Annotated in this window: 100 protein-coding genes and 1 pseudogene (2 of these 101 running past the window's edge); 37 read left to right on the top strand and 64 right to left on the bottom strand. The window is 41.2% G+C overall.

The genetic code is table 11. From position 1 onward, the window contains the following. On the bottom strand, positions 1-852 hold the 5' portion of the coding sequence (locus KQP93_RS19250; protein ID WP_217877424.1) for a GAF domain-containing sensor histidine kinase. Its footprint begins 522 nt before the window's first position; only the first 852 of its 1,374 coding nucleotides appear in the window; it begins with the start codon at positions 850-852; the stop codon falls past the left edge of the window. Between the two features lie 271 nt (positions 853-1,123). Here KQP93_RS19250 and KQP93_RS19255 point away from each other — a divergent pair, with 271 nt between their 5' ends. Further along, positions 1,124-2,014, top strand: a complete 891-nt coding sequence (locus KQP93_RS19255) for a tetratricopeptide repeat protein (protein ID WP_217877425.1) — start codon at positions 1,124-1,126, stop codon at positions 2,012-2,014. A 378-nt stretch (positions 2,015-2,392) separates the two neighbouring features. On the opposite strand, the gene KQP93_RS19260 is transcribed toward KQP93_RS19255, so the two are convergent. The 4 genes from KQP93_RS19260 to KQP93_RS19275 all read right to left on the bottom strand — a co-directional run bounded on the left by KQP93_RS19260 (position 2,393) and on the right by KQP93_RS19275 (position 6,169). After that, a complete protein-coding gene (locus KQP93_RS19260; RefSeq protein ID WP_217877426.1) occupies positions 2,393-3,166 on the bottom strand; it encodes a nuclear transport factor 2 family protein in 774 nt (257 codons plus the stop codon). 71 nt (positions 3,167-3,237) lie between these two features. Further along, entirely contained in the window at positions 3,238-3,978 is a 741-nt protein-coding gene (locus KQP93_RS19265) for a ferredoxin--NADP reductase (RefSeq protein ID WP_217877427.1), read from the bottom strand. A gap of 260 nt (positions 3,979-4,238) precedes the next feature. Next, a complete protein-coding gene (gene deoD / locus KQP93_RS19270) occupies positions 4,239-4,940 on the bottom strand; it encodes a purine-nucleoside phosphorylase (protein WP_036972525.1) in 702 nt (233 codons plus the stop codon). Then, positions 4,940-6,169 (bottom strand): phosphopentomutase, encoded by a 1,230-nt coding sequence (locus tag KQP93_RS19275; protein WP_217877428.1) that lies wholly within the window; start codon positions 6,167-6,169, stop codon positions 4,940-4,942. Before KQP93_RS19275 ends, deoD begins: the two co-directional genes overlap by 1 nt. A gap of 191 nt (positions 6,170-6,360) precedes the next feature. Here KQP93_RS19275 and udk point away from each other — a divergent pair, with 191 nt between their 5' ends. From udk to KQP93_RS19290, 3 genes are all read left to right on the top strand, one after another. Continuing rightward, entirely contained in the window at positions 6,361-6,990 is a 630-nt protein-coding gene (gene udk, locus KQP93_RS19280; RefSeq protein WP_135926701.1) for a uridine kinase, read from the top strand. An 18-nt stretch (positions 6,991-7,008) separates the two neighbouring features. Further along, positions 7,009-8,232, top strand: coding sequence for a NupC/NupG family nucleoside CNT transporter (locus KQP93_RS19285; RefSeq protein WP_130052976.1), 1,224 nt, complete (start codon positions 7,009-7,011; stop codon positions 8,230-8,232). A 157-nt stretch (positions 8,233-8,389) separates the two neighbouring features. Continuing rightward, positions 8,390-9,118, top strand: coding sequence for a substrate-binding periplasmic protein (locus KQP93_RS19290; protein ID WP_217877429.1), 729 nt, complete (start codon positions 8,390-8,392; stop codon positions 9,116-9,118). On the opposite strand, the gene KQP93_RS19295 is transcribed toward KQP93_RS19290, so the two are convergent. From KQP93_RS19295 to KQP93_RS19360, 15 genes and pseudogenes are all read right to left on the bottom strand, one after another. Next, on the bottom strand, positions 9,115-9,837 hold the full coding sequence (locus tag KQP93_RS19295; RefSeq protein ID WP_217877470.1) for a substrate-binding periplasmic protein: 723 nt from the start codon (positions 9,835-9,837) through the stop codon (positions 9,115-9,117). The genes KQP93_RS19290 and KQP93_RS19295 overlap by 4 nt on opposite strands. Before the next feature lie 145 nt (positions 9,838-9,982). After that, on the bottom strand, positions 9,983-10,192 hold the full coding sequence (locus KQP93_RS19300) for a cold-shock protein (RefSeq protein ID WP_004587186.1): 210 nt from the start codon (positions 10,190-10,192) through the stop codon (positions 9,983-9,985). Between the two features lie 200 nt (positions 10,193-10,392). Further along, positions 10,393-11,097, bottom strand: a complete 705-nt coding sequence (locus KQP93_RS19305; RefSeq protein WP_217877430.1) for a hypothetical protein — start codon at positions 11,095-11,097, stop codon at positions 10,393-10,395. Continuing rightward, positions 11,085-11,831, bottom strand: a complete 747-nt coding sequence (locus KQP93_RS19310; protein WP_217877431.1) for an iron transporter — start codon at positions 11,829-11,831, stop codon at positions 11,085-11,087. The genes KQP93_RS19305 and KQP93_RS19310 overlap by 13 nt, the downstream gene beginning before the upstream one ends. Further along, a complete protein-coding gene (locus KQP93_RS19315) occupies positions 11,818-12,138 on the bottom strand; it encodes a cupredoxin domain-containing protein (RefSeq protein ID WP_217877471.1) in 321 nt (106 codons plus the stop codon). The genes KQP93_RS19310 and KQP93_RS19315 overlap by 14 nt, the downstream gene beginning before the upstream one ends. A gap of 19 nt (positions 12,139-12,157) precedes the next feature. Next, on the bottom strand, positions 12,158-13,468 hold the full coding sequence (locus KQP93_RS19320; protein ID WP_217877432.1) for an ATP-binding protein: 1,311 nt from the start codon (positions 13,466-13,468) through the stop codon (positions 12,158-12,160). Further along, on the bottom strand, positions 13,468-14,127 hold the full coding sequence (locus KQP93_RS19325; protein WP_217877433.1) for a response regulator transcription factor: 660 nt from the start codon (positions 14,125-14,127) through the stop codon (positions 13,468-13,470). The genes KQP93_RS19320 and KQP93_RS19325 overlap by 1 nt, the downstream gene beginning before the upstream one ends. Before the next feature lie 3 nt (positions 14,128-14,130). Beyond that, entirely contained in the window at positions 14,131-14,778 is a 648-nt protein-coding gene (locus KQP93_RS19330) for a tetratricopeptide repeat protein (RefSeq protein ID WP_217877434.1), read from the bottom strand. 20 nt (positions 14,779-14,798) lie between these two features. Then, a complete protein-coding gene (locus KQP93_RS19335; RefSeq protein ID WP_217877435.1) occupies positions 14,799-15,575 on the bottom strand; it encodes an SDR family oxidoreductase in 777 nt (258 codons plus the stop codon). After that, on the bottom strand, positions 15,572-16,261 hold the full coding sequence (locus KQP93_RS21700; RefSeq protein WP_440590167.1) for a TenA family transcriptional regulator: 690 nt from the start codon (positions 16,259-16,261) through the stop codon (positions 15,572-15,574). The genes KQP93_RS19335 and KQP93_RS21700 overlap by 4 nt, the downstream gene beginning before the upstream one ends. 12 nt (positions 16,262-16,273) lie before the next feature. Then, positions 16,274-17,731, bottom strand: a pseudogene (locus tag KQP93_RS19340) (AMP-binding protein); the annotation flags it as partial. Continuing rightward, a complete protein-coding gene (locus tag KQP93_RS19345) occupies positions 17,728-18,369 on the bottom strand; it encodes a thermostable hemolysin (protein WP_217877437.1) in 642 nt (213 codons plus the stop codon). The pseudogene KQP93_RS19340 and the gene KQP93_RS19345, both read right to left, overlap by 4 nt. A gap of 186 nt (positions 18,370-18,555) precedes the next feature. Beyond that, the gene (locus KQP93_RS19350) at positions 18,556-20,715 is read right to left on the bottom strand and encodes a S46 family peptidase (RefSeq protein ID WP_217877438.1); all 2,160 of its coding nucleotides are present in this window, start codon (positions 20,713-20,715) and stop codon (positions 18,556-18,558) included. Positions 20,716-20,861: 146 nt separating this feature from the next. After that, the gene (gene folE2 / locus KQP93_RS19355) at positions 20,862-21,746 is read right to left on the bottom strand and encodes a GTP cyclohydrolase FolE2 (RefSeq protein ID WP_217877439.1); all 885 of its coding nucleotides are present in this window, start codon (positions 21,744-21,746) and stop codon (positions 20,862-20,864) included. An 11-nt stretch (positions 21,747-21,757) separates the two neighbouring features. Further along, complete coding sequence (locus tag KQP93_RS19360; protein WP_217877440.1) at positions 21,758-23,089, bottom strand: dihydroorotase; 1,332 nt, start codon at positions 23,087-23,089, stop codon at positions 21,758-21,760. 431 nt (positions 23,090-23,520) lie between these two features. Here KQP93_RS19360 and KQP93_RS19365 point away from each other — a divergent pair, with 431 nt between their 5' ends. The 3 genes from KQP93_RS19365 to KQP93_RS19375 all read left to right on the top strand — a co-directional run bounded on the left by KQP93_RS19365 (position 23,521) and on the right by KQP93_RS19375 (position 27,520). Further along, positions 23,521-25,686, top strand: coding sequence for a M3 family metallopeptidase (locus tag KQP93_RS19365; RefSeq protein WP_217877441.1), 2,166 nt, complete (start codon positions 23,521-23,523; stop codon positions 25,684-25,686). Between the two features lie 333 nt (positions 25,687-26,019). Next, positions 26,020-26,319 carry a helix-turn-helix transcriptional regulator gene (locus tag KQP93_RS19370; RefSeq protein ID WP_217877442.1) on the top strand — a complete coding sequence of 100 codons (300 nt, stop codon included), beginning with the start codon at positions 26,020-26,022 and terminating at the stop codon, positions 26,317-26,319. Next, complete coding sequence (locus tag KQP93_RS19375) at positions 26,309-27,520, top strand: type II toxin-antitoxin system HipA family toxin (RefSeq protein WP_217877472.1); 1,212 nt, start codon at positions 26,309-26,311, stop codon at positions 27,518-27,520. Before KQP93_RS19370 ends, KQP93_RS19375 begins: the two co-directional genes overlap by 11 nt. A gap of 389 nt (positions 27,521-27,909) precedes the next feature. Here KQP93_RS19375 and KQP93_RS19380 read toward each other — a convergent pair whose 3' ends face one another. Beyond that, positions 27,910-31,923, bottom strand: a complete 4,014-nt coding sequence (locus KQP93_RS19380; protein WP_217877443.1) for a rhombosortase-dependent M36 family metallopeptidase — start codon at positions 31,921-31,923, stop codon at positions 27,910-27,912. Positions 31,924-32,050: 127 nt separating this feature from the next. Between KQP93_RS19380 and KQP93_RS19385 the strand changes: the two genes are divergently transcribed. Beyond that, on the top strand, positions 32,051-32,545 hold the full coding sequence (locus KQP93_RS19385) for a hypothetical protein (protein WP_217877444.1): 495 nt from the start codon (positions 32,051-32,053) through the stop codon (positions 32,543-32,545). 212 nt (positions 32,546-32,757) lie between these two features. Here KQP93_RS19385 and KQP93_RS19390 read toward each other — a convergent pair whose 3' ends face one another. The 3 genes from KQP93_RS19390 to KQP93_RS21650 are packed head-to-tail and all read right to left on the bottom strand — an operon-like array spanning position 32,758 to position 35,125. Continuing rightward, positions 32,758-33,459, bottom strand: coding sequence for a M15 family metallopeptidase (locus tag KQP93_RS19390; RefSeq protein WP_217877445.1), 702 nt, complete (start codon positions 33,457-33,459; stop codon positions 32,758-32,760). A 52-nt stretch (positions 33,460-33,511) separates the two neighbouring features. Beyond that, the gene (locus KQP93_RS21645) at positions 33,512-34,270 is read right to left on the bottom strand and encodes a GGDEF domain-containing protein (protein WP_369598767.1); all 759 of its coding nucleotides are present in this window, start codon (positions 34,268-34,270) and stop codon (positions 33,512-33,514) included. A gap of 36 nt (positions 34,271-34,306) precedes the next feature. Further along, positions 34,307-35,125 carry a cache domain-containing protein gene (locus KQP93_RS21650; RefSeq protein WP_369598768.1) on the bottom strand — a complete coding sequence of 273 codons (819 nt, stop codon included), beginning with the start codon at positions 35,123-35,125 and terminating at the stop codon, positions 34,307-34,309. A gap of 372 nt (positions 35,126-35,497) precedes the next feature. Here KQP93_RS21650 and KQP93_RS19400 point away from each other — a divergent pair, with 372 nt between their 5' ends. Next, positions 35,498-36,685, top strand: a complete 1,188-nt coding sequence (locus KQP93_RS19400) for an acyltransferase family protein (RefSeq protein WP_217877446.1) — start codon at positions 35,498-35,500, stop codon at positions 36,683-36,685. 59 nt (positions 36,686-36,744) lie between these two features. Here KQP93_RS19400 and KQP93_RS19405 read toward each other — a convergent pair whose 3' ends face one another. Then, complete coding sequence (locus tag KQP93_RS19405) at positions 36,745-39,609, bottom strand: FAD-binding and (Fe-S)-binding domain-containing protein (RefSeq protein WP_217877447.1); 2,865 nt, start codon at positions 39,607-39,609, stop codon at positions 36,745-36,747. A 350-nt stretch (positions 39,610-39,959) separates the two neighbouring features. Between KQP93_RS19405 and KQP93_RS19410 the strand changes: the two genes are divergently transcribed. Genes KQP93_RS19410 through KQP93_RS19430 form a run of 5 tightly spaced genes read left to right on the top strand, consistent with a single transcriptional unit; the run spans position 39,960 to position 45,060 of the window. After that, positions 39,960-41,768, top strand: a complete 1,809-nt coding sequence (locus KQP93_RS19410; RefSeq protein ID WP_217877448.1) for a glycoside hydrolase family 3 protein — start codon at positions 39,960-39,962, stop codon at positions 41,766-41,768. 48 nt (positions 41,769-41,816) lie between these two features. Then, positions 41,817-42,614, top strand: coding sequence for a putative hydro-lyase (locus KQP93_RS19415; RefSeq protein WP_217877449.1), 798 nt, complete (start codon positions 41,817-41,819; stop codon positions 42,612-42,614). Positions 42,615-42,620: 6 nt separating this feature from the next. Continuing rightward, entirely contained in the window at positions 42,621-43,352 is a 732-nt protein-coding gene (locus KQP93_RS19420; RefSeq protein WP_217877473.1) for a 5-oxoprolinase subunit PxpA, read from the top strand. After that, complete coding sequence (locus KQP93_RS19425; RefSeq protein WP_217877450.1) at positions 43,337-44,200, top strand: glutamate cyclase domain-containing protein; 864 nt, start codon at positions 43,337-43,339, stop codon at positions 44,198-44,200. The genes KQP93_RS19420 and KQP93_RS19425 overlap by 16 nt, the downstream gene beginning before the upstream one ends. 2 nt (positions 44,201-44,202) lie before the next feature. Further along, on the top strand, positions 44,203-45,060 hold the full coding sequence (locus tag KQP93_RS19430; protein WP_217877451.1) for an aminotransferase class IV: 858 nt from the start codon (positions 44,203-44,205) through the stop codon (positions 45,058-45,060). A 55-nt stretch (positions 45,061-45,115) separates the two neighbouring features. Here the strand turns inward: KQP93_RS19430 and KQP93_RS19435 are convergent, their stop codons facing one another. The 3 genes from KQP93_RS19435 to KQP93_RS19445 form a co-directional block, all read right to left on the bottom strand. Next, positions 45,116-46,099, bottom strand: coding sequence for a WD40 repeat domain-containing protein (locus tag KQP93_RS19435; protein ID WP_217877452.1), 984 nt, complete (start codon positions 46,097-46,099; stop codon positions 45,116-45,118). Positions 46,100-46,448: 349 nt separating this feature from the next. Then, complete coding sequence (locus KQP93_RS19440; protein WP_217876819.1) at positions 46,449-46,763, bottom strand: hypothetical protein; 315 nt, start codon at positions 46,761-46,763, stop codon at positions 46,449-46,451. Between the two features lie 295 nt (positions 46,764-47,058). Then, on the bottom strand, positions 47,059-47,436 hold the full coding sequence (locus tag KQP93_RS19445; RefSeq protein ID WP_055021764.1) for a VOC family protein: 378 nt from the start codon (positions 47,434-47,436) through the stop codon (positions 47,059-47,061). Positions 47,437-47,587: 151 nt separating this feature from the next. Between KQP93_RS19445 and KQP93_RS19450 the strand changes: the two genes are divergently transcribed. Next, the gene (locus KQP93_RS19450; RefSeq protein ID WP_217876820.1) at positions 47,588-49,615 is read left to right on the top strand and encodes a S9 family peptidase; all 2,028 of its coding nucleotides are present in this window, start codon (positions 47,588-47,590) and stop codon (positions 49,613-49,615) included. 1,015 nt (positions 49,616-50,630) lie between these two features. On the opposite strand, the gene KQP93_RS19455 is transcribed toward KQP93_RS19450, so the two are convergent. Then, complete coding sequence (locus tag KQP93_RS19455) at positions 50,631-52,232, bottom strand: isocitrate lyase (RefSeq protein ID WP_217876821.1); 1,602 nt, start codon at positions 52,230-52,232, stop codon at positions 50,631-50,633. Between the two features lie 229 nt (positions 52,233-52,461). On the opposite strand from KQP93_RS19455, the gene KQP93_RS19460 reads away from it, so the two are divergent. Next, on the top strand, positions 52,462-54,636 hold the full coding sequence (locus tag KQP93_RS19460) for a malate synthase G (protein WP_440590146.1): 2,175 nt from the start codon (positions 52,462-52,464) through the stop codon (positions 54,634-54,636). Positions 54,637-54,823: 187 nt separating this feature from the next. Here the strand turns inward: KQP93_RS19460 and KQP93_RS19465 are convergent, their stop codons facing one another. The 4 genes from KQP93_RS19465 to KQP93_RS19480 all read right to left on the bottom strand — a co-directional run bounded on the left by KQP93_RS19465 (position 54,824) and on the right by KQP93_RS19480 (position 59,365). After that, complete coding sequence (locus tag KQP93_RS19465; protein ID WP_217876822.1) at positions 54,824-55,549, bottom strand: YebC/PmpR family DNA-binding transcriptional regulator; 726 nt, start codon at positions 55,547-55,549, stop codon at positions 54,824-54,826. Between the two features lie 132 nt (positions 55,550-55,681). Then, complete coding sequence (locus KQP93_RS19470; protein WP_055021253.1) at positions 55,682-56,299, bottom strand: HAD family hydrolase; 618 nt, start codon at positions 56,297-56,299, stop codon at positions 55,682-55,684. Positions 56,300-56,423: 124 nt separating this feature from the next. Beyond that, a complete protein-coding gene (locus KQP93_RS19475; RefSeq protein ID WP_055021252.1) occupies positions 56,424-56,927 on the bottom strand; it encodes a DUF6702 family protein in 504 nt (167 codons plus the stop codon). Next, positions 56,927-59,365 carry a M1 family metallopeptidase gene (locus tag KQP93_RS19480; RefSeq protein ID WP_217876823.1) on the bottom strand — a complete coding sequence of 813 codons (2,439 nt, stop codon included), beginning with the start codon at positions 59,363-59,365 and terminating at the stop codon, positions 56,927-56,929. Before KQP93_RS19480 ends, KQP93_RS19475 begins: the two co-directional genes overlap by 1 nt. Before the next feature lie 271 nt (positions 59,366-59,636). Between KQP93_RS19480 and KQP93_RS19485 the strand changes: the two genes are divergently transcribed. The 5 genes from KQP93_RS19485 to KQP93_RS19505 all read left to right on the top strand — a co-directional run bounded on the left by KQP93_RS19485 (position 59,637) and on the right by KQP93_RS19505 (position 65,868). Next, positions 59,637-59,873 carry a hypothetical protein gene (locus KQP93_RS19485; protein WP_054563150.1) on the top strand — a complete coding sequence of 79 codons (237 nt, stop codon included), beginning with the start codon at positions 59,637-59,639 and terminating at the stop codon, positions 59,871-59,873. Between the two features lie 134 nt (positions 59,874-60,007). After that, positions 60,008-60,244: a hypothetical protein gene (locus KQP93_RS19490; protein WP_054553375.1), complete on the top strand. Its 237-nt coding sequence runs from the start codon at positions 60,008-60,010 to the stop codon at positions 60,242-60,244. 69 nt (positions 60,245-60,313) lie between these two features. Continuing rightward, positions 60,314-61,546, top strand: coding sequence for an exonuclease SbcCD subunit D C-terminal domain-containing protein (locus tag KQP93_RS19495; RefSeq protein ID WP_217876824.1), 1,233 nt, complete (start codon positions 60,314-60,316; stop codon positions 61,544-61,546). Beyond that, complete coding sequence (locus KQP93_RS19500) at positions 61,543-65,196, top strand: SbcC/MukB-like Walker B domain-containing protein (RefSeq protein ID WP_217876825.1); 3,654 nt, start codon at positions 61,543-61,545, stop codon at positions 65,194-65,196. Before KQP93_RS19495 ends, KQP93_RS19500 begins: the two co-directional genes overlap by 4 nt. Positions 65,197-65,205: 9 nt before the next feature. After that, positions 65,206-65,868 (top strand): class I SAM-dependent methyltransferase, encoded by a 663-nt coding sequence (locus KQP93_RS19505; RefSeq protein WP_217876826.1) that lies wholly within the window; start codon positions 65,206-65,208, stop codon positions 65,866-65,868. 218 nt (positions 65,869-66,086) lie between these two features. On the opposite strand, the gene KQP93_RS19510 is transcribed toward KQP93_RS19505, so the two are convergent. The 7 genes from KQP93_RS19510 to KQP93_RS19540 all read right to left on the bottom strand — a co-directional run bounded on the left by KQP93_RS19510 (position 66,087) and on the right by KQP93_RS19540 (position 72,150). Continuing rightward, positions 66,087-66,299, bottom strand: coding sequence for a hypothetical protein (locus KQP93_RS19510; protein ID WP_138556508.1), 213 nt, complete (start codon positions 66,297-66,299; stop codon positions 66,087-66,089). Between the two features lie 741 nt (positions 66,300-67,040). After that, positions 67,041-67,646 (bottom strand): DUF998 domain-containing protein, encoded by a 606-nt coding sequence (locus KQP93_RS19515; protein ID WP_217877475.1) that lies wholly within the window; start codon positions 67,644-67,646, stop codon positions 67,041-67,043. A 398-nt stretch (positions 67,647-68,044) separates the two neighbouring features. Then, entirely contained in the window at positions 68,045-69,742 is a 1,698-nt protein-coding gene (gene ggt / locus KQP93_RS19520) for a gamma-glutamyltransferase (protein WP_217876827.1), read from the bottom strand. A 142-nt stretch (positions 69,743-69,884) separates the two neighbouring features. Next, entirely contained in the window at positions 69,885-70,697 is an 813-nt protein-coding gene (locus KQP93_RS19525; RefSeq protein ID WP_217876828.1) for a substrate-binding periplasmic protein, read from the bottom strand. Between the two features lie 25 nt (positions 70,698-70,722). After that, on the bottom strand, positions 70,723-71,091 hold the full coding sequence (locus KQP93_RS19530) for a response regulator (protein ID WP_217876829.1): 369 nt from the start codon (positions 71,089-71,091) through the stop codon (positions 70,723-70,725). A gap of 70 nt (positions 71,092-71,161) precedes the next feature. Continuing rightward, positions 71,162-71,704 (bottom strand): DUF6942 family protein, encoded by a 543-nt coding sequence (locus tag KQP93_RS19535; RefSeq protein ID WP_217876830.1) that lies wholly within the window; start codon positions 71,702-71,704, stop codon positions 71,162-71,164. Then, positions 71,701-72,150 carry a YaiI/YqxD family protein gene (locus KQP93_RS19540; RefSeq protein WP_217876831.1) on the bottom strand — a complete coding sequence of 150 codons (450 nt, stop codon included), beginning with the start codon at positions 72,148-72,150 and terminating at the stop codon, positions 71,701-71,703. The genes KQP93_RS19535 and KQP93_RS19540 overlap by 4 nt, the downstream gene beginning before the upstream one ends. A gap of 104 nt (positions 72,151-72,254) precedes the next feature. Here KQP93_RS19540 and KQP93_RS19545 point away from each other — a divergent pair, with 104 nt between their 5' ends. After that, positions 72,255-72,788 (top strand): lipocalin family protein, encoded by a 534-nt coding sequence (locus tag KQP93_RS19545; protein ID WP_217876832.1) that lies wholly within the window; start codon positions 72,255-72,257, stop codon positions 72,786-72,788. 203 nt (positions 72,789-72,991) lie between these two features. Here KQP93_RS19545 and KQP93_RS19550 read toward each other — a convergent pair whose 3' ends face one another. From KQP93_RS19550 to KQP93_RS19560, 3 genes are read right to left on the bottom strand one after another with little or no spacing between them, the layout of a single operon-like run. After that, entirely contained in the window at positions 72,992-73,327 is a 336-nt protein-coding gene (locus KQP93_RS19550; RefSeq protein WP_217876833.1) for a DUF3325 domain-containing protein, read from the bottom strand. Continuing rightward, the gene (locus KQP93_RS19555) at positions 73,324-74,925 is read right to left on the bottom strand and encodes a PepSY-associated TM helix domain-containing protein (RefSeq protein ID WP_217876834.1); all 1,602 of its coding nucleotides are present in this window, start codon (positions 74,923-74,925) and stop codon (positions 73,324-73,326) included. Before KQP93_RS19555 ends, KQP93_RS19550 begins: the two co-directional genes overlap by 4 nt. Further along, complete coding sequence (locus tag KQP93_RS19560; protein WP_206004023.1) at positions 74,922-75,266, bottom strand: hypothetical protein; 345 nt, start codon at positions 75,264-75,266, stop codon at positions 74,922-74,924. The genes KQP93_RS19555 and KQP93_RS19560 overlap by 4 nt, the downstream gene beginning before the upstream one ends. Positions 75,267-75,467: 201 nt before the next feature. Here KQP93_RS19560 and KQP93_RS19565 point away from each other — a divergent pair, with 201 nt between their 5' ends. The 4 genes from KQP93_RS19565 to KQP93_RS19580 are packed head-to-tail and all read left to right on the top strand — an operon-like array spanning position 75,468 to position 77,871. Beyond that, on the top strand, positions 75,468-76,160 hold the full coding sequence (locus KQP93_RS19565) for an aspartate/glutamate racemase family protein (RefSeq protein ID WP_217876835.1): 693 nt from the start codon (positions 75,468-75,470) through the stop codon (positions 76,158-76,160). Positions 76,161-76,169: 9 nt separating this feature from the next. Beyond that, positions 76,170-76,532 carry a VOC family protein gene (locus KQP93_RS19570; RefSeq protein WP_217876836.1) on the top strand — a complete coding sequence of 121 codons (363 nt, stop codon included), beginning with the start codon at positions 76,170-76,172 and terminating at the stop codon, positions 76,530-76,532. Between the two features lie 19 nt (positions 76,533-76,551). Then, entirely contained in the window at positions 76,552-77,133 is a 582-nt protein-coding gene (locus KQP93_RS19575; protein ID WP_217876837.1) for a uracil-DNA glycosylase family protein, read from the top strand. Positions 77,134-77,136: 3 nt separating this feature from the next. Continuing rightward, positions 77,137-77,871, top strand: a complete 735-nt coding sequence (locus KQP93_RS19580) for a phytanoyl-CoA dioxygenase family protein (protein ID WP_217876838.1) — start codon at positions 77,137-77,139, stop codon at positions 77,869-77,871. A gap of 47 nt (positions 77,872-77,918) precedes the next feature. Here the strand turns inward: KQP93_RS19580 and KQP93_RS19585 are convergent, their stop codons facing one another. Beyond that, positions 77,919-78,479, bottom strand: a complete 561-nt coding sequence (locus KQP93_RS19585) for a short-chain dehydrogenase (protein WP_254907757.1) — start codon at positions 78,477-78,479, stop codon at positions 77,919-77,921. Between the two features lie 109 nt (positions 78,480-78,588). On the opposite strand from KQP93_RS19585, the gene arfB reads away from it, so the two are divergent. Next, the gene (gene arfB, locus KQP93_RS19590) at positions 78,589-79,002 is read left to right on the top strand and encodes an alternative ribosome rescue aminoacyl-tRNA hydrolase ArfB (RefSeq protein ID WP_217876839.1); all 414 of its coding nucleotides are present in this window, start codon (positions 78,589-78,591) and stop codon (positions 79,000-79,002) included. Positions 79,003-79,137: 135 nt separating this feature from the next. Next, the gene (locus KQP93_RS19595) at positions 79,138-79,458 is read left to right on the top strand and encodes a hypothetical protein (protein WP_054563126.1); all 321 of its coding nucleotides are present in this window, start codon (positions 79,138-79,140) and stop codon (positions 79,456-79,458) included. A gap of 16 nt (positions 79,459-79,474) precedes the next feature. Here KQP93_RS19595 and KQP93_RS19600 read toward each other — a convergent pair whose 3' ends face one another. The 6 genes from KQP93_RS19600 to KQP93_RS19625 form a co-directional block, all read right to left on the bottom strand. Further along, a complete protein-coding gene (locus KQP93_RS19600) occupies positions 79,475-80,509 on the bottom strand; it encodes a DUF2955 domain-containing protein (RefSeq protein ID WP_054563125.1) in 1,035 nt (344 codons plus the stop codon). A 13-nt stretch (positions 80,510-80,522) separates the two neighbouring features. Beyond that, the gene (locus KQP93_RS19605; RefSeq protein WP_217876840.1) at positions 80,523-81,584 is read right to left on the bottom strand and encodes an HlyD family secretion protein; all 1,062 of its coding nucleotides are present in this window, start codon (positions 81,582-81,584) and stop codon (positions 80,523-80,525) included. Between the two features lie 4 nt (positions 81,585-81,588). After that, complete coding sequence (locus KQP93_RS19610; protein ID WP_217876841.1) at positions 81,589-82,065, bottom strand: MarR family winged helix-turn-helix transcriptional regulator; 477 nt, start codon at positions 82,063-82,065, stop codon at positions 81,589-81,591. A 135-nt stretch (positions 82,066-82,200) separates the two neighbouring features. Next, positions 82,201-82,677, bottom strand: coding sequence for a TlpA disulfide reductase family protein (locus KQP93_RS19615; protein ID WP_217876842.1), 477 nt, complete (start codon positions 82,675-82,677; stop codon positions 82,201-82,203). Then, complete coding sequence (locus KQP93_RS19620; RefSeq protein ID WP_217876843.1) at positions 82,674-83,564, bottom strand: spermidine synthase; 891 nt, start codon at positions 83,562-83,564, stop codon at positions 82,674-82,676. Before KQP93_RS19620 ends, KQP93_RS19615 begins: the two co-directional genes overlap by 4 nt. Beyond that, positions 83,549-84,175, bottom strand: a complete 627-nt coding sequence (locus KQP93_RS19625) for a fused MFS/spermidine synthase (protein ID WP_217876844.1) — start codon at positions 84,173-84,175, stop codon at positions 83,549-83,551. Before KQP93_RS19625 ends, KQP93_RS19620 begins: the two co-directional genes overlap by 16 nt. Positions 84,176-84,367: 192 nt before the next feature. Here KQP93_RS19625 and KQP93_RS19630 point away from each other — a divergent pair, with 192 nt between their 5' ends. Then, positions 84,368-84,826, top strand: a complete 459-nt coding sequence (locus KQP93_RS19630) for a GyrI-like domain-containing protein (protein ID WP_217876845.1) — start codon at positions 84,368-84,370, stop codon at positions 84,824-84,826. Positions 84,827-84,895: 69 nt separating this feature from the next. Here KQP93_RS19630 and KQP93_RS19635 read toward each other — a convergent pair whose 3' ends face one another. After that, on the bottom strand, positions 84,896-85,558 hold the full coding sequence (locus tag KQP93_RS19635; RefSeq protein WP_217876846.1) for an FMN-dependent NADH-azoreductase: 663 nt from the start codon (positions 85,556-85,558) through the stop codon (positions 84,896-84,898). Positions 85,559-85,677: 119 nt separating this feature from the next. On the opposite strand from KQP93_RS19635, the gene KQP93_RS19640 reads away from it, so the two are divergent. Next, positions 85,678-86,526: a LysR family transcriptional regulator gene (locus KQP93_RS19640; RefSeq protein WP_217876847.1), complete on the top strand. Its 849-nt coding sequence runs from the start codon at positions 85,678-85,680 to the stop codon at positions 86,524-86,526. Positions 86,527-86,596: 70 nt separating this feature from the next. After that, positions 86,597-87,607, top strand: a complete 1,011-nt coding sequence (locus tag KQP93_RS19645) for an alpha/beta hydrolase family protein (RefSeq protein WP_217876848.1) — start codon at positions 86,597-86,599, stop codon at positions 87,605-87,607. A gap of 45 nt (positions 87,608-87,652) precedes the next feature. Here the strand turns inward: KQP93_RS19645 and KQP93_RS19650 are convergent, their stop codons facing one another. From KQP93_RS19650 to tmpT, 4 genes are all read right to left on the bottom strand, one after another. Beyond that, positions 87,653-88,534: an alpha/beta hydrolase gene (locus tag KQP93_RS19650; RefSeq protein ID WP_217876849.1), complete on the bottom strand. Its 882-nt coding sequence runs from the start codon at positions 88,532-88,534 to the stop codon at positions 87,653-87,655. Between the two features lie 305 nt (positions 88,535-88,839). Beyond that, positions 88,840-91,170, bottom strand: coding sequence for a S9 family peptidase (locus tag KQP93_RS19655; RefSeq protein WP_217876850.1), 2,331 nt, complete (start codon positions 91,168-91,170; stop codon positions 88,840-88,842). 256 nt (positions 91,171-91,426) lie between these two features. Beyond that, complete coding sequence (locus tag KQP93_RS19660; protein ID WP_217876851.1) at positions 91,427-92,227, bottom strand: DODA-type extradiol aromatic ring-opening family dioxygenase; 801 nt, start codon at positions 92,225-92,227, stop codon at positions 91,427-91,429. 275 nt (positions 92,228-92,502) lie between these two features. After that, positions 92,503-93,135 carry a thiopurine S-methyltransferase gene (gene tmpT / locus KQP93_RS19665; protein ID WP_217876852.1) on the bottom strand — a complete coding sequence of 211 codons (633 nt, stop codon included), beginning with the start codon at positions 93,133-93,135 and terminating at the stop codon, positions 92,503-92,505. A gap of 97 nt (positions 93,136-93,232) precedes the next feature. Between tmpT and KQP93_RS19670 the strand changes: the two genes are divergently transcribed. Then, a complete protein-coding gene (locus KQP93_RS19670) occupies positions 93,233-94,114 on the top strand; it encodes a LysR family transcriptional regulator (protein WP_217876853.1) in 882 nt (293 codons plus the stop codon). On the opposite strand, the gene KQP93_RS19675 is transcribed toward KQP93_RS19670, so the two are convergent. Continuing rightward, a complete protein-coding gene (locus KQP93_RS19675; RefSeq protein ID WP_217876854.1) occupies positions 94,109-94,684 on the bottom strand; it encodes a DJ-1/PfpI family protein in 576 nt (191 codons plus the stop codon). The two genes, KQP93_RS19670 and KQP93_RS19675, sit on opposite strands and share 6 nt — an antisense overlap. 126 nt (positions 94,685-94,810) lie before the next feature. Here KQP93_RS19675 and KQP93_RS19680 point away from each other — a divergent pair, with 126 nt between their 5' ends. Beyond that, positions 94,811-95,515 carry a hypothetical protein gene (locus tag KQP93_RS19680; RefSeq protein WP_217876855.1) on the top strand — a complete coding sequence of 235 codons (705 nt, stop codon included), beginning with the start codon at positions 94,811-94,813 and terminating at the stop codon, positions 95,513-95,515. A 37-nt stretch (positions 95,516-95,552) separates the two neighbouring features. Here KQP93_RS19680 and rmuC read toward each other — a convergent pair whose 3' ends face one another. The 4 genes from rmuC to KQP93_RS19700 form a co-directional block, all read right to left on the bottom strand. Continuing rightward, the gene (gene rmuC, locus KQP93_RS19685) at positions 95,553-97,019 is read right to left on the bottom strand and encodes a DNA recombination protein RmuC (protein ID WP_217876856.1); all 1,467 of its coding nucleotides are present in this window, start codon (positions 97,017-97,019) and stop codon (positions 95,553-95,555) included. Positions 97,020-97,248: 229 nt separating this feature from the next. Then, on the bottom strand, positions 97,249-100,392 hold the full coding sequence (locus KQP93_RS19690; protein WP_217876857.1) for a DEAD/DEAH box helicase: 3,144 nt from the start codon (positions 100,390-100,392) through the stop codon (positions 97,249-97,251). Between the two features lie 416 nt (positions 100,393-100,808). Beyond that, positions 100,809-101,771, bottom strand: a complete 963-nt coding sequence (locus KQP93_RS19695) for a transcriptional regulator (protein ID WP_217876858.1) — start codon at positions 101,769-101,771, stop codon at positions 100,809-100,811. A 14-nt stretch (positions 101,772-101,785) separates the two neighbouring features. Continuing rightward, a complete protein-coding gene (locus tag KQP93_RS19700) occupies positions 101,786-103,024 on the bottom strand; it encodes an AAA family ATPase (RefSeq protein ID WP_175081417.1) in 1,239 nt (412 codons plus the stop codon). A gap of 769 nt (positions 103,025-103,793) precedes the next feature. On the opposite strand from KQP93_RS19700, the gene KQP93_RS19705 reads away from it, so the two are divergent. Further along, positions 103,794-105,008, top strand: coding sequence for a hypothetical protein (locus KQP93_RS19705; protein WP_054563104.1), 1,215 nt, complete (start codon positions 103,794-103,796; stop codon positions 105,006-105,008). A gap of 58 nt (positions 105,009-105,066) precedes the next feature. Here the strand turns inward: KQP93_RS19705 and KQP93_RS19710 are convergent, their stop codons facing one another. Beyond that, complete coding sequence (locus KQP93_RS19710; RefSeq protein WP_217876859.1) at positions 105,067-105,942, bottom strand: DNA replication terminus site-binding protein; 876 nt, start codon at positions 105,940-105,942, stop codon at positions 105,067-105,069. Between the two features lie 434 nt (positions 105,943-106,376). Here KQP93_RS19710 and KQP93_RS19715 point away from each other — a divergent pair, with 434 nt between their 5' ends. Further along, a complete protein-coding gene (locus tag KQP93_RS19715; protein WP_217876860.1) occupies positions 106,377-107,726 on the top strand; it encodes a class II 3-deoxy-7-phosphoheptulonate synthase in 1,350 nt (449 codons plus the stop codon). Between the two features lie 63 nt (positions 107,727-107,789). On the opposite strand, the gene ppsR is transcribed toward KQP93_RS19715, so the two are convergent. After that, complete coding sequence (ppsR, locus tag KQP93_RS19720) at positions 107,790-108,599, bottom strand: posphoenolpyruvate synthetase regulatory kinase/phosphorylase PpsR (RefSeq protein ID WP_217876861.1); 810 nt, start codon at positions 108,597-108,599, stop codon at positions 107,790-107,792. A 152-nt stretch (positions 108,600-108,751) separates the two neighbouring features. On the opposite strand from ppsR, the gene ppsA reads away from it, so the two are divergent. After that, positions 108,752-111,127, top strand: a complete 2,376-nt coding sequence (ppsA, locus tag KQP93_RS19725) for a phosphoenolpyruvate synthase (RefSeq protein ID WP_217876862.1) — start codon at positions 108,752-108,754, stop codon at positions 111,125-111,127. A 344-nt stretch (positions 111,128-111,471) separates the two neighbouring features. Here the strand turns inward: ppsA and KQP93_RS19730 are convergent, their stop codons facing one another. Next, the gene (locus KQP93_RS19730; protein ID WP_054553331.1) at positions 111,472-111,681 is read right to left on the bottom strand and encodes a PGPGW domain-containing protein; all 210 of its coding nucleotides are present in this window, start codon (positions 111,679-111,681) and stop codon (positions 111,472-111,474) included. A 147-nt stretch (positions 111,682-111,828) separates the two neighbouring features. Here KQP93_RS19730 and ydiJ point away from each other — a divergent pair, with 147 nt between their 5' ends. Further along, positions 111,829-114,873, top strand: coding sequence for a D-2-hydroxyglutarate dehydrogenase YdiJ (ydiJ, locus tag KQP93_RS19735; RefSeq protein WP_217876863.1), 3,045 nt, complete (start codon positions 111,829-111,831; stop codon positions 114,871-114,873). Between the two features lie 41 nt (positions 114,874-114,914). On the opposite strand, the gene KQP93_RS19740 is transcribed toward ydiJ, so the two are convergent. After that, on the bottom strand, positions 114,915-115,343 hold the final stretch of the coding sequence (locus KQP93_RS19740; protein WP_217876864.1) for a cation:proton antiporter. It continues 759 nt past the right edge of the window; 429 of the gene's 1,188 nt are visible here — the last part of the coding sequence; its start codon lies off the right edge, out of view — the gene reads right to left on this strand; the stop codon is at positions 114,915-114,917.

The following is a 115,343-nucleotide window of genomic DNA, read 5'->3' on the forward strand; positions in this document are numbered from 1 at the left end:
AGCCCGTTCAAGATTGGTAAACGATATTTTGATACACTCGTTTAAATGATTCATACCTTCAAGTAGGGCCGCTTTTGTTAAGGTATTTGAATCTATGTGTTTATTAAGCGTGTTTAGCTTATCTTTTGCTGAGCTATTTGCTGTCACTGCTATGCCAATAGGCGTATTAACCTCATGGGCAATACCCGCAACAAGATTACCCAGTGAAGCCATTTTTTCGGCTTCTATGAGCTTTTCTTGCATTGCGGTCAGTTCAGATAAGGTTTTTTCAAGCGTACGAGTTCGTTCTGCAACACGTTGTTCTAGATGCTGATTGGCACGCTCAAGTTCAGCATTGATGCGTTCGTTTTCTTGTGCCGAGAGCGCTCTGCCATAAAGATCTGCCAAAGCACCGATGAATGAGCATTCATCTTCTGTCCATTGTCGCTTACCACCTATGTGCTCACAACAAAATATCCCGATCATTTTACCTTTATAACGAATTGGCGCATCGAGCATTGCACCTATATTAAGAGGTTTTAGGTAACTTTCGCTAAATTCAAACGTGGCAGAGTCAGTATGAGCATCTTCGGCGGTAATTGTACGTTGGGTGTCGAGTGCTTTGAAATATGCAGGGTATGCATCACGAGGGAGCACTAACATTTGGATTTCTTTGCCGTTTTCTCTATCGAGCAATAACCGGCATTCAATTGCGGTGTTTTCTTCATTTAACAGCCAGATCCCTGCTCGGCCAATTTCTAGGCCATCAAGTACAGCATTCAGAATTAAGCGTTCAGCTAATTCAACATTGCCACTATCAAGATCAGAAGAAATTGATACTCCATACAGCAGTTGGACTAGTTGTTGGCGCATACTCTCACCTTTTAGTTTTACGACTTCTTAAGTCTAGACGAACATTGTGATTCTGACAGAACGAATATAAGTTTTTAAAAACTCATTTAGTATTAAGTAGTTGTTCAGATAAAAATGGGTATATTGTACCTAACTCCTGTTGATACCCCTTACGACTTTATGTTGTTTAAGCAGTTTGGCCAGCTCTCCCCCGAGCTGGTTTTTTTTTGCCTAGTCCATAGTGCCCACGCATGTTACAGTTACTTCAGAAATCACTAAAATTTTATATGTCATGCGTTATACCTTAATTTTAATCACTTTTTTAATGAGCTTTAGCACACTTGCAGCAGCTCAAAATGAGCCAGAGAACCGCCCTGCACTTACTGAAGCAGAGCAGCAACAAGCTCTCGATAAACTTCAAGAACCTATGTATAAGCCATTGTTAGAGCGCTATATTCTTGATGAATTAAAAGCCGTGCGCCAAGACCAACAGAAACTGCGCGAAGATGTGACAAAACAAGTTGCTCATACGCAACTTGATACTGCCGACCGTGCACTGACTTATACAACTGATACCATTAATAATGTGTTTTTCATTATTACTATTACTGCTTCAATTTTGGTTTTAGTCGGTTGGAATTCATTGCGTGATGTTAAAAACAAAGTAGAAGATATTGTAAACACACGCGTTAGTGCAATTACGCAAGAATATGAAGAACGCCTAAAAGTACTTGAAGAAAAGCTACGTGAGCGATCTGAAGAGATCTTATTAAACCAGCAAAAGATCTCAATCACCAATGAGGTGCACTCTTTATGGATGCGTGCCAATTTAGAAAGCGATGTTGCGAATAAGATTGAGATTTTTGACGAGATCTTAAAACGTAAACCAGAAGACGTAGAAGCCATTGCCTACAAAGCAGATGCACTGTTAGAAATAAACGAAACAGGTGAAGCAATCGAGCTTTGTAATCAAGCATTAGAAATTGATAGCGACTACGGCTACGCATACTGGCAACGTGCTTGTGCATATGCATTACTGCACAAACATGCCGATGCAATGGCTGATATTCGTATGGCCCTTGAATATTCTCCTAACCTACGTAACGAGCTATTACACGAAAGCGCGTTTGCTAGCCTACACGATAACGACAGCTTTAATTCGTTGTTAAACGAAACGGCTTAGCGCAAACCCATGTAGCAGCGGGTTTATCCCGCATCATTGGTAGTTTAGTCTTTAGATGTCAGATATTAGATATCAGCCGATTTGTGGGATTATTTAGGTCGAGTGTTCTTCTCAGCATTCGACCTATTCACTTTCCAGGTAGGTTGGGTCGAGCGGAGCGACACCCAACATAATAGAAGCGGTCAGCTATCAGCCTTCAACGATCAGACGCGCGAAACAAGTTTCACGCCTACATGTAGCAGCGGGTTTATCCCGCGTCATAGGCGCTAAGGTTTAGGTTCTGGGTTCTAGGACGCGATGTAAAATCGCTGCTACCTCGCATCTCGTATCTTGCTAACTTTCACCCATAAAAAAAGAGCAGCTGGGCTGCTCTTTTTTCTAACGGAAGAATAACACTTTGGTTATTTTGCCATTTTCTATTTTGTAGCTGGTGACGAACTCAGAGCGCTTGTCGACAACTTTCGGGTCTTGCGTACAGGTTTCTGAGAGTTCATGATCAATCACGATGTTGCCAAGTACAATGCGTTTTATTGGCGATGATTTAATGCACTTTAGCTTTTTAAACATAATGCCATATCGTGCAATAAGCTTTTCTTTACCGGTGAACATCAGCTCATTCGGGAATGTATAAAACTCAACGTTTTCATCATACATCTTGATAAATGCATCAATATTACGTGCGTTATAAGCTGCAATCAGCTGTTCTATCACAGCCATCGATTCACGTGACTGACGCGCTTTTTCTTGTTGCTTCGCTGTTAGTGCTTCTTTCGCTTGATTAACGGCTTTTTCTGCTTCTGCAACGGCTTGCTGTTTTTCAGCAACTGTTTTTGGTTGCTCAGCAGGCGCAGGAGTTTGTGTACCGAGTACTTTGCTATCATCAACTTCTGCAACCGCTTTTAAGGCTTCTGCTGTCGCTTTTTCCTCATCACTACTTTGTGTTGGTTCATTCGTTTCTTTCGCCGTTTCAGTTTCAGACGCTGATTTTTGTTCTGTTGCAGGCTTTTCTTCAATAAACTCTAAGCTAGGTACGTCCTTCTTTTCGGCTTTTTGTTCATTGCTCGTTTGAGGCTCGGTTTGTTCGGTGGTTTCGTCACTTGCAAATGACTGCCAAGAGAATAATAAACTGATTGCAAAAAATAACGGTTTCATAGTTTTCCTAAATGCATCATGCCTGATTTAAGGCGCTAAGGTAGCAAATTCTGTCTGTTTGGCATAGTTTTTTACCAATATTGCTCTACTGTGATCTGCCCAGGTTCACGGCGTCTGTTGCGGCTAAAATCAAGCTCCAACAAAATAGCTGTAGTATCTTTTACCATTTGTGGGTTACCGCAAATCATAAATTGTGCGGTATCAGGTACAGCTGGGCGTCCTATTACATCAAATAAACGATGGTCTTTAATTACATCTGTGATCCGGCCATTAAAACCGATTGTGGCTGACTCTCGGCTGACTACAGGCGAATAGTAAAGATTTGGGTACTGCTGCTGTAGCGCTTTGATTCGTTCTTGATAGCTTAAGTCCTCGTTAAAACGAACTCCATGCACTAAATGAACATGCTCAAACTTTTGCCACACTTCGCCCTGCTCTAATATTGAAATAAAAGGCCCAAGTGCGGTACCTGTACTTAGCATATAAAGCTGCTCACTGCTTGGCACTTCATCAAGGGTAAAAAAGCCTGTCGCGCGGCGCTCTATAGTCACTGAGTCACCCGGCTTTAATTGTGCAAGCTGTTGAGAAAGTTGACCGTCTTTGACATTAATCAGATAAAACTCGAGGTTGGGATTATTCGGCGCATTCACATAAGAATATGCACGAGCTACACGTTTATCACCCACTTGCATTGCAAGCTTTGTAAACTGCCCTGCCGTGAATGGCTCAACATCGGCATTAACGATTAAGCTAAATAATGACTCAGTCCACCATTTAACGTCTTTAACCTTAGCTTCAACCCAATTAGACATACACATCCTCAATTGTTGTTCCTCTATTAAAGGTGGCAACAATTGCTTGAATTTTCAAGTTTTAAGGGGCGGTTGCGAGATGCGAGATGCGAGATGCGAGATGCGAGATGCGAGATGCGAGATGCGAGATGCGAACAAGGTTTTACGCGTGGTAAACAGGCAGCTATAAAAAAAGCCGCATAAATGCGGCTTTGAGGTTAGTCTCACTTCACTTTGGGCGTGTTTCCAAATTTCAGTGAATACGTTACCAAGGAACTTATTTAAATTGATTCTAAAGCAATTTTAACCATTTCGTTAAAGGTGCTTTGACGCTCTTCACTTGGTGTCGCTTCACCAGTGATTACGTGGTCACTAACTGTAAATAGTGCCATCGCTTTAGCGCCGTATTCAGCGGCTACGCCGTACATGCCAGCTGTTTCCATATCAACAGCAAGTACGCCTAGCTTGTCTAATTCTTGATAGAATGTGTTATCTGCTTGGTAGAATGTATCTGTTGTAAATACATTACCTACCTTCGCTTCAATGCCTAATTCTTTTGCTGCGTTTACGCCGTTTAGTAATAAACCAAAATCAGCAATTGCGGCAAAGTCGTAACCACGAACGCGCGCACGGTTTACGTTTGAATCTGTGCTTGCACCTTGTGCAAAGATAACGTCACGGATTTTGATATCGCTACCAATACCGCCACAGGTACCAATACGGATTAGATTTTTAACGCCGTAACTAACGATCAATTCACGGGCATAAATTGACATTGATGGAATACCCATCCCAGAGCCCATAATACTCACTGGTTTACCTTTGTAGGTACCGGTAAAACCATACATATTACGAACGCCTGTTACTTGTTTTGCGTCATCTAAAAAGTTTTCAGCAATGTATTGAGCGCGAAGCGGATCACCTGGCATTAATACCGTTTCTGCAAATTCGCCTACATTGGCGCTGATATGAGGAGTACTCATTATTGGTTTCCTTTTTTGTTCGCTAATAGCTTGTCGTTAAAGCCATCACCGTATTCAAGTGCAGGAAGATTAAACCACTGGGCAAGGGTTTGACCTATGTCTGCAAAACTAGCTCGTTCGCCAAGCGGGGTGTTTGTCATTCCCGGTTGGTATGCAAGTACTGGCACGTATTCACGTGTATGGTCAGTGCCTGCTGCTGTTGGATCACATCCGTGATCGGCCGTGATAATTAACACATCATCACTATTTAGCTGATTTAAGATGGTCGGTAGATAATCATCAAACTCTTTTAATGCTTTAGCATAGCCAACTGCATTACGGCGATGACCGTACTTTTCATCAAAATCAACTAAGTTTGTAAAAATCAAACTATGGTCAGGTGCGCTTGCGATTACTTCTGAGGTTTTCTCAAGCAAGTTCATTAGCCCTGGCGCTTTGTGTTTTTGGGTGATGCCTTGGTGCGCATAGATATCAGCAATCTTACCAATACTGATCACTTCACCGCCGTCTTGCGATAATTTATCAAGCAAGGTTGGCGACGGTGGCAGCACCGAATAGTCACGACGATTGCCTGTACGGGCAAAATCGTCACGGCTCGAACCCAAAAATGGCCGCGCAATCACTCTTCCTATGTTCATTTCATCAAGCAGCGCCCGTGCGATTTCGCAAACCTGATAAAGTTTCTCCAGTCCAAATGATTCTTCGTGCGCGGCTATTTGAAACACGCTATCAACTGAGGTGTAGCAAATCGGCATGCCGGTTTGCATATGTTCTTCACCTAGTTGTTCTAAAATGGTTGTTCCTGAGGCATAACAGTTACCTAAAATGCCAGGAATACCTGCGCGAGCAATTAGCTCGTCAACAAATTCTTGTGGAAAACACGGCTGTGTATTTGGGAAATAACCCCAATCAAACAACACAGGTACACCGGCCATTTCCCAGTGCCCTGAAGGCGTGTCTTTACCACTTGATAACTCTTTAGCGTAACCCCATGCGCCAATAGGTGCTTGTCGGTCACTGACTAAACAAGGTTCTTTACCTGCGGCTTCGCATGCATCAGCTAAACCTAAACGGGTAAGATTAGGTAGCGATAAGTGCTCACCAGTTTCTTCTGCATAGGCTTTAAGTAAATGAGCAAAGGTATTTGCGCCTACGTCACCAAACTGCTCTGCGTCAGGTGCTGCGCCAATTCCTAGGCTATCTGCCATTAAGATGAGTGCTCTTGCCATGGGTACCTCGTTATCAATATGTGAATACTTTATATGCTCTTCGAATTTTTGGTACAGGACATAAGTCCTGTTTCATAAAACAGAAACATTATAAATTTGCATCTCTAAGCGAAGCAAAAGAGATTAATCGTGTCTTTTTTGCTATTGTGATCTACCTAACAATGTTTCCTTCTGTGTGGGCGAGAACTTTAGTGACACGAACAATTATAGCTATTGCTGGCGCATCTGCGTCGGGCAAGTCTCTTTTTAGCAAGACAATTTATAACGAATTAGTCAATGAGCTTGAACCGGGCGCGATCGCAGTGATCGAAGAAGATGCTTATTACAAAGACCAGTCGCATTTGCCGTTTGACCATCGAACGCAAACCAATTACGACCATCCTGATGCTTTCGAGCATGAGCTTTTGCATGAGCACTTACTTCAGTTACGCGCTGGAAAATCAGTAGACGTACCAACTTATGACTATGCAATGCACACCCGCAGCGATGAATCGCGTCGAGTGGCACCTGCAAAAGTACTTATCGTTGAAGGTATTTTGCTACTGAGTGATCCGGCACTTCGAAAAGAATTTGATATTAAGGTGTTCATTGATACACCGTTAGATATCTGCCTTATGCGCCGTATGCAACGAGATATGGAGCAGCGTGGCAGAACATTACAGTCCGTTGTTGATCAATATCAAGCGACAGTGCGACCTATGTTTTATCAGTTTATTGAGCCATCAAAGCACAAAGCTGATCTCGTAGTCACACGCGGCGGTATGAATCGCGTTGCCATTGATATAATTAAAAGTAAAATAAAATATTTACTGCAACAATAACAACGGGAAACAGTCAGTATGACAACATTTATGAGCTTAGTCGGCATTGTTGTGCTACTAGGCATTGCTTTTGCGGCTTCTACGAACCGTAAAGCAATTAATTTAAGAACTGTAGGCATCGCTTTTTTACTTCAAGTGTTAATTGGTGGCTTTGTCTTGTTCTTCGAAGTGGGCAAAAACGTACTGGCAAGTATGTCGCGAGGCGTGTCATCAGTTATTGGTTATGCCAATGACGGGATTAGCTTCTTATTTGGCTCACTGGCATCGCAAGATACTTTAGGGTTTATTTTTGCGATACAAGTATTGCCCGTTATCGTGTTCTTCTCAGCATTGGTTGCTGTGTTGTATCACATCGGGGTGATGGATTGGATAATTAAGATTCTAGGCGGTGGCTTACAAAAGCTATTGAAAACCTCGCGCCCTGAATCGCTTTCTGCAACCGCCAATATTTTCGTTGGCCAAACAGAAGCACCATTGATTGTTAAACCATTTATCGCCAGCATGACTAAGTCAGAGCTATTTGCGGTAATGGTAGGTGGCCTAGCTACCGTAGCAGGTTCTGTTATGGCAGGTTACGTAACAATTGGTGTAGAGCTTAAATATTTAATTGCAGCCAGCTTTATGGCAGCACCTGGTGGTTTCTTAATGGCAAAAATGATTGTGCCAGAGACCGAAACACCAAAAGAAGATTTAGCTGATTTAGACGTACAAGAAGAAAAACCGGTTAACGTAATTGATGCAGCAGCATCAGGTGCCGCAAACGGTATGCACTTAGCACTCAACGTAGGCGCGATGTTACTTGCTTTCGTAGCACTTATTGCACTTCTAAATGGTTTATTAGGCGGTATTGGTGGTTGGTTTGATCATCCAACATTAACGCTACAAGAAATTTTAGGTTACGTGTTCGCTCCAGTTGCCTGGTTATTAGGTGTACCGTGGAACGAAGCAGTAATCGCAGGCAGTTTTATAGGTCAGAAGGTGGTAGTTAACGAATTTGTTGCTTACCTCGACTTTATTAATTATCGCGATACGTTAAGTGCGCACACACAAGCGATTGTCACATTCGCGTTATGTGGGTTTGCTAACTTATCATCGATAGCAATTTTACTAGGTGGATTAGGCGGTATGGCGCCTAGTCGGCGAAAGGATATCGCACGCTTAGGGCTCAGAGCAGTGTTAGCAGGATCTATGGCTAACCTCATGAGTGCAGCAATTGCAGGTTTTTTCCTCTCGCTAGCTTAGAAACTTAATGAGATGAGCCGTAGTTGCAAAACAATAGGATAGGACTTTAAGGGGTTAAAGGTCTATCTGACTTGAACGATACTTCACCAAGGGCCGCAAGGCCCTTTTATCGTTTTATGTGCTAAGATTTATTTACTAAGTCTTTTTAAGTACATAAATGAACTATTTACGACTTTATTTGCTAATTCTTTTCTTTAGTTGGCCTGCACTGAGTAAGCCGACCCTGACCGTTGTGACTGAACTGTCGCCACCCAATCAGACCTTAATCAACAATCAAGTTGCCGGTGAGAGCACCGAATTAGTAAAAGCGATTTTTGCCAAAGCTAATTTAACCGCGAATATAGAGCTCTACCCTTGGGCCCGTGCCTACAATATGGCACTGAAGAAACCGAACATTTTCATTTACAGTATGGCGAAAACTGCTGAGCGCGAAAAACACTTTCATTGGATTGGTGAAGTGGCAACCTATCAAATGGGCTTTGTGAAGTTGAGCTCTCGCAGCGATATAAGCATCACCTCAAACGAACAAGCCAAACAGTATAAAATAGCGGTTCAGCGTAATGATTTAGCGGCGCAGCGCTTAACAGAGCGAGGTTACACTGTAGTTTATACGTCAGATATCAATAAGTCGTATCAGCTGTTGATGTCGGGCAAGATAGATTTAATCATTGATGATAAGAATTATATTGCGGCCATGGCTGAGCAATTAGCACTGGATGAGGATCGCTTTAGCTTTGCTCATGCAATCGATTTTCTAACCATGAAAGGTTATCTCGCAGCAAATATTAATACCGACCAACGTTATATCGATGCCTTAAAAGCAGCGTTTAATGAGGTAATGAGAACACCTAAATACAATGCAGTGATGCTAGCACAGCGCCCTTAATTAGCTTTATATTGCTCAATATAAGTCTCTAACAGACCTTGCTTACTCAGCTTTTCATAACTTGCCTGTAATCGGCTTACAAGCTCTTCGGGTAATGCCTTATTTAACGCTAGAAAGTTACCAACCGTGCCATTAAGAGGCAACTCAACTAACTTAACCACTTCTCGCCCTTGGTGACCATACTGCATTAATTGGTATTTAAACGACAGCTCAGAGCCAATAATGAGCTCTATTTTATTTTTGAAAAATAAATTAATACACTCGTAATAGTGACTCACTTTAAGAAGGTTTTTATCCCCTTCAAAGCCAATACTTTCTACAAACTTTTCGTAAATGCTCTCTCTTACAACACACAGGCTATGATCTTTCACTTGTGATAAGTCGATGGGATTAATACGATCATTTGATTGTAAGCGATAAAAAAAGTTACGAGATGATGCCATTGGACCAATCCACTTAAATAAATCTTCACGGTCGGGAATACGTGCCGTAGAGACCAGGCCAGAAAGCGGCTTTTGCTGGGTTAAGTGGTATGCCCGCGACCAAGGTAAGAGCTCGAATTGACATTCAATGTCTGCATCAACACACATTGCTTTGACAAACTCGAGGTTAATGCCCTCTAAGTGCCCTTTGTTTGAAAAATTATATGGCGGGAATTGCTCGGTGTAGATGGTGACACTGTCCTTTGCCAGTACTACAGGTGCAAAGCTTAGGCACACTAACAACAAATATTTTAAGATAATTAATACACTCTAATGACACAGCTGCATTAAATATAGAAATATTCACTAGCTCAGTCAATTTTTAGGCATAAAAAAAGCAAGCCGTAGCTTGCTTCTTCTTAATTTTTACTAAAAGTAAAAATTATAACGGAGTGATGTTATCCGCTTGAGGACCTTTTTGACCTTGTGAAAGAGTGAACTCTACACGTTGGCCTTCAGCTAAAGTTTTGAAACCTTCGCTTTTGATAGCGCTGAAGTGAGCGAAAACGTCTGGACCATTTTCTTGCTCGATGAAACCAAAACCTTTAGATTCGTTAAACCACTTAACTGTACCTGATACGATGTTAGACATAGTATTATTCCTGATATAAAAAATTAAACATGCCCTAATGGGCGGGTGTAGCAAAAAATGAGATGGTACTTAAAAACTTCAGGACGGTACTACAAGTATTACTTATACAACAACGAAATAAAGATTTATTAATTACACGCTTTCTTTCTAGCTGGTGCCCACTATATAGAGTTAGTTAGATAAGTCAAACACTATCGACATTAAAATTCAAACTCTAAAGCCAAGCGAAAGCTATGATCTTTGCCTGATTGACTAAGTTCACTAATAAAACCTGCTTCCCATTTTAGCTGACGTTTAGGGCTAAATCTGTGTAAGCCAATAAAGCCTGGGCCCACGCCAATAAAATCCTCACCCGCGTATATTTCAATCGATGGTTGAAAGGCTGAACGATAGCGATAACGGTACTGCAAGCGAAACTCACTCTCCCATTCGTTTTCAATATCAGCGCCCCATTCATAGACTAAAAAAGCGTTCATAGTCAGGCTTGTACGACCAAACTCTTTTTCCCATAAAAAGCCGGTCGTTGCTTCGTATGCATCAAGTGTGTGCTGTTTTTCAAGCTCAAATAACGCTCCCCAATCGGCCCATAAACGGCCTTGCTCGACCAACTGCCAACGTAACTCCACTTCATACGAAGATAAACCAAAGTCACCGTTATCATCGCGCTCACCAACTAAGTAACCCTCTAGGCTCATGGTGTCGTTAATTGCGCCGCCAAAGCCCGCACGCTGTGCAAGCACATTGCCGCTATCAGTTTGCCTAGACACCAAGCGCCACTCAACTTCTCGCTCAAACGGCATTACATAAGGGTGATATACCTTATCAACCACCATGCCATCTGCATGCGCAAATTGGCTGATACTTATTAAAAACAAGCAACTTAAACTAACTATTAAGAACCGCATACTGGCTCCTTGGTCTTTTTAATTTTTAAAACGCGAACTAAGGTGATAAATGCCAATGCAGCAATGACATACACCCAAAGTGCGGTTTTACTCGGCGTGGCTTCGTAGCCCACTAAGGCTTTTAATACACGCCCAAGCTCTGAGTTTTCAACTAAAAACCCGCGCCAATCTAAATAATTCGAGGTCACATCGAGTAAATCTATCTGACTTGCTAAATCAATAAATATCAATAGCTTTGCTGTTGCATTTAAGGCAAGCAATACAACCAATGGCTGCACGCCAACGCGTTTAACAATACTCTCAAGCAAAAAGAACAGTAACACGCCAAAGCTAATACAAATCCCTACACCTAAACATGTACCCAGTAGCAATGGCTCAGCAGTATCCCTGCTATGCCAAAAACTGACTAAGTAAATCATGTAGTGGCTTAAATACAACGTCATAGTTGCAATCAAGGCCAGTGCAGCCGCTATGCTTCGTTGCTGACAGCTCATTAATGCAGCGATAAAAATGACAATACACAACAGCATTTGAATGAATTCTAAGCCTCTGTGATCAAATAACTGGCTCAGCCAAGCAGCGCCTTGCACAAACACTAAGCTTAGTAGCGTACCAATCACTGCATAAATACTCAGTTGGCGCTGACTTAAAGGCACAATCAAGCTCAAAAGCACAGCTAAAATCACCACAGGCAAAAGCTGATTAATGCTCATTAATAAACTAGTTATCAGCATCTTTTGCCTCCGTAGCCACGACTGTGCCTCGCGCTGTATTAGGTGAAAATTCACCAAAAAAGTCATACCGACCGGGGCTGAGCGGCCCGATATAAATGACGCTCGTGCGCCCCGGATAAAGCACTTTTTCGCGGTTTAAGTCAAAACTATCGAACTCTTCTGGAGTGTCATCTTGGTTTTCGATCAAAAGCCGCAGCTTTTTATTGGCAGGCACTTTAATTTCAGCAGGATAAAACAAGTGATCTTTTAAGATCAGCTTGTACTCTTTGGCATAGGCAAGCCAAGACGACATGCAGAGTAACAGCATAGAAAGCGCCAAAATCCATTTATTCACTGACATCTCCTTGCATAAAAGAGACACTCACTCGCAAGCCACCAAGGTGACTGTCAGCTAAAGCAATATCAGCGTTATAAATCGACACTATGTGCTCAACAATGGCCATACCAAGCCCGGCTCCTTGCTCACCTGATGGATGTTTATCGCCACCCACACGATAAAAACGGTTAAAAATGCGCTGTTTTTGAGCTTCATCAATACCGGGTCCCGAGTCATCTATTTGCCAGATAAAACGATTATTTTCGGTTTTCAGAGTAATACAAATCTCTCCCGCAGCTGGGGTATATTTTATGGCGTTACTTAGTAAATTGCCAAACAAAGTGAGCAAGGTAAACTCATCACCGGCGATGATAAAATCATCGCCATCAATGCTAATAGTATGCTCTTTTTCATCAATACGATCATAAAGTTGTGAGGCAACCTGCTGGCTAATTTCTAACACTGATACCGCGCTAAATTGCGCTTGCCATTGCTCTGGATACGTACGCCCCAAAATCAGCATTTGCTCAACGATATTACTTAGTTTATCAACGCCTTGTTCCATCGCATCAAGCTCGACACTCTCGACACCTTGAGCCACTAAATTATGAACATTGATTTTTAAACTACTGAGCGGGGTGCGCAGTTCATGGGCCGCATCAGAGGCAAAAAAGCGCTCTCGTAAATAGGCACTTTCAACCCGTTTGAATAGATCGTTCAAGCGGCTAATTACGGGTTTTATTTCTTGCTCTGGGGTTTGCCAAGGAATAGCTGTAAAGTCATTTGCTTGACGATGTTTAAGTTGATTTGATAACCGCGTTAGTGGTGCAAGCCCTTGTTTTACAAACACACTAATAAGAAGGGCAAGGATAGGTACACTCCATAACAGCGGCGTCATGGCCGACAAAATCACGGTTTCGGTTAGCGCCACACGTTTACTCAAAGGTTCTGCAATAAGCACGCGCTTATTACCTTCGCTTAAGCGATACACTTTGACTCGTTGCCCAGCCAAGTTCTCAACACTAAACCCAGTTTGCCACTGACTTTGATTGCTAGAGTTGTGCTGCAATGATTTTGAGCTTGAGGCCAAGCTATCATCAACCCAAACTTGAAATAATAACTGCGGTAAATCACTGGTATAAGCTGGAGTTTCTTTATTGAGGGGCTGCTCAATCAACACATGCGCCAGCGTTACCAGCTCATTATCGAGCAATGCTTCAGCCTGATTCATACTTTCACGGTAACCTTTAGTAAAAGCCAAAAAGCAGGTTAAGATCACCATAGACAAAATAAGTAGAGTCAGCCTTTTACGAATTGACACTAGCGTTTACCCACCACATAACCAATACCGCGTAAGGTTTTAATAAACTCTTTCGGGAATTTTTTACGCAAGTGATGAATGTGCACTTCGATGGTATTTGATCCCACCTCCTCGCCCCATTCATACAGTTTATTTTCTAACTGCTGTTTTGATTGCACGCGACCTTGGTTTTCTAGCAAGGCTTTAAGGAGCATAAACTCTTTACGTGGCAAGTTTACTTGCTCACCCTGAAAACTCACGGTAAAAGCGGCGGTGTCCATTTCAACATCACCGACTTTTAAAGTGCTGGTTTGAGCTTGGGTCACACGCCTGCTAGCAACCCGAAGACGGGCAAATAATTCTGCGGGATCAAAGGGCTTTGCTAGGTAATCATCAGCACCTAAATCTAGCCCCATGACTTTATCATCAATACTGCCCCGAGCGGTTAGAATCACCACGGGCAGATTTTTACGATGCTTTTTGATGTGTTTTAGAATGTCGATGCCGTCACCGTCTGGTAGCCCTAAATCAAGGACTACCAGCTCAATTTCGTCACTTTGCAGCCATTGCATTGCTGATTGAACGGTAGAACTATGTTCAACACTGTATCCTTGTTGACGTAAAGAACGACACAGGCCCTCTGCTACTAAGTGGTCGTCTTCAACGAGCAATAAATGCATAGTTTATCTCTTTATTTTTTTCTCTACCTTAGCCAATAGTTTAGTAATTTCTTGTTGGCGGTAAAGATCTGCTTTTGGTCTATCAGGGCGCGCTGACGCTTGCTGTGCAACCAATAAAAACTCTCTAGCTGATTTATATTTGCGCTCATCATACAAGAATGACGCATATAAATAGTTGCTATCGATGCCACGCGGGTTTAGTTCAAGCGCTTGCTTAAACAGTTTTTTCGCTTCATCATCATCACCAAAACCAATTGGCCAACCCGGTACTTTACCGTATAAGGTTGCAAGGCTGGTATATGCAGAGCCTTCGAGTGCTTTTGGATCTAAGCTTAGCGCTTTTTCAAATTGCGCTTTAGCATCTTTTGCAAGGCCTAACGCGCCTAAGCCCCCTTTTGCACCTGCATAGCTCGATAACACGATACCGTACCAAATATGGCTGGCTGCTTGCTGGTCGTTGGCTTTGGTAAACTCAGCGGTTTCGCTCGCTAACTTTTCAAAGGCATCTAGCTGCGCATCGTCAACTAATTCGTAATTTACCACTGCCCACTGCTTTTGCACCGAACTTAAATCGCTATTAAAGTCGGCTTTTGCAGGCGCAGCCATGATAACACCTAACATCATTAGGGCTTTAAAATTTAGTTTAGTCATAATCATTCACCTTGATCAATTTAGTTGGCAAAAAAACTTTTAATTTTAGGAAGTTGTTTTGCTATTGCGTTATCAACGAGTGATGGAAATGCGCCGTTAATACGGGCAAATAATGTTTCTGGAAAACCAATAAAACGACGACGTTTTTTTGATTTAATTAAATCTATTAATGCATCAGCCACTTTTTCTGGCGGATCCATGGTGTTACCCAGCTCTTTGTTCATCGCGCGTACTTGTGGCGAGTTAATTGCGGTGTCAGTCGCACGAGGCGCTAAATACAATACTTTTACATCGCTGTGGCTGAGCTCTCTGGCAAGAGCTTCGGTCATTCCTCTTAGGCCAAACTTGCTAGCGCAATACAAGGTTTGATACGGATAGCCAATGCTGCCAAACGATGAACCTATGTTTACAATCGTGCCTTTATTACGGGTGATTTGTGGTAAAAATAACTGACACAATTTAATGGGCACATGCAGGTTAATATTTAACAGGTGATCAATTTGCTGCTCGCTGATTTCAGTAAAACCCTGCATCACATTAACACCCGCGTTATTAACAAGTAGCCTTGCACCACCAATTTGCTGAGCAAACTTAGCAAGATCATCACGAGATTCATTGTTACTTAGGTCGGCCTGAAAATACTCAGCATCATTGCCACATTCCAATTGCAGTGCAGCAAGTTGCTTAATATTTCTACCAACGAGTAATAAACGCCAACCTTCTTTTGCAAGGCGAAGGGCAATAGCACGGCCAATGCCCCCTGTTGCACCGGTTAGCACACAAACTGGGCTACTCATGCGCTTTGCTCCAAGTCAGCCTCGCTAAAGAAAGGCTCGATATCGAGGTCACGAAAAATATTGCCGTATAGTTTATAAAAACATTTTGCGGCGTGAATGATGGCTTGCTGATCGTCTTCGTTGTCTATTTTGTTCATCAGTGATTCGAAGAACTTAACGTGTTCAATATCCAGTGCACCGTGCGAAGTAAGGTAGGTAAACGCCTTTTTAGGTAGGCCTACAGCCTCACGGATTTGCCCTGCTGCATTATCGGCTAATGCAATCGAGGTACCTTCAAGCACATGCACCATGCCAAAGAATGCCAATGGGTTTCCGCGATTAATTGCATCATAGGCATACGACACCATTAATTCGGTCGAAAATTGTGGACGAGAATAACGCACTAGCTCTTTATCAAAACCACAGGCTGCAATATCGTTTAGCACCCATTCTTGGTGGCCTAACTCTTCTTCGATGTATTCTGCAACAGCTTCGCGCAGCCACTCTTGTTTATCGCTCAGCTTTGCACCGACTGCCATCAGCAGTGGCACTGTGTGCTTAACATGGTGATAAGCTTGCGTTAAGAACGATGCATATTCACTTAGGCTTACTTCACCTTTAAAAACGCGGCCAATAATCGGCGCAGCTAAAAGGTAGTCACGTTCTTTCTGTGTTTCGGCTTGTAATGTATTGAAAAATTGACTCATGCTGGTCGCCTCTCGGTAAAATGCTGAAATTTCTGTAGCAAAAAATTGATTAATAACATCGCGTTTAGGGCGATTATTGCTGGTTAATAAACCTTGCGTGTGGCTCATAGGCTCTGTCATTCGATGCCACTTTTTGATCTGTGCGTATTCGGGTAGTTGCGCGTTTTGTGCCGTAATATGGGCAGCAAGTTCAGGGTCACTCATCGCTTGGTTTGCATAGATAAGCGCGGCTAAAAATGCCTGACCTTCGCCAATCACAACCGCTTGTTGTATCTGGCTGTGGCTAAGCAATAACGACTCTGGCCACTCTGCACTAATATTGCGACCAAAGCTGGTGATTAGCTGGTTTTTCAAGCGGCCTTGAATAACCAAGCGACCTGCTTGCTCAGTAACGAGATCGCCAGTTGCATACCAATCGTCAGCATTTTGTGCGGTTTGGCCTAAATAGCCCAAAAACAATGAGCCTTTGATATAAAGCTGGCCATTTTCAATTTTGTATTGAATGTGCTTAAGTACTCGCCCTGCGGTGTCGATATCATCATCATCGCGAGTGTTTAAGCTCACTACCGATGACGATTCAGACAAACCATAGCCTTGATAAACCGGTAAACCGAACTCACGGGCTTGCTTAATAAGCGCTTGGCTTACAACAGCACCACCTACTGCAATAAACTTTATGCTTTTAGGTGCTTGCCAACCTTGCTTTGCGAAAGCCACTAAGCAAGTCAGTAGTTCAGGCACTAAAATAAGGGTATTTGGCTCAGTGCGTTCAATTGCTGCTATTAATTTGTGTGGCTCAAGTAACTGCGCACCAGAAAAACCAAGCTCCGCTAAAGGCACTAAATTAACCGTGCCACCTGCTAATAACGGCGCATACACACCAGCTAAATTCTCAAGCAAAACCGGTAGCGGCAGCAAACACAAATGGTTTGGTTTTTCTAAATCAATGCTTTGATAAAGTGATGTTGCCACCTGCAATTGGCTTTCAAGCGATAAACACACGCCTTTTGGTGTGCCCGTTGAGCCAGACGTAAAGGTAATCTTTTGCGTGTTTGCAAAATAAGATACAGGCTGTGTATTACTCAATTGATAAACATATAAAGGGTAATGCTTACATACATCCACTAACGCCACTAATTTAGCATGCTCACCTTCATAAGCGCGGTCACAAACAAATAGCCCTGCTCCGCTATTTTGCAAACCAAACGCAACTTGCTGAGCCGTAAAAAATGTTGGTAGCGGAATTGCCACTCTTTTAAGTTCGCTAAGCGCAGCTTCTAATACACACCAAGCAGGTGTGTTATCTAATTGATAAGCCACACCTTGGGCATCAAATTCTGCCAAAGTAGGCAGTAAACGAGTCACTTGTTCAGTAAATTCTTGTTTAGTTAGTGAGCGCACACCATCGCTTTTGTGGCAAACCATTAAGGTATCGCTATCTTTATGTGGTAACTGTGTTAACCAACTCATAACGCCTCCAAAAATACAGCAAGCTCAAGCGATGACTGTAAACACTGCTGTTTGATATTGAATAAAACGGGGGTATTTAATACACGCTGATGCGCTTCGTTTAGGTCAACCACACAGATGGTTGGTTGGTTGTCGTAATAGCTACCCCAGCTTGCTGGATCTTGAAGTGCTTGTGCATTTGCAACACCGATTTCTTTGCAATTAACACCCAGCATTTTTAATAGCGCTCTCACTTTACGGGTTGCACAAAACACTAAATATTTTGCCCCTGCTTGATAGAGTGCTTCGTTCATTAAAACAAAATGTGCCAAGGTGGCTTTTCGATGCGTTGAGCATAAATTACCTAGCTCAAAAATGTGCTCACGCTTGGCACCGACAAAGTGCTCAATAGACGCAGGGAGGTATTGTTCAATAAACAAAGGTTGTGATGCAGAGCGAAGACCTAACGTACATACTTCATCATCAACATTAAGCTCACACAGTAGCGGCATGAACTGCGAAATTTTCGCGTCATAGGCTGCAGCAAAACCTTGCTTAATATTACGCTCAAGGCGGTCACGAAATTGGCCTCCTTCACGCGTGCAAACAAAGGCAGGCTCTTGAACTTGAGTTTGATGTGATTGTTGAACTGAAAGCATAATTGTTCGCTCCACTTAGGCTATGTGTAAAATTTATCGAGCGAAACTTAAATAAAACTTAAGAAAAATTAATTTTTATAAATATTTTTCAACCCTATGAAATTAAATAATTTTATTTTCATTAAAAACAAAAATGCCAGTCTGTTAGACTGGCATTTTAAAGCTTAAATTAACCTTAAACTTAGGTTACTTAACGATAGTCATCTCTTTAAGTAGGTTTTGAGCATTATCAACTTTATCCATCACCCACAGCATATATCGTGAATCAACGTGAATTGAGCGATTTAAGTTTTCATCGTAATCCCAATCACCAATAATGCTTTCGTAAACACCATCAAATAACAAACCAACTAGCTCAGCATTACCGTTTAATGTTGGAGAGCCTGAGTTACCACCTGTGGTATCTACATTAGATAAAAAGTTAACCGGAACCGTATTCATACCGCCGGTGTAATCACCATAAAGCTTTTGCTTAATTAACTCGTTTTGTTTCTCTGGTGAGTTGAATGGTTCAACGCCGGTGTTTTTAGCAAGTAGTCCTTCTAAAGATGTAAAGGGGGTTGCCACTAAGCCATCTTGCGGTGAATAGCCGCCTACCGTACCGTAAGTTACACGTAAGGTGCTGTTAGCATCAGCATAAACTGGCTTATTAAGTGCCTTGTTATAAGCGATGATTGCTTCCATTAATGCAGGGCGAGCAGCTTGCTGTTTACCAGCCAGTTCTTTTTTCGCATCTTCAATATCTTTTGTGACCGCAAAGATTGCATGCGCATACTGAATGAATGGATCGCTACTTTGCTTTAACTGAGCAAGGTCAAGATCTGTCATCCATAAACGTTTGCTTTCATCTGCAAGAACCGATTTAGCATACATATCATCAAGCAAAGCTTGTTGTTTTTGTTTATCAAAACCGTTTGTTAGACCCAGTGCTTTATCAACCTCTGCAACTCGCTCATTTTTAGGTAATGCAGCATATTGCTCAATAAAGTACAGTAAAATAGCTTTATCAACGGCTTCATCATAACGACGGCTCATGCTTTTTAAACGAGACTCGATACGTGGCATATCACGCTCTTGATAACCACTTTCGCGCTCAGCATCTGGCTTTTGTTTTTCGTAAGCTAAACGGTATAAACGTCGAGCAGTTGAGATCATTTGTGAGCGGTGTACGTAACCTAACATTCGGTCGCGCTGGTTATGCTCTTGCGACTGAGCAACTAGCGCAGATAAATCAGCAAGTACATGTCCGTATTTAGCTTTGCGTTTACTATCTTCATTGATCCACGCAGTGAGATCTTTTTCGAATTGTTGCTTACGGCTATACATTGACCCTTTGTTAAAGCTCTCAATCATTGAGCCATAGTTTTTAATGTAGTTGTTGTAACCCGCAATCGTGCTTTCATAAGCGATACGTGCCTCTGAACCTTCAGGCGCATTTTCTTCAATTAACGAGACATATTTAGAGTTATATTTACGCGCTAATGGGTAAGCTGTGTTAAACACGTAATCAACTTCAGGCGAAATACGGTAACGGTTTGTGCTGCCCGGATAACCGGTAACCATCACAAAATCGCCTTCTTGAACGCCTTTAGCGCTCACTTTTAAAAACGCATCACTTTGGTACGGCACGTTATCTTCTGAATATTCAGCAGGCTTGCCATCTTTGCCAACATACGCACGATAAAACGAGAAATCACCAGTGTGGCGCGGCCACATCCAGTTATCGATATCACCGCCGTATTTACCTACGCCCATAGCAGGTGCATACGCTAAACGCACATCTTTAATTTCTAGCGATTTAATGAGGTAATACTCAAGACCACCGTGGAAAGTATACACATTACAGCGGTAGCTCTTGTCTTGCTCACACTCACTAACAAGTGCTTTTTCATTTGCTTGAATAGCATCAAAACGTGCTTTACCAGTTAACTTTTCAGTCCCTTTATTTACTTTATCTGTAACGTCAGTTACTTGCTCTGTTACAAAAACACGAGAACCCGGTGCAGCTGGGACTTCTTCGCCGGTAGTTTTAGCTAAAAAGCCATTTTCTAAAATATTGTTCTCGGTGGTCGAGTTATATTGAATCGAACCATAGGCACAGTGATGATTTGTGACAACTAAGCCTTTTGGTGAAACAAACGAAGCTGTACAACCACCAAGGCTAATTACTGCGTTCATCGGGAACTCTGTTAATTTTGAAATTGACTCTACATCAATGCTCAAGCCTTTCGCTTTTAGGATAGATTCAAGCTCTGGTAGCTGGTGAGGTTGCCACATGCCTTCGTCGGCAACAGCAACATTTGCTACAGCGAGACCCACTGCAGCAGCAATAAATTTAAAACGCATAGTCGTCCTTTATATTTGTTATGTTTATCATTTTTAGCGCTCGTATCATTATCATTGTGCTAGCCAATAGCAATATTTTGCGACCGCTAATGTCAAAATTTGTAAACCATTTTAGGTTTATGAGCCTAATACTTAGACTCATGAGCTTAATATTTAGATTCATGAACCACGGCATTGTGGCCATGTAAGCTTTCTTGGTGTTCAACCTTAAACTGGTAATCAGCAATACTCGGCATGGTTTCGAAGCACTGCTTCAACCGCCTTGCTGCATCTTCGCAAAACAGTAAGTTTTTTGCGTTAAGGGCGGCAAATGCTTGTTCATCTTCACGTTTAACAGCGGTTTGTACTGGTGTGCCTATGGCTTGTTCACATACAGTGATAAAGCCACCAATATCTGGCAACTTCTCACTACTAAAAGTGACATCAATATACGCGTAAGAGCGCTGGCTATGAGGGGTTGCAATAGACCCCTGTTCACTTGCAAGCCAATTGAGTAAAGAGGCTTTATCTATATTCGCACCACTAAACTGCTTATCGACCGCTTCACTCAAAAGCTGCCTCGATAATGCCGCTGAACATGGGCAGGTGCTGCTGTAGGCAATATCGGCTTTTAAGTTAATGGCAAGCGTTTGCTGCTTTGTAATAGTTAAAACGACTGGGTAAGCATTGTAACCTGCATTGTCGCTAAGTAGCGCTGGTTTTAGCTTGGGTAAATCAAAATGCAGCACCAGTTTTGCGCCTTTACTTAAGCCTTTTTGTGATGCTAAAACGGCCCCCATAAACTCATTAACACGTTGAGTCGTTAAGCTTTGTTTAGCCAGTAGCTGATTAAGTAGTAAATAAAGACGTGACATATGAATGCCTTTTGCATCGCTATCAAGGCTAACGAACACATCAGCTTTGGCATTCAGGTGCACATCATCATGAGTTTGTGCAAGCTTCAAAGGCAATGCTATTTTTTCCATACCAACCCATTTTAAAGGTGACTGAAAATCTACATTAGAGTGCGAGGTAATATCGGGTAATTGCATATCAACTTCTTTTAACGATTGAATGTTAAGGCCATAGCGGCCTGTTTGTGCGGGGTTACGTGCTGCCCATCAAAGACACACTTACCATTAACAAAGGTATGTGTGATTCGGTTTGAAAAAGTGGTGCCATTAAATGGTGTCCATTGGCATAAATAATGTGTGTTTGTATGCTCAACGTGCTTTTCTGCGTTTGGGTCAACCAGAACTAAATCTGCAAAGTAGCCTTCTCGTATAAACCCTCGCTCTTCGATAGCAAATCGCTTAGCCACGTTATGCGCTGTTTTTTCAACAACTTGCTCAAGGCTTAACGCACCACGTTTTACCTGCTCAAGTAACGATAGTAATGCATGTTCAACTAAAGGGAGGCCTGCTGGTGCAGCGCTGTATTGTTGCTGCTTTTCTTGCCAAGTATGAGGGGCATGATCGGTGGCAATAATATCAATGCGACCATCACGCACTGCTGCGAGTAGCGCTTGGCGATCTTGCTCTGATTTTATGGCGGGGTTGCATTTAATTAGATTGCCATAGTTTGCGTAATCGTCTTGGTTAAACCACAAATGATGTACGCAAGCTTCGGCGGTTATGTGCTTTTGCTCTATGGGTGCGTTACTAAATAGTTCTAGCTCTTTTGCTGTTGTTAGGTGTAAAACATGCAACTGCGAGCCATAGCGTTTTGCCAGCGACACGGCATACGATGAAGATGCATAACACGCCAACTCATCACGAATTAACGGGTGATGCTCTATTTGTAACTCGCCATAACGTTTTTCTAAACGGCGCTGATTTTGTTGAATAACCTCCCCTTGCTCGCAATGGGTGGCAATGAGTACTGGGCTTTCCCGAAAAATGGCTTCAAGGGCATGAGGGTGTTCAACCAGTAAATCGCCTGTTGATGCTCCCATAAACACTTTAACGCCGCATACATTTTTGACATCAAGGGCTTTAATTTCATCAAGGTTGTCTGGGGTTGCGCCAAAGTAAAACGCATAATTCGCAGCGCTCGTTTGCGCTGCTATCGCGTATTTATCAGCAAGTGCTTTTGCCGTGGTAGTCGAAGGTGAGACATTAGGCATTTCCATAAAGCTTGTAATGCCACCGGCCACTGCTGCGGCGGATTCACTGGCGATCGTGCCTTTGTGGGTTAAACCTGGCTCTCTAAAATGAACTTGATCGTCGATCATGCCTGGTAATAGCAACAGGCCGCTTGCATCAATTACCTTATCATTGGCCTTAGCGCTAATACCTTTGGAAATTTCAGCGATTCGATTGCCCACAATTCGTACATCGTTTATTTCGCGCTGTCCTTCATTAACAACGCAGGCGTGTTTGATTATGATAGCCATATGACTCCTTGCTTATTCAGCAACATTTGCAACTTATCGTAAAAAAATGCACTCCATGGCAAGATTGATTGCAGACTAAACTGTTACAATATAACATAACACAAAGTTTTTATTTGGACACTGTTATGAGTCAAAAAGATCAATTGGGTCGGGCTATTTAAGCTGTAAAGTTATAAGTGGCTTTCCGATCTTAGAGAATTTTAACGGCTTATCGCAGCCAATAATCACCTTATCGCAACGTATGAGGTCAATTGTAATAAGACACAGTATGCTGGGCTCATTGATCACATGGTGATACCTGCCTCATATAAGTGCTTTTTTAGCATCTTTTTGTAACCCGTTTTAACCGCTATGCAAATCAAGAGCTTATAAAACGTATGTGCAAGGTTATATCGACACAATTTAATTTTAAAAATGACAAGAGAAAAACTATGAAACACCTAATCGCAACCGCGATCAGTTCTGCGCTGTTACTTACAGCCTGTTCAGAACCGCAAACAACAACATCAACGCCTAAATCAGAGCAATCAGCCCCTGTTGCTGCAAATGAGCAAGCTAACCCACTGTTTGTGAAAAGCGTATTACAATACGAAACGCCTGATTTCAGTGCGATTAAAGATGAACATTTCATGCCGGCATTTAATAAAGGCATGTCTGAGCAAATGGCTGAAGTGCAAGCTATTATCAACAACCCAGCAAAGCCTGATTTTGCTAATACGATTGTTGCGCTTGAAAAAAGTGGTGAGCTATTAACACGCACACGCAGCATTTTTTATAACCTAGCAGGTACTGATTCAAATCCGGCTCGTCGTGAATTACAAAAAGAGTTAGCGCCAAAACTAGCGGCTCATAGCGACAACATTTTCTTAAATAAAGCACTTTTTGAGAAAGTAGCGGCTATTCACAGCGAAGCTGACAGCCTTGCCTTAACTGCTGAAGAAAAGCGTTTATTAGACGTTTACTACAAACGTTTTGTGCGTGCTGGTGCAAAATTAAGTGCAGAGCAAAAACAACAAATTCGTGATATCAATACGAAGCACTCGAGCTTAACAACTCAGTTCTCACAAAACTTATTAGCGCTTACTAAAACAAATGTTGTTTTAGTGGATGACAAAGCAGAGCTTGAAGGCGTACCAGCAGGTCAAATTGAGCAGCTTGCCAATGCCGCTGCAGAAGCAGGTCACCCTGGCAAATATCTAATTAAGATCACAAACACCACGCGTCAGCCTATTCTGGCAACACTGAAAAACCGCGATTTACGTGAAAAAGTATGGCGTGCATCGGCTGAGCGTGCATTATCGGGCGAAAATAGTAACCGTGATATCGTGGCAGAACTTGCTCACTTACGTGCTCAAAAAGCAAAACTATTAGGTTACGACAGCTGGGCTGATTTTGGTTTAGAGTCGCAAATGGCGAAAAAACCACAAGCTGTATTTGATATGTTTGCCAGCATGATCCCTGCATTAATGCAGAACGTCAACGCAGAAGCGGCGGCTATTCAAGCTAAGATTGATGAGTCAGGTGAGCAGTTCAAATTACAGCCATGGGATTGGTTATTCTACGCAGAGCAGGTACGTAAAGATAAATACAATCTTGATGAAAATGCAGTGAAAGAATATTTCGAGTTCAACCGTGTTCTTGAAGACGGCGTATTCTTCACCATGAACCGTTTATACGGCATCACCTTTAAACCTCGTAATGATATTCCGGTTTACCACCCTGATGTAAAAGCCTATGAGTTATTTGATGAAAATGGAAAGAGCTTAGCCATTTTCTTTGCTGACTACTTCGCTCGTGAAGGTAAGCGTGGCGGAGCATGGATGAGCTCATTCGTTAAACAATCAGGCCTTAAAGAACAAAAGCCGGTTGTCGTAAACGTTATGAACATTCAAAAAGGCGCGAATGGTGAACCTACGCTTATCAGCTATGATGAAGCAACAACAATTTTCCACGAGCTAGGTCATGGCTTGCACGGTATGTTCTCAAACGTGAAGTACCCTACTCTATCTGGCACCTCAGTATCACGCGACTTCGTTGAGTTCCCATCAACATTTGAAGAAGATTGGGCAATGTATCCTGAAGTTATCGCTAACTATGCAAAACACCATAAAACTGGCGAGCCAATTCCTGATGAACTACTGAAAAAAGTAATTCAATCACGTAGCTTCAACCAAGGTTTTGATACCCTAGAGTACGTTGCAGCTGCATTACTTGATATGGAATGGCATTCACTTTCTGCTGATGCACCATTACAAGACATTGAAAAATTTGAGCAACAAGCGCTTGCTAAACATGGTGTTGATGTACCATTTGTACCACCACGTTATAAGTCAGCCTTCTTCTCACACTCAATGGGCGGCGGTTACTCAGCGGGTTACTATGCTTATATGTGGAGTGAAATTTTAGCGGCAGACGCCTTTGCTTTTGTTCAAGAGCAAGGTGGTTTAACTCGCCAAATGGGTGATAAATACCGCAAAGAAATTTTAGAAGTCGGTAACTCGCGTGACCTAATGGAATCGTACAAAGCATTCCGTGGCCAAGAGCCAGACACCTCAGCGCTATTAAAACGCCGCGGCCTAAAAGCAACGGTTCAATAGCGTGTATTGAACTTTGAGCCCTAAGCTGTAAGTCAGAAATGTGGGGTTATCGAGTATTGATAACCCCATAACGATAGTAAAAGGAGCTGTCAGCCGTCAGACGCGCGAAACAAGTTTCACGCCTACTTGTAGCAGCGGGTTTATCCCGCGTCATCAGACGCTAAGCTCTAGGATGCGATGTTAAATCGCTGCTACCTCGCATCTCGAAACTCGTAACTTTCCCCTTGTAACTTGCTAGCTTGAAACCCGCTAACTTTATCTCCCTCTATTGCAAAAACACCAAATACCGCTAAACTAATCATTAAATATCTAATGATTATAAAAGTAATCAATATGCGTTCTGAACAAGCTGCAAAAATGGCACAAAAGCTGGGAGATTTGATTCGTCAGCACCGAACTCTTCATTATACGCAAAGTACATTTGCGAAAATGATTGGGGTATCACGTTCGACTGTACAAAAGTTAGAGCAAGGTGATGTTGTGAAAAGCGACATTCTTTTTGAAGCGCTGGTTGTACTTAACTTACAGGGATCGCTTCTTGACGAAATAAATGAATTAGCAGCCGACGTAGGTGGCTACAATGCGCGCCAACGCAAACGAAATTCATCACAGGAAATCAATGATGACTTCTGAGTGCTATGTATTTATAGATGGTTTAGAAGAAAAACCCGTTATTTGTGGTTACTTTAAATTAGATAATCAATCAGGTCGAGGTGAGTTCAACTATGGTAAGAGCTATTTAGCCCGAAGCGATGCCTTTGCTCTAGATCCAATACATCTGCCATTAAAATCGGGGATTTTCAGTTACAGCGCAAACAGAGGTGTATTTGGCGTATTGAGTGATGCAGGAGCTGACTCGTGGGGCCGTAAGTTAATTCTTTCGCTTCATACTACAAAACCCAAAAACGAGTTAGAGTTTTTATTAGCTGGGTCTGGGTATGGCGTAGGAGCGCTTGTTTTTAGCCTCTCGCGAAGTGCCTCAAAACATAAAACTAACAAGAACACTTTGTCTGATTTAGCCTTGCTAGATCAAGCTAAAGATGACTTACTGGCGAATAAAACAATTTCTGATGAAGCTAAGAAAGCATTTGAGTTTGGCCAAAGCATGGGGGGAGCTAGACCAAAGACCTCTATCCAAATTGACAACAAGCTCTACTTAGCAAAATTCAATCGCCAAGATGACTTATTCAATTTAGTCAGAGCCGAGCATGCTGCAATGAAAATGGCGGAACAGCTTGGTATTCGAACGGCTCCTACCTTTATTCATAAAACACATACCGGTGATGTGCTACTTGTTGAGCGATTTGATGTAAGTAATGGTTTACCAACACAGCACTTTTTAAGTGCGAATAGCTTACTGCAAAAACCCAAAGTTGCTATGAGTGACCTTTCAAGTGACTATTCATATGGTCAATTAGCTGAATTCATTAGGCATCAAACAATGCAAAATGCAGGTGATGCTGAAGAGTTGTTTAAGAGAATGGTGTTCAATGCGTATATTGGTAATACAGATGATCACACTCGCAATCATGCATTCCTATATTCATTTTCACAAAAAAATTGGCGATTAAGTCCAGCCTATGACATCACTCCAATCAACAACTCAAAACAACATGGTCTTGGCTTTGGTGATGATGGCCGTTATGCAAGTAAAAGCAATTTTTTATCTCAGGCTAAGCGATTTGGATTAGCAAATTCAGCAGCAAAAAATATCATTAAAGAGATTGAAGAATATTGCAAAGATTGGCCGACTCACTTTAAACATTTTGCAGACGTTAGTGATGAAGATATCACCCGTTTAAAAGGTGTAATTCCTGAAATAAATGAAGAGTAATAGCGCGAAACAAGTTTCACGCCTACAAAAAGGTTCTAGGGCGCGATGTAAAATCTGCTACCTTGTATCTCGTACCTTGTATCTCGCACCTTGTATCTCGTACCTTGTATCTCGTACCTTGTATCTCGTACCTTGTATCTCGTACCTTGTATCTCGTACCTTGTATCTCGTACCTTGTATCTCGTACCTTGTATCTCGTACCTTATATCTCGTACCTTGTATCTCGTACCTTGTATCTCGTACCTTGTATCTCGTACCTTGTATCTCGTACCTTGTATCTCGTACCTTGTATCTCGTACCTTGTATCTCGCACCTCGAAACTCACTAACTTAAAACAAAAAAGCCCTTACAGCGAGCTGTAAGGGCTTTGTTATCACTATTTAAAAGTCTTATTTGCGTTTACGGCGACGGCCGATAAGCGCTAATGGTGCAAGTAGTAGTGTTAAGAAACCAAAGCTACCGTTGCTAGATTTAGTTACTTTCTTCTCTTCTACTGGCTCAGCTTCGTTAGTTACGGCAACTGTGAACTGCTCAGATACAGAGTCTGTACCATCGCTCACTGTTACTTCAAATACTAACTCGTCATCGCTTGAGATAGCACCTGGCGTGAAGCCTAGAGTCGCAGTGTCAGCACCAGTCATTGTTGCTGTTGTGCCGCTTAGTTGCGTCCACGTGTAGCTTAGCGTGTCATCACTATTACGGTCTGACGCTGTTGCCGTTAATGTGCCTGAAGCAGACTCAGAAACAGACTCATCACCCGATACAGAAAGTAATGGTAGTGCGTTATCACATGCTAATGCATCACCAGCAATCACGTTTGAGAAGATTGGTGACGTTACATTGCTAACAGTTACGTTATCAATCCACCAACCGAACTCACGTACTGCACTGTCTGATGACATACGGAAACGTAATTTTGCACGGTTACCGTTTAGTTCAGTACCGAAACGAATTGTTTCGTAGTTACCATAAACACCGTTTCCATCAACATTGTTACCTGTGAAGGTATCGCGATCTTGTAGTGCTTGCGCATCATTTTCGATTAGTGGGCCATCATAACCAACATCAAATGTACCGCCCATTTCAGTAACATCTACCCAGTTACCACCGTTCACGCTGATCTCTACAACACCACCATCCCACTCGTTTTCGATTAGGTAGAAGTGCCAGAATGAAACTTCAAAATCACCAGCAAAACCGATATCAAACTCTCTTGATTCAACCGCAACGTCAGACTGGAAGTCATTGTTGTTTAGGTACATGGTTTGCTCGCCAAGACCGAAGCCAAAGCTGTTGAAGAAGTTAACATTACCGCCAGTTGCCATACTTTGCGTGCCAACAGCTAAGTCATCACCCGTCATTACGTTTTCTTTCCAATCACGTAATGAAGCACCTGCTACTTCCATATCGTCAGCAGTTTGTGAGCTAACAGGAGCTTTATCTTCAAAGTCCATGTTCACAAGGTAAGATACTGTATCGCTTGCTGCTTCAACAATTTCGTCATCTGCAGAAAGCTCTGGGAATGACACTTCGATTTCAAGTGCATCAGCAGTGCCTGCATCATTTAGTGTAAACGTGATAGGCGCGCTTGTTTGTGAAGAGTAAGGAGTTGTATCGTCAAATGTGATTAAGCCATCATTTTCGAACGTTACATCGTGACCACTAACAACAGTTAATTGTGCTTGTGTACCCGTTAGCACTTCACTACCTGTGTTCATGATGCTAACTGTTAATGTGCCTGTTTCGCCTTTATCTAGCACGTTATCGTTTGAACAATAACCTAGTTCTGCACCGTTGTAGGTTGCATTCATTGCCACATCTTTCAATGTGAAGCTAGCAAGTTTCATTTTGTCTGATTCAACAACACCTGTTAAATCTGTGCTGAAACGCTCTGGTGCTTCAGCACCTAGGCCCATACCACGCTTAGCAAATGCACCTAAGATTAGTTTGTAATCTTCTGGGTCAACTGCGTACGCTGCAGCTAATATAGCATCACGTGCTTCTGTATATAGCGGAGCAACTGGAGTTAGCTTGTAACCAGCAACTAAGTAGTTAGCCATGCGGTTTTGCGCGTCTTCAAAGCCGTGCTCGTTGATAAGTGCTACATAGCTTTCCCAAAGCATAGTTGCCCAAATTTCACCTGCTGCGTGTGGTGAACCAACATTAGTTGGAGCAATACCTACATCAGCACCTTCATTTTCAGTAATGTGGCGGAAAGACAGCGGGTTTACTTCCATATTGGTTGAATATGGAACACGACGAATACCATAGTAGAAATCTTCTACGAATGTACCGCTACCGTAGGCTTTTTGGAACTTGTCGTTACCTGGGATGTTAATATCATCAGCTTTAGCAATGAACATTAGTGAGTGGAAATCACCCCAACCTTCGCCCATCGCACGGCCTTGGAAGTTGATAAGACCTGATGAGTTACCCACTAAACGGTTACTGATATAGTGACCCCATTCGTGAGCAATAATACCGTTATCTAGCGTACCGTCTTTTAACGTTGCTTTGTTGAACATATTAACAGTTACAGTGTCGCCTGCAGCAATACCATCGTAAAGTGCGTGACCGTCAGCATAGTTCAGACCCATGTTAGGAATGATAACTGCATCGTCTTCACCGCCCATTGGCGCTGGTTCATCTGTATCTGGGTTGTTGTTTACAACGATAGCACCAATTGCACCTGCTTCTTGAGCGTAAAGTACTTTTGCTGTGAAGTTACAAGAACCACGATCGACTAGCGCAATTTTGCCAGCCAGTTCAGCTGCATTTGTTGCAGGTTCACAACCGTCTGTTACGCTGCCAGAATCTACGTCATTGCCGTCAACTAAACGAACAACTTCGCCTGCGATATCAGCAAATTGCATTTGACCAAAGCCAGATACTTTAGAAGACTCAAGTAGACCAATTGTTTCATCTGATGTTACAACCACACCGAAATCTACACCCACTTTCGCATCTTTCGAGTTGTATAAGTACATTTGCATGCGTGGGCTTGCACCGTCAGCAGGTGTTGCCATATTCGCGTTATTTAAACCGCTATTATCTTGCGCTTGCGCTTCGATTGGGTCACCTTCTACACCACCACGGCCGTAGTTTGATACTTGCGCAACATTTGATGTTTCGTCAAAGCCATGGTCATAGAAGAAATCGTGTAAGAAGTTGTTCATGTAGAACAAGTTAACGATCGCCGCTTTACGGTTGTCGTAGCTGTTTGCTACTTGATCAACTTGGTAAGGGTAATCGAATGTGTAATCTGATGTAGTTTCAGCAGTGAAGTCACCTTCAGTGTAACCTTGTGGTGCAATTACATCAGCATAAGCAAATACGTTGTTACCTGATGTTGTTGTAGCGTCATCAGCAAGCCACGGATCCATCGTGCTTAACTTTTTGTAGTAAGACAAGCTTACAAGTGGTGCATCTAGGATTTCAGTTTCATCAGTTTGATCTGGGCCATCAGCTGGGATCACGTCTCCGTGTGGGCCTTCCCACGGGTAACCATCTTCGTCAGCCCATACACGGTAGTTAAAGTCTGCCGCGTGTGCTTTTAAGTCTTTCTTGAAATAAACTTTGCTGTTTTGCGCGCCAATAACGTAGCTGAAGTAATCGCTTTCTAGGCTGTTTTTATCAGCAACTTCTACTTCAACATAGTATGCAGATTGCAGCTCACCCGCTACTTCAAAGAATACTTTCTTAGCACGTGGCTGACCTAATACAACTTTGTCACCACTTTGGTTAGACACAGTGTACTTAACATATTCACCTTGCTCAGTTGATTTAGTTAGCGACACATTGATATCAGCAAGCTCTTTAATTGCACGTTTAATGCTTTGCTCAGCACCAACAAACTCAGCAAGTGGCGCGAACGACTGCGTTGCATTTGAACTTGTGTTAGCGAAATAACCAGAACCAGCAACGAGGTTATATTCTTTATCCATGATCAGGTTGTATTCACGGTTGAATACTTCAATGTCATGAACTTTTTGCTTGTATTTAGCTGTGATTGAGCCAAGCTTTTGCTCAGATAAATCTGCTAATACTGCGCTTGATACACCTTTTTTAGCGGTGCTAACACCTGTTAAGGCATTTAAATAAAAATCTGCAGCGTAAGCATTACGTTGCTCAGGAAGCACCATTGCCATATCAGGCTTCGCTTGACCTACTGCATTCCATAGGAAAGTAGCTTTACCTAATTGCGCATCGAAAATAGATTTGTGACCCGATACAGTGCGACGCTCAGCCAATGCACGTTGCTGAGATACTTGAGGATTAAATTGTACTTGAGAGCTAACGCTTGAAGCATTATAAAAGCGAGTTTGTTCACTTGCCTGTACTTGAGTTGATGCCAAGATAGCCGTTACCATAGTAGCAACTGCTGTTACTTTGAATTGAGACATTCCTTACGTTCCCTATTGTTATATTTTTATTTTCGGTTAACAATCATAACCAAGCCCAATGTACCCAATACAGCAATTAAAAAACAGAATTAATTGTAAACAAAAGTAACAGACAAACAGGAACATAATGAACCAAACAATTAATATACAAGCACTTATAATAACATTAGCACTAGTATCAGGCTGTCAAAAAAATGAAATAAGCGAGCAAGATACAGTACAACAGCCAACAACCAGTTCACAAAAAGAACAACTTTCAGTTAAAGATGTTAAAAAAGCAGTCGAAATCAACAAGCAAAAATCGACGAATGCTTTTAGTAATAATGGTGAAAAAATTACCTTTGATGCACCTACTTTAACCAAAGGCACAGAAGTCTTTAATCACGCAATGCAAGAGCGCGGCATCGCCACTGGGGCAATTTACTTAACGCTAAAAGAAAACAGCTTACCAGTAGAGCTTAGCAGCCAATATACGCTGAAAAAAATGACCAACAAGAGCTATCGCTACCTTGCTGAAAAAGACACTGATTTATTAAAAGTACAAAACGCTTTTAAACAAAATGCCAATGTCGATATTGTTGAAATTAAAGTTGATTATTCGCCAATAAAAGAGGTGATGTAGGTTGGGTACAGCGCAGCGAAACCCAACGTGAAGGAGCTGTCAGCCTTCAGCTATCAGCCGTCAGACGCGCGAAACAAGTTTCACGCCTACATCAAACCGTAGGCGTCATGCTTGCATGGCGTGTCTAACATTCAACGCCATTTAATCAAGCTAACTCAGCATTCAAAAACACCACTTTTCGGCTTAAAGCTTACAGCTTAAAGCTGTTTTACCTACTCCACCACAAAATCAAAATAGGTGGCGGGGTATGCTTGCGGTTGGTAGGTAAAATGCCACCATTCCATTGAATAAGGGGCGAAACCGGCCTCTGTCATCAGGGTCTTCAGTTTATATCGATTGGCTTTTTGCTCTGCACTAATACGTGGGTCGTCGGTGTTCGAAAGGGTGTCGAACATATCAAACGGTGAGCCCATATCAAGCTCTTTGCCTTTCGCATCAACTAACGTTAAATCAATCGTTGAACCACGGCTGTGACCCGACTTAGCGGCGATATAATCACCAAGCAGCTTGTCTTTGCCTAGGTTTGGATAAAACTCATCTTTAGTGCGGGTATCTTCTAAATCGTTAACCCAACGCACAAAGTGATCAACGGCGCGCTGCGGGCGATAACAATCAAATATTTTTAAGCTCAGGCCTTGGGTTTGCGCTGCTATTTGCACATTTTTAAGAGCACTTGCAGCAGTGCTGTGCAATAAACATTTAGGTGCGTTATAGCCATCAACTGGTTTGCCAACAAAGTTGTGATGACCAAAATAACGAATATCTAACACGGCATTCGGTAGCAAAGCTCCTACATCCACAAATTCGCTACGTTTATCATCGCTTGGTGTAGCACAAGCAGCGCTTGCACTCATAAGCGCAATACCTAACAGAGAAGTAGATTTAGTTAAACGAGCCAACAAACTGAATGCCATTTTGATTTTCCATAAATAACTTAATAGTATCCACTATTGCACATTAAATAACTTATTCCAAGATTGAAGGCTCAGAAACTGGAGCAAGATCTTGGCTATATGTTGCATCGACAACCGAGCGGTTGCGACCGGTTTTTTTAGCTTGATATAAAGCCTGATCAGCAAGCTTAAATACTTCATCAATGTTTAATTGCTCAATTGGCCAACCTGAAATACCAATCGATACATTAATGCAGCCAACGGGGTCAATATAGCTTTCTGACACTCGCATGCGCAAACGCTCAGCCAGTTGATATGCTCGTTTTGCTTCTACTCTTGGCATGATCACAATGAATTCTTCACCGCCTGTACGGGCAACCACATCACTATCACGAGTGACATCTAACAAAATTTTAGCCAACGACTGCAGCACCACATCACCAATGTCATGACCGAACTCATCGTTAACCCGTTTAAAATGGTCGATGTCGATAGCCAATACAGCAAAAGGGCAACGTTGAGCTATCAAATGGCTAATTTGCATATCGAGGCTACGGCGATTATGCAGGCAAGTGAGTGGATCAGTTTGCGCTTCTTGACGTAATAGTCCTATTTTACTTTGTAATAGCCCTACCCCTTTTAACATGGCTTTTCTGAGCTCATTACTTTCAAAATACCATGAGCGAATTTGTGCCAGCTCGATTGACGTTGAAGGGCGATCTAACGTATTTGCAGTGTCGGCTAACTGCCTTAATGGCTGAGCAATTAAACGTGCTAATACCCAAATGAATATAAATGTCAGCAAACCTATTGGGGCGGTCTTTACAAACACTTGCCACATTAAATCATCAAGCGGAGCAAGCGTGCTTTAAAGTGGGCGCTGAGTGACGACTCCCCAAGGAGCGACCGTCATAGGTGCGTAGCCTGCAAGCATTTCAACGCCTTTGCTGTTGGTAACAAGCTGTGTGCCGGCGTTTCCTTTTAGTACTTCTTCAATTACTTGGTTATCAAATACTTGCTCACCAATCCGGCTTTTATCTGGGTGATACAGTAAGCGATGATTTTCATCAACCACATACAAATAAGAGCCGTCTTGATAGTAATGAACTTGCAGCAATTCATTAAGGATACTGGTGCGTTTTAAGTATAATGTGCCGCCTACATAGCCAATAAAATTACTTTGTTTATCGAATAATGGCTGCGATATAAAGATCAATAAATTGCCCGCCATCGAAATATACGGCTCGCTGATCATTGGGGTGCGATACGATAAAGCGGCTTTAGTGCCAAAGCTATCTACTTTACGGTTTTGTAGCTTCAATGACTTTGGCGAAACGCCTAAAATATTGCCCTGTGAATTAACAATAATGGTCGAATTAAAACTACTAGTTTGTAGCCTTAATCTGTCTGCTTCAGCATTTATTAAGCCTTGATTATTAAAGTCATCTTCAAGAATTTTACCTACAAAGGCGAGCTGTTGCTGAGCATTAAGTAAAAAGTTATCTGTCGCTGACACCAACTTGGCGGCGTATGCTTTATGATTATTAAGAGTTTTATCTATTAGTTGTTGCTTCTGAACTTGATAGCTCGAGTAATAACTATTTAGAAAGGTTATAAGCGTTGCAGAAAACGCTAACACTAAAATTAAGCGACGTAGATTTAAACCACGACTAAGACTATTAAGCACGGTACTTCTCACACATGGGGCCCAAAGTCCATATCGGGAACATCTAATACCTTTATACTAGCAAGATGTTCTATGTACCTCTATAAAACTTTTGTCATAATTTGATTTAGCGCAAACAAATGAGTGCAATTACTCTAATTAAAGTAGCTCTATTTAATAACTTCAGATACCAAGTGCTCGTTAAACATGAACGACATCAAAGCCACTTACCAATAAAACAGCCGCTATTTAACATATTGAATTTAATAAACTATAAACTTAAGAAAGTTAAAAGAGCGACTAATACATACGATTTATATTGTTCAAAAAGCCGCTTGCTTTGATGTAATAATTTATTACACTGTAAAAACAAAAACACAATAAAGTTTTCCTATGCGCCAACACTGTGCTGAAATAATCAATAAACTCCCTTCACATCGCCTTATGGCGTTAGATGTAATGCGGGGCTTGACTATTACCGCCATGATATTAGTGAATAACCCGGGTAGCTGGGGAGCTATGTATTGGCCTTTGAAACATGCTAACTGGCATGGTTGGACACCTACCGACTTAATTTTTCCATTTTTTATTTTTATTGTCGGCATGTCTATCACGCTATCAGTAAATAGCTTGCGTGCTAAAGGGGTCAGTGAGCAGCAAATACTAAAAGCGGGTGTTATTCGTACCATCAAACTTATTGCCCTCGGTTGGTTTTTAGCCTTGTTTTATTACAACTTTCGAGACCCTTCTTTTAGTTGGCTTACTGACAAGTTATTGCAGCTTCGCGTGTTGGGCGTGCTGCAACGTATCGGTTTGGTGTATTTAGTCGCTCTGTGTTGTTATCTCTATTTATCGCCTAAGAAAATAGCCATTACTTGCATCGCTCTTTTATTATTTTATGGCGCCGCCATGCTTTATATCCCTTATACCTTGCCAAACGGCGAGATAGTGAGTGGCTTATGGTTACATGGCAATAACTTAAGTGCCTTTATAGACAATGCCGTACTTGGTAGCCATCACCTGTATTATGCCAATGCTAAGCCACTGCCATTTGATCCTGAAGGGCTGTTCTCAACACTGCCAGCCATTGCAAGTGCGCTTAGCGGCATGTTGGCTGCGGTTTATTTAACTAAGCAAACCGACCTTAAAAAACAAGCCCGTACACTTATCTTTCTGGGCACATTAGCTGTTCTTGCCGGCTATGCTATTTCGCCATTAACGCCTATCAATAAAGCCTTATGGACGCCGAGCTATGTGCTACTCAGCTCAGGGCTGGCAGCGATTTTCTATGCACTGTGCAGTGCTATTTTAGATATTTATAAGCTGCGTAGTTGGAGCGCTCCATTAATTGTATTTGGTGCGAATGCGATATTATTTTTTATGTTTGCAGGCGTGTTTGCACGGCTATTAATTATGATCCCGCTCGGCGATAGCAGCTTAAAAGGTGGTATTTATAGCCTAATACAATTAGTGATCAGCAATGATTACCTCGCTTCTTTTAGCTTTTCACTGCTGTTTTTAGTGGTGTCTTATGGGGTGATGTACAGCTGCTACCGCAAAGGCATTTTTTGGAAAGTGTAGGCTTTAAAAATAGATGAGCCAGTCAGTAACTGGCTCCACAAATTAGCAATTAAACCCTGTTATATTGCATGGCTTTGTTTATCGAGTAGATACAAAATTGACTGATAACTAATGCCACTGTGTTCAGTTAAACCAATTTCGCAACTGCGGCTATTAGACACGCCGCGATTACAGTTTTTTGGTACTTGTTGTTTAAGGGTTTTTAACGCGTTGCTATTGAGTTCTGGTAAGTTAAAGCCCTTATCACCGGCAAAACCACAGCACTCAATATCAGCAGGAATAATCACCTCATTACTACATGCCTTGGCAAGTGATACTAGGCTTTGCTCTATACCTAATCGCTTAGAACTACAGGTAACATGGAGCATCACCGGCTCATTCACTGGCGTTACTTGTAAATTAGGCAGTAAATGCAGAGCTGCAAAATCAGCACTTTCATAAATTGTGAGTGCCGTATTTTGCGCGGCATTTAGAGTAATAAGTGCACAAGGGCTGGCATCAAAAACGATGGGATATTGGCCATTATTTGAAAGCGCCTCGAGCTCAGTAAGTAACTGCTCACTTTTGTTTTTAGACTCTTTATTAAAGCCTTTACTAGCAAATGGCATACCGCAGCAAAGTGAATCTGCTTGTTGCGGAAGTAGCACTTCATAGCCTGCTTTGGCAGCGAGTGAATAAATAACATCAAGCAGTGGGCGCTTATCATCAGCAAGTTTGTCAGCCGCAAAAACTCGGCTTGCGCAACTTGGCATGTAAACCAACTTTTTCGCTTGTTGGGGTTGGTGAAGTTTTCTATTAATTGGCTGCTCAGCCCTTGGCCACGCCGAGTAATACAGCGGTGTACCAAGCAGCTTATTAGCAGGTTTGCTCAGGCTTCTTAGGTTACTGCTGCCGATTGCTTTTTCAAGCACCTGCATCACGGTTAAACCAAACCGTGCACCCGTAGCAACAACCGCAAAATGCTTGCTAGCAAAGCGTGATAATGATCGCGCAACCTTGTTTGATGAGGCTTGTTCTGCTCTGAGCGATTTTATAAATTCGCCTGTGTTTATCCCCACTGGGCATTTAAGACCACAAAGACCCGTTGCCGCGCACGAATCAATGCCAAGGTATTTAAAGTCAGCCTCAATAACACTGAGCTTTTGATTTAACTTCTGTTTGCTTGCTACATCTTCGGTTGTAAGTAATTGATTGTGCAGCTCTGTGCGGTGTCGCCATAAAGTAATACGCTGTCTCGGTGTTAAGGTAAGCCCTTTTGACGGGCAAACAACTTCGCAAAAGCCACATTCAATACAGGTATCAATAATATCATCACTTTTTGGCATGACTTTTAAATGCTGAGTGTGAGCATTTTTGTCGTGATTAATAATTACACCAGGATTAAGAATGTTGTGTTGATCAAATAGCTGTTTTAGCTTAACCATTACAGCGAAACCATCATCGCCCCACTCTGTTGCTACAAAAGGTGCCATGTTACGCCCTGTGCCATGCTCTGCTTTTAAAGAGCCTTTTAGTTCAACCGCCACTAAGTTCGCCACATCAGCCATAAATTGCTCGTATCGGCTTACTTGCTCTGGTGTATCAAAAGCTTGGGTGAATACAAAGTGCAGATTTCCGGCAAGTGCATGCCCAAAAATAATGGCTTCATCATAACCATATTTAATAAATAATTGATGCAGCGCATTTACGCCCTCAGCTAATTTATCAAGGGCAAAAGCAACATCTTCAATAATCACAGTGGTGCCTGTTTCGCGCACTGCGCCAACCGCAGGAAAGGTGCCTTTGCGAATATTCCAAAGTGCCGCATTACGGGCGCTGTCTGCTGAAAACTCAATCGCTGCCAGTTGGCTTTGCTTAAACTCGGCAAGAAGTTGCTCGGTGATCTTAGTGAGTGCATCAAGAGCCTGTGCATTTTCGGCTCTTAATTCAATTAACAATGCCGCTGATTGCTCTGGGTAGCTGGCCACTTCTTTTGGCATTATGGCATGCTCAGACACCGACATCAGGGCACGTTTATCTAGTAGTTCAACGGCCGCAACATCAAGCTCACTCAGCCTTTGTACCAGCTCACACACCTTGCTGATGTCGTCAAAAATAAAGAAACCGGTGTGTTTGTACTTATGCTCAACTACGGTGTGGTAGGTGATGTCAGCGATAAAAGCTAACGTACCTTCAGAGCCAATAATGAGGTGCTTGATGATTTCGATTGGATCAGAAAAATCCAGCAGCGCATTTAAACCATAGCCCGTGGTATTTTTTAAACGGTATTTATGGGCGATACGCTCACTCAAATCAGGGTTTTGCTTTACGCTATCAACCAGGCTCATTAACTCATCAACCCAAGGGCTATGGCTTTGCAAAAAGGCATTACAGCTTTGGCTATCAGCCGTATTAAGTACAGTGCCATCGGCAAAAATGAGGGTCATATCTTTTACTGTGTGGTAGCTGTTTTGCGCCACTCCACAACACATGCCCGATGAATTATTTGCCGCCATCCCCGCTATTTTACAGCTATTAATTGAAGCGGGATCAGGGCCAATTTTTTTACCAAACGGGGCTAATACTTGATTTACTCGAGCGCCAATAATAGCCGGTTGTAAGCGTATTGCCTCGGCGCCATCAATAATCTCAAACTTGCTCCAACTATCGCACAGTAAAACCAATACCGAATCGGTAATTGCTTGCCCAGATAAACTCGTTCCAGCAGCGCGAAATGTGATGGGTATGTGTTGCTCGTTGGCGGCAATGATCACTTGCCTTGCTTGATTTTGATTGCTCACTAATACAATTAATTCAGGGATTAATCGATAAAAGCTGGCGTCTGTTCCGTACGCATAACGGCGCGAGTAATCTTCTATTAATGCTGACTCTGGTAAAAAAGGTTTAATTTGCTGTTTAAATGCGTGTAATCGAGTTAAAGCCATCTCGCCCCCAGGCTTGTCATATTTACGCTGATGATTATGGAATATATTATTACTTTAAATTGTACTAAAAAGCGACCCATTAAATTGATAAATTATCAACTTGCCACGCTTTTCATCAGTATAAAGGTTTGGTTATTTAAGCCTATTAGCCCTATTTGGTGATCTAACTTAGCTTTTTGCAGTCAGACTGAAAAACCGCTAGGGTAGCAAAAAAATACTGTATTTATATTTAAAAACCCATTAACATCAAGAATAATTTATTCTAAAAACTAAATAAGCGTTTTGCTTTGGAGCTTGCTGTGTTAAATAAGTTTGCACTATCGTCACTGGTTATCGGATTAGGATGTTTCATGCCATTACAATCATCATTTGCTGAGTCTGCAATAACTTTAAAACAACAGTTAGGGCAAAAGCTCATGCTTGACCTACGTTATTACTGCGAGCAAGACCCGGGTGAGCAAAAATGCCGTACACCGGTGACAGAGCTGCCGACCGATTTAGCGAATATCATCACTAAACATAATATTGGTGGGGTGATTTTATTTGCAGAAAATATCGATACCGTGCCGCAAGTGATCAAACTTAATAATGACCTACAAAAAGCCGCTGCTAAGTCAGAGTTAGGCTTACCGCTGTTTATTTCGATAGACCAAGAAGGTGGCCGAGTTGCCCGTATTCCTCGTGATGTAGGTACGTCGTTTACCGGTAACATGTCGATTGGCGCGACCTATAAAGAACATGGTACCCACTTCGCGACTGAGTCTGCACGCATTATTGCCGACGAGCTATTGGCACTGGGTGTTAATGTTAACTATGCACCCACGGTCGATGTAAACATGAACCCAGATAACCCAGTTATTAATGTGCGCTCTTACGGTGAAGATCCGCAATTGGTTGCAAAACTAGGTGGTGCCCAAGTGGCAGGGTTTGAAAACAACGGCGTTATTTCATCGTTAAAGCACTTTCCGGGACATGGCGATACCAATGTAGATAGCCACACGGGCCTGCCAAAAGTAATGCATGATAAAGAAACCATTTGGCAGCAAGATCTCCCCCCTTTTAAAGAAATTATTAAAAACCAACAACCGGGTATGATCATGACAGCACATATCCAATACCCAGCCCTCGACGACAGCACGTTTGTCAGTAAAGAAGGCAAAACCATGATCAAACCTGCAACGATGTCGCGCAAAATCATCACCGACTTATTACGTGATGAACTTGGTTATCAAGGTGTGGTAATCACTGATGCCCTTGATATGGCGGGGATCAGCCACTTTTTTGAACCAATTGAAGCGGTAATAAATACCTTTGCAGCGGGTGTTGATATTGCTCTTATGCCAATCGAAATCAGAAGCCCTAAAGACTTAGCAGTACTTGAAGCCCTGATTGAGCGATTAGAGCAAGAGGTACAACGCGGCACGTTAAATGCCAACGAAATGAGCGCGTCTGCAACACGTATTTTAAAACTTAAAGAAAAGTTTAAACTTACCTCTTCGCTTGATGACGAAGCTGCCATCAAAAAAGCGCAGCTTTTACTCGGTGATCAAAGCCATAGAAAAGTAGAAGCCGAATTAGCATTAGCAGCTATCACCGAAGTTAAAAATGAAAAAAACACCCTACCCCTTAGCATTAAATCGGGCAGTAAAGTGCATATTATTATGCCAGATACCCGTAAATGCTATGCTCTGCAGCAGGCCTTAATTGATAACACTGATAAGCTAATCAGTTTTAGCTGCACGAGTTTGCAAGGCTATGAGAAACTTGCAACATTAAAAGAAATTAACGAAGCCGATATAATCATAGCCGCTAATGCATCACCAAAACAAAGTGCTGTTGAGGTCGGCGGGATGGACGATTTAGCTGATAACCCGGAGCTCGCAATTGCTAGAGCCGATCAATCTGCGGCATTAGAATCATTGCTAAAACAAGCAAAATTAGCCCATAAAAAGACCGTATTTGTAAGCTTACGTGCCCCTTACGATATTGCGCAATTTGGAAAATTTGGCGATGCTGTACTTGCCACCTATGCTTATAATATAGATGTAGATACAGATGAAAAGATTGCTGGTCCTGCTTTTACGGCACTGGCAAACGTTTTACTAGGGAAAGCCCCTGCTAAAGGGCAACTGCCGGTTACTATTAATGACCTGAACTGAGTGTTATTGTAGCAACTATGGGCAAGTGTTAATTTCAAGGAGAGTCACATGCAAAAGAATGCATCTTTAACCACCCCTGCGGCTATTCGAAAAATGGTACGCGAGGGTGACTACACGGGCAATACATCGGGCTTTGCACCGGGCTTTGTGCAAGCTAATTTAGTGATTTTACCTAAACAATACGCGTTTGATTTTTTGCAGTTTAGCCAAGCAAACCCGAAAGCTTGCCCAATCATTGCCACAAGCCGCATACCGGGAGTTACCGATATGCCAACAGTTGGTAAAGACATTGATATTCGTAGCGACTTACCTCGATACCGCATCTTTAAACATGGTCAAATGGTTGAAGAAGTGACAGATATTACGAGTCACTGGCGCGACGATTTAGTCACCTTTTTAATTGGTTGCTCGTTCTCATTTGAAGAAGCGCTGATTGCCGCGGGTCTTGAGATCAGAAACATCAGCGAACAAAAAAATGTGCCTATGTATGTGACCAATATGGCTTGCCAGAGTGCGGGGATTTTTCACGCCAATATGGTTGTAAGCATGCGCCCGATGAAACCTGCCGATGCCATTCGCGCTATCCAAATTTGCAGCCGTTTTCCAAGTGTACATGGTGCGCCAGTGCATTTTGGCGACCCTGCTGCAATTGGCATTAAAGATATCAACAAACCTGAGTTTGGCGATGCGGTGACCATTAAAGAAGGCGAAGTGCCTGTATTTTGGGCCTGTGGTGTTACCCCACAAGTTGCGATTGCCAACGCCGCACCTGATTTTTGTATCACGCATAGCCCAGGGCACATGCTAATCACCGATATTCCAAATAGTAAAATGGCAGCGTTATAAATGACGATGAAACTAAACTGTGACCTTGGCGAAAGCTTTGGCATGTGGAAAATGGGCTTAGACGAGCAAGTTATGCCACATATTGATATGGCAAACATTGCTTGTGGCTTTCATGCTGGCGATGCCGATGTGATGGCAAACACCCTAGCCCTCGCCAAGCAGCAAAAAGTAATGGTTGGCGCGCACCCAAGTTACCCAGATAAGCAAGGCTTTGGTCGCCGCTCAATGGCTATGAGCGAAAAAGAGCTGACCAATTGCCTACATTATCAAATTGCAGCAATTGATGGTATGGCTGCAGTACATGGTTTAACGCTCGAATACGTTAAGCCACATGGCGCATTGTATAACGATATGATGAGTAATGAGCAAACGCTGAATATCGTTATGCGCGCAGTGGCAAGTTATGCAAAGCCATTAAAATTAATGATTTTAGCTACCAACCAAGCTGCCAAACACAAAGTACAAGCAAAAGAGCTTGAATTAGAACTCATTTTAGAAGCGTTTGCCGACCGTCAATACACAGACGAAGGTAAACTTGTTGCGCGCTCTTTAGCCGGCAGTGTACACGACAAAGCGGCGCTAATGGCACAGGTTAAACAGTTAGTTGAACATGGCACAGTTACAACGCGAAGTGGTCAGCAGCTGGCACTTGATGCCGATAGTCTATGTGTTCACGGCGATAATGAAGCGGGTATTGCGCTCATTCAAGAGATCAAAGCACTATGTCAGCAAGTCTAAGCGACGCAGCGCTAAGCCAACAAATTGAAACCATGATGGTTGAACAGAACCCGCGTGGTATGCAGCATTTATACGCAAAACAACTAACGGGGACGTATTTACGCGCAGCAAAATACCTTCATCAAGCACAAGGTACTGTGTTGATAGGTACTGGCTTTGCGGTTAACAATACTTTCGAAACCGACGGCCCAGTTGGAGCGATAGCTCTTTACAAGGTACTCGAAAAGCTTGGTAAACAGCCCATTTTGGTTACTGGCAACCCCCTTTACAGTGCCTTAAAAAATGACTTTAACTGTTTTGAGCTGCCAATTAATAGCATTGATAATGCACACACTTTTAGCATTAAAGCCCTTGCGCAGCTAAAACCTGATTGCGTTTTATCAATAGAACGCCCGGGGCTTAACGAGCATCGGCGTTATTATAATATGCGCGGTATTGATATTTCTGAGCATTGCGGCTGCTTTGACTTTTTTGTGACAGATGCACCTTGCCCAACCATAGCGATTGGTGATGGCGGTAACGAAATAGGCATGGGTAACCTTGCAAAGCATATGCAAGCGCTAAACATCACTCCTTGTTTAACTTCTTGCGATGAACTGTTACTCGCCGATGTATCTAACTGGGCAGCATACGGGCTCATTGCCTTTTTAAGTCGCTGGCATAGCACTGATTTGCTGGCTGATATTGAGCCACTCAACATTTTACATTACCTAAGTGAGCGCGGTAGTGTCGATGGCGTCACCCATAAAAATGAGCTCACCGAAGACGGCCTGCATGCTATGCATGGTCAACAATTAATAACTCGGCTTCGCCAACTTGGCGGCTTTACGACAGAGAATGAGGTTTAACAATGGGCACGGTATACCTAAACGGTGAATACCTTGGCGCTGATGAAGCAAAGATTTCACCAATGGATCGCGGCTTCTTATTTGGCGATGGCATCTATGAAGTGATCCCATCATACCAAGGCAAAATGCTTGGCTTTGGCGCACATATTGAGCGTATGAATAACGGTTTAAACGAACTTGAAATTAAGCTCGATTACAGTGCCGATACATGGCGTAAAATCTGTAATGATTTATGCGAGAAAAACCAAGGTGACAACTTGGGGATTTATTTGCACGTTAGCCGCGGCGCCGACACTAAACGTGCCCACGGTTACCCAACTAATATTACCCCGACCGTATTTGCGTTTGCTTTTGAAATTCCAGCAGAGCCAAAAAGCGACATAGATAGCGCAACAACTTACACCGTATCACTTGAGCAAGACCGTCGCTGGCAACGCTGCCATATTAAATCAACGGCACTGCTTGGCAACGTGATCCATTACCAACATGGTGCAGCAGCCGGTAACAAAGAAACGATTCTATTTAATCGCTTAGAAGAAATTACCGAAGCTAGTTCAAGTAATGTATTTATTGTAAAAGAGGGTGTGATCAGCACGCCACCACTTGATAACCAAATTTTACCGGGAATAACCCGCTGGTTAATCCTCAATATTCTTCACAGTTACAGTGACTTTAAAGTGCAAGAGCGCATTATTAGTAAAGACGAATTACTTGATGCCGACGAAGTATGGATCACCAGCGCCACTAAAGAAGTTGGCCCAGTTGTAAAAGTAAATGGCAAGTTAGTTGGCGATGGTAAACCTGGTGCAGTTTGGCAACAAGTGCAAAGCTTGTTTACCAAGCATAAGTTTGATTACTAATTTCATCGCAATTTTAAACAAACGCCTACTTAAAGTAGGCGTTTTTTTTTAGCTGTTATTTAGTGCTTATTTTATCAAATGGCCAAGCTTGCAATAGGCCGTCACTAGTTTCTGAATACAACTGATTACCATCGTAAGCCACACTCAGAACCGACGTACGTTGGCGCTGTTGTTTAGCTTCGTATTCTGCGATTAATTCACCATCTGCAACGCGGTATAAACGCATCTTCATTTTTGGTGAGCCCGTTAATAGCCATTTATCTTGATTGATAAATTGCGATGCGGTGAACTCAATAAAGTTAGAGTATGAGGCCACTTCTGATAGCTCTTTTTTATTGGTTAAATCAAAGAAAACGCGATCATCAACCGAATCAATTGCAAAGCCCAAGCTTGCTGTTTTATTTAAAGTAACGTGATTCACTCTAGTCGCTAAACGCTCTTCAAAGCGAGTACTGCCATCACTCGTTGACCAAAGTTTTACGTACTTGTCGCTCGAGCCGGTAAACGCCCACTGACCATCAGCCGATAACGCCACGCTATTAATATCTAAGCGATGAATATCAAAACGCTTAGTATCGCCTGTGCGGGTGTTTATCACCTCAGCCTTGCCGCTACGATAAGCGATAACCAACGTATCGCCTACGGCTGAAATAGCGATGTCTCTGGCGATTTCTTGCCCGGTAAGCCAAGTGCCAATACTACGCCCAGTGCGAGTATCGTATAAAGTCACCGATAATCGATTTGAAATGAAAAAACGAGATTTGTTAGCGCTAAAGCCCACAAGCTCAACATGTTCAGCGCCCTGCCCTGTTATACAATCGTATAAACGCGCTTTTAACTGATTATCCCAAACGCACACCTCAGATTGGGTTGCCACTAACGCGTGACTCGCATCCTCGGTTAGCGCCGTGGCACTTAGTAGCTCATTGCCATGGGCAAATTCGCTACTAGCAGGGGCAGTAAACACCTCACCTCCACCACAGCCCACAAGGCTCAGTGAAAATACACAGCAAAGAGGTTTAAGCAGTTTCGACGTCATGATCATTCTCAATTTTTATAATTATTTTTGTATTTGAGCAGTGTAATGAAAATAAGCAGAAGTTGGTAGAGGAACTAGCTGTCAGCTTTCAGCCGTCAGCCATCAGCCATCAGCCATCAGATTGAGAGTCGATAGATTTAAGTCGTTAGTGGTTAGATAGAACGAGTAACGAAATGCGAGGTAGGAGGTGCTTTAGCGCCGAACAACAGCTGCCTCATCACTGCTTAAGATAACCCCACGATTTTCTTGTAGGCGTGAAATTTATTTCGCGCGACTTTTTGCGAGTTGTAGGTCGTGCTTTAGCGCGTTTTCTAAAAAGTTCGCTTTGCTTACCATGAAATCTATTGTTCTAGTTAGTGCTTGAAACAGATTCACAATTAACAGTCGATTTTTTTGATGTTTTATCTAACTTACGAGTTACTAACAGCTCCTCGTTTTCAACGGTTAAACTTACATTTTTATACCAATCATCAAAACTGGCTTTGGTTGCACTAGCTGGTAATTCAAATCCAAACGCGGAATCAATCTGCTCTAAACTTGTTGGAATTTCTTTCTTCAAACACCAGTATAATCCACTCAAAGCGCCAAAAAGATCGTCTGGTTCTTCTGCGTATACGGGATGCCAAACTAAACAAGAGACAAAGAGATACACTAATTTTTTCATAATTCTGTACATTTACTATGAATTGCTATCACCAACATGTGTATAAAACACCGGAGCTTGTCAATTATGAGCAGGCATACTTTAACAGTTCTACTCATAACTACCTAAAAATCAGTGTAAATGAGCCATAGTGCTCTAAGCTGCTGACACTTACTTTTATTATCTAAAGCTTCTGCTACGTTTGCTAGGCCCTGTTTACTAGAGCCTAGCGCCTGTTAACTTTACTCTTTCTAACTTTCCCCTTGCTACCTTTTGAATTTCAATCTGATAGCTGACGGCTGAAAGCTCACTCCCCTCACCCATGCGTAAAACAAAACACATTTAATTTGTTACCGTCTAGGTCTCTAAAGTATCCCGCATAAAAGCCGGGCATTTCGCGTGGGCCGGGGGCACCTTCGTCTGTGCCACCTAATTCTATGGCCTTTTTATAAAAGGCATCTACTTGGGCTGGGGTTTCGACTGCCAGAGCAATCATAGTGCCGTTACCTACTGTGGCTTTTTCATCGTTATAAGGCTTGGTAACCGCAAATCCGGGCTTATCTTGACCTGTGCTCCATGCGACAAAGCGGTCAGTTTCTAAAAAGCGCTCGGCGTTTAGAGTGGCGAACAATTCATCGTAATACTTTACTGCTTTAGCTAGGTTGTTAGTGCCTAACATTGTGTAACCTATCATTGTGTGCTCCTTACTTTTTAAGTGTCTGTACTCAACATAAAAGGGAAATGACCATCTGTCTATTGATTTCTCCATTCATCGCAATGGACTATATTTCTGATGGTTGTTACTTTATAACAGATTAAACACTGCTCACTAACAAGGAAATAAAATGAAGTTTAAAACGTCTTTAGCACTGCTTGCAGCAGCTAGCTTTTACAGCCATGCAGGAGCTAGCAATACCTTTCAACTTGAAAATGTTTTTGATCTTGAATACGCCAACCAAATAGAAATGACAAAAAATGGCGATACAATTTACTTTGTGCGTAATCGCATGGATATCAAAAGCGACCGTAAAGTCAGTAATATTTGGTCAGTAAACCCAGATGGTAAAACCATGCTACCGCTAACGTCTGGCGTGCATATGGACTACTCTCCGGTATTGTCGCCAGATGAAACTCGTTTAGCGTTTATTTCTACCCGAGATGGTAGCAGCCAAATCTATGTAAAATGGTTAAAAACCGGTAACGTAGCAAAAATTAGTAACCTAACGCAAAGCCCTGGCGGATTAACTTGGACGCCAGATGGCAAACAATTGGTGTTTAGCCAGTTTGTGCCAGCAAAATCAGCAAGCCCAATTTCTTTACCGGGTAAGCCTGAAGGCGCTAAGTGGGCACAGCCAGCTAAATATATTGACGATACCTATTACCGTGCCGATGGCGGTGGCTACTCTGAAAAAGGCTATCGTCACTTTTTTATCATCAGTGCAACGGGCGGCAATGCACGTCAATTGAGCGCTGGTGATTTTGACCATGGTGGTGCTATTAGCTTTAACGAAAAAGGCGATGCGTTTTATTTTTCGGCTAATCGTCATGAAGACAATGAATTACACCCAACTGAATCTGAAATTTATAAACTTAGCTTAGCGGATCGTTCAATTACCCAAATAACAGACCGTAAAGGCCCAGATTCACGCCCTAAAGTCTCTCCAAATGGTCGCTACCTGGCATACACAGGCTATGACGACAAAAAGACTAACTATGAAAACAGCGACATTTATTTACTTGATTTGAAATCAGGAAAAACCTCAGTACTCACTGCTGATTTAGACCGAAGTGTCGAAAGCATTAAATGGGATGATAGCGGCAGAGGTCTTTATTTTAGCTACGATAGTGAAGGTAAAACACACCTAGCTTACCAGCCGCGTAGTGGTAAACATAAGGTGATTACCTCAGAGATTGGTAGTGTCGCCTTTGGTCGCCCATATTCAGGTGGTGACTTTGATGTGAGCGAAGATGGCGAAGTTGCATTCACACTTGCAGATACCCAGCGCCCAGCTGATGTAGCATTAATTAAGCGCGGTAAAACCGCGCGTTTAACGCAATTAAACGAAGATGCACTGGGCGACAAAGAGCTGGCTAAGGTTGAAGAAATTTGGGTTAAATCAAGCCACGACGGTTTGGCTATTCAAGGTTGGATTGCTTACCCACCGGGTTTTGATAAAAACAAAAAGTACCCACTTGTATTAGAGATCCACGGCGGTCCTGTTGCAAACTACGGCCCTCACTTTAGTCCTGAAGTACAACTATACGCAGCCAAAGGTAATGTTGTACTTTATATGAACCCGCGCGGCAGTGACTCATATGGTAAAGAGTTTGCGCAAACAATTCATCATAACTACCCAAGTAATGACTTTGATGACTTAATGACAGGTGTTGATGCTGTCATCAATAAAGGCTTTATTGATGAGAGTAAGTTGTTTGTTACCGGCGGTTCAGGTGGTGGTGTTTTAACTGCATGGATTGTAGGTCATACAGACCGCTTTGCAGCAGCTGTTGTTGCTAAACCTGTTATCAATTGGATCAGCTTTGTACTAACTGCTGACTTCTACCCTTTCTTTGCTGACTATTGGTTCCCAGGTAAGCCATGGGACAATATTGAGCATTATATGAAGCGCTCTCCAATTAGCTATGTGGGCAATGTGAAAACACCAACTATGCTGTTAACTGGCGAATCAGACTATCGCACCCCGATTTCTGAAACCGAGCAATTTTACCAAGCATTAAAGCTACAAGGTGTTGATACAGCAATGGTGCGTATTCCTAATGCCTCACATGGTATTACCGCTCGCCCATCAAACCTGATGACCAAAGTCGCCTATATTCAATGGTGGTTTGATAAGAACAGTGGAAATGATTAACGACATCGAGCGAAGCGAGAACGTTTCATTTGCGCAAGGTGAACTGATTTCGTGACGCGGTTTCGTTTAACTTATCTCAAATTGTATTAAGCGCGGCTTTATGCCGCGTCATTTAATAAAACCATAACGCGGGGTAAACCCGCTGCTACTTTCTAACTTTCCTCTTTCTAACTTTTGAATTTCAATCTGATAGCTGACGGCTGAAAGCTGATAGCTCTCTTTTTCTGTAAACCCCCTTTACAGTCAAAATGTGAGTAACTCCTTACATACATTTTTCAAATATCGGACATTAATCCAAAAGCAGTTAGTAAAAAATCGGTTTATAGCCAAAATCAGTAACTTGAGTTAGTAAAAAATCGGTTTGTGCCGCTAAAAACCTAGCTTCAGTTAGTAAAATTTTGGTTTGTAAGGATGTTGAGTTGGTAAAAAATCGGTTTATGGCTTGAGTGAGTTAATAAAAAATCGGTTTATAAATCGCAAGATTTTACAAAACAGCATTAAATTGCCGTTTATATGACCTAATTTTAGCCATTCTAGAGGCTGTAATCAGGCAATAAGCCCTAAATTAAGGCTCATAAGGCGGAGGTAGTTAAATCCTGATCTAAAATTCTTAGGCTGGTAAATGCGTGATCTGTATTTTTATAAAGCTAGTAAATGGCTGATCCAAGACTTGGTTAAAGAGTGATCCGAACTACGATGTGCGAGGTAGCAGATTTTACATCACGTCCTAGAACCTAGAGCCTGACGGCTGACGGCTGACGGCTGATGGCTGATGGCTGATGGCTGATGGCTGATGGCTGAAAGCTGACGGCTGATGGCTGATGGCTGAAAGCTGACGGCTGATGGCTGAAAGCTGACGGCTGATGGCTGATGGCTGAAAGCTGATGGCTGAAAGCTGATGGCTGAAAGCTGATGGCTGAAAGCTGACGGCTGAAAGCTGATGGCTACAAATGAAAAAGGGCCCGAAGGCCCCTAACAACATTATTGAATAGCTATAAAGGAAATTACAACTTGGTTAGAACTGGTTCATGGTATTTGCTTCACCACCGGCTTTAAGCGCATTTTCACCAGAGAAGTACTCTTTATGAGTATCACCAATGTTAGAACCTGCTAGGTCTTGGTGTTTCACTGATGCTTGCTCACGGCGGATTTCTTGACGTTGTACGTCGCGAACATACGCTAGCATACCTAGGTCACCGAAATAGCCTTCTGATAGAATATCAGTGCTTAGCGCCGCTGTATGGTAAGTTGGTAACGTGATTAAGTGATGGAAGATACCCGCTTCACGTGCACCATCTTTTTGGAAGTTTTGTACAAGTACGTCTGCTGCCGCTGCAAGCTCTGTGTCATCCATTTCTGGAGCCATTAATGCTTTATTGTCATCGATACTTGGGTAAGCAGATAGGTCTTTACCTTGTTCTTGCCACTCAGCATATACTTGCTCACGGAATTTAAGTGTCCAGTTGAACGACGGTGAGTTGTTGTATACCAGCTTAGCATTTGGTACTTGCTCTTTAACGCGGTTTACAAGCTCAGCGATTTGTTTAACGTTTGGCTTTTCTGTTTCAATCCACAGTAAGTCTGCGCCTGATTGTAAGCTAGTTACACAGTCAAGAACTACGCGGTCTTTCTCTGTGCCTTCACGGAACTGGTATAAACCATTATCTAAACGTGTTGGTTTGCAAAGCTGACCATTCAGCTTCATTGCTGTGTCGCCTTCGTTTAAGTCATCTACACTGTTTACTGGTGTTGTTTCTAGGAACGACGTGTATTGGCTAGCAAGGTCACCAGGTGTTTTAGATACAGGCACTTTTTGAGTAAGGCTTGCACCTAATGAGTCAGTACGTGCAACGATAACGCCGTTATCAATACCAAGCTCTAAGAATGCGTAACGAACAGCGTTAATTTTTGCTAGGAAATCTTCATGCGGAACAGTTACTTTACCAGCTTGGTGACCACATTGTTTTGCGTCAGATACTTGGTTCTCGATTTGGATAGCACATGCACCCGCTTCAATCATCTTTTTAGCAAGTAGGTAAGTTGCTTCTTCGTTACCAAAACCCGCATCGATGTCAGCAATAATTGGCACAACATGGCTTTCAAAGTTGTCGATTTTATCTAATGCAGCTTGAACGTCACCACCGTTTGCTTTCGCTTGGTCTAGGTCTTTGTAAAGATGGTCAAGCTCACGTGCATCAGCTTGCTTTAAGAAAGTGTAGATTTCTTCGATTAGCGCTGGAACAGATGTTTTTTCATGCATACTTTGGTCTGGTAATGGGCCAAACTCAGAGCGAAGTGCCGCAACCATCCAGCCACTTAGGTATACATAGCTGCGTTTAGTTGTTTTGTTATGACGTTTAATTGCCATCATCATTTGTTGTGCAGTGAAACCATGCCAACAACCTAATGATTGTGTGTATTGGCTGTGGTCAGCATCATAGGCTGCCATGTCTGCTCGCATAATGTCTGCAGTGTATTGAGCAATGTCTAGACCCGTACGAAAACGGTTTTGTAAGCGCATACGGCTTGCGTATTCTGGGTTGATTGACTGCCACGTTTTGCCTTGTGTTTGACATAAAGTAGCTAAGTTATCGGTTTCGCGTTGATATGTTGTCATAATAAAATCCTTCGAACGGGTTATCTATTTTTTGTTAGTGAGAGTGGCTACTTGGCGTTTGCTTCGTAGCGCTTAATTCAACATTAGGCGGATTTTTCGGATTTAGTAAATTTATAGTTGTTATTGCCACTATATTTTTAGTGAATGGTAAATAGCCTGCTTATTAGCCTTTTTTACGATATGGTTGAACCATGAATGATCAAATTAAGCTCGTTTAAAGGACATTATTATGACCACTCTCTCACTTAACGGTTTAAGCGTTGATCAACAACTTGCACAGTTTGTTGAGCAGCAACTTTTACCTGGAACAGGCATTAGCACAGACACTTTTTGGCAAGGTTTTGCTAATATCGTCAATGAATTAACGCCAATCAATCGTGCGCTTTTAGAAAAACGCGAACAACTGCAAGCTAAGATTGATGACTACCATAAGCAGCAGCCGGTATGGGATGCGGCTAACTATCAAGCATTCCTTGAAGAAATTGGCTACCTCGTTCCTGAGCCAACTAGTTTCAGCATAGAAACAGAGCAGGTTGAGCCTGAAATCGCAAGCACTGCAGGGCCGCAGCTTGTTGTGCCAGTAAGCAATGCACGCTTTGCCTTAAATGCAGCAAATGCTCGCTGGGGCTCTTTGTATGATGCGTTATACGGCACTGATGTATTAAGTGAAGATGACGGCGCTGAAAAAGGCTCTACATACAACCCTGTACGTGGCTTTAAAGTGATGGCTTACGCCCGCCAGTTCCTCGATAAAGCATTGCCTTTAGCAAATGGCTCACATATCGAAAGCACCAGCTATTCGGTGGTAAATAATGAGCTTTTAATCACATTACGTGACAGTAGTCAGGTTCGTTTAGCAAACCCTGAACAACTTATTGGCTACCAAGGTGAAGCGCAAAACCCAAGCGCTATCTTACTGAAAAATAATGGCTTACATGTAGAACTGCAAATAGACCATCATCATCCAATCGGCCAAGCAGATAAAGCAGGCCTTAAAGATGTATTACTTGAAGCAGCCCTTACAACGATTATGGACTGTGAAGATTCTGTTGCTGCAGTTGATGCCGAAGACAAAGTAAACGTTTATCAAAACTGGCTTGGTTTAATGCAAGGTAATCTAGTAGAAGCATTTAACAAAGGCGGTAAAACCATTGAGCGTCGTTTAGCACAAGACCGCCAATATCAAAGTGTAAATGGCGAAACAATCACACTAAAAGGCCGTAGCATGATGTTTGTGCGTAATGTTGGCCACTTAATGACTAACCCAGCTATCCAAGACAGCGAAGGCAATGACGTGTTTGAAGGCATTATGGATGCCATTATCACTAGCACCGCAGCACTTCATGACTTAAAAGGCACAGGTAGCCTTAAAAATTCAACGGCCAATAGCATTAATATTGTTAAACCAAAAATGCATGGCCCAGAAGAAGTGGCATTTACAAATACTCTATTTACACGTGTGGAGCAGCTGTTAGGCTTACCAGTTAACACCATTAAAATGGGTATTATGGATGAAGAACGCCGTACATCAGCTAACTTAAAAGCCTGTATTTTCGAAGCTAAAAAGCGTGTTGTATTCATCAATACCGGCTTCTTAGACCGCACTGGTGACGAAATTCATACTTCAATGCAAGCAGGTGTAGTACTGCCAAAAGGCGCTATTAAACTTGAGCCTTGGATCAGCGCATACGAAGACCGTAACGTAGATATTGGTCTTGCAACTGGCCTTAGTGGTAAAGCACAGATAGGTAAAGGCATGTGGCCAATGCCAGATAAAATGGCGTTAATGATGGAACAAAAAAGTGGTCACCCGAAAAGTGGTGCAAATACCGCGTGGGTGCCCTCTCCTACTGCTGCAACACTGCATGCCATGCATTATCATGATATTGATGTATTTGCCTGTCAAAAAGCGCTTATGGATCGCAAAGAAGCAAGCCTTACAAGCTTACTCACTCCGCCGCTTATGAAAGATGCCAGCAGCTTAAGCAAAGAAGATATTCAAGCCGAACTTGATAACAATGCACAGGGTATTCTAGGTTATGTTGTGCGTTGGATTGACCAAGGTATTGGTTGCTCAAAAGTACCAGACATCAACCATGTCGGCTTAATGGAAGACCGTGCCACACTGCGTATTTCAAGCCAGCACATGGCCAACTGGCTGTATCATGGCGTTTGTTCTGAAGAGCAAATTAGAAAAACCATGGCACGCATGGCGAAAGTTGTTGATGGTCAAAATGAAGGTGATCCGGCCTACAATAATATGGCTGATTCAGCCGAAACTTTAGCACAAAGCGTTGCTTATCAAGCAGCTTTAGCCCTTGTATTAGAGGGAGTTAAACAACCTAGTGGCTATACTGAACCATTATTGCATGCGTTCCGTATAAAGTATAAGTCGTTAAATTAGCCACTACACAACTCCCCTTCGAGTTCCATGTGTCGTTCATAGCAGCCCAAGGGCTGCTTTTTTTTGACTAATATCAATTGAAATCATAACGACAGTGAATAGCCACCATTCATGGCATAATAAAAATCTATTAAAAAAGGGGCATTTGTTACCAAATGCCCCTTTTTACATTCTAATTTTTTAAAAATTAGTTTTTGACAATCGCATTGTGATAAACGTTTTGAACGTCATCACAGTCATCAAGCATAGAAATAAACTTTTCAAAGTTTGCGATATCATCTGGATCAGTGATGTCTGTATGAACTTGTGGAACAAACGTGATTTCGTCTACTTCAAAGTTAATACCTTCAAATGCTTCTTCAAGGGCTGTTTTTGCTTTGTAGTACTCAGTATGTGGAGCGAATACTGACACTTTGCCGTCTTCTACTTCTACATCAGTTACGTCTACATCAGCCATCATTAACGCTTCAAGTACAACTTCGTCGTCATCACCTTCAAAGCCTAAAACAGCGAAGTGATCGAACATATGCGCAACACAACCCGGTGTGCCAATTTTTGAATCTGTTTTTGTAAACGGTAAACGTACATCTTTGATAGTACGGTTAGGGTTATCAGTTAAACAGTCTACAATTACCATACAGTTACCTGGGCCATAGCCTTCGTAACGTGCTGGAGAATAGTCTTCCCCTGCTCCACCGGCTGCTTTTTTGATTGCATTATCGATTACGTGTGCTGGAACTTGGTCTCTTTTTGCACGCTCAATAATACGTTTTAGCGCTTGGTTAACTTCTGGATCTGGTTCGCCATTTTTAGCAACAACGTAGATTTCTTTACCGTACTTAGAATTTACTTTAGTTTTTGCATTGGCTGTTTTAGCCATGGCGTTTTTGCGGACTTCAAATGCTCTGCCCATCTTATGCCTCTATGAATACATTTGATAATTGCCGATATTTTAGCAACTCATGACGGCTTGGGCTAGTACTAGGACATTTTGAAAAATAAAAAACTAACAATTAATCTCAGGAAAAATAAAAAACAAGGCTATTTAACATAACACCTTATTTTCTTGGAATGAGTCAACCAAAGTAGGTAGTTCTGAAAAATGATGCATTACATAATCGGCCTGATTCGCATACTCAGGAATTTCATCTGGTGCGTACAAGCAAGCACGCATATTGGCATTATGCGCAGCCTGAATATCAAATAAGTAATCGCCAACATAAAGTAACTCTGATTGATCAAGCTCCCATAATGTCGCAATCGCATTTAAAGCACTTGGATCAGGCTTAGCTGGCGCATCAGAGCGAGTCAGCACAGTCTCTATTGGTAAGGGGTTATTCTTTAATTTAATAGCAGCTGCACGGTCGTAGTTACGAGTCACAATCGCCATCGGGATGTTATTTTCTTTCAGTCTCGTAATAGCCTCAGCAACGCCTGGTAATAAATGAGCGTGTTGTGCATCTATGAGTTCGTGCTGATGAACAATATTCATCGCTTCTTCACGCATGTAAGGCGAAGGTAATGATGCAATGTAAGCAAGTAAGTCATTCTCAACAGGACAGCCTACCTGCGCTTTGATCAATGAAAAATCTAACTCTGATGAAACCAAAGTACCATCTAAGTCAAAGATTACACCACGGATATTGTTGTCATGGATAGTCATATAAATCCCTGTATATGAGAATTGGGAAAATTTTGAAGCCCATTAATAAGATAGTTTACGAAATGGGTTAATTAAAGGATCAAAGGATTAAAAAACGAACTTTTTTAATCCTTTAGGATTGCTATTACTCTGGATTGACCGACTCAAACCTTGCCTCAAGCCAAGTATCATCTTGGCTAAAGGTCAGTGTTTTTACCTTTCCTTTGCCTTCAATGTTTACCATATTCACTTGTGCTGGCCATAGGTCACGAAGTGCTCCGTTGCTCATACGAATGCCATGAATTCCCTCAGGTATCGTGACTTCTTGATAAACCCAAAAGAATTTACCATCAACTTGCGCACCCACATCTTTAAGCTCAAGTGGTTTGCCGCCTAAAGTTTGTAGAGCAATATGTGACTCAACATAATCAGCAAAACGCTTTTGATCTTCTTTATTACTTAAGATATCAGCATTGCCGTCAAACAAATGTTCAACGGCGTGTTCTGTATCATGTAAATAAAAACGATGCATCAGCTCTATGTTGTTGGTGCGTTTATTAAATAACACGGTAGTCACAGACGCTTTTAACTGGTGCGCCATGCTTGGCGCACTCAGTAATAAAGCAAAAATAATGGCTGCAAAGCGCATTATTGTTGCTCCTCAGCATCTTTATCGTCGTCTTTTTTCAGCTCAGTTTTAATATCTTGCATGATATCGCGGCTAACTTTCGCTTTACTCTTCTCACGTTTGTACACTTCAATGCGTGATGGAATAATACGACGCGGGTAGTTGTTGTTTTCTACATCAACATCCGCTGTTTCCCAGCGTGGGTCGACTGTTACAGACACTAGGTTTTTACCTTTTTCTGTAACAATTAGCTTTTGTACATGCTTGTGGTTACGACGCCAGATTTCAGCCGGAATGTACTGCTCTTCTTTCGTACCATCTTCATAAGTAAGCTCTAATAAGATAGGCATGACTAAGCCACCTAAGTTTGAGAACTCAAGTACGTAGTAGTTTTTATCTTCTTTGATTGCACGCTCAAACGTTTTACGTTCCCAAGGCTCTAAACCTTTAAGGAATTTGTTATACGCGTTGCGCTCTTTGTTAGTTACTGTGAAGCGGTCGTTTTCGTCGTAGAAGTCAGTTACGTCTGGGTTTTCTTCAACCCACAGTTTTTTGCCTTCTTCTTTATTACGTTTTACGAATAACGGCATTGGCTTGTCAGCTTCGATATCACGTAAACGATTAAAGTCGATATCAGGGTTTTTGGTATCTAAACGAAGTTGGTAAACCTTGTCTAGCGAGATATCAACGTGATCTGTAGTGTAGAACCAACCACGCCAAAACCAATCTAGGTCAACACCTGACGCTTCTTCCATAGTACGGAAGAAATCAGCAGGAGTAGGGCGCTTGTACTTCCAACGCTGTGCATATTCTTTAAATGCAAAATCGAATAACTCACGACCAAGGATCACTTCACGTAAAATGTTAAGTGCTGCAGCAGGCTTAGTATAAGCATTAGGGCCTAAACGTAATACGCTGTCTGACTGAGTCATAACAGGCACTTGGTTTTCAGACTTCATGTATGCAACAACATCGCGAGGCTCAACACCCCAAGGAATTGTATGGTCCCATTCACGACCAGCAACACCATCTAAGAAACTATTAAGGCCTTCATCCATCCACGTCCATTGACGTTCATCAGAGTTAACCACCATAGGGAAGTAAATGTGACCTACTTCGTGGATAACAACACCGATTAAGAAACGTTTTTCTGCTTGTGAGTAAGTACGTGTACCGTCGTCTTGTAAATCAGTACGCGGACCGTTGAAGGTGATCATTGGATATTCCATACCACCTACAGGACCATTTACAGACTGAGCCACAGGGTAAGGGTAGTCAAACGAGAAGCGCGAATACACTTCCATTGTATGAACTACAGCTTCAGTAGAGTACTTTTTCCAAAGGTCGCCACCTTCTTTCGGGTAGAAAGACATTGCCATTACTAACGGCTGATCTTTACCACCTTGATGATAGCCTTTTGCATCCCACATAAATTTACGTGAAGAAGCCCATGCAAAGTCACGTACGTTTTCTGCTTTGAAGTGCCATGTTTTTGTTTTGTCTGTGCCTTCTTTCTCGTTTTCTAAAGCTTCTTCTTCAGTCACGATGAAAACAGGGCGCTTAGCATCTTCAGCTTGTTCAAGACGCTTACGCTGTGTGCTAGTCAGAACACGGCTTGCGTTATCAAGTTGACCCGTTGCCGATACGATATGGTCAGCAGGTACTGTAATTTCTACGTCGTAATCACCAAACTCAAGTGTGAACTCACCGCTTCCTAAGAAAGCTTTGTTAGTCCATGCTTCATAATCAGTGTATGCAGCAAGACGAGGGAACCACTGTGCTAGCAAAAAGATATCGTTACCATCTTCTTCAAAGTGCTCATAACCCGAACGAGCACCCACGGCATCTTCTTCAACAATGTTAAAGGCGAAGTCCATGCTGAACTCAACGTCTTTACCCGGTTTAAGCGGCTCGTTTAAGTCGATACGCATTAAGGTATCTACTACAGTAACTTTAAGCTCTTTTCCGTCTTCGTCTTTAACATTGGCGATTTGATAACCCAGCTCGTTGTCGGCCATGAATTGCTGACGACGTAACTGACCTAAGCTCAATTTAGTTGATTTTGGCTGAGGGTCACCTTGCAATGTTTTACCATTGAAAGTAGATGTCATTTCAGCAATTGAGTCAGATTTAAAGATATTTTGGTCTAGTTGTAACCAAAGATATTTTAAAGTATGCGGCGAGTTATTTTTGTATTCGATAGTTTGGCTTGCTGTTAAGCGGCGTTTCTTTTCATCAAGCTTTACATCGATGTCGTAGTTTACTTGCTGCTGCCAATAATTTTCAGCGGGTGCCCCTGCGGCACTGCGGTAAACATTTGGGGTTGGGAGTGCTTCATCTAGCTGACGGAACTTGTCAACGAATGAGCCTTTAGTTTGCTCAACAGATGACGCCATCACAGCTGAAGATACTGCTAAAGGCAATACCAAAGCACTCAATTTGAGAACTGCTTTTTTCATTGTTAATCCTGTAATTAATTTGCCAATGTACCATCGCAAACTGCTAACAAAGTTGCAATAAAATAACGATAAAGTGCGGGATTTTTCGGGTAGTATTCGATGTTTTAATGAAGACCCATTTTTCACAAAAAAATTGCCTTGATTAACACCTTGTAAACCCCCTTTACAAAACACTGGTTAATTTTAGTTCAGCACTAATTCATCCCAAAGTATTACAGTTGATTAGTAGATACTCTGCTTTAATTCTAGTTAATGATGAAAGGGTGATTAGATGAAGTTTTATATTGTAAAAAAAGACTCTCGTTTAGCAGCCATTCCTGCTCAAGAATCGATTCTAAACGAGTACAAAGAACGCGGATTTGAATTTGTCGAAGTGATTGCAGCTTGTGATGAGTCAGATGCATTATCTCGCACGAACCCGAGTGTAAATGGGTCTAAAAAGTGGCTAATTTACCCGACTGCACTGGTAATTTTATCCTTAATTGCCATTATTTTTGCAATAAATTAAATTTTGCGACATTTGCTATTGAAATTTACTGCCATTTGTATTTAAAATCGCCCACTTTTTTGATTTTGGGGTCTGCGAAGCATGCATTTTAAACCCCAAAATGTTTGGTAATCAGCATAGAATTCGGTGGGCGTATGGATTTCTATATCCTAAAAAAACAACAAGAACTAATTGCAATTCCAGCGGACGAACAAAATTGTAAACAGTACCTAGATTCAGGGTATTTTTATATCGACAAAGTAGCGGCATGTAATGAAACAAATGCCCTTAAGATTTTACAAGCTAAGCAAACTAAAGCGCTTAAAGTACCTATGATAATGGCATTATTAGCATTGCCAATGGTGGTTTTTGCTTGGTATAGCTTAAGTTAACAAACCAGGCTGGGCATCTTGGCTCAGCTTAGGTATATTGACGCTCTTAATAAATAATAAGAGCGTTAAATGAAAGTCCTTCATACATCTGATTGGCATTTAGGCCAACAATTCTACGAGCATTCCCGATTCGATGAGCATCAAGCATTTCTAGCTTGGTTAACCGATACGCTTGTGTCAGAACAGATCGACTTACTACTTGTTGCGGGTGACATTTATCATACGGCAACGCCACCTGCCAGCGCAGAAAACCAACTCTACCAATTTATTAAAACCACTAAGCAGCATTGCCCTGACTTACACATAGTGATTATTGCTGGTAACCATGATTCAGCAAATCGAATTATGGCGGCAAAGCCCTTATTAGCTCAGTTTGATACCCATGTTGTTGGCCGCTTTGATAGCAACGCTCCTAATGAAGTAGTACTTCCAATCAGCACAAAAAATGGCGATGCGAATGTTGTTGCTATGCCATTTTTACGTAGCAGTGATTTAAGCAGTTATAACCGCCAACAAGAGCAACCGTTTAGTTACAACCAAGCAGTTGCCCTTGCCTACAAAGATGCATTGCAAGCAGCAAGCGAATTACCTAACGCGCCATTAATTGCTATGGGCCACCTGCATGCAAAAGGCGGAGACATCTCATCTGATTCTGAACGCAATTTAGTCATTGGCGGTGAAGATGCGATATCGGCAAGCATATTTACTGATCAGCCTGATTATGTCGCGCTAGGGCATCTTCATAAAGCTCAGACCGTCGCGAAGAAAGAGACCATTCGCTACAGTGGCACGCCAATGCCGATGTCATTTTCTGAAAGACGCTATCAGCATCAAGTTGTGCTAGTAGAGATTAGTGACTCAGGTACATCTGTAAACCCCCTTTACATTCCTAGCTTTTGTAAAGTCATGTTGCTACCAGAAAAAGACTGTGTGCCACTGAACGAACTCTGTGAGCTTATAAAACAACTCGACTTAACAGATGAAGATTTAGCGCCATACCTACGGGTTAAATTGAGCGCCCATGACACGGACACCACTTTCAGAGAACAAATAGAACAAGCTCTTGAAGGTAAGCAGGTTAAGTTTTGTGGCATTGAAAGAGTACGTCAGCAAAGCAACCAGCAAGACGATGAACAAACTCTATTTGAAGATGTCTCGCAAATTGAAGCGCTAAACCCACATTCACTTTTAGAGCAAGCATTTGCAAACAATAATGATATGGCAGGGCAGGCGGTGCCAAAAGAACTAGAAGGCTTACTAAGCCAAGTGATCGATGAGTTGAATGCAGAGGACCTACTATGAAAATTTTAGCGATTCGTGTTCACCAACTAGCCTCTATCTTAGACGCCGAAGTCGACTTTAGCGCTTCACCATTAAAAGAAGCAGGGCTGTTTGCCATTACGGGTGATACTGGCGCCGGTAAAAGCACATTACTCGATGCCATTTGCTTAGCGCTTTATAATAAAACCGCAAGGTTACGCGGCGATACAGGCAATAAAATTGACTTTAACGGCGACAATATCAAACTCAATGACTCGCGAAACTTATTACGCCGCGGGGCAGGGCAGGGCTATGCCGAAGTCGACTTTATTGGCCAAGATAAACAGCAGTACCGAGCAAGGTTAAGCTTTAGCCGAGCGCGTAATAAAGCCGATGGCAAGTTACAACCTGCACAACATAGCCTGCACTCATTACCTGATGAAACCCTCATCGCTGATAGGAGTGCAGCAGGTAAAGAAATCGAGCGTATTATTGGTTTGAGCTTTGAGCAATTCTCAAGGGCAGTTCTTCTTGCGCAACATGAATTCGCGGCATTTTTAAAAGCAACCGGGGATGAGCGTGCGCAACTACTTGAATGCTTAACAGGCACCGATAAATTTAGCCGTATTGGTCAGCGAATTTTTGAACGCCATCGTGAACAGCTGCAAGCATTAGAGCAGTTAAAGTTAAGTTTAAGTAACTATCAGGTTTTAAGCCCTGAAGAGGTCGAAACGAAACAAGCAGAACAAAAAGCGCTGGAGGCTAATCTTGCTGAGTTACAAAAACAAATAAAACAATTTGAACAGTACCAAGGGTGGTACAAGCAAGCATCTCAGCAGCAGCAACAGCTAAACCAAGCTGAGCAAGCAAAGCAAGAGTTACAGCAACAAATAAACGCGCTCGCTGAAAAAGCCACTGAAGCGAAACAAGCTCAGCAATGCTTAGAAATAAAAGATAACCGCGAACGCGTCACTTCAATTACAGCTCAACATGGGCAACTTATTAAAAACCGTGAGCAGCTTTTAAACGTTGACCATAAAACACTGATCAAAGACGCAGAGCAAACACTTGAGAAGCAAACCGCGCAACTAAACCAAGCAAAGCAAGCACAAAAAGACGCGCAACCTCTCATTAGCCAGGCCCGTGAGTTAGATAAGCAACTTGCCGTATTAAACCAGCAAGCAGCGGCGCAAAAAGTACAAGCAGAAAAAGCAAAGCACCATCATCAAGAGCTTGCTAATACACTAAATAGCCATAAAGCAGAGCAGCAAAAACAGCTCGAGCAACAAGCGCAAATCAATGGCTATTTAGAAACGCATGCACAATGGCAACCATTAGCAAAAGACTGGTCATTCTTTAAAAGTGAGTTCAGCCGCTTTAGCCAGCAACAGCACACAATTAGCCAATCACAGCAAAACATAAAAGCTCTTCAACCTAAAATTGATGAGCAGCAAACAGCTGCGCAGCAGTGTAAAACTCAATACCAAGCCCTTGAGCAAGAAATTAAGCGCCTAAATGAGCAAGATACCGCCTTTAAATCGAGTTTAAACACCCAATCAATGGCAGATATTGATGCGGGGCTTGAGGCGATTAAACACCTAATTGAAAAGCGCCAAGTATGGCAAACTAATCATCAGCAGTTAAAAAATTGGCAAACCCAGCTAAACACATTAAGCCAAACTGAGCAGCAACTACAAACAGCATTAAAAGATGCGCAGCAAGGTGCAGAGCAAGCGCAGCAGCAGGTTTCGCTTTGTGAGCAAAACTTACAGCAAGTGCAGTTAAGAGCCAGTGAAGGGGTCAGCCAGTTACGCGCCACTTTAAAAGCAGGGGAGCCGTGTGCAGTATGTGGCTCAAAAGAGCACCCGTTTATGCATGAAGAAATGGTAAACGAGCAATTTAGTCAACTTATTAACGACTTTACCAACCAACTAGCTAACGCCAAACAGCACTTAAAAGCTCAGCAAGCATTACAGCAAGCTAAAAGTAATGAACTGGCAGCATGCAGCCAACAGATAAGCTCGTTAAACGGGCAAATCTCAGAGCTGGGCGCTCAACAACAGAGCCTCAAAGAAACCATGGCGGCTAATCGTACTGAGCTAAATGATTTAACCGAAGATCAGTTAAACGAGCGTCAACAACAGCTCAGCCTGCAAAAACAGCAATACTACAAAACTCTTGAACAGCAACAGCAGCTGCAAAACACGCTTGCGGCTAAGCAAATTGAGTATAATCAGCAAGGGCAAGCGCTACATAGCAAAGAGCAGCTGTTAAACGAATTGCAGCAACAGCTGAATAATCTGCAAACACGTTTAAACGAGCTAAATGATGAGCATCAGCAACTCTATACGACACTGAATCAACAGTTCGCCAGTGCACCTTGGTGGCAGGCACTCAATACACAAAGCATTTCTTTAGAGAACATTGCAGAGCACGTTGAGGCTTATCAAGCTTCGCTGCAAACGGCAGATGAGCTTAAAACTAGCTTAAAAGCCATTGAGCAGCACCTTGCACATGTAACGCCGCAGCTTAACGAAGCACATACCTATTTAACTCAGTGCAACGAGCAACTAAGCCAAACTCAAAACGAATTAACGCAGATACAATCAAAGCGCGAGGGCTTATTTAGTAACGCGGCGATATCGGTAGATGAGTTTATAGCAGAGCTTGAAAAGGCGATAGATTCAGCGCAGCAGGCACTGCAACTTGCCCAAGCAACCCATAGTAACGCGATAAAAGCGCGTGACGAACAAGCCATTCAAATCGCCAATATTGATGAGCGTGAAAAAGAACTCACCGCAGAGCAAGCAGCGCTTAATGATCGTTTTAGCCTGTGGTTTAACGATTTTAAAGCGCAGCACCCAAGCTTGGATGAGCAAGCCGTTAGTCAGCTATTAACGATAAGCCCCGCTGAAATTAAACAAACTCTGGCAGATTACCACACCGCCGAGAGCAGCTTAAAAGACGCTGAGGCTCTTTTAAAACAGCGACAGCAGGCGCTGGCACAGCACCAAAAAGAAAAGCCAGCTCTCGGTGAAGATGAGCTGCAATTACAGCTTAATCAAGCCACAGAGCAACAAGTACAAGCGAATAATGCACTATTGCAAGTTGCGACTGAGCTTAAAACCCATCAACAAAATAGCCAAGCGCTTGAAGATAAACAAAAGCAATTGGTTGAACAGCAAAAAAGCTATGAGCACTGGCATTTACTCAATAAGGTGCTCGGGGATGCCAGCGGTAAAACCATGCGTAATTTAGCGCAAACACAAACTTTAAAAATACTGCTGCACTACGCGAATAGTCACTTACAGACACTAAATAAACGCTACAAATTAACAGCCATAGGGCAAACGCTCGATATCGCAATTATCGATAAAGACATGGCCGATGAGCAGCGCTCTGTTAATACATTATCTGGCGGTGAGTCATTTTTAGTGTCGTTAGCACTGGCGCTTGGGCTTGCTTCGTTGTCGTCGAATAAAGTACAGATAAACTCTTTGTTTATCGACGAAGGGTTTGGTACGTTGGACAGTGAAACGTTAAGCATCGCGATGGATGCTCTTGACTCACTACAAGCACAAGGCCGCAAAGTAGGGGTTATTTCTCACGTATCAGAAATGACCGAACGCGTAGCCACGCAAGTGCATGTAGCGAAAAAACCAGGTGGTTATTCGACCATCTCAGTTATTTAAAGGATTAGCATGCCAACTTTTAATCACGAAGAAGCAAATCACTACGACGAACGCATTTTGCGCCTAGTTCCAGGTTATGAGCTATTACATCAAGCAACCGCAGCCCAATTAGCAAGCACGCTGAGCGATGATGCGTGCATTTTAGTGGTTGGTGCCGGAACTGGTAAAGAAATCATCGAATTAGTGGCGCTGAAACCAAGCTGGCAATTTATTGCTCAAGATATTTCACAAGACATGCTCGATATTGCCGAGCAACAGTTTGGTCAGCATAACATTAGCGATCGCGTATCAGTACACTGCGGTGATATCAACGACATCGACACTCAATGTGACGCCGCACTGTGTTTACTGGTCATGCATTTTGTTGAAGATAACGGCGATAAAAAAGCGCTATTAAAAGCGATTCACAGCAAGCTTAAGAAATCGAGCAACTTATACATTGCCGATTTAATGCGCCCAGAAACCACTTTTGAGCGCGAATCTCAACTACAGCTCTGTACGCAGTTAGGTTTAACCGAAGTCGGCGTAGAACGCATGCGCCACAACCTAGAGCATGAGTTTTACCCATTAGACCGCATTCGTTTTTCAGAGTTAATGAATGAAACCCGCTTCAGCACCCCAAAACAGTATTTTAAAGTGCTTGGTTTTGCAGGGTATGTGGTTGGGAGTTAGCTACTTTACGGAGCCGTAGGTTGGGTAGAGCGCAGCGAAACCCAACAAACTTAGGTAAAGTTAGCGAGTTACAAGGGGAAAGGGGAAAGTTAGCGAGCTACGAGGGGAAAGAGTAAAGTTAAAACACGTAGGCGTGAAATTTATTTCGCGTGATGGTTTGTTGGTTGGGTAGAGCGCAGCGAAACCCAACTAGTTAGTAGTCTCGCTTAACTTTCTTGTTATTTTACTTTATACCAAACAGTTACGATTACCGTTGCAGGCATCCATGAACCACCGCTTTGTGATTGAGTAATATTTTTAATTTCTATATCCGGTTGAGAGGCTAACCAAAGATTAATTTCCGTTTCTAAACCACAATCAGATGATGTAGGTGAACTAGGCCAAAAACTTTGTTTAGGCTTTATGATTTTTGTGAATATTTTAACTTCCATTTAAGAATTACACTCCATGATAATTTAGTAATATAAGTCGCAATAATCGGCAAGGAACGAGCCTGAGCCAAGCTTTTCGGATTCTATTTTGATTGCCTGTTATAAGTCTTTATCTTTAAAATGTTTGCAACTGAGCAAACTGTTGGCAGTCTCTAGCTTAATGCGCTTGTTAGCTTTTACATACACTGTAATCAAAATCATCCTTTATATTTGGCATTTCATCAACTTGAAAATAGCCCCAAATAGAAAAAAATAAAAAAAACAGAGGAATAAGTATATGTGCAGTTAACTTAAGATTTGCGCGCCATCCAGTAAGAATCTTTGTAGGTTGAAGCACTTTTACTCCCTTCGGTGGGAACTGTCCATGCATAAACCCCTTAATACCTACAGGTAGTGTAAATAGACCGATAAAAATAGCACTTAACAAAGGAAATCCGACAAAGGTTGAATACCATAAGACTGAAATCCCAGAATAACCGAAAGGAGTGTGACAGTGAACGGTATCTACATACCATTCTAAAAATGGAATAAACCATTTTATGCTAATTATCACGGCTAAAGCGCAAGCTAAAATAATTAATGCTTTTATTCTAATTTGTTCAGGTTTTGAATATTCTTCTGCGTATTTGATAAACTCTCTCCTTGAGTAAAAGCTAACGCCTCAAATAACAGGTTAAAATAAGCGAGGCACGAGCAAAAACCAACTGTTTTGTTCTGGTTTAATGACTTGTTAGTTCACAATTACACCAATACTAATGAAAAAACACTTAGCCAAATTAGCTGAAAGCCATATGAAATACGCTGATAGATGCCAGGATTACTTTGGGATTTTACAGCTTTGGCCATTGCAAAAAGAAAATAAACCGCTGCGACAACAGAAAGCAATGAAAAAATACGGAAATATAATGGGATAATTTCAGTTGTTGGACTTATAGCAACTAATATCGGTGCAATAACTAATGAAAGCAACATGATAAAACCAGCCCAAGAATGTACCTTACAATTAAAAGTTGGATTCTTAGTAAATGGATCGGCGTCCATTGGAAAGTAACCTGCGACCCATGTACCTACACCATGAGCTATAACTAACCAACCCGCAACATTCACTAAAGTTGAAACATTTGAGAGTTGAGCCAGATACCAACCGAAAAAGCAAAATAGAAAACCAAGAGGATAATTATTAATTAAAGGAGACAATTTTTCAGTTGGGCTACCAGTCGCACCTAACTCACTACAAAATTGCTTAGAATGGCTATAACCAGTATAAAACCTACCTGCTACATATACACCAATGAAAATCCAGATTGTTGCAATTAATCCTGAATAGATCGCAATACTCTCAAACACCACCAAAGTCCCTTTGTTAACTAACATTTTATCGTGCACACTTCGCGCATATTTATGCCGGTATCACGCTAATGTATTTAGTAAATCTACTATAAACAAATAACGTAATGCATTGCTAACTGTAAATTTTTTTGATGCTAAAGATATTCATAAAGAAAATGGCTCAATGCTCATTTTCATCATATTTGCAGGATATGTTGTTGGGAGTTAGCAAGCCATAAATCATCGCGCGAAATAAATTTCACACCTACGCGATGTAAAATCGCTGCTACATCAAGGCTCGCTAGCTGATGGTTTTGAGTCTGAGAGCTGACGGCTGATAGCTGACAGCTCTTTTAACTCGCTAACTTTACCTCAGTTTGTTGGGTTTCGCTTCGCTCTACCCAACCTACAATAGCCTAATACCCCGCGGCCTGTCCGTCTTTACGAGTTTCTGATGCGCCGTAATAAACGCCAGTTTTTGGGTCTTTCAATATAGCTTGATAACCACCGTATGGGCCCACCGCATCTTGTAAGGTGTGGCCTTTTTTCATTAACTCGCGGCGGGTTTCCATCGAAAAACCTGACTCCAAGCTAACAAAACCACCGTCTTCCATAATCTCACCGGTTGGCTGCGATGAACCTGTGTGCAGAATACGCGGTGCATCACCGGCTTCTTGTAGGTTCATGCCAAAATCAATCATGTTGATAAGTATTTGAGCATGCATTTGTGGCTGTGTGGCACCGCCCATTACGCCATAACTCATATATGGCTTACCATCTTTGGTGACAAACGCAGGAATGATTGTATGAAATGGTCGTTTGCCTGGCTCATATTGATTCATGTGGCCTTTTTTAAGCGCGAACATTTCGCCACGGTTTTGCAATACAAAACCTAATTTTGCCGGTGTCATACCTGAGCCCATGCCACGGTAATTACTTTGAATAAGTGAAACCATGTTGCCGTCTTTATCGGCGGTCGTCATATAAATGGTATCGCCTTCTAATGGACCTGCATGGTCGCGTTTTGCAGCTTTATTAGGGTCTATCAGTTTGCGTCTTTGGTCAGCATATTGCTGCGAAATAAGTGTTTGTACGGGAATGGTGTTAAACGCTGGATCGGCGTAATACTTTGCACGATCTGCAAACGCGAGTTTTTTCGCTTCAACAAAGGTGTGTACGTATTCAGGGCTATCAAAGCCCATTGCTTTGATATCGTAACCTTCAAGAATATTCAGAATTTGCTGTGCAGCAATACCTTGACCATTTGGTGGCAATTCCCAAAGCGTATACCCTCTATAATCGGCGCTAACAGGCTTAACCCATTCACTATGGTGGGCAGCTAAATCTTCATACGATAAGTAGCCGCCGTTTTCTTTCATATAGCGACCAATTTCTTTAGCAATATCACCTTTGTAAAAGGCATCGCGGCCGCCTTTGGCAATTTTGCGATAGGTGTTTGCAAGGGCTGGGTTCTTAAAGATCTCTCCTTTTTCTGGCATTGCCCCATCAGCCATATATACATCTTTGAAGCCTGGGTATTTACCACGAGCAGACACACTTTTTTGCATGTAGTAAGCAATCAACTCAGAAACAGGAAAGCCATTTTCAGCATAGTCGATAGCAGGCTGCAGTAAGGATTTCATTGGTGTTTTGCCAAACTTTTTATGTAGCTCAAACCAACCATCTACCGCACCAGGTACCGACACAGGCAAGGGCCCATAAGCAGGAATGTAGTCACCTTGTGCTTTTAAAGTATCAAAAGACAAGCTTTGTGGTGAACGGCCAGAAGCATTTAAACCGTAAAGTTGCTTGCTTTTGTTATCCCAAACAATGGCAAATAAGTCGCCACCAATTCCACACCCTGTTGGTTCAACCAGACCAAGCACTGCATTTGCCGCAATAGCTGCATCAATAGCATTACCGCCGTCTTTTAATACTTGTAAGCCAACTTGCGTGGCTAACGGCTGTGATGTAGCAACCATGCCTGATTGTGCGATGACTTCAGAACGACTAGCAAAGTTATGGCCTGTGATGCGATCGTAAGCTTGAGTGGCACCTGTTGTGCCTAAGCATACTGCTAGCACTAAGCTTTTAAAGAGTGGAGTTGGTTTCATAGTTCTTGCCCTATCTTTTTATTTTTACCACTATAAAAAGCAATTAAAGATCAGGCAATGGCTTTGCGTTCGAGCGCGAAAAATCACGATTGACTTCTAAAATAAGAAAAACAGCGAACAACTTACCTAAAACCTCTCCAAGTTAGTAAATGGCAGAGCCATTTAAGCACTGCTCTGAGACTTTGGATGCTTCGCCGTGAGAGTGCCTATCCTCTGCTACAAACTGGTCAACAAGAGAGTCAATCAGGTTTTCTTCCTTCATGGTATCTAGGGCGTGTTGCAGCTTAGTGACCACCTCTGGCGATGTGTTTTTGTTAAGTGCTAAGTAATTACCCACTAAAGCAGGGTGCTTTAACTCAAATACCGGTGTGACTTGGTCTGGGCTCATACCTACATTCATCAATTGTGATGACAGAGTGAGAGAGGAGCCAATAAGCAAATCATGCTTGCCTTGCTTAAACATTTTAAGCTCTTCGAACTTTTTTGAGTAAGTTAAAAATTGCTGGCCTTCAGTAAGGTTAAAATCAGCAAGAACGGTTTGATATACATCACCACGAGATACGCCAATGGTGTAGTTTTGCAACGACTGTGTACTCGTTACTTTAATGTCGTTGCGATTATTTAAACGGTATAAACATGAATGCCCAGATACCAAAGGGCCAACCCAGTAAAATTGAGTTTCTCGCTTTGCGGTGCGTGAAGTAGAGTAAATTCCTGCATTCGGCTGGGCGAGGGTTAGTGACATTGCGCGCTTCCAAGGCAATACACTAAACGTACAGCTCAACTTGGCTCTTTCGCACAAAGATTCCATGATTTTGGTGTTAATACCAGTGAGCTGATTGTGCTCCACAAAGTTATAGGGAGGGAACACTTCAGTATATAAAGTCAATTGTTCAGCACTCGCCATGGCAGTGCTGGCAGTGAATAAACTCACTATTGTTAAATGCTTAAACATCGCTCTTAACTCCAGTTTTAGCTGGTTATTCAGGTTTAACAATTCGACTTAACTGCTTTTGCAGTGTATTTAAACAAAAAGGCTTAATGATAAAACCGTTTACTCTTGCGGTGATCATCTCATTGACCGTTTGCTTACTGTCTTCGCAGGTTACCATTAAAACGGGTAAATCACTTATGAGCGGGTTTTCGCGAATATGATTAAGCAAACATTTGCCATCCATTTTCGGCATATGCAAATCAGTAATCACCAGATCAAAGCTGTGTTTTTCCAGTAAATCAAACGCTTGAGCACCATCAGTCGCCTCCGTTATATCGTTATATTCAAGCCTACGCAACATGTTTATCAACACATGGCGCATAAGTGGCATATCGTCAACGACCAATATTTTCATCTAGATTACTATTAAGTTTTACAGTATTTAAAGCTTAGTTTGCTAACTCAATAACGCAATAAACCAGAAACTAAGAAAAAATATCTGCAACTAGCTGGCTAAGTCGTGCAATTTTAATATTGCTCAACTGGCGGTAATCAAAATATGGGCAGACAATCACTTTATCAGATTTACTAATAGCAAATTCATCATCAAGCCATGTTAATTGGCAATGCAAAAGCCCGTCATTAATAAGCTGTTTAGCATGGGTTCGCCCTGCAATTATATGCAATTGCTTTTGTTTGCTTAATATCGGTGGGCTAAACAGTAATGCAGTTTGGCTATGTGCTTGCAGTAGTTGTTCATCGCGAAAACTCTGCCAATCAGGTGCTCTTTTAGCAAAATCATAATATTCACTTGGTAGTGCAAACAGCACTTTGCCATACACGTTGAAAACTTTGCGCCAACCATTGCCACATGCTTGGTTTATTTCGTTTATTTGGCCGGGTTGCATTGCATGCAAATGGTCAAGCTGTTGCCAAGAAGGCATCGGCGGGCGCTTTTCTATATAAACAGCGACTTTAAAGGCTTCATCACCAAAACCTTGCAGTGGCGCACTATTATCGATACTCATGACTTTTTAGCGAGGATTCGATCTAGGTTATTTGCAAAGTTTTGGCGGTCTGCTTGGCTTAAAGGCGGTGGGCCACCGGCCATTTCAACGCCACTTGAGCGCATAGTTTCCATAAAATCACGAACGTTTAAACGTGAGCGAATATTTTCGGTCGTATATAACTCACCGCGAGGGTTAAGCGCTTGGGCACCTTTTTCGATGACTTCTGCAGCTAAAGGAATATCACCGGTGATCACCAAATCATTCAGCTCAATACGTTTAACGATTTCGTTATCGGCAATATCAAACCCCGAAGATACCTGTAAACGGCTAATAAACTTTGAGGGTGGCACTCGCATCGCATGGTTCGCCACTAGTGTGGTAAAGGTTTGCGTGCGCTCTGCGGCACGAAATAATATTTCTTTAATAACGACGGGGCAGGCGTCTGCATCAACCCAAATCTTCATGCTGTTCTCAATCTTTAATTTTAGACATTAATAGTTTACCGTAATTGAACTAAATTAGTGCTATTAACGTATTAATTTGTTTAATTTTTAAAGGGAGTAAAAGCGTGCAAACATCATTAAAGTTAATCGGGGTTTTATGTATCACAGCCATTTTATCTGCGTGTACAGGCGTGCCAGACAACATCAAACCCGTCGATAATTTTGAGTTAAAAAAATACACAGGGACCTGGTACGAAATTGCACGTTTAGATCATTCATTTGAACGCGGCCTTGAGGGGATTACCGCTGAATACTCAATCAACCCTGATGGCAGTGTAAAAGTTATCAATAAAGGTTACAGCGCTGAAGATAAAGAATGGCAGCAAGCTGAAGGTAAAGCGAAGTTTGCAGAGCAACAAGACATAGGTCACTTAGAGGTATCATTCTTTGGGCCATTCTATAGCTCATATGTAGTGTTTGAATTAGATAAGCAAGACTATCAATACGCTTATATCACTGGCTATAACAAAGAGTATTTATGGTTTTTGTCGCGCACACCGACCGTGACAGAACAGCAAATGCAGGACTTTATAAACACAGCAAGACAATATGGTTTTAAAACAGACGAGCTTATTTATGTTGACCATAATAGCTTGTAAAGGGGCTTTACAACTGTCTTTAAACTATCACGAATGTGCAACACAACTGTAATGGATGCTAGGCAAACTTAGCGTCGTTAATTTGAAACAACATGTGATCCCCCAATTTAATCCCCTGCTTGGGTAGGCATTGCCTACCCATTTTTTTTACTTAATTAAGCATTATTGCAAGTTGGTATCAGATCAGCTTTTTACTAACTAAACTAGAAAATCATCACCGAAAAGCCACTCAACAGCAAAACAGACATAGTTAATACACTAACATGCTTCACCCATGAAACAGTAAAACTGTATAAAATCATGAGCATAAGTACACTTAAAGCCATATAACCGCAAAATAGCAATGCGCCGTACCCAGCATCTGACAGCAAGCAAAGCACTAAACTTAGTAAAATACTGATCCAGCCGCTGAATAAAAAGCTACTTCGCTGTTTTTCGGTTAATTTCTTTTTGAATACATCACGGAAATGATTGAATTTTGCAAGAGCAAAACAATTAAAACCAAAAAAGCAGAGACTAAATTGCAGTAACTCCATCATCCTTGTTGCTCCTTTAACAGCTTGTTTTTATTTAATTTAGCCTTATTTGTAGCGGTTTTATGGCTAGGTATTTTTTTGCTTTGTAGTAAAAACAGCAGCCCAGCACAAATAAACGCACTATCAATACCGAATAAGGCCCACTGCTGAGTTAGTAAATACGTGATCCAATTGCCATCTGTTGTCAGCGCATTCACCACAGGTACTAACAAACAAGCAGCAGCGTTAAGCCATGCACAATAGCGCCAATGATGTTTTTCTCGGCCGAGCACAGCAACAACTAACATCGCCAGCCAAGCTAAGAAAAACACGAGTATTTCTTTATCGGCACGCCCTGCTAACTCTAAAGGTAATAAACGATTGGCAATGAAGAAGGCTGCGGTTGCAAGGGGTAAGCCCATCAGGGTGGCTAAATTTAGTGTCTCAACGAGCTTAAGCCCCAAGCTTGGTTTTTGCTCTGCTTTAAGCCTCTCGCGTAAGCGTTTTGCCCACATGATGCAACCTGTAGCTATCATGGCACAGCCAGCTACACCACAGAAAAAATACAACCAACGCAGCAACGGCTCGGCTAAACGACCACTATGTAATGCCGTCATTGAGTCATAAAACTGCGCCGAAGCGCTCCAATCTTCCCCAGAGCTGGCTTCAAGCTCACCTGTTACACCATTGAATAAGTAGCGTGGTCCGTTATCTACAACCTCTTTGCCGGTTGCCAAATAAACCACTATTTGTGAGGTCGCTGTATTGGCATTTCTTACAAACACGTAGCTAATGTCGGCATTCGGTGACTTAGTATAAATCTGATCTAACACATCTTTAATTGCCACCATAGGGCGTTGTTCTTCACTAGGCTTTGCACGTTTATTAATAGGCAATGCCTCTTCAAACATTTGCTTTAAGCCATTTTCATATACGGTTTCGGCAGGGTAGGGGAACAGCATAAATATAAGCGTGATAATCCCCGTGTAGGTGATCATGATATGAAATGGCAGTGCCAGCACCGACGAAACATTGTGTGCATCAAGCCAACTTCGGCTGCCTTTGTTTGCTCTAAAGCTAAACATATCTTTAAAAATACGTTTGTGGATCACGATGCCTGTTATAAGCGCTACCAACATAAATAATGAGGCTAAACAAACAATTATCCGTGCAGTAAATACATCTATGTAATGTAAATCAAAGTGTAAGCGATAGAAAAAATTACCCCCCTTAGTTTCCCGAGGTTCGGGTAATTGCTCTAAGGTATTAGGGTCTAGATGTGTATAGTTGAAAGGTGCTCGGCGCTGGCCTGGCTGTTTAGGCTCAGCAAACCCATAGCTTAAAACAGGGTTACGTGGCTCAGGTAAGTTTATCCGCCAAGATAATGAATTAGGTGCCTGTTGCTGTAATTGCGCAAACACATAATTAATTTGCTCGGCTTGAGACTGAACCCGTTGTGCTTGATGCTGCACATGATGCGTTTCGGGCTTAGCCCAAATAGTGATTTCATCTTTAAAAAAGCTGATGGTGCCAGCAAAAAAGATTAAGAACAGTAACCAGCATACCAACAAGCCAACCCAGATATGAAGCCAAGTCATTGAGCGGAAAAAACTCTCTTTCATAACCAATCCTTAATCAATGAAAGGGCCAGCAATTGCCCACCAGTTGTTAGTAAAATAGTGATCCAAACAGTCTTTAAAGACTTAACGGCAAATACCCAAATAAACACACAACAGTAAAAAAATACCGATAGAGTCGTGGTTAACAGCACGCTGTCGAGTTTATTAAGTGGTAATAACACAGCTAGTAATGAAATAAGCACACTGGTAAAGGCGTAACCACCAATGATGGCTGCAACGAAACGCAAAAACACAGCAACACGATAAGATAGGCTCACAGAGCGCTTTTTAGCTGTATTTTTAGGGCGATTGGTTGTCACTGCATCTAATGATTGAGAATGCATGATAATCCCTTAAAAAATAACACGAGAAGAAAACCCCGTATTATATCGCCGACAAACAGAAAAGATAGTAGTTATCATTTGCATAAACGTATTAAATAGTGAAACAGAACCAACTAAGTCGATCGGTTAGTAAAATAATGATCTGCTAGCTTTGTTCTGTGCAATATCATATGGTGTTAAGTAAATAAAAAGGGAGTTGTAATGAAAACAATAGGCTTAATCGGTGGCATGAGTTGGGAGTCTACACAAAGTTACTACCAGCTTTTAAATCAAGGTGTTAAAAACAAACTTGGGGGTCTGCACAGTGCCAAGATAGTACTCGTCAGTCTCGATTTTGCAGAAATAGCAGTACTACAACAGCAACAAGATTGGCCACAGATGGCTGAGATACTCATTAAAGCCGCTAAGCAAGTTGAAGCTGCGGGTGCGGATTATTTATTAATTTGTACCAACACCATGCATAAACTAGCTGAGCAAGTACAAGCTGCAGTTGCAATTCCTTTGTTACACATTGCAGATGCAGTTGGTGAAAACCTGATCCAACATAACTTTAAAAAAGTGGCTTTGTTGGGTACCCAGTTCACTATGGAACAAGACTTTTATAAACAACGCCTAGCTGATAATTTCGCCATAGACGTGTTAATTCCTGATACACAGGGGCGTGAAACAGTTCATCGTGTGATTTATGATGAACTATGTAAAGGCATCATCAGCCCAGAATCTAAAGCTGAGTATTTAACCATTATTGATAATCTAACTCAGCAAGGTGCTGAAGCCATTATTCTTGGTTGCACCGAAATAGCGCTGTTAATTCAACAATCAGATACATCTATTCCATTACTTGATAGTACAGCACTTCATTGCGCTATGGCGCTTGAGAATAGTTTAAATTAGGAGCACACCATGTCGAATCACCATAGCTTAAATTATGTTGAATTTGCAGCTAAAGATTTAGCCGCAACAAAGGTATTTTTTCATCAAGTTTTTAAATGGCAATTTACCGATTATGGCCCTGAATACACGGCTTTTAGCGCTGAATCAGCGGGCCTTGATGGCGGTTTTTATCAAGCCCCATTAACTAGCTTAACCAATAATGGCGGCGCGCTACTGGTGCTTTATTCAAATAATATTAAAGAGACTCAAGCACAGGTAGAAAAACACGGCGGCACAATTATTAAGCCCTTGTTTGATTTTCCTGGAGGCTGTCGTTTTCACTTCACAGAGCCAAGTGGTAATGAGTTAGCAGTTTGGTCAAAGCAAGCATAGATCATATTTTTACTAACTCATGAGTACTCAATCATTATTAGAACAAGTTAGTAAATGCGTGATCTGCGAACCTCATTTACCACTCGGAGCGCGGCCCGTTATTCAGTTTAATCCGCAGGCTCGCATTTTAATTGCTGGTCAAGCACCGGGAATTAAAGTACATGAAAGTGGCAAACCTTTTAATGATGCAAGCGGGCAAAGGCTTCGCTCTTGGCTTGGTGTAACAAGCGATGAGTTTTACGATGAGCGCATTTTTGCTATCTTGCCGATGGGCTTTTGTTACCCGGGCAAAGGAAAATCAGGTGATTTACCGCCAAGAAAAGAGTGCGCGATTGCATGGCGTGAAAAGCTCTTAGCGCAACTCAATAATATTGAGCTGACAATTATCTTAGGTAAGTACGCGCAGGCATATCATTTACCCCACACTAAGCAGCTACCCTTAACTGAGTTAGTAAAATCGTGGCGTGAATATTGGCCAAATTACTTGCCACTTCCTCACCCAAGCCCTCGAAATAATATCTGGCTAAAGAAAAATCCGTGGTTTGAGCAACAAGTATTGCCTGAGCTTAGTAGTAAAATACGTGCAATTTTAGCAAGGTAAAAAATGGAAAATAACTTTTTTGCTGAAAACGGCTACTACCATGTAAAGGGCCTTTACACAGAGAGTGAGCTTAGCAAGGTAAGGCCAATTCTCGATAAATTTCATCAACACTGGTTGCAAGAAAACCAATCTTTTTACCAATCTAGAGGTATTAATAGCTCAGGTTTGACTGGTGCTGCATGTTTAAGTGTTGAGGAAAAGTTTACTCTTTTTGAGTTTGTCAGCGCCCACACACTATTGAAACAGGTTAAGGGCATTGTTGCTGAGCCCCAGTTTATGAATACTCAACTATTCTTTAACCCTTACAACCCTAAACAGGCAAATTATTGGCACCGCGATATGCAGTATCACTTAGAGCTTGATGCACAAAAGGCCGCTATTAGCGGCCCTGAAGTATTACATTGCCGCGTTGCTTTTGAAGATGAACCGGGAATAGAACTAATACCGGGTAGTCATAAAAACTGGGATTCTGATGAAGAGTTAACAGTTAGATTAGAGCAACAGGGCGCTCGAAATAGTTACTCACTAACTCGTGGTAAAAGTGTAGCACTCAAAAAAGGTGACTTACTCATATTTTCGGCAAATATGATCCATCGGGGCTTGTATGGCATGAATCGTTTTGCCCTAGATATTTTGTACTTTGAACGTCACCCAAGCCTTAATGAATTTGTACAAACTGGATTTTTACCAACTGCAGAACAAAAGCAGCATCTAAAAAACGCAATGGTATTCAAGTAAGCATAAAAAAGCGGCTCACTCGCCGCTTTCTTTATTTGATAGTGCTGTTACTGCAACATTGCGAACAATTCTTTTAACTGCGGCATATATTGCTTAACTAAGTTAACGTTACTTTCGCTAACATCAGCTGTTGCAGTACTTGCTTTAACACCTTCTAAAGCTCCCACCATTGAGCGTGTGCCCGCATCAGATGATGATGCCGTAAGGCTTTGTAAACCGCTCATTGCTTGGTTTACACGTTGCTTATTCTCTTCAGACATACCCGCTTTAAGGTTTTCTAAATATGCCATTGATACCTCTGAACCAACTGTTACTAACTGCTCAGGTGTGAAACCATATTGTTTGGTAAGGGCTGCAAACTCAGTATAAAGCTCATGCTCTTTGATATGACCCAGCGCATCCATAACTGACGAACTGTTAACGCCATCAGAACCGCCTAACATACCACCAAGGTTTACAGTATCTAACTCAGATTGGTTTTGCGACCAGTTTACAACTGCAGGTAAGGCTTTAATATAACGCTGTAGCTGGTTTTCTGTAATATCTTCTGCAAAGCTAGAAAAACTCATCGCAAGTAGGCTTATAGAAATAAGTAGTGCTTTCATCATGATCTCCTTTCTTTCAAAATGGTTAGCAACCGGCGCAAATAGTCGAGCTATTATGTTTAGCCAATTACAAATGTTACAATGTCTTTTTTACCACAGCTAAATGAACCTGATGTTAACTATTTCTAATACCGTTAAAATTGATGAATGGGAACTCGACTTTAGTGCGATCCGCTCACAAGGCGCGGGCGGACAGAACGTCAACAAAGTGGCCACAGCTATTCATCTTCGTTTTGATATTAATCGCTCAAAGTTACCTGACTTTTACAAACAACGTTTGCTTAATTTAAATGACTCTCGAATTACCAAAGAGGGCGTTATTGTCATTAAGTCGCAAAGTCATCGCACGCAAGAAATGAACAAAGAAGATGCGCTTAATCGTTTGAAAGAGTTAATCGTTAACGCGACACAAGTACAAAAGAAACGTAAAGCAACAAAACCAAGCAAAAGTTCTCAGAGAAAACGCATGGACTCTAAAACAAAAAGAGGACAAACAAAATCATTAAGAAAAAATGTAAAATTCTAACTTTCATATCAGAATATCGTTTCAAAAATAAGCAGAACTGTAAAGAAGTGTAACTTGTTAACAAAGTTAATTGATGGTTAATCCTGCCGCGTCTATAATAGTCATACAATCTCACCACTAATGAAGGAGCCGCGTATGGGCCAGAAATCACGCATTGTTGCCGCTGCAATGATAACGCTGTCAGCTTTGCCTATGTCGAGTTTTGCTGTAGATTCATGGCAAGCCGGAAGCGCGTATCCTCAAGGTAGTGAAACCTGTTATAACGAAATTCTTTATAAAGCTAGATGGTGGGCAACCCCAGGAGAAGAGCCTGGCAGTTCACAATGGGGTGCTTGGGTTGCAGATGTCGCCTCAAAAACCTGTGTACAGAGTGTTGTAAAAAAACAAGACGATTTACTTAAGTCTTTACCCACAATTTTCGAACCAAATAACAATAAAAAAGGGAGTTCTGATTAACTCCCTTTTTTAATCTTTAATCAAACGTGTGATGCCTTGTCATTGCAAAGCGATTTAAGATGTGATGCATTATATACACCGCACATAAGCTCAATAGTATGGCCACAGACACCGACGAAAAACGATAGAGCGCGCTGTAAACCAGATCTTGCCCCGGCCCTAATGACTGGCCAAATAAAATACCAAATGTCGTGATAATACCAAAGCCAACACCCGGAATACCGCCACCAATTATGTGATAACGACTAAAGATAAAGGTCAAAATCCACAGAATTAACGCAGGAAATATCAAAATATCTGTATGGTTATACAAAAATAACTGTGCCACTAACGCTAAGTTACAACCAATTAGGGTGCCTATCGCGCGTTGCCATGCTGCCATACCCGCCGCTTTCCAGCACAACGAAAACAATATCAGTACCGAGGCCGCTTGAGCAGAGATAGAATCTTGTAAATCAAATACCTGAAATACAACAAATGATAAGGTCGCTACGGTTGAACAAAGTAAGACTTCATGGCGCACACTTTCTTTTGCTTTCTCTGGCATTACCCGACCTTGGCGCGGTGCAACATCAGGAAATAAACCATGCATTAGCATCGAAAACAGCACAGTTACGACAACTGCAACCGCGTTACTAATGATCAGCGGATAAATACTGACTCCACCGCCGGTGTAGGTCGAAAAATGTAATTGAATCGACAAGCTCACCACCGTTGTGGCGCCAAATAAAAAGTTAGCGCCACGGCTCATTTGATAGAACAAAAAGGCAAAGGCTATAAAGCTCATCATTGTCATTACAACAGGCAAGTGTGCAAACAATCCTTGCACAACTAGCACAAACAGTGCACTAAACACCGCGCCTGCGTAAAACTGACGAATAATATGCATGTTAAGCACAGGCACTAAACCGAGCAGTAGCATCGGGTAAACAGTGAAAAATATGCCATTCGGCCAGTTCATCAATTTTGCCAGTGAAAACCCTAATGCTGAGCCCGTAGCAATGCGTAAAGCTTGGCGTAAGCCATTACCATCGAGTTGCAATACTGACATAACTCACCCAGCCTTAGTAAATGAAGTGCAGAACACTAATGAAGCGAATTTGCATGCTTGCAAACCAGCTGCCAATGCTAGAATCAGGCAGAAGTTGCACAGTTGCACGCGCACCACTTGGAAATTTTGCCAGCATCTGGTGTTCATCTAGCTGAATATGGATACGTTGACGCTGTGCATCTCGTACCCAACGGTTGCTGCTTTCAGTGGCACTGAGTAAACCGTTAGGATTAAGCTGGCCATCACTCACACCCGCTTCAAAACTAACAATTTTGCCCGTAAATACTTTGCCCGGTAGCGCATCAAAGCTGACTTTTGCAGTACTACCAATTTGCACATGAACTAAAGACTTTTCACGAAAATCTGCCACTAAGTCAGCTTTATTAGCAACAATCGCCATTAACGGCTGGCCTTTATTAGCATACGTACCCGGTGTTACCTGTAAGTTTGCTGTTTTACCGTCAGTATCGGCTGTCACTGTGGTGTACGACAGGTTTAATTTGGCTTGCTCAAGCTGGTTTTGAGCATGACGAAGCGCTAAATTGTCATCCCCTATTTTACCGCGCGCTAATTTAGCCTCGCTAAGCTGGGCTTCAATTGCAGCTACGTTGGCTTTGCTTGATTGATAGTTTGCATTGATTGTTTCGTACTCTTGCTCTGAAATAGAGCGCTTTTTCAATAGCGACTCACCGCGTTCGAACAGTAATGTTTGCTCATGTAGCTTAGCTTGAGCAGCCGCTAACTGTGCTTCTATTGCTTTCACACTGCTATCTAAACGTTGGTTTTGTAGTTTTGCATCATCATAAGCAAGTTCAGCTTGTTGCACGGCAAGCTCAAACGGCTCGTCGTTAATCTTAAACAAGGCTTGCTGTTTTTCGACAGCTTGATTATTGGTCACTAATACGTCAATCACTCGCCCACTTACTTGCGGGGTCACTTGCACAACCGGGTGATACACACGGGCCTGCGGTGTGACAGGCATATACAGATCAGCAATCACAAAATATAAAAATAAAACAATAAAACCCGCTAAAGAGACTTTTACGTAACGGGCAAACTTTTGATCTGGTGTCATAACGTTACTTATCTCCTGAATAATGACGGATACACTGGCGAGCGTTTTGCTCCATCTGAATTAAACCATGCGCCATGGTATCGAGTTGTTCAGTGGTTAAATCGGCATAAAGATGCTGTTTCACATCGGCAATAATCACCTGCAGTGTGTCTAACAATTGTAGACCTTGCTCAGAGAAGTACAGACGCTTACTGCGTTTATCTTCGGCATCAGCTTTACGAGCAATAATCTCTTGCTGCTCAAGCTGCTTAATAGTGCGAGTTAGTGAAGGCATTTCAATGCCTAAGCTATTTGCCAACTCTTGTTGCGTACAACCTTGGTTTAGATGAAACAGGTGCATCATCGCGGTCCAGCGAGATTGTGTAAGCCCCAAAGGCTCAACCGCCAAAGTGACAGCATCGCGACATAAACGATGCACACGGCCCATACTGCCGCATAATGTTAAATCAAGAGTTTCGTGAAAAGGGGGAGTGGAAGACATGATGCGCTCCATTTACTTAGCATGCTAACTATTTTAATGTAGTTAGCATGCTAAGTAAATATTAGTGCAATTAATAAAATAGATAGCTATGTTCGATAAAAGCGAACAACGGCAAAAGTTGTCTGCTAGATAACACTATTTCGCAATTAACTCTTTAATATGGCTTTCATAGAGGTCTAATTTATCAGCTACAAACCCTGTGTGTTGGAACCGTACTATGCCTTCTTTATCGATTAAAAAGCTGCTCGGCATCCCTTTAAGTTGGTATTGTCTGCCAATAACAGCATCTGGGTCGTAAATAATATTAAAGTTCACTGCAAACTCTGCTAAAAATGCATCGGCATCACTGCGCTCAACATCAATGTTTACAGCTATGACTTTAAGGCCTTGCTGTTGATACTTGCTCTGCATGGCTATAAACCAAGGAAACGAGCGTCGACACGGGCTGCACCAAGATGCCCAGAAATCGAGTAACACGACTTGCCCTTTGTATTGATTCAATAGTTTAGACAACTGCTGCTGACTTGCAGCTAAAGGTGGGAGAGAAGGGTGCTCTGCCATAGCAGCAGAGCTCGTAAGTAAAATAAATGCAATTAAGGCGTATTTGATCATTGATAATTTAATAAATTCGCTGGTGAATATTGGTCGGTGAGTACCTTGGTATCCGCTGGCCAATCTTGATTACCCTTAGTATAAAACAAATGCTCGCTAAGTAACTGCAAATCAACATCGTAAGGGGTTAACTTATTTGCGAGTTTGTTGACACGTTCGGCTAACTGTTGCTGGCTAGGCATTGTCTCGAAGCCAGCTAAAATAATGCGATTAGAGTTTTCATCGGTCACAACATTAACAAAGTCACCAAACACATCGAAGTAAGTTGCCGACTCATGCTGGTACAACTTACTCGATGAAAAAGTATTTGCAGCGACAATTCCGCCATCAGCCAAAACACTTTTTACTTCCGCAAAAAATTCCTTAGTGAGGAGGTGCTCAGGGATATAATCGCCGTTAAAGGCATCAAGAATAATCCAATCGTACTTTTGTTTTTTAAGTGCGGCACGTTTAATAAAAATACGGCCATCTTGCACCTTAGACGTTACGTTATCAGTTTCTACAAAGCTAAAATAATCACGGGCAACTTTTATTACCGCGGGATCAATTTCGACATTTTCGATATGAGCGCTAGGGTAAAGCTCATGAATGGTATTTGAGAGTGAACCTCCCCCTAAACCTATGATCAGTACATTTTTAGGGTTATCAATAAATAGTAAGCTTGCGAACGTCATTTTGGTGTAATTAAACACCAGCTTTTTAGGCTCACTCTTATACATACAACTTTGCGTACTTTTACGGGTTTTTTCGTTAAATTTTAAACACAGTAAATCGCCAGTCTTCTCAACTAAAATATTTCGATAAAGCGAGCGCTCTTTATGAATTACTTCGGCCAAGCTGCTAAAAGGCAATGTCATGATCAAACAAACCATTAAGACTCTAAACATACAGTACGCTCCTTCGTTTTTAATTGACTAACAGCAATTGCAAGCAAACCAAGCGCACCTAAAACCGCAGCAAAGGTTTTAATAATGTCGTTAACATCAAATGCTAGCACCATATAAAAAGAGGTAATAATCGTGCCAAGAGCGCTTCCTAGGGTGCTCACAAAATACAAACCACCGGCAACCTGACCACTTTTTTCATGATCGGTAACCAATAATCGCACTGAATAAGGTGAGATCATGCCGAGTATTGTTGTAGGGATAAAAAACAACGCCGTTGATGCCAGCAACGAGCCGTAACGACTGTCTTCAATATGGGTGAAAATAAAGGTCATAATTGGTTCAGCAAACAGTACTATTGGCACCACCATAATGCTTGCTGCAAAGAAAATGAGACCATATTTAGTTAAAGATGGGTTGCGGGTTGAGAGCTTGCCACCAAGTAAATAGCCGAAAGATAAGCTCAACATAAATACAGTGATAATACTGCCCCATATATGCACACTGCTACCAAAGTACGGGGCTAAAATCCGCCCGCCTAAAAGCTCAATTCCCATAATGCAAAAGCCGCTGCTAAAGGCTAAAAAGTAGATAAGCGCATTGATTTTATTCATTAAACACCCGCTGATTTTGTTGTTATTTTACCCATCTTAACCTGATGCAGATAAGGATGCCATGACTGTTTTTTAAGCTGTAAAGGCCGTTGACAAAATATAGTCTTTTTAAAATAAATAATTAAAAAGGCTAGGTTAAAGTACACATGCTCTGGTATTTTACTGGGAACAAAATAAGTAAGGAAAAATGCAATGGATCAGCAAGTAACACAACTCAATATCGACAATCCAACGACCTTATTTGGCCTAAAAGTTCGCACCAGCAATATGAATGAAATGAGTGGTGAAGGAGCTAAAATCGCTGGCTTATGGCAGCAATTTTACACAGACATAGCGCCAAATTTAACGCCATCTAGCCAAGTTTATGGCGTGTATACTCATTATGAATCTGATGTCACAGGGGAGTTTGATGTATTTGCGTGTACTGACCTGCAAGTCACGTCATCAGAGGTAGAACAAACTACACTCGCCACAGGTAACTACCTTCGCTTTAGCGGCAAAGGCGCAATGCCACAAACCGTTATCGATGTTTGGGGCCAAGTTTGGCAGTACTTTAGTAATGAACAGTGCCCACACATTCGTGCATATAAAACTGACTATGAGTTTTATAAAAGTAATGAAGAAGTTGAAGTATTCATTTCAATTGAATAACGCCAAACCCTATTTTTGTGTAAAGCCCCATTACAGATAAAGCCGCTTATTGCGGCTTTGTTGTGTATATTAATTTGCGTATCTAAGCGCTAACTGTTCAGCTTTAGCATAGGCATTAGTCAAAGAACGTTGATGTCTTTGGTCGTTAAATTCTTGATACTCACAGGCAATTTCATCAATGTGCTCAGCACCTAAATACTTACTCAAGGTTTTAATGTGCGGCACTAAATGGCTCATACTCTCTCGTATACCACCAACCTCAAAACCAAACTCACCCGTTGAGGTAATAACCAGCAAACGTTTACCTATTAACAATGGTTGCAAAGGAAAATCCCCCCGCTGCAAGTCAAAATCAAACGTTTTATTGATCCTAACGATTTGATCAAACCATGCTTTTAATTGCGCAGGCATGCCATAGTTATACATAGGCGTTGATATCACTATGGTATCAGCCTTAACTAATTCATTTATCAATTCATCAGATTCAGCCAGTACTTCTTTTTGCTCTAGCGTTAACTTGTTAGCTGGCGTAAACACAGCACCAATCCAAGATTGATTAATAAAGGAGGGTGGATTCATCCCAACATCACGATAAATATACTCAGCTATAGCATTGTTTTGCTGTAAATGATTTACAAATTGCTTAGCAATATTTTTAGAGATTGAATCGTGATTAGGGTTTGCATTTTTAGCTGAACGCACACTAGCATCAATGTGTAGCAGAGTAGTCATAGTAAATACCTCATTAGTTAATGAGTTGGTATCATCAATAAATAAGGGATATTTAACAAACGAGTTATTATTCACTATAAGTAAGTTATACTCATCTATAAATTTAGGTGGGTTTAACTATGCAAATATCATTACAAGCTTTAAAAGCCTTTGAGTCAGCTGCGAGACTAGGTAGCTTTAAAGCAGCCGCCGCTGAGCTTGCGATTACACCTACAGCGGTATCGCACCACATTGCGAACCTAGAAAGCCGCTTAAATACTGACTTATTTCATCGCGAAGTGAGAAAGATTACCTTAACTCCATCAGGCGAGTACCTGAGCCAAAACACAACTAGCGGCTTTAAGCTTATTTTTGCGGCAATAGAACAATTGAGCCAAGCACATAACCAAGTACGCATCACCACAACATCATCTCTAGCAGCCTTAAGATTAATACCCGCTTTAGATGAGCTAAATAGCGAAAAACCACATTTAAAGCTCGATATATCAACCTGTGAAACTTTAGATAAGCAACTGCATACCTTGCCTGTTAGGCTAGGAAATAGTGAGGAAGTAAACAAAGCAGATATCATCAAATATGAGCGCTTTGATATGTTTGCGGCAAACGCGCAACAAAGCGCCCCTTGGCTTGATAAACAGGTTACTTTATACACCAGCCAATGGAAAAATAATGCCCTACCAGCCCCACCATTAACGCAGTGGCTCAAAGTAAATAACCTAAGTGATTCATGTTTCAAGGTAAAAACATTCGATCAAGAGCTGTTTGGTATAAATCAGGTGCTCGCCAATAAAGGTGTGGTGTTTTGCTCAAAAACCTTAGTACAACCTTACCTAGATGCAGGGTTACTAACATCGTTTAATAGCCAAGATGTTGAATCAAAACTGTGTTACTACATTCCTGAAAAATCTCGCTACGAAACATCTACACATAACATTGTGATTGAATGGCTTGAGCGGTTACTGAATTAATGATGTACAAATAACCATCATTTAAGTTACTGTGGTTTTGTAACTTTTAATCACCAATAAGGATGTTGTTGTGTATAAATTACTACTCTTTGCCAGCCTATTTCTCACTGTTTTTTCTACCAGCGCAGCGAAAATTATCGATGATGAACACGTCACAAAAGAAACAGACTGCTTCACAGGCATCTTTGCTGACTATAATTCGTGGCACCAATTTATTGCGCAAAAGAATAAACGCAAAGCTAAAAACGAAGAAGCATATTTAAAGCGTATTAAAGCCTTTGAAGAAACCTTTCCACAAGATATGTTCGATAACTTTAAAGCTAATTTAACCTGCCATAATTTTAAATATCAGGTCGATAATGTTGAGGTGCTTGGTTATATCATCAAACCTAAAGTCATCAAGAATAAGCTCCCGGTATTAATTTATAACCGCGGCGGTAACGGTAATTTTGGCAGTGTTTATTTTGCTGCAATGATGCGTAATTTATTTCCGTTAGCAGAGCAAGGCTTTGTGGTTATCGGCAGCCAATACCGCGGTACATTAACTAAAAATGATGATTTAGATGAGTTTGGTGGCAAAGATGTTAACGACGTACTTGCGCTTATTGATTTTATTCCTCACATAGCAAGTGCAGATGAAAACCGTATTGGTATGTTAGGAGCAAGTAGAGGCGGTATGCAAACCCACCTTGCGATGCAACACACAAACAAGATAAAAGCCATTGCAACCATTGCGGGGGCGACTGATTTAGTCAAAGAGCTTACGTTTAGACCTAACATGGAAAAACACGTGTATGTGCGTCGTATCCCCAACTATAAAGAGAACAAACAAGCAGAGCTTGAAGCACGCTCTGTTATGAACTGGGTTGATAAGCTATCGCCAAAAGTGCCCATATTACTTATACATGGCAGTGACGATAAACGAGTATCGGTCGATAACTCAATTCAATTTGCCAAAGCGCTAGAAGCGCATCATATCCCTCATAAACTTGTGGTGTATGAAGGTGACAATCACTTTTTAATGAACCATAAAGAACAACTAGAAACAGAGCTAGTTAATTGGTTTAACACCTATTTGTAACTTTGTTTTGAAAGTAAAAGGGCCAAATAAGGCCCTGTTTAATCATTACTTAGCCATATCAAAATGATTAAAAGCCCCATCTAGCGCACTGCGAACAGATTGTTTTGCGTTTTGTTCATGGTCAGCTCCTTTGTTGATGTGGTGCTGCCAGGTAAGGTCGTTTGGTGCGTGATTTTGAAGAGAATCCACTAAGCCATTAAATGCACCGGTTATGATTGGATTTTCATCACCACCTAATGTGACATAAAAATAGTGAGTGTTGCCTGCTGTATTAGGTAAGCTTTTACTGAACTGTTTTACGACAACATTATCGTCATACCAAGCCGCAGGGCTAAAAGCAAAGTATGCATTAAATAACTCTGGTTTAGTAACCATGGTATATAACACAAAGCTACCTCCCGCCGAAAAACCTGTTAGCGTGCGCTGCCCGCTAATACGGTACTCTCCCTCTAAATAAGGTATTAGCTCTGTTTCAATAAACTTTAAAAACACATCAGCTTTACCAAATATTTCTCGTTGATTTTGATTGATTGGGCGCGCTTCTATCGCCACATCCTTACGGGCGTAAGGTGGCACTAAATCACGATTTCGCGTGTCATGCCAAAACAGGTTCGGGATGGACACTAGAATAACCTCATGCATGTCATCAGTGCTTTCAAGAATACTTAAAGCGTCATCCCAAGTATCAAGGTTAAAGTTGCCGTCAGTTTTAATTATGAGCGGATAAGCTTTGTTAGGGTTGTAGTTTTTGGGCAAGCGAATGAAAACTCTGCGCATTTCTGAAAGCGCATTGGACTTGATATCTATATCAATAAAGCGTGAGCTATGATGCTGTTGGTATTTCACCGCGATATACAAGCCTATAGCTAGCAAAACAAATGTAATAAACCAAGCTAGATACTGAAATCTAAATTTTAGTAATGCCATTTTATATCCTTAATAAATAACTTAATGACACTACTTCAATTATAATTATTAGTTAATAAGACAATTGTAACAGGGTATTAGTTAGCCTCTTTCACCGGCTTATCTGTGATAGAAGATATTCATTACACACTACACAATTCGATCGATAATCCAATAGCTCGTAGCCGCCATTGCCAGCACTGATAATTTGCTTCAAACATTTGATAGCTTTCATCTAATCGCTTTCTTAGTGTAACGGGGGTTTACAGTTTGCATAAAAAAACCGCAGATTAATATCTAAGCTGCGGTTTTTAACTAAAGCATAATTACTTGTTGAGTAAATGCTTTTCGAAGAAGTTAGCCATCATAGTGTGATAGTGCAGGGTAGTGCCTTTACCTTCTCGTAGGCTGTGAGAACGGTTCGGGTAAGAGAAAAACTCGAACTGTTTATTGTGCTTAACTAATTCGTTAATTAAACGCTCTGAACCTTGGTAGTGTACGTTATCATCTCCGGTACCGTGGATCAGTAGCAACTTACCTTGCAGGTCTTTCGCAAAAGTGATCGGAGACGTGTTGTCGTAACTTTCAGGATCGGTATTTGGGTTACCCGCATAGCGCTCTTGGTAGATAGTATCGTACAAGCGAATATCTGGCACTGGGGCTGAGGCAATCCCAACTTTATATTTATCACCATGGCGGAATAACAGATTAAGCGTTGAACTACCGCCACCTGAGTGACCCCATACACCAACACGGTCGGTATCAATGACATCCCAACGTTTTGCCATTGCATCAAGGGCGTCAACTTGGTCACGCACGGTAATAGAGCCTATTTTTTTGTAGATAGACTTACGCCAATCTCTGCCTTTTGGTGCCCGCGTGCCGCGGTTATCAACTGAGGCAACAATAAAGCCTTGCTGAGTTAGATACGACTTGTATAAGTAACTGTTACCTTCCCAGCGGTCTTGTACTGTTGAGCCCCATGGCTCACCGTAAACATAGAAAACGATTGGGTATTTTTTACTTTTGTCCATATTCGCTGGGAACATGATGTAGCCATCAAGCTCAACACCATCGCGCGCATTAACCGTAAAGAACTCGTGAGTCGGTAATTGCTCAGTCGCTAATTTCTCTTTTAATGCTTTGTTCTCAACAATGGTTTTCACATTACTGTGATTGCTTACTTTGATGATCTCTTTCATTGGTGGGGTGCCAAATTTAGAGAAAGTATGCATTGCCCAAGAGGTATCTTTAGACATGTAATAGCTGTTCGAACCATCGAATGACTCAGGCGTTACGCGCACCGGTTTAGAGCTGCCATCAAGCGAGGTACGGAATAGATATCGCTGGCCAGGATCATCCGGTGATGCAGTAAAGTACATAACGTTTTTATCTTCGTTGAGCGCTAACATATCAATGATGTCGTACTCGCCCGGTGTTAAATCAACAACCGTTTTGCCATCGCGAGATACACGGTATAAATGGCGCCAACCATCACGCTCACTGTGCCAAATAAAGAACTTACCATCTTTTGACCAATTTGCTTTATAAAACCACTCAATAAAGGCATCGTCTTTATCTTCAAGAATTTTAGTCAGCTGTTGCTTTTGCCAGTCGAATAACCAAACCTTATTGTGGCTTTGCGGGCGGTTAAGATCTTGGATCATCAAAGATTCACCAGTGCCTGCCCAGCTAATACGTGGAATATAACGATCGCGATTATCGCCACCAAGTTCAGCCCAGCGAGTTTTCTTGTCGCTAAGACTGACCACACCCACTTTAACCGCAGAGTTTATCTCGCCGGCTTTTGGATACGGGAATTCTTTAAGGGTAGGGTAGAGATCGTCGGTGTTGTTGATCATGGTGAAGTATTTCACGCCACTGGTATCAAGCTGCCAATAGGCAATTGATTTGTTGTCTGGACTCCAGCGGAAACCATCACGAATGGTAAATTCTTCTTCGTATACCCAGTCAAAATTACCATTAACAATGGTGTCGTTACCGTCAGTAGTTAAAGCAGTCACTGCCTTGCTGCCCACTTTTTCCATGTAGATGTTGTTATCACGCACGTAAGCTACTTTTGAGCTATCTGGTGAGAACTTAGCAAACATTAGCTTTTTCGCTTCGATGTTTTCGCCACCTAACTGATATAGTGAATCGGTTTCGAGGTTTAAAAGCCAAAAATCACCACGGCTACGTGAGCGCCACACTTGCTCGCCATTGGTAAAAACCATCAGCCATTTACCATCTTTAGACCATTGATAGCTTTCAACGGTGAGTGGCTCTTTATCACCTTTGGGAATTAATTTTTCGTAGCTAACAAGTACCTTACGACCCGTTCCATCGGCGTTATAAAACACAATATCATTGCCTTTAACGCCGTGCTCATCGTCTTTAGCTTTGTCGTCTTGGTTATTTTTATCGCTTTCGCGCTCTTCAAGTACCGTATATCCAGTACCATCATCGAGCCATGTAAAATAGGTGCTACGCTCAGCTTTAAAGTCTTTTTCTTTATAAATTTGTTCAAGCGAGAGCGGGTTAGCCGTTGCGTTCACTGTTGCTGATGGGGTGCTAGCTTGCTCTGTAGTTGAGCATGCCTGCAAACCTAAACCCGCAACCACAGCAAACGCAAGGGTTGATGTTTTTATTAAGTTCATTTTGTTGTTCCTAGGTTTTAACTTATACCAATTAGCTTAATTAAGTGGTCTATTTTGAGGCAATAAAACCTCGTTGATAACAAGGCAAAAATTTCGTTATTTAGTTGTTCTAAATCAGAAATTTTTAACGCAGGTAGCGACAGGTTTAATCCCTCAAATTGATTAAGTATTATTGCTGATTGGTATCCTAAGCGTACCAAAATAAACTTATAAAATCTGAGCTTTTATCGTGTTATCAAGGGGGTTGAACTTAAACTCAATCCTCCCACAAGAACATACTAGCTTGCTTGTTGGCAATACGTAGTTCGTAGATATCACTACAAGGGCGCATCGCCGCACCATAGCAAACATGTAATGGTAATAAGTGCTCTTCACGAGGATGACTAAAACGCGCCGCAGGGGCCATTTGCCATTCTAATAGCTTAGCTTGACGCTGTTGTTCACTCAGCTCAGTATTGCCACATACATCAACTAGCCATTGCTCAAAAGCCATATTTTGCGCTTTAATTTCAGCGGTTTCAGGGGTGAAAAATGCGCGCATATTATGAAAAGTAAAGCCAGAACCAATGATCAATAAATTATCGTAATCAAGGTTTTGTAAAGCCTCACCTATCGCTAGGTGTAAGCTTGGCTCAAGGCTTGGATGTAACGACAATTGCACACAAGGTATATCTGCTTCTGGATACATAATTTTCAAAGGCACATACATACCGTGATCAAAGCCACGAGATGGGTTTAATGCGCTATCGATATTAGCTTTTGCCAATGCCTGATGTACTTTTTCGGCTAGGGCTGGTTCGCCGGGGCTTGGGTACTCAATACTGTAAGCAGGGTCAGGAAAACCATAGTAATCATAAATTAGCTCAGGAGCAGCACTCGAAGTAATGCTAATTGGGTTCGCTTCCCAGTGCGCACTCACCATCAAAATAGCAGATGGCTTTTTAATTTTTGCGGCAATAGACTGTAAACAAATGACCATATCGGCATGACTTGGATCACCAAGTAAAGGCATAGGACCGCCGCCATGTGAAACAAAGAAAACGCGTGGCTTTTGCATAAATGTACTCCTTAAATACGCTTTTCATACCAATTCGCTTAATTAAGTAGTCTATTTTGAGGCAAAGAAACCTCGTTGATAGCAAGGCAAAAATTTCGTTATTTAGTTGTTCTAACTCAGAAATTTTTAACGCAGGTAGCGACAGGTTTAATCCCTCAAAATGATTAAGTATTATTGCGGATTGGTATCTCTATAGTGCACGCACAGAGATACAATAACCAGCCACAAAAACGCACAACTAGGGTGTGAATTTACACACCTCTAGTTTGTAAGTACTAACTTAAATGCCAAGCTACGTTCATGGCGGGGATTTGCCCTTTCAAGCCACCTTTGAGAGGTTCTTTACACAGTAATGTTAGTTGATAAAAAGCATCGTAGTGCTGATGTAGTTCATCGGCGACCACACTAAACGGCGGACCCGAAAACTCACTTTGCTGATACTCAAAGACCACCACTAATTGTTTGGCTCTATTAGTTAATTCAAGTAAATGCTGGGTATAGCGAATGCGTACTGGCTTTGGTAGCGCAACTAAAGCGGCACGGTCATAAACTGCGTTGATAGGGCCAAGATCAGCTGCAGTAAGTGCAAAAATATCACCCACCCAAACGGTTAGATTTGCGCCTTGGTAACGTAATAGTTCGCCGTGTTGGCTAATTCCGGGTTCTAGCTTTAACTCATCAAATAACTGCTTAATGGCTATCTCACTAAGTTCTGCCCCAACAACACGCATACCTTGCGCTAGCAAATAATGAATGTCGTGAGTTTTTCCGCACAGTGGTACAAAAACAGTATCGCCTTGCTGCAAATTCAAGTTAGTAAAATACTGATCTAGATAACGGTTAACGTCTCCTTCATGAAAACCAATTTCGTTATTTTCCCAACGTTGATGCCAATGCTTTGCGTCCATTACTTACTCCTAAAATGTTTCAATAAAAACATGATAACTAATTACAAAAGTGATAAAAATAGCAAGATAAGCAAACAATGATTGCATTAATGAGAACATGATTGACGATATCGCTCTATTCATACAGATTGTAAAACAAGGTGGCCTAAGCAATGCGGCTGAGAGCTTGTCGTTGCCTACCGCAACAGTATCGAGACGCTTGCAACGACTTGAGCAACGCCTAGGAGAGCAACTTTTAAATCGCTCAGCAAGGCAATGCACGTTAACACAAGCAGGAGAGGTATATTTTCAAAGTTATGTTGAATTAATTGAGCAGTTTGAACAAACTCACCGCCAGCTTAATGATCAAAAAGCACAATTATCAGGAAAGCTTAAAGTTTTAGCACCTCTGAATATTAGTCATGGTTTCTTAAAGCCGATGTGGCTCGCATTTACTAAACAGTACCCTGATATTCAACTTGAGCTATTGCTTAATAATAAACTTGAAGATCTGAGTAAAAGCCAAGCTGATCTAGCAATAAGAGTCGGGCCGCAGGTTGATTCTATGCTCCATCAAAAAAAGTTAGGCAGTTTTGATACCTTATTTGTAAGCACAAAAGCATACCTTGATTCGGCACCTGCCATAGAAGAGCCAACTGATTTAAAACAGCATAGGTTAATTGGTACCACATTGAGAAATAAGTGGCAGCTAACCAATACACAAACGAATGCAACTTATACGCACATGTGCCGATTTGCTACTACTTTTAACGATACCGGATTTGTAAAATACTTAGTTTGTGATGAGCAAGGTATTGCTTTGTTATCTCGGTTTGAGGTTATAGATGAATTAAAATCTCAGCAGTTAGTTCAAGTACTGCCACACTGGCGAGGGGAAAACCGCGACATTTATGCTATCTGGCCAAGCGCACGTTTACTGAGTAAAAAGGCTGTCTGTTTAAAACAGTTTATAACCGACTACATTGCTGAGAAATTATAACGTCTGCCATTGATATTCCATCTGTTTGGCGGTCAGTAGGGCGTGCTCGTAACTAATAAATTCAGCGACTAACGCTAGGCTCATATCAATGCCTGCAGAAATTCCTCCTGAGCTGGTAAACTTACCGTCGGTGACCCAACGAGTATCTGCAATCACATTGAGATCAGAAAACAAAGCAGCCAGCTCAGGTTGATCTTGCCAATGAGTCGTGACATTTTTACCGTTTAAAAGCCCTGTTTTGGCAAGCAAAAACGCCCCTGTACAAACACTCGCAACACGCTTGGTGTTAGTGGCTGTGTGTTTTAACCAAGTAATAACCTCTGCTTTTTCTAGCTCTCGTGTATGGTCACCACCAACCACAACAAGGAGATCAAGCAATGGGCAGTCAGCAAAGCTGTAATGGGGGTTTACACTATAACCACCGCGGGCAAGTACAGGACTATCACTTTTGGCAATTAAACTCACTTGCCAATCATTATTCGCTAGGCGCTTAGTAGTACTAAACACCTCAAACGGACCTGAGAAATCGAGTACTTCAGCATCATCATAGATGTAAATTCCAATATTCATACAATTGTTCCTATTATGTGGATTTATTTCTCAAGTAAAAAAACGTACTATGCCATTTTTGCAGTTCGTTAATGACATATTATTAAATTGAGCACTGTATACAAACAAAACTTCAAGGCATTGTTAATGCGTTTTTTATTTTTATTGAGCGTGCTGCTGGTTGGTTGTAAAACAACACAGCAAAGCGTTGCTGAAATTAGTGAGGTATCGCCGGGCACTATTTATTTTCAGGGCGAAACATCAAAGCAAAATGTTGAAAAGTTCGAACAGTTATTAGTAAGTAGCGATCAACAAATCAACACCTTAGTTATTAATAGCCAAGGTGGTGATGTGATGGCGGGTTTACATTTAGGTGGCTTAGTTCATGAATATCAACTCGATGTTGTGGTACACGAGCTTTGTGCATCGTCTTGTGCCAACTATGTACTTACCGCAAGCCCACATGTCCTCGTTGAAGAGCAAGCCGTTATCGGCTGGCATGGGGGCTCATTACAGCCATTATACGTGCCGATGGAGCAGCCGCCCGAGGTCGCTAGCTATATAGCAAAATGGCAAACCGCAGAACGACAATTTTTCGATATCATCAATGTTGAACAGGCGGTTACTATCATAGGTATGATGCCAGGTATTACAGAGAAACGTGATTCAGCTATGTATAGTTACGATGCCCAAACTCTAAAACGTTTAGGGTTACATATTGAGTTTGCTGGTGCGCAAACAGGGATTTCAGCCAATGGCGAAAAAGTAGCGCAAGTATTCGAACTTGAGGAGTCTGTTCTTAACCACTTTTTAATACTCAACGATATTGTTTCAGCAGAACTTATTAACTAATAAAAAGCCAACATGATGTTGGCTTTTTGTATCGCATTTAATCTAACTCTAATTGGGCTTTTTCTACAGTTTCCGCGGGTAACTCTTTTTGAACAGAAACCCCCAACTCTTTGAACTCAGAGGCCTGCTTAATCAAGTTTCCTTTACCGCGGTACAGCTGAGAAAACGCTTTATCGTAGCTTTCTTTGGCGCGGTCTAATTGCTTGCCAACCCCTTCCATACTGGTTAGGAAACCATTGAGCTTGTTGTAAAAACGCTCAGCACGGGCGGCAAGCTCTTTTGAGTATTTAGTTTGCTCTTCAAAACGCCACAATTGTTTTACGATGTTCAAGCTAGTCAATAAGGTTGTTGGAGTTGCAACTAAGATATTTTTTTCGATTGCTTGCTGATAAATATCACTCTGGTACTTAAGCGCTTCAACAAATGCAGACTCTATGGGTACAAACATGATCACCACTTCGGGGGAGTTAATACCTGGTAGTCTGTCGTAGGCTTTGCTTGCTAACTCGTTTATACGTGATTGCACCGCCGTGACATGCTCTTTAAGCGCTTGCTGCGCTTCAAGCTCTGTATCGGCATTTACATAGCGTGTATACGCGTTTAAAGAGGTTTTAGCATCGATAACTAAATGACGTTGCTGAGGCAAATACACCACAACATCTGGGCGTAAACGGCCATCTTCGGTGTTAAACGATACTTCTCGCTGATAATCTACTCCAGCACGCAGCCCTGCGCTGTCTAAAACATTTTCAAGCATTAACTCTCCCCAATTACCTTGGGTTTTCTTTTGCCCTTGTAATGCGGTGCTAAGCCTATCAGCTTGTTCGGTGATAGCTTGGCTTTTAGCCTGTAAATGCAATAACTCAGTTTTTAGTGCTGCACGCTGCTTTAGATCTTCGACGTGGATCAATTCCATCTTATCGCGAAAGCCTTTTAGCTCACCTTGAACCGGTTTTAAAAGTTGCTCAATACTCTCTTGGTTTAAGGTTTTAAAACGTTGCGATTTTTCTTCAAGGATTTGATTAGCGAGATTTTCAAACTCTTTTTTGAGTTGCTCTTTGCTTTCTTTGATATGGCTAAGCTGCTCTTTAAAATGCAGTTCTTTTTGCTCAACTGTACTTCGCAAGGTACTTAAATCGACATCTCGCTGATTAAGTGCTGCTTTAGTATCAGCAAGCTCAGCTTCAACTTGACGCCAAAATTGGTTGTATTGTTGTGCTTGTTTTTCTTGTTCTACAAAACGGGTTTTAAAGTGTTGAGACTCATCACGTTGTTCAGCGTAATCTTGCTGTAACTGTGAAAGCATAAGCTGGCTTTGTTCAAGTTGCAGCTGCTTTTGTTCTAAATGATTTTGCTGGATTTGCTGACTATTTTGCAGTTCGGTTAACTGATTTTTTAAGCGATTTTTTTGTAAGGCAAAAATAACACCACTTGCAACAGCACCTACAGCAGCACCAAGCACTACACTTTGCCAATTAATCTGTGCAATCAGCTCTGTAATCATAACGAAAACTCAATAACTTAAAGACACATCATCATAACGAATTAGTGCTCAGCAGAGTAGGGGGTTTAGGCATAAAAAAAGCCAGCTCAAGGTGAGCTGGCTCTAACATTACTAAAATTTAGTAACCAAATGGGAAATCAACATAATGCTTATGTAAACTGCAATTTAACAACAAGCATAATAATAGACGCCCCAAAATTTGATTAGTTCAAAAAAACTTTAAAAAAATTTAATTTTTTATCAGAGCAAGCATTTGCTCTTCATCAAACTGAGTAAAACTCATTGATTTTTCGGTAAATAATGCATCAACAAGGGCTTGCTTATGCTGCTGCATTTTAAATACTTTTTGTTCAATTGAGTTAGCCATAATCAATTTATAAACAAAAACAGGGTTAGTTTGGCCAATACGGTAGGCACGATCTGTCGCTTGTTTCTCAACAGCAGGGTTCCACCAAGGATCAAAATGAATCACAGTATCGGCTTGAGTTAGGTTTAGCCCTGTACCACCGGCTTTAAGGCTAATTAAGAATACGGATGTATCACCTTGAGTAAACTCTTCGATAACACGGTCGCGGTGTCTTGTTTGCCCGGTAAGCATACTAAAACTGATGCCTAATTCATTTAATCGCTCAGCTATGACATCAAGTGCCATGGTGAATTGACTAAATATAATCACCTTTCGACCTTCGCTAAGCATGATAGGCAAATGCTTAGATAACCACTCAAGCTTAGCGCTGCCAGCCTGTGAAGTAGGGTCGATCAATTTTGGATGACAGCAGATTTGCCTGAGCTTTAATAATGCCTCTAAAAAGGCTAGCTTACTTTTTTGTACACCTTGTTGGGCAAATAGGTCGACTAATTTCTGCTCTAAAGATTCAGTTATACCGGTGTAAATTTCTTTTTGTTTGCTCTCAAATTCAAACTCTTTGACTAGCTCAGTCTTCTCTGGGAGCTCCTGCGTTACCTGTGCTTTAGTACGACGCAAGATAAATGGCATGATCAACGATTTAAGTTCATCAGCTCGGGCAACGTCGTTATCACGCTCAATAGGCGTTTGAAAATAGCTCTTAAAATGTACTTGCGAACCAAGCAAAGAAGGCATTGCAAAGTCGAGCAAAGATTTAAGCTCAAATAAGTTATTTTCAATAGGCGTGCCGCTTAAGCAGAGCTTAAAGTCAGCATTAAGGCGCTTAACCAAGCGTGAAACCTGGGCAGCATCGTTTTTGATATATTGCGCTTCATCAAGAATGATGTTTTCAAAATATAGCGGCGAATAAAAGGCAATGTCACGCTTCAACAGTGGATAAGTTGTTAAGATACAATCTGCTTGCGACAACTGTTGTAATTGGTCGCTGCGCGCAGCACCGAAGACGGTGGTGATTTTTAAGTTGCTCGCAAATTTATTAATTTCGCTTTGCCAGTTACCAACCAAACTGGTTGGGCAAACAATTAACGTGGGGCCTGCTTGTGGTGATTGCTTGGCATTAGCTAAAAAGGCAATAACTTGTAGGGTTTTACCTAGCCCCATGTCATCAGCCAAAATACCACCAAGTTGGTGACGTTTTAAAAAGTTAAGCCAATCAACACCGTGTTGTTGATACTCTCGTAATTGCACACCTTGGTTTAAGCCTTGAATATCGGACTTTTTAATAAGTTGTTGTGAGCTATTTAATTCAGATAGGTAAGCTTCTAGAGCATCGTCAACAATATTAACCTTAATTGCTTTTTGCTCGATAAGCTTAGGCAAAAACGACAAAGGCATTAAGATTTCGTCACGGGTTTTAATATGCTCAAAACGTTCACGATAATCATTAAGCTGCATCATCGCGGCCTTTTCAACCACCGCAAAGCGTTTTCCTACAGTAAAGTAATAAAAGCGCTCACTTTGCCTATTAAGAGATTGATAAGTATTGTTATCAGTGACAAACAATTGCTGAGTTTTGACACCAGAGATCACAATTTTACTAACTATCTGATGGCCTTTACCACGCTCAACTTGCAGTGAAAGTTGTTTAAGGACTTTGCCGACGGCTAACTCATCATTAATTTTCCAACCACGTTTTAATAAGTTTGGAATTATTTCAAACTTTAACCAATGTTCATGAATAACTGATTGTTTATTAAAGATAAACTCTGTTTGTAAAGCCCCTTTACATAATTCAAAGCCAAGGTTAGTTAATTCATTTACAACGGTGTTTTCTAATGACTGGTTTAATATATCAGCAGGCGCCTGGCTTAAATCATACAAAGAGTTTTGATAATTAAACTGCAATCCTAAGCGGATTATGCCCTCGTCATTAATAATACTGATGACAGGGAATACAGTTCGAGCTAGGCTTTTTTTGCTTTCCTTAAATGCATGAGGGATCACACCTTCACCAAAATTATCATTGAGCTGTTGATAAACGCGATCAAAGTTCTCTGTGTGAATAGCAGGCATATTAGCAAGTAACGCTATTTCATCAGCCGTTAACGGAGTACGAATTCGGCCTACCTTTAGCTTTTCAGGGTCAAGGTAAGTAGGGGGTGTTGTTTTTAATAATAACCAATTATCTTGGCCAGCAAGCGTCATGCTCAATGACGTTAAATCTTTGTTTTGTTTCCAATCAAACTCTAGCGCTTGCATACTGTCTGCTTTAATTGCTTGGCGCGAGCGACCTAAAAATAAACGCTGGGTGGCAATTAATTGCTGCAGTGCTGCAAAGCCCCATTGACCTTTAAGCTCGAGTTTACCAAGGGCATTTTGAGAACGGATCCAGCTATATAAACGAAAATCCGATTCTAATAAATCAGTGGGGGTTACAAAACTATTTAACTGCTGCTCGGTAAGGTTACGACCAAGCGTATAGTTATGCTCAGCGTCATAATTAGCAATTTTAGGGGTAAGGGTTACAACAGATTTCTCTACATCAAGAACAAATAATAGAACCTGTTTGGCATTGTCATTAGCAACTTGCTTAAGGGTTTTTAGCTCACTAAACCAATCGTTAATGATGTAGTCTTCACCATAATCACCTGAATGTTCAATTTTGAGCTTTAGGAGCACAGCCGCAATATGACGGCATTTAGTTTTAGAGCCACAAGTACAATGCGAATCGACCGAAAAACCACTTGGTAATTTACTGATCTCAATATGCTGAGTAAAGGTATTTCCTTCGTTACCAAACATAGATGCATCAATAACGCTAAAATCACTGTTATGTTCTAACCAGTTGATTTGACCGTTCTGATGATACTCTTTTGCCTTACTTAACACATGCGGCTTAAACAGCTGTTTGATGAAGCGCTCAGACAAAGGAAACTGAGTTTCTTGCTCTTGTTTGATTTCTTCAAAGATAGCTAATAAGTCATTTTTGGATAAGTTAGCAGACATAACGCTTTTGGCAGTAAAAACAAAAAATAATTCTGCCAGTATATGATCTATCGGCCCAGAGCTAAAGCACTATTGAGCAATATTGGACTGGTTGGAGCTGATAACTTGGTAAAAAACTGCTTCAAAATAAAATCAAAGCTGAAAACTGACGTGTTGAGCATTTAACAAACAACAATCGCACAAGATATAAACAGGTTAATAACAAGGCAGGGGCTTTACAGATCAATTTTTTACTAAGCAATCTAATTATGAGAGTAAAAAACATGTAAAGGGGTAATTAGTTAGTAAAAAATTGATCTGAGAGTGTAATAAGTACCAATTTTAACGGTAATAGATCACTATTTTACTAACAAAAGGGAGGGGGGAGATCACGCTTTTACTAACAGAAAAAGCGTGAGGGATCATTCTTATACTAACTAATTGAAGCTATTTAATAGTTTAGTTAGCTGCTCTAAGCGTTTGTCTGTCATCACTTTATTATCAATTTTAACAGATAAGTCACCGCTTTTGATATTACGCTGTACGCTGACAAATTCACTATCGATAAGGGCCTCACGACGGCTTGGCGCTGCTGGCTCAGCAGTTAATAGCTTAGTAATTGCAAGAGCACGTTTATCATCGCTGCTGATTTGCGCTATTTCGCTATCACTACTTACCTCATTTACAAGCTTGGTAAACAGCTGTTCATCACGCTCTTTGGCATTAATTAGCTTTTTAGCTACTTCACGGCCAACATGATTCGCAGTTGGGTAAAGGCTTAAAACCTCAGAAGGTAAGTTCTCATACGCTTTGATAGCATCAGCAATGGCTGTGTGTGATACACCTTCAATAGCCGCAATCTCACGATAAGAGCCTTTTTTACCTTCAGCAATAAGCTCATCACGGGTTTGCTGATATGCTTGACCAAGCTCCCATAGGCTTGGGGCAATGTATTGATCAGATGATACTGCAAGAATTTTAGCATCTTGATCTGTGAAATCTTCAGAACTTAAAACTAAGTAATCAGAATTACTTAAGATACATGCTTTACGACGACGAGAGCCTGCTAATACAAGCATTTCGTCACCTTTATCCCAACATAAGGCAGGGTGCTGATTACGGCCGTCTTCGGCAATTGCAGGAAGGATATCGGCAACTGACTTTTCATTTAGTAATGATTGTACACGGCGATTTTTACCATAGACCTTTGTTTTAGCTTCAATTTCTGAGCTTGGAATAACCTTACAAACCAAAGTAATTTGACGAGTAGGATCGCTTGGAGCAGGCATACTGATAACATCACCAGCTGAAGCTTGCTCTAGCAAAGCATCTAAACTACTGCTTTCGATAGACGTTGAAAAAGGATCTAAGCTGGTATCGTTTTTACGTTTTTTAGCCATTTTTATTAATTACCTTACTTAGCTGTATTTAGAGACGATTGAGTTGACTGCCAATTAGAACGGATCAGCATTTCAAGTTCATCCACTACATCTTTGATATTTTCTTGCGCACGAAGTAGTGACTCACGACTAGCTAAGCTATCTGACGTTTTTTGATCAAAAATGGTATTAAAAGATGATGAGCTGGCAGTAATTGCCGAACTATGATTAATTGGATAACTCATTACTTGGCGACCAAATGCACTACGAACATCTTTAACGATGTCACGCTGTGAATGGTTTCCTTTAACATAGTTAGTCACTAAGAATTGCATGAAATCCCAACCTTGGTGGCCAAGCGCAGCAACTGTATGGTAGATCTCACCTAATCGTTTTAAGTATTTATTATTTGCATCAAAGTCTACAGCTTCTGGATGAACCGGAATTAGCATAGACGTAGAAGCCATTAATGCATTATAAAACATAAAGTTAAGAGATGGAGCTGTATCAATTAGTATTATGTCAAATTGATCTTTTACCGGTTCAATAACTTTTTCGAGCAATTTATGATAGTGACGTGTTTTATCGTAACTAGAGCTATCTTTTAATAAAGTTGCTGTTTCATGCTCAAAGTAAAAGTCATCCATCCCAGAAGGCAAAATACGAATATTAGGTATATGGGTAGGTAAGAAAGAGTTTGATACTAACTCATCCCAGGTTTCGTTTTCATCGAGTTCAATACAGTCACGCATTAAATCGCCCACAGTGATTGGGTCTGGCTCACTAGGTGGAAAGAAACTTGATGAAGAGCCTTGTGGATCAAGGTCAATAATACCGATTCGATAGCGTTTAATATTGGTAGTAGCTAGAGCTGCGGCAATATTTACCATGCTCGTCGTTTTACCACAGCCACCTTTTAATGAGTTAATAACGATAACTTGTAATTTATCATCAACGGTACGGTGATCAGGTTTAATATCCATGATATCAGCCATAGCAAAAATATTTACTAAGGTATATGCATAGTGGCCATTTGCACCACGTTTGATATCAAGTGCATCAAAGTCACCATTATCATGACGGCGTTTTAAGGTACGATTATTACAACCTAATAAATCAGCGGCTGCTTTTTGTGTGTAAGTACGAAGTTCTTTTTCTTCAGACTTTAGATGAGCACGATAATGTTGAATACGTCCTTCTAGCGATTTTTCAGCAACTTCTGCTGTCGCTTTTAGTAACCTATAAGTGGCTAGCGCATTATTATTGATAGACATACTTTCTTCCTCGAAGTTATGCTTTAAGTATAATGTCCATTCAAATTGCTGTAAACAAGTATTTAAGGCGACATACCTTTTATTTATAAGACATTTAATAAAAATTTGTAACTTTACTGATGCTAAGTATAAATAAGTAAGTTTAATATAGGTTAAGTATATAGGTATATAAGGTTAAGATGCTAAAATAGTGAAATATATAACTGATTTAATTGAATATTTACTAAAAAGCCAGATCGTGTTTTTACTTGGTAAAGATCAGATCTTTAATGACTCGCAGATCAGCCAATTACTAAGCAAAAAATGAGATTTAGAGTTATGCACAGCTTAAACACTGATTTACTCACAAAAATGGTGGCATAGATCAAATTTTTACTAACTAAATTATAAAGTTATGCACCGAGAGCATGACTAGAATGCCCTATAAGTTGGTATGGATCTGATCTATAGTTGGTACAGATCAGATCTATGCTAACTTAGAAGCTGTTTATCCACATGGTGTTTTAAAAAAGCAATTTATGTCGTGTTAATTTACTTTAAAAGGGGTATTAACAAGACATAATTTGAACTGAGTTAGTAAAATTGCGACCTATCAACTATAACTTAGTAAAAATCTGATCTGAAAATCAGCAATTACGAAGGAGTTAGTATAAAACTGATCCGAACAAATAAATTATGATCGGATCAAGTTTATACTAACTTAAACATTTAACTTTTGAAGTTTTATGTGTTGTTATTAACTGTCGAAGAAAAATTGGAAATAAGAACAATGAGCCGAAAGGTCAACATCTCGGTAGATAACTTACCCGATACATTACGCGGGCAGATCCACGGGGTGGAAAGTGCAATAGATAATGAAAGTCTTGCACTATTTACAGACAACAAAGATGTGCGTGTTTCAATTGAAAATGCTGCACATGGTTTGAGAGCTTACTCAAATACATTTAATCATTATGATTTATGGGGACGATTTGTCCGTTCTGGTCATAAGAAGCTTCCGGTTGAAGAAGCACCAAAGAAAACCATCGTTACACGAAAAATCTCTGAAAAAGTAGACGGCATTCTGTATGATGGTGAAATCAAAATTACACCTGCGGTAGTAAGCACAAGGAAAGATGGTGAAGATGTTGAATATCTTGTTTGGCCATCTGATCGAGAAGAAAAAGTCGAACGTGCCTTAATTCGTTTAGCCTCTAAAGGAAAAATTGTAAAAATCAATTTTAAGTCTGGTATTCAATACGCAGTTGTTTTTTCAATGAATGAATTAGCACAAGAGCTGAAAGCTGTTGGCCAGTCGATGCCTTATCCGCAAATCAAAGAATCATTAGAAGCATTACAAGGTTCTAAGCTTTCTTTTAAATATTCAGCAACAGATACTCGTAACTCTGATATTGATGACTCATTTTACGAATCGAACATGAACTTTTTATCGTCACTTCATTTTAGTGGCAAAAAAGGTCAGGGTGGTAACGTAAAATGTGTAGCTTGTTTGAATGCCTTCGTTCATAACATGATCGATAACCTTGAATACAAAGGTTACTACTTTAATAGTGCTCAAGAATTAAAACGTGGTTTATCTCGTTGGATGATGCTTCGTTTATATCATTTGTGGCGTTATGCGGCACCGGGTAAGACCTACCATTTCCGACTATTATCGATTATGGAAAAATATGGCTCTATTTATTCAACAGACGAAATAACCGAGAATAAATTAAAAGCTTTGCGTCGTGATATGACTACGACAATGAAAGACTTAATTGAGAAAGGTGCAATCTCTGAATATAACATTACCAATGTTAAAGATGACAAAACGGGTAATATTATTGATTACACATATGAGATGCATCCATCTGATCAATTTTGTGATGAGATTCTTACACTTAATAAGCATAACAAACGAATCGAAATTCAAGGTGGAAAACGCATTGTTGAAAATGCTGTTTTAATCGATGAAGATAAAATTGAAGAAATAGTCGAAGACTAAATTTTTAAATACTACTAACTATAAAGTAAAGGCCACGTATGTGGCCTTTTTAACATAATCAATTTGTTACTTGTTCTAAGTAAAGTCTATCAACTAAGAAATCATATTCTCTCTTACGAGGGTGACTTACAGGTTTTTGATAATCAGTTAATGTACCAAGTTTTACATCTGGTTCTGTGTTTATCAAAATAAAAGGTAAAGCAGCACTAACATGATACCGATTTTGCGCTGTATATCTCACATTAACCTGTGGGCTAACTCTTGTTGGTCTACGAATTCGCAATTTTTCTTTATCACCTAAACTTGCAACACGACTTTGCTCTTGTGCAACTAGCGCTTGCCAAGCGTGTTGGTCGATCATTCTTGGATTAGAATAACTTGCCGATTTATCCAACATTGCTAAGGCCATTTTTTTTGTTAGCGTTTTAGTTGCGTGTTTGTGCATCCAAGTAAAACGAACAGAGTAGGGCGATTCAGTTTCAAAATGGATCTTACGATATGCTGAAAGGGTAATGAGATTTGGCACTGCATTGTGAACCGCTTCAAACCGCGCATCATTATTATCGATAGCTAAAATACTATTTTTAAAATCAGCTTTGGCTTTATTTAATTGATTTATCCTTGCAATGAAATGTTGCTTATCGACATCTTTTAAAACTAATAAGCCTGGATGCCTTTTTAATACTCGACTACTTAATCCTGACTTTTTATAAAAATCACCAAAGGAATTTAGAATTAATTTATGAGCATCATCGCCTTCAATTTTATGTACACTAATTGAAGAAGGAACTTTTTTTTCGTCTTTTATAGCGATATCTGGCAGTTGATAATATGATGCCTTATGAAAACCTACTTCCTTTAATTCTTCACAAAACAAATGAGTTAACTCACTTACTAAATCAAACTGACTGCGTATTTCTAACTTGGTACTCATAGGAACACATCTTACTTAAAGTTAATTCTATTCTAACCTTGTCTCCTGACTAATTAAAGCCAATTTTTATCTCAATGCTAACCTTATATTTAATTTAAACTAAGTATGATGTGTTCCTTAATTTATTAACTAGTACAAGTTTCTAATTTGATCAATGTAGAATTAAAAATGATATTTTATACATGTAAAGCTGAGGTTACACTATGGCTACACTTAAGTAAGATGTGTTCTTTGTTATTTGGTAGTGAAAAATGCTATCAAATAGGCCTAACCAACTGGTTTGGAACAATAAAATGTTAGAACTCTATTTGTTAATACCTAAACTATTTATCAAATAACGAAATAATCGTAAATAGCTGAATATTGTCCTTGAACTTAGTACCTGCAATAAGTTAGTTTTCGTTAACGGTCTATGTTAGGAATGAGGAAAGAACATGCAATCGTGGAACCCAGACAGCTGGAGAAAACTGCCGATACTTCAGCAGCCAGAGTACCCAGATCAAAAAGCCCTTAAATCAGTTGAAGGGCAATTAAAAAGCGCACCACCTTTGGTATTTGCTGAAGAGACGCGTAGCTTATACAAACAACTAGAAGCTGTATGTGAAGGCAGAGCCTTCTTATTACAAGGTGGTGATTGTGCAGAGTCATTTAGTGACTTTAATGCAGCAAATATCCGCGATACATTTAAAACACTTTTACAAATGGCCGTTGTTTTAACTTATGGTGGTAAATGCCCAGTAGTTAAAATTGCTCGTATGGCTGGTCAGTACGCTAAGCCACGCTCATCTGATTACGAAACGATCGACGGTGTTTCATTACCTTCGTATCGTGGTGACATTATCAATAACTTTGAATTTACAGAGCAATCGCGCGTACCTGATCCACAGCGTTTGATGACGGCTTATCATCACAGTGCTGCAACGCTAAATTTATTACGCGCTTTCGCGCAAGGTGGTTTAGCCGATTTACACCAAGTAAATCGCTGGAACATGGGCTTTGTTGCTGCAAATCCGCTTAAAGAGAAATACCAACAGCTAGCTGACAGAATTCAAGATGCGCTTGAATTTATGGAAGTGTGTGGTATCGACTCAACCGTTGCACCAAGCTTAAAAGAAACAGACTTATTTACATCACACGAAGCGTTATTATTAGGCTACGAAGAAGCACTAACACGCCGTGACCACCTATCAGGTGACTGGTACGATTGTTCTGCACACTTTGTTTGGATTGGTGAGCGTACACGTCAACTTGATCATGCACACATCGAATTCTTTAAAGGTATTAAAAACCCTATCGGTGTTAAAGTTGGCCCAGGTATGGACCCAGATGAGCTAATCAAACTTATCGATGCAGTTAACCCAGATAACATTCCAGGTCGCTTAACGTTAATTACACGAATGGGCGCTGATGTTCTTCCAGAGAAACTACCGGCACTGGTACGTAAAGTACAACAAGAAGGCCGTAAAGTTATTTGGAGCTCAGATCCTATGCATGGCAATACTGAGAAAGCGAGTTCAGGTTATAAAACACGTAGCTTTAATAATATTCTTCGTGAAATTAGCCAGTTCTTCGCAGTTCACAAAGCTGAAGGTTCTTACCCAGGTGGTGTTCACCTTGAAATGACTGGCCAGCATGTGACTGAATGTACGGGTGGTGCATATGGTTTATCTGATGAAGATTTAGCACAACGCTACCGCACACAGTGCGATCCACGCTTAAATGCAGATCAAGTTTTAGAACTAGGTTTCTTAGTTGCTGATTTATTAAAAGAAGCACGTAAGTAACACTAAGTTATCCAAAAAAGGCTGCATACTGCAGCCTTTTTTAATGTCCGATACTAAAATAAGTTAGTACTTACGTCTTTCAAGGCCTGTATCAGATATAATCTTTGCAGAAATTTCTTCTACTGAATGATGAGTTGAATTTAAAAATTGAATCTTCTGCTTTTTATAAAGCATTTCTACTTCTCGCACTTCAATACGACACTGTTTTAAAGACGCATATTTTGAATTTGCCATACGACGCTGGCGAATATCCGCAAGGCGTACAGGGTCAATTGTTAAACCAAATAGTTTATGTTTGTAAGCTTTTAAACATTCAGGCAGTGTGCCTCTTTCTAAATCATCTTCGGTTAGCGGGTAATTAGCCGCTTTAATACCATATTGTAATGCCAGGTATAAACTAGTCGGTGTTTTACCGCTTCGGCTAACACCCACTAAAATAATGTCAGCTTCAGCGTAGTTTTTAATGTTAGCGCCATCATCATTGGTCAACGCATAGTTAACCGCATCAATACGAAAGTCATAACTTTTCTCGTGCATCGAATGCGTTCTATGTACTTTTGGTACTGGCGCAACTTTTAACTCTTGAGAAATTTTATCACTGTATTGTGATAAAAAGTCATAACAAACCGCGCAAGACGATTTAATAATTTCACTTAGCTCGTGGTTCACAAAAGTAAAGAACACGAGTGGCTGTTCACCGTCACGTTGCGCCGTTGAATTAATTAAGTTTTTAACTTCATTCGCTTTTTTTTCTGTTTCAACAAAAGGAATTGTTTTGTGATTAAACTCCACAGGAAACATAGATAAGGTCGCATGACCAAACACTTCAGAGGTGATCGCTGTTCCATCAGAGATATAAAATGCAGTTCTCATATTTAACCTTTTTATTACCTTTATCTGCAAAATAGGGGCTTCACGGTTTACGTGAGGTCTGTTGCCAGTGTAGAATGACTACGACCTTTTTAGAAGGTTTTCTTTCTTAACTCTCACAGTTAGTACTACAATTTGTTTATGGAGAAAGATCCGTGCAAGAATACGTTCTCTGGTATCAAGAGCTTGGTATGCAAGATGTTCCTCGTGTTGGCGGTAAAAACGCTTCACTAGGTGAAATGATCTCAAACCTAGCTAACGCTGGTGTTCAAGTGCCAGGTGGTTTCGCTACAACCGCTGATGCATTCAATGAGTTTCTAGAGCAATCTGGTTTAAACTCAAAAATCCACGATATTTTAGACACATTGGATGTGGATGATGTAAATACACTCGCTAAAGTCGGTGCCGAAATCCGCCAATGGATTATTGATACACCATTCCAACCTAACCTAGACCAAGCCATCCGCGACGCATATAGCCAACTTCATGGCGACGCATCACAAGATGTTTCATTTGCAGTTCGCTCATCTGCTACAGCAGAAGACATGCCAGACGCTTCATTCGCAGGACAACAAGAAACGTTTTTAAACGTACGTGGTATTGATGCAGTAATGACTGCCATCAAACACGTGTTTGCCTCACTATTTAATGACCGCGCTATTTCTTACCGTGTTCACCAAGGTTATGACCACCGTGGTGTTGCACTATCAGCTGGTATCCAACGCATGGTTCGTTCAGATAAAGCAGCTTCAGGTGTTATGTTCAGTATTGATACTGAATCTGGCTTCGAAGATGTTGTATTTGTAACTTCAAGCTATGGTCTTGGTGAAATGGTTGTACAGGGTGCTGTAAACCCAGATGAATTTTATGTTCATAAACCAACACTTGCTAACGGAAACCCTGCGGTAGTTCGCCGTAATATTGGTTCAAAAGCAATCCAAATGATTTACTCTGCCGATGAATCACATGGTAAGCAAGTTGAAATTGTAGATGTAGATTCGTCACTTTCAAACAAATTCTCAATCACAGATGCTGAAGTTCAAGAACTTGCAAAGCAAGCTGTGATCATCGAAAAGCACTACGGTCGTCCAATGGACATCGAGTGGGCAAAAGACGGCAACGACGATAAACTTTATATTGTTCAAGCTCGTCCAGAAACAGTTCGTTCAAACGAAGACGCTAACGTAATGGAGCGTTTCCAATTAAATGGTACAAGCACAGTTGTTGCTGAAGGCCGTGCAATTGGCCATAAAATTGGTTCAGGTACAGTGCGCGTACTCGATTCAATTGATGAAATGGACAAAGTACAACAAGGTGACATTCTAGTTACTGACATGACTGACCCAGACTGGGAGCCAATCATGAAACGTGCCGCAGCGATTGTTACAAACCGTGGTGGCCGTACTTGTCACGCAGCGATCATTGCTCGTGAATTAGGTATTCCTGCAGTTGTTGGTTGTGGTAATGCAACTGATTTAATTAAAGCAGGCCAAGATGTAACTGTATCATGTGCCGAAGGTGACACAGGTTATATCTACGAAGGTATTTTAGATTACGAAGTACTTACTTCACGTGTTGATGAAATGCCAGAATTACCAATGAAAGTTATGATGAACGTCGGTAACCCTGATCGTGCATTTGACTTTGCACGCTTACCACATGCAGGTGTAGGTCTAGCGCGTGTTGAATTCGTAATCAACCGTATGATTGGTGTTCACCCTAAAGCACTTCTTAACTTTGATGCACAATCTGACGAGCTAAAAGCTGAAATCTCAGAAATGATGGCAGGTTACGAATCACCTGTAGAATTCTATATTTCTAAGTTAGTTGAAGGTATTGCAACACTTGGTTGTGCGTTTGCACCTGAGCGTGTAATCGTTCGTATGTCTGACTTCAAATCAAACGAATATGCAAACCTTGTTGGCGGCCAGCAATACGAGCCGGAAGAAGAAAACCCAATGATTGGTTTCCGAGGTGCAGCACGTTATATCTCTGAAGATTTCCGAGACTGTTTCGCGTTAGAGTGTGAAGCGATTAAACGTGTTCGCAACGAAATGGGTATGACTAATATTGAAATCATGATCCCATTTGTTCGTACGCTTGAAGAAGGTAAGCGCGTTATTGAATTACTTGAAGAACATGGCCTTAAACGTGGCGAAAATGGACTAAAAGTAATTATGATGTGTGAATTACCATCAAACGCATTACTTGCAGATGAGTTCTTAGAATATTTTGATGGTTTCTCTATCGGTTCAAACGACTTAACTCAGTTAACATTAGGTCTTGACCGTGACTCAGGTTTAATTGCACATCTATTTGATGAGCGTAACCCTGCAATCAAGAAACTATTATCAATGGCTATTCAAACTGCTAAAGCAAAAGGCAAATACGTAGGTATTTGTGGTCAAGGTCCTTCAGATCATGAAGACTTTGCAGCTTGGTTAGTTGAGCAGGGCATTGATTCTGTTTCTCTAAACCCAGATACAGTATTAGAAACTTGGTTATATCTTGCTAAGAAATTAGCCGACTAAGTACTTTATTTAACTAAAATAAAGGTTCTAATATAAAAAATGCCAGCACTTAGCTGGCATTTTGTTACTTCGAAGGGCGTGTTGTCCTTTTATGATTGATTTTGCAGCAGTGTGTTTGGTATTTAGGCAAGGCAGAGCCTGTGTAGTGTGGTTGTTCCACATAAATAGGTGATAACGCAGCATCAATGCCAAACACGCGCTGCCCTTCGGGTTCTTTCTAGGGGCGATTAACTCTTTGTTGCTCGATTTTTACTTAGTCCACTAGGTTACAAATCTCGCGCCGCGATTAAATCGCCCCTAGAGTGAACAAAGTCTAATCTACAAAGGACAACACGCCCTTTAAATCAGCGTGCAAGTTTTTTATCGATATAAGCACATGACTTAGTCAGAGCCTTTTGGCACAAGGTTAAATAATCACGCGCTTTAGGATAATAAAAAGATAAACAGAAAAGCCCTGCAATAAAGAAGATCAGCGACGGTCCGGGAATAATGACAAAAACTAAACCCAATAACATGCACAAGGCACCTAAACTGATTAATGCAATTTTTTTCATCTGACTATCTCATTTGCTGCTTTAATACACAGTATAAAAGTATTGCCCCCGAAATCGATAAAAAGAGTGTTACAAACTGTAAAATCTTCAATTTATCTTAGCTATTAGCATGATATAATTTGCAAAATGCCTTAATTTATCACCGTCATGATAGCAACAATAAGCCAACAACAAGCCGCCACAGAACTCGTATCTAATTACTTAGAAACAATTAAAAAACAAGGTTTTAGTGGTGATACCGATGCAAGCTTTTCTACACGTTTAAGTTTATCGACCGATAACAGCGTTTACCAACAGGTACCTCAAGGTGTCATCTTTCCAAAATCAGCAAAAGACATACAACTTGCTATGCAAATTGCTTCACGTGATCCGTTTTTATCACTGACTTTTGGTCCACGCGGAGGCGGTACAGGTACTAATGGCCAGTCGCTAACCCCAGGTATAGTTGTTGATTTATCTCGCTACATGCGTGAAATCTTAGAAATAAATGTTGAAGAAAACTGGGTGCGCGTGCAAACGGGTGTAATAAAAGACCAATTAAACGACTTTTTGCGTCCTTATGGTTTTTTCTTTGCGCCTGATTTATCAACAAGTAACCGCGCAACAATCGGTGGAATGATAAATACAGATGCATCAGGTCAAGGCTCTTTGGTTTATGGCAAAACAAGTGATCACGTTTTAGGCCTGACAACCTATCTTGTTGATGGCACTGAAATGTCAACAACTCCAATGCCTGTTGAAAAAGCAAAAGTAATTGCTGAACAAAACACGACAGTAGGTAAGTTATATAAAACAGTTCTTGATATTGGCCTTGAGAATCGAGACGCTATTTTAGAAAAATTCCCACGCTTAAACCGTTTTCTTACCGGCTATGATTTAGAACATATTTTTTCTGATGATTTACAAACCTTTGATATGAGCCGATTAATTACTGGTTCTGAAGGTTCATTAGGTATTGTCACTGAAGCAAAACTAAATATTACGCCCATTGCTGAATTTAAGACATTAATAAATATCAAATACGATAGCTTTGATTCTGCACTTCGTCATTCACCATTTCTAGTTGCAGCAAATGCAACGTCTGTAGAAACAGTCGATAGCAAAGTACTTAACCTTGCTCGAGAAGATATAATTTGGCATTCAGTATCGGACTTAATAACCGATGTTGAAAATAAAGATATGCAAGGGCTCAACATGGTTGAGTTTAATGCGGTTTCACCAGAAGACATAAGAGATAAAGTAGACACTCTTTGTAAGTTACTTGATGAATGTGTTGAAAAACAAACGAATGGCGTGATCGGTTATCAGTTAACAAATGATAAAGCTGATATTTTAAAAATTTATGCAATGCGTAAAAAGTCAGTAGGTCTTTTAGGTAATGTAAAAGGCAGTCAAAAACCGTTAGCTTTTGCTGAAGATACTGCAGTACCTCCAGAAAACCTAGCAGATTTTATAGTCGAGTTTCGTGAACTTCTCGATAACCACAACCTACAATATGGTATGTTCGGTCATGTTGATGCCGGAGTATTACACGTACGACCTGCACTAGATATGTGTGACCCTGAGCAAGAAAAATTACTTCGTCATATTTCAGATGAAGTCGTTAAACTGACTGCAAAATATGGCGGCTTGATGTGGGGTGAGCACGGCAAAGGCTATCGAAGTGAATATGGCCCTGAGTTTTTCGGCGAGCATTTATTTACACAACTTCGAAAAATCAAAGCGGCATTTGATCCAAATAACAGAGTAAACCCAGGTAAAATCTGTACGCCAATTGAAAGTAAAGACTCACTCGTTTCTGTTGATGATCAAAAGCGTGCCTGGTTCGACAAAGAAATTTCTATCGATGTTAAAACAGAATTTAATAACGCGATGACCTGTAATGGTAATGGTCTGTGTTTTAACTACGATGAAAAATCACCAATGTGTCCATCTTATAAAGTAACAGGTGACCGCCGTTATTCACCTAAAGGTCGCGCAAGTTTAATGCGCGAATGGTTGCGACTTCAAGAATCTGAAAATATTGATTTACTCAATGTCGAAAAAGAATTAGTTAATGGCGAAGTAATCACTTGGTGGGAACGCTATCAACATAGTCGCGATAAGAAAAAAGGTGTTTATGATTTCTCTCACGAAGTGAAAGAATCAATGGATGAATGTTTAGCTTGTAAAGCATGTACTACTGCATGTCCAATTAAAGTTGATGTACCAACATTCCGTTCACGCTTTTTAAATTTCTACCATAGTTATTATGCTCGCCCAGCAAAAGATTACTTAGTTGCAGGCATCGAACAAACTGCGCCGGTGATGGCAAAGTTTGCTAAAGTGGTAAATCCAATTGTAAATACAAAGCTTGTTTCAGGTTTAATTAAAAATACCATTGGTTATGTTGATACGCCAAGCTTAAGCGTACCGCAACTTTCTAAACGTATTTCTAAAGATCAGCAATTTAATTTTGAATTACTTAATTCGCTTTCAAAAGAACAACAAGCAGAGTATGTACTAATAGTTCAAGATCCATTCACTAGTTTTTACGAAGCTGAATTAGTCGAAAGCTTTATTAAAGTGATTAAAGCGCTAGGCAAAAAACCGATGCTATTACCGTTTAAACCAAATGGTAAAGCTCAGCATGTAAAAGGTTTTTTAAATGAATTTAAAACAACAGCAAAAAATGCAGCTGAGTTTTTAAATTCATTGAGTGAAATCAACGCTCCTTTAGTTGGGCTCGATGCATCTTTGGTTATGTGTTACAGAGATGAGTATGTCTCAATATTAAAAGATCAGCGTGGTGACTTTAAAGTTGAATTAGCTCATGAATGGCTTCAAACACAAAACTTTAAACAAGTTAATCTTGCCACTACAACGAATTCGCCATTTAAATTATTAAGTCATTGTACTGAAACAACAGCAATGCCGAATGCTTCTAAAGTTTGGCAAACCATTTTTGCTGATCTAAATTTACAGCTCGAAACTACCAGTACGGGTTGTTGTGGTATGGCCGGAACGTACGGCCACGAAAAGCAAAACCAAGAAAATTCACGCGCTCTTTATGAAATGAGTTGGCAACCAATTATTTCTAATAATGAGCCTGAAACTATTTTAGCAACTGGCTTTTCTTGTCGTAGCCAAGTGAAACGCTATGAAAAATTTAAACCAAAGCACCCACTGCAATTAATTGCAGAGTTGCTTTAAGTTTTAAAAAAATAATAAAGGCGCTTATTAACGCGCCTTTTTTATTGGTAACTTTTTGCGATGGGCTTGGTACTCATGCCATGAATGAAAACACTAAATAAAATGGTTGTTAATGTTACTGTGGCAATTTGTTCTTTGTTTGCAATTGCTGTATCCATCACCATTAAAGTGAAAACGATAGACGCCAAACCTCGAGGACCAAACCAAGCAAAGGTAAATTTGTCTTTGAAATTTAGATTAGTAAACATAAGTGAAAGTAGTACCGGCACAATTCTAAAAATCGTCACACTTAATAATGCATAAAAAACAATTGGCCAGGTAATATCATTCACAATTAAGTGACCACACACAAAACCAAATAAACACCAAATTAGTAGTGCAACAAATTCAGCGATATGCTCCGAGTCTTTAACTAATGTTGAACGTATTTTTTTAGGTGCTAAGTAATCAAATAAAAGCCCCGCAACAAA

It is taken from the genome of Pseudoalteromonas shioyasakiensis, from assembly GCF_019134595.1.
GTDB classification, from domain to species: Bacteria; Pseudomonadota; Gammaproteobacteria; order Enterobacterales; family Alteromonadaceae; genus Pseudoalteromonas; species Pseudoalteromonas shioyasakiensis_A.

Excerpts from the sequence above, each read along its gene's own strand:
- KQP93_RS19255 (WP_217877425.1), top strand. The coding sequence starts at position 1,124 with ATGCGTTATACCTTAATTTTAATCACTTTTTTAATGAGCTTTAGCACA.
- KQP93_RS19260 (WP_217877426.1), bottom strand. The coding sequence starts at position 3,166 with ATGAAACCGTTATTTTTTGCAATCAGTTTATTATTCTCTTGGCAGTCA.
- KQP93_RS19265 (WP_217877427.1), bottom strand. The coding sequence starts at position 3,978 with ATGTCTAATTGGGTTGAAGCTAAGGTTAAAGACGTTAAATGGTGGACT.
- deoD (WP_036972525.1), bottom strand. The coding sequence starts at position 4,940 with ATGAGTACTCCTCATATCAGCGCCAATGTAGGCGAATTTGCAGAAACG.
- KQP93_RS19275 (WP_217877428.1), bottom strand. The coding sequence starts at position 6,169 with ATGGCAAGAGCACTCATCTTAATGGCAGATAGCCTAGGAATTGGCGCA.
- KQP93_RS19285 (WP_130052976.1), top strand. The coding sequence starts at position 7,009 with ATGACAACATTTATGAGCTTAGTCGGCATTGTTGTGCTACTAGGCATT.
- KQP93_RS19290 (WP_217877429.1), top strand. The coding sequence starts at position 8,390 with ATGAACTATTTACGACTTTATTTGCTAATTCTTTTCTTTAGTTGGCCT.
- KQP93_RS19300 (WP_004587186.1), bottom strand. The coding sequence starts at position 10,192 with ATGTCTAACATCGTATCAGGTACAGTTAAGTGGTTTAACGAATCTAAA.
- KQP93_RS19305 (WP_217877430.1), bottom strand. The coding sequence starts at position 11,097 with ATGCGGTTCTTAATAGTTAGTTTAAGTTGCTTGTTTTTAATAAGTATC.
- KQP93_RS19310 (WP_217877431.1), bottom strand. The coding sequence starts at position 11,831 with ATGCTGATAACTAGTTTATTAATGAGCATTAATCAGCTTTTGCCTGTG.
- KQP93_RS19315 (WP_217877471.1), bottom strand. The coding sequence starts at position 12,138 with ATGCTGTTACTCTGCATGTCGTCTTGGCTTGCCTATGCCAAAGAGTAC.
- KQP93_RS19325 (WP_217877433.1), bottom strand. The coding sequence starts at position 14,127 with ATGCATTTATTGCTCGTTGAAGACGACCACTTAGTAGCAGAGGGCCTG.
- KQP93_RS19330 (WP_217877434.1), bottom strand. The coding sequence starts at position 14,778 with ATGACTAAACTAAATTTTAAAGCCCTAATGATGTTAGGTGTTATCATG.
- KQP93_RS19335 (WP_217877435.1), bottom strand. The coding sequence starts at position 15,575 with ATGAGTAGCCCAGTTTGTGTGCTAACCGGTGCAACAGGGGGCATTGGC.
- KQP93_RS21700 (WP_440590167.1), bottom strand. The coding sequence starts at position 16,261 with ATGAGTCAATTTTTCAATACATTACAAGCCGAAACACAGAAAGAACGT.
- KQP93_RS19345 (WP_217877437.1), bottom strand. The coding sequence starts at position 18,369 with ATGCTTTCAGTTCAACAATCACATCAAACTCAAGTTCAAGAGCCTGCC.
- KQP93_RS19350 (WP_217877438.1), bottom strand. The coding sequence starts at position 20,715 with ATGCGTTTTAAATTTATTGCTGCTGCAGTGGGTCTCGCTGTAGCAAAT.
- folE2 (WP_217877439.1), bottom strand. The coding sequence starts at position 21,746 with ATGCAATTACCCGATATTACCTCGCACTCTAATGTAGATTTTCAGTCA.
- KQP93_RS19360 (WP_217877440.1), bottom strand. The coding sequence starts at position 23,089 with ATGGCTATCATAATCAAACACGCCTGCGTTGTTAATGAAGGACAGCGC.
- KQP93_RS19365 (WP_217877441.1), top strand. The coding sequence starts at position 23,521 with ATGAAACACCTAATCGCAACCGCGATCAGTTCTGCGCTGTTACTTACA.
- KQP93_RS19370 (WP_217877442.1), top strand. The coding sequence starts at position 26,020 with ATGCGTTCTGAACAAGCTGCAAAAATGGCACAAAAGCTGGGAGATTTG.
- KQP93_RS19375 (WP_217877472.1), top strand. The coding sequence starts at position 26,309 with ATGACTTCTGAGTGCTATGTATTTATAGATGGTTTAGAAGAAAAACCC.
- KQP93_RS19380 (WP_217877443.1), bottom strand. The coding sequence starts at position 31,923 with ATGTCTCAATTCAAAGTAACAGCAGTTGCTACTATGGTAACGGCTATC.
- KQP93_RS19385 (WP_217877444.1), top strand. The coding sequence starts at position 32,051 with ATGAACCAAACAATTAATATACAAGCACTTATAATAACATTAGCACTA.
- KQP93_RS19390 (WP_217877445.1), bottom strand. The coding sequence starts at position 33,459 with ATGGCATTCAGTTTGTTGGCTCGTTTAACTAAATCTACTTCTCTGTTA.
- KQP93_RS19400 (WP_217877446.1), top strand. The coding sequence starts at position 35,498 with ATGCGCCAACACTGTGCTGAAATAATCAATAAACTCCCTTCACATCGC.
- KQP93_RS19405 (WP_217877447.1), bottom strand. The coding sequence starts at position 39,609 with ATGGCTTTAACTCGATTACACGCATTTAAACAGCAAATTAAACCTTTT.
- KQP93_RS19410 (WP_217877448.1), top strand. The coding sequence starts at position 39,960 with ATGCCATTACAATCATCATTTGCTGAGTCTGCAATAACTTTAAAACAA.
- KQP93_RS19415 (WP_217877449.1), top strand. The coding sequence starts at position 41,817 with ATGCAAAAGAATGCATCTTTAACCACCCCTGCGGCTATTCGAAAAATG.
- KQP93_RS19420 (WP_217877473.1), top strand. The coding sequence starts at position 42,621 with ATGAAACTAAACTGTGACCTTGGCGAAAGCTTTGGCATGTGGAAAATG.
- KQP93_RS19425 (WP_217877450.1), top strand. The coding sequence starts at position 43,337 with ATGTCAGCAAGTCTAAGCGACGCAGCGCTAAGCCAACAAATTGAAACC.
- KQP93_RS19430 (WP_217877451.1), top strand. The coding sequence starts at position 44,203 with ATGGGCACGGTATACCTAAACGGTGAATACCTTGGCGCTGATGAAGCA.
- KQP93_RS19435 (WP_217877452.1), bottom strand. The coding sequence starts at position 46,099 with ATGACGTCGAAACTGCTTAAACCTCTTTGCTGTGTATTTTCACTGAGC.
- KQP93_RS19440 (WP_217876819.1), bottom strand. The coding sequence starts at position 46,763 with ATGAAAAAATTAGTGTATCTCTTTGTCTCTTGTTTAGTTTGGCATCCC.
- KQP93_RS19445 (WP_055021764.1), bottom strand. The coding sequence starts at position 47,436 with ATGATAGGTTACACAATGTTAGGCACTAACAACCTAGCTAAAGCAGTA.
- KQP93_RS19450 (WP_217876820.1), top strand. The coding sequence starts at position 47,588 with ATGAAGTTTAAAACGTCTTTAGCACTGCTTGCAGCAGCTAGCTTTTAC.
- KQP93_RS19455 (WP_217876821.1), bottom strand. The coding sequence starts at position 52,232 with ATGACAACATATCAACGCGAAACCGATAACTTAGCTACTTTATGTCAA.
- KQP93_RS19460 (WP_440590146.1), top strand. The coding sequence starts at position 52,462 with ATGACCACTCTCTCACTTAACGGTTTAAGCGTTGATCAACAACTTGCA.
- KQP93_RS19465 (WP_217876822.1), bottom strand. The coding sequence starts at position 55,549 with ATGGGCAGAGCATTTGAAGTCCGCAAAAACGCCATGGCTAAAACAGCC.
- KQP93_RS19470 (WP_055021253.1), bottom strand. The coding sequence starts at position 56,299 with ATGACTATCCATGACAACAATATCCGTGGTGTAATCTTTGACTTAGAT.
- KQP93_RS19475 (WP_055021252.1), bottom strand. The coding sequence starts at position 56,927 with ATGCGCTTTGCAGCCATTATTTTTGCTTTATTACTGAGTGCGCCAAGC.
- KQP93_RS19480 (WP_217876823.1), bottom strand. The coding sequence starts at position 59,365 with ATGAAAAAAGCAGTTCTCAAATTGAGTGCTTTGGTATTGCCTTTAGCA.
- KQP93_RS19485 (WP_054563150.1), top strand. The coding sequence starts at position 59,637 with ATGAAGTTTTATATTGTAAAAAAAGACTCTCGTTTAGCAGCCATTCCT.
- KQP93_RS19490 (WP_054553375.1), top strand. The coding sequence starts at position 60,008 with ATGGATTTCTATATCCTAAAAAAACAACAAGAACTAATTGCAATTCCA.
- KQP93_RS19495 (WP_217876824.1), top strand. The coding sequence starts at position 60,314 with ATGAAAGTCCTTCATACATCTGATTGGCATTTAGGCCAACAATTCTAC.
- KQP93_RS19500 (WP_217876825.1), top strand. The coding sequence starts at position 61,543 with ATGAAAATTTTAGCGATTCGTGTTCACCAACTAGCCTCTATCTTAGAC.
- KQP93_RS19505 (WP_217876826.1), top strand. The coding sequence starts at position 65,206 with ATGCCAACTTTTAATCACGAAGAAGCAAATCACTACGACGAACGCATT.
- KQP93_RS19510 (WP_138556508.1), bottom strand. The coding sequence starts at position 66,299 with ATGGAAGTTAAAATATTCACAAAAATCATAAAGCCTAAACAAAGTTTT.
- ggt (WP_217876827.1), bottom strand. The coding sequence starts at position 69,742 with ATGAAACCAACTCCACTCTTTAAAAGCTTAGTGCTAGCAGTATGCTTA.
- KQP93_RS19525 (WP_217876828.1), bottom strand. The coding sequence starts at position 70,697 with ATGTTTAAGCATTTAACAATAGTGAGTTTATTCACTGCCAGCACTGCC.
- KQP93_RS19530 (WP_217876829.1), bottom strand. The coding sequence starts at position 71,091 with ATGAAAATATTGGTCGTTGACGATATGCCACTTATGCGCCATGTGTTG.
- KQP93_RS19535 (WP_217876830.1), bottom strand. The coding sequence starts at position 71,704 with ATGAGTATCGATAATAGTGCGCCACTGCAAGGTTTTGGTGATGAAGCC.
- KQP93_RS19540 (WP_217876831.1), bottom strand. The coding sequence starts at position 72,150 with ATGAAGATTTGGGTTGATGCAGACGCCTGCCCCGTCGTTATTAAAGAA.
- KQP93_RS19550 (WP_217876833.1), bottom strand. The coding sequence starts at position 73,327 with ATGATGGAGTTACTGCAATTTAGTCTCTGCTTTTTTGGTTTTAATTGT.
- KQP93_RS19555 (WP_217876834.1), bottom strand. The coding sequence starts at position 74,925 with ATGAAAGAGAGTTTTTTCCGCTCAATGACTTGGCTTCATATCTGGGTT.
- KQP93_RS19560 (WP_206004023.1), bottom strand. The coding sequence starts at position 75,266 with ATGCATTCTCAATCATTAGATGCAGTGACAACCAATCGCCCTAAAAAT.
- KQP93_RS19565 (WP_217876835.1), top strand. The coding sequence starts at position 75,468 with ATGAAAACAATAGGCTTAATCGGTGGCATGAGTTGGGAGTCTACACAA.
- KQP93_RS19570 (WP_217876836.1), top strand. The coding sequence starts at position 76,170 with ATGTCGAATCACCATAGCTTAAATTATGTTGAATTTGCAGCTAAAGAT.
- KQP93_RS19575 (WP_217876837.1), top strand. The coding sequence starts at position 76,552 with ATGAGTACTCAATCATTATTAGAACAAGTTAGTAAATGCGTGATCTGC.
- KQP93_RS19580 (WP_217876838.1), top strand. The coding sequence starts at position 77,137 with ATGGAAAATAACTTTTTTGCTGAAAACGGCTACTACCATGTAAAGGGC.
- KQP93_RS19585 (WP_254907757.1), bottom strand. The coding sequence starts at position 78,479 with ATGATGAAAGCACTACTTATTTCTATAAGCCTACTTGCGATGAGTTTT.
- arfB (WP_217876839.1), top strand. The coding sequence starts at position 78,589 with ATGTTAACTATTTCTAATACCGTTAAAATTGATGAATGGGAACTCGAC.
- KQP93_RS19595 (WP_054563126.1), top strand. The coding sequence starts at position 79,138 with ATGGGCCAGAAATCACGCATTGTTGCCGCTGCAATGATAACGCTGTCA.
- KQP93_RS19600 (WP_054563125.1), bottom strand. The coding sequence starts at position 80,509 with ATGTCAGTATTGCAACTCGATGGTAATGGCTTACGCCAAGCTTTACGC.
- KQP93_RS19605 (WP_217876840.1), bottom strand. The coding sequence starts at position 81,584 with ATGACACCAGATCAAAAGTTTGCCCGTTACGTAAAAGTCTCTTTAGCG.
- KQP93_RS19610 (WP_217876841.1), bottom strand. The coding sequence starts at position 82,065 with ATGTCTTCCACTCCCCCTTTTCACGAAACTCTTGATTTAACATTATGC.
- KQP93_RS19615 (WP_217876842.1), bottom strand. The coding sequence starts at position 82,677 with ATGATCAAATACGCCTTAATTGCATTTATTTTACTTACGAGCTCTGCT.
- KQP93_RS19620 (WP_217876843.1), bottom strand. The coding sequence starts at position 83,564 with ATGTTTAGAGTCTTAATGGTTTGTTTGATCATGACATTGCCTTTTAGC.
- KQP93_RS19625 (WP_217876844.1), bottom strand. The coding sequence starts at position 84,175 with ATGAATAAAATCAATGCGCTTATCTACTTTTTAGCCTTTAGCAGCGGC.
- KQP93_RS19630 (WP_217876845.1), top strand. The coding sequence starts at position 84,368 with ATGGATCAGCAAGTAACACAACTCAATATCGACAATCCAACGACCTTA.
- KQP93_RS19635 (WP_217876846.1), bottom strand. The coding sequence starts at position 85,558 with ATGACTACTCTGCTACACATTGATGCTAGTGTGCGTTCAGCTAAAAAT.
- KQP93_RS19640 (WP_217876847.1), top strand. The coding sequence starts at position 85,678 with ATGCAAATATCATTACAAGCTTTAAAAGCCTTTGAGTCAGCTGCGAGA.
- KQP93_RS19650 (WP_217876849.1), bottom strand. The coding sequence starts at position 88,534 with ATGGCATTACTAAAATTTAGATTTCAGTATCTAGCTTGGTTTATTACA.
- KQP93_RS19655 (WP_217876850.1), bottom strand. The coding sequence starts at position 91,170 with ATGAACTTAATAAAAACATCAACCCTTGCGTTTGCTGTGGTTGCGGGT.
- KQP93_RS19660 (WP_217876851.1), bottom strand. The coding sequence starts at position 92,227 with ATGCAAAAGCCACGCGTTTTCTTTGTTTCACATGGCGGCGGTCCTATG.
- tmpT (WP_217876852.1), bottom strand. The coding sequence starts at position 93,135 with ATGGACGCAAAGCATTGGCATCAACGTTGGGAAAATAACGAAATTGGT.
- KQP93_RS19670 (WP_217876853.1), top strand. The coding sequence starts at position 93,233 with ATGATTGACGATATCGCTCTATTCATACAGATTGTAAAACAAGGTGGC.
- KQP93_RS19675 (WP_217876854.1), bottom strand. The coding sequence starts at position 94,684 with ATGAATATTGGAATTTACATCTATGATGATGCTGAAGTACTCGATTTC.
- KQP93_RS19680 (WP_217876855.1), top strand. The coding sequence starts at position 94,811 with ATGCGTTTTTTATTTTTATTGAGCGTGCTGCTGGTTGGTTGTAAAACA.
- rmuC (WP_217876856.1), bottom strand. The coding sequence starts at position 97,019 with ATGATTACAGAGCTGATTGCACAGATTAATTGGCAAAGTGTAGTGCTT.
- KQP93_RS19690 (WP_217876857.1), bottom strand. The coding sequence starts at position 100,392 with ATGTCTGCTAACTTATCCAAAAATGACTTATTAGCTATCTTTGAAGAA.
- KQP93_RS19695 (WP_217876858.1), bottom strand. The coding sequence starts at position 101,771 with ATGGCTAAAAAACGTAAAAACGATACCAGCTTAGATCCTTTTTCAACG.
- KQP93_RS19700 (WP_175081417.1), bottom strand. The coding sequence starts at position 103,024 with ATGTCTATCAATAATAATGCGCTAGCCACTTATAGGTTACTAAAAGCG.
- KQP93_RS19705 (WP_054563104.1), top strand. The coding sequence starts at position 103,794 with ATGAGCCGAAAGGTCAACATCTCGGTAGATAACTTACCCGATACATTA.
- KQP93_RS19710 (WP_217876859.1), bottom strand. The coding sequence starts at position 105,942 with ATGAGTACCAAGTTAGAAATACGCAGTCAGTTTGATTTAGTAAGTGAG.
- KQP93_RS19715 (WP_217876860.1), top strand. The coding sequence starts at position 106,377 with ATGCAATCGTGGAACCCAGACAGCTGGAGAAAACTGCCGATACTTCAG.
- ppsR (WP_217876861.1), bottom strand. The coding sequence starts at position 108,599 with ATGAGAACTGCATTTTATATCTCTGATGGAACAGCGATCACCTCTGAA.
- KQP93_RS19730 (WP_054553331.1), bottom strand. The coding sequence starts at position 111,681 with ATGAAAAAAATTGCATTAATCAGTTTAGGTGCCTTGTGCATGTTATTG.
- ydiJ (WP_217876863.1), top strand. The coding sequence starts at position 111,829 with ATGATAGCAACAATAAGCCAACAACAAGCCGCCACAGAACTCGTATCT.